This is a genomic window from Chitinophaga sedimenti (genome assembly GCF_023156195.1).
GTDB classification, from domain to species: domain Bacteria; phylum Bacteroidota; class Bacteroidia; order Chitinophagales; family Chitinophagaceae; genus Chitinophaga; species Chitinophaga sedimenti.
On record NZ_JAKUKA010000001.1, the window covers coordinates 562,110 to 674,742 of the forward strand.

The following is a 112,633-nucleotide window of genomic DNA, read 5'->3' on the forward strand; positions in this document are numbered from 1 at the left end:
CCGCAGCTGGTGAATGCATTTGAAACAGGTGATAACCGCAAGACCGCCGGACCTACACGGTCGCCGGATCATCCTCGGTGCCGGCGGGTTTGTCTCCCGCGAAGTACAAGATCAACCCGACCAACTTCACGGTGGATGGTTTTAGATCGGAGTACTATGTAGTGATGCGGCTTGCCGAAATGTATCTCATCCGCGCAGAGGCAAATATGCTGAGAAGCGCGGCCAATAAGAATAATGTGATCGATGACCTGAATGCCATCCGCCATCGTGCGGGTTTGGATCATCTTCCTTACACGCTTACTGACCAGCAGGTGACCGACGCCATTGCCCAGGAAAGACGCGTTGAGCTGTTTGCGGAATGGGGGCATCGGTGGCTGGACCTGAAGCGGACGAACAAGGCTTCGGAAGTACTTTCGCAGCTTTCTTACAAACAACCCTGGAGCCAGCATCAGTTGCTGTACCCGGTGCCGCCGGAGGAGCGCCTGTGGGCAAACCAGCTTTCCCAGAATGAGGGGTATTATTAAACATGATCACCATCAAACCAGTAAAGATGTTTCGAACTAATTATAAAATAGGGTGGCTGCTCGCAGCCGTTATTGTATCGCTTTTTTCAGCCTGTAAAAATACGGCCCCGCCGAGATTTACCCGGCATCGCTTTCCATCGTGAATGGCCTGAATGACAATACGTCATTTTTTAACGTGTATTATGGCGATACACGGCCAAAGGCTTACATCCGGCTGGCGTATGTCACCACCGGAGGTGTGTTTGAAACCGCGACCAACAAAACTGACCAGTCTATCCGGTTGTTCCGCAACTACGATACACTGTCCTTTGAAAAACCGTTCCTGCAAAACAGGCTGGCGCTGGAACCCGGCGGTATCTATACGCATTTTGTGTATGGCAGTCCGGCCCAGGCAAAACAGAAAACCGTAAAGGAAAAACTGCCTGCCCGCAGCGTATCCGACAGTGTGGTGAACCTGCGCTTCGTTAATTTTTTTACGGAAAGATCTATCGACGTTGTGCAGCTGGAGCCCGCCGCGGGTACTATCGTTAGCAACCTGGCTTACGAACAATTGACGGATTTCATAAAAGTACCTGCCGCCACCTCCGTGAACAATTTCGTGTTCGAGATCAGGGACCATGCCACCGGCACGGTACTCACCACGTTTTCGGAAGTAAATATGTTGGCCGGCAGCAGCATTCCTAATGTAGACTGGTTGTTCAAGGCGCGTTCCATGCTTGTAACAGGTATTTGGACGGACGTGGGTAATTTTTCCATTGCAGCGAAAACCATCGGGCATTATTAAATTCTAGTCTTCATTTCTTAAGTAATAAGTATGCACCCAATATTAAAGGTTACGAACCTATCGCATAAGTATGCCAGTAACTGGGCCATACGGGAAGTAAACTTCGAGATCAACGATACAGGCGTGGTCGGTTTGCTGGGCTCGAATGGCGCGGGAAAGTCCACCACCATGAATATTATTTGCGGTACGTTGCTGCAAACGGAAGGTAATGTTTCGATCAATGGGCTTAGTATGAAAGATGATCCTATCGCCTATAAAAAACAGATCGGATTTTTACCGCAACAGGCGCCGCTTTACCTGGATTTTACCGTGCAGGAGTACCTGGAGTATTCGGCGCAGTTAAGGCTGATGGACAAAAAGCTAATCAAAGGAGCGGTAGATGAAGTACTGGAAAAAACATCCATTACACAGATGCGTTCGCGGCTGATCAGGAATTTATCAGGAGGCTACCGGCAGCGTGTGGGCATTGCGCAATCGATCATCAACAAACCGAAAGTGGTAATTCTTGATGAGCCTACCAATGGGCTTGATCCCAACCAGATCATTGAAGCGCGCAAACTGATCAAGGAAATTGCGCAGGACCGTGCGGTGTTGTTATCGTCCCACGTATTGTCTGAAGTGAACCTGCTGGCAAGGGAAATTGTGATGATCGAATCGGGGCAGGTGGTGTTTTCGGACACGCTGGACGCGTTCAACAATATCCTGACACCTAATACCATGGTGGCCAGGATGCTCAATATGCCCTATGTCGAAGAGCTGCTGGCCATAGAAGATGTGCAGAAAGTGGAGCTGTTGCCGGACAATAAATGCCGCATCTGGTTTCAGCCAAACGAGGATCTTGCGGAAAGGATCGTCCGCAAAAGTGCGGAAAAGAACTGGCGGCTTACGTCCATTCATACAGAGTCTTCAGGGATGGACGATACCTTCAAAAAATTATCATCTTCTTCAACTTTATAGTAATGAGAGTAATATTAAATATAGCGCGGGCGGAATTACGGCATTTCTTCTTTTCACCGATCGCATGGTTTGTGCTGATCATTTTCCTGATGTTCAGTGGCGGGATCGTGATGGGTAACCTGGTAGATACTGCGGTACAACAAGATGCGTTGATGGATTTGCAGGGCGATGCGTTCCAGGGGTTTCTTACTTCTCCGCTCACGCGCATGGTGATTGGAAAGGGCGTGGAATGGGTGTTGACGATTTTCTTTTTATTTATCCCACTGTTAACCATGGGGGTGATCAACCGGGAATACTCCGCAGGTACCGTTAAACTGTTGCATTCCTCGCCAATAAGCATCCGGCAGATCATTTTCGGGAAATTCTGGGCGTGTACAGTTTTGTTTGTCTTATGATTATCCTGTTTACGGGTATCATGGTCGTGTTGACCTGCAGCATCCGGAACGTGGAATTCCTGCATCTTGCGGCCATGTTGCTCGGTTTCTTTCTGCTGGCCGCCATGTACGTTTCTGTGGGCATGTTTTTTTCCAGTCTGACCACTTACCCGATCGTAGCTGCACTGTGTACGTTCGTGGGGCTGATGCTGTTCGCCGCCATAGGCCTGACCTTCCAGGGAACTGACTATGTACGGGACATTACGTATTATCTCTCCAGCTCAGGAAGGGTGGAAGTAATATTGGGTGGTCTGCTAACGACACGCGATATCCTTTACTTCCTCATGATGACGGCCTTTTTCCTTGTCTGTACCCTTATCAAAACAAAATCAGTTACGGAGTCTAAATCATGGCGCGTGTCCTGGGGCAGGTACCTGGCAGCTTTTGCCATTACGGTGAGCGTGCTGGTGGTAACGTCGATTCATGGATTTATAGGTTACTATGATGTAACAAGGGCAAAGATCAATACGCTGCATCCCAATACGCAGGCAGTAGTAGCGAAACTCGACGGTTCGCCGCTGAAGGTAACGTTGTATGCGAACCTCTTCGGCTACAACCTGCAGAATGGTTTGCCCGCGGCACGTAATAAATACCTGTGGGACTTCTGGGCAAGGTACCGCCGTTTTTACAATAATATGGAGTTTGAGTATGTCTATTACTATGATACCATTACCGGTGATAGTACGGTATATCAAACATATCCGGGTAAAACGCTGGAGGAGATCGCGGAGAAATATGCAGAAGTGAATAAAACGGATATCTCCCTTTATAAAACCCCCGCGGAGATCCGTAGTATGATTGACCTGGAGGGGGAGTCGAAAGGATTGATCTTGCAGGTGGAATACAAAGGCAAGAAGACATTTTTGCGGACGTACCAGGACCCGCTGATGTTTCCGAATGAGCGGAACGTAGCTGGCGGCCTACTGCGGTTAATGAATGATACCACGCCCACTTTCAAATTCCTGACCGGGCACCTGGAGCGTTCGCCGCTGAAATTCGGCGAGCGGGAATATGGTAATCATGCGGTGAACAAGTCGGTCCGTAATGCGCTGATCAACCTGGGAGTGAATTTCGATACCGTATCCAGCATCGCTGGCAGCAGGGTTAATCCGGATGAAGTATTGGTGATTGCTGACCCGAAAACCGTGTTGGATAAAGCCCTTATCGACAGCGTGAAAGAATATATCGACAAGGGAGGTAATGCCATGTTTTATGCTGAACCTGGTAAACAATTTGTCATGAATCCCATCCTGAACCACATCGGCGTAAATGCGGAGGAGGGCACCATTGTGCAGGAGAACCCGCATGATATGCCACATAAGTTCATCGGACTCATATCGAAAAAGGGGACGGAGATGGCAGATGAGGAGCCGTTTTTCTTTTATAAGTGTGGCATATTGAAGGCCTGCTACACTGCTATCACGGGCGCCAGCCTGTTAAGTTATTCCGATACCACCGGGTTTAAAGTGGAGCAGCTCACCACGCTGGCGAACAATGCGGAGAGTTGGGTAGAGCGGGGTGTATTGGTGGTAGATTCTGCCGCACCTGTTTTTAATGCGGCCGAAGGGGATTACCGTACGGAAGCGCCGTACCCGGTGGGCTTGCAACTGACCAGGAAAATAAATAACCGCGAACAAAAGATCATCGTTTCCAGCGATGCAGATATGATGTCGTCCGGCAAACAAAACGGGAAGGATTACGGCAACGCTTTTTACAGTTTTACACTGGATAATCGTTACCCGGTATATACAAACTTTGCGGCGCCGACGGATGTATGGCTCACGATAAAAAAGACGCCGGCCAAAACATTGAAGCTGATCATACAGTACGGTATTCCGGCATTATTGCTGGTTGTGGGTATTGTGATACTGGTACGGAGAAAACGCAAGTAAAAACAGATAGTATGTATTTACAGACAGATACGCAGACGATGGAGGACTTGCGCCTGTTCTCCAAAGCGGATACACAGGGCATTTACGATATCTATAACCAGTCGTTTACCCGCGGCGGACAGGCTATTATGGAAACCATGTTCCGGCAGCCGCTGAGCGATCGTGAGGCGATCATGAAACGGATCAATATCATTACTGCTTTTGTAAAGACGAAGTCGGGTTTCCCTTTTGATGGTGCTACACTGGACAGCGTGGAGAAGTACATTTCTTTTGATGATCAACTGGAAAGTGGCGCCAAAATAACACAGGGGGAAAAAGAAGTGCAGAACGGGATAGCAGCCGTAGTGGGACTCTTTCATACCCTGCGGCAGTACCTCGCGTCGCCGGAATTGGTAAAGGTAACGGAGCTGTCGGCCGAACGACTGGCGGCAGCGGCGTTGTTGAGCGATCCGGCGTTTACACCCATCTTTAATGAGCAGCCCGGCAGCAGGATCTCTTTCGCTGCGGTAACGGCCTATGATGTGCTGATCCGCGTCAAAGAAAAGCGAAAGGTGTTGCAGCTGTTGCAGTTTATTTATCACATCGATGTGTACGTGTCGGTAGCGCAGGTGGCGGCGAAGCACCAGATGGTGTTTCCAACCGTGCATCCGAAAGGTACTGGCATCCTGAAAGTGGCAGGTGTATATCACCCGCTGTTGAAAAACGCAGTAGCCAATACGCTGAACATGGACCCCGCGCGTAACCTCGTGTTCCTGACGGGCGCGAATATGGCGGGGAAATCTACCTTCCTGCGGTCGTTCAGTATCGCCGTGTACATTGCGCATATGGGTTTCCCGATAGCAGCTTCTGCCATGGAGTTTTCGGTTATGGACGGGGTATACACCACCATCAACCTGCCGGACAACCTTGGCATCGGCGCCAGCCATTTTTATGCGGAAGTGCTGCGGGTAAAGAAAATCGGGCAGGAACTCAGCGAGGGTAAATCGCTGTTTGTTCTGTTTGATGAATTGTTCCGCGGTACGAACGTAAAGGATGCGCTGGAAGGGACGCTGGCGGTATGCACGGCTTTTACGAACCGGCATGACAGCAAGTTCATCATCTCCTCGCATATTATTGAGGCGGCAGATGAATTGCGGAAAAAGGAAAGTGCCGCGTTTTATTACCTGCCCACTATTATGAACGGACCTGCGCCAACGTATACCTATACGTTGCAGGAAGGCGTCACGAATGACAAGCATGGCATGATCATCATTAATAATGAGGGCATACTCGATATCCTGAAGCAGGGCAATAAAGGTGGTAAACGGTTAAAACAGTTATGAGTTTCAAAATAGATCGTCAATCAACGGGGGAGCTGAACCCTCCGGGAAAATTCCGGCAGGGGTCCTTGTATTATCTGTTCAACCGGGTGAAAACACGCATTGGTGAAAAGCTGATGGACGAGATGTTCTCCCATCCGCTTACGGATGCTGCGGCGATTAACCAGCGCGTGGCGGTATTCCGGTTTTTCGGGGAAGAAGGTTTTTCTTTTCCTTTTGAAGCCGACCAGGTAGCCCTGATGCGGGAATATATTGACAGTACCAGCGGTAAATCGCAGCTGGCCACTACCGTGGATACGTTTACGCAGAAGCTGCTGGCGGCTTTGACGAAAGACGGCCGGTATAAAAATACCCTGTTGCAACTGCAGGCCACCATCGTGACGCTGCAAAAGTGTTTTGGGTTGCTGGAGTTGCTGAAACGGGGCAATAGCCCGATACAGCAGCGGGTGGAAGCCCTGTTGTCCATCATGCACCACAAAGATATCCGGAAGGTGCTGGACAGTGATATTTACAAATCGATGTCAACTCAAACGGTATCGGAATACGATTTCCTGTTGCGTACGCAGCATAACGATGCCATGAAAGACGTGTTGGCATTTATAGCAGAAACAGATGTATATATCGCTGTTAGCCAGGTGGCGCTTGAACGGAATTTTTGTTACGCACGGGCGGTAAACAAGGAGGAGAATAGCTTTCATGCCCGGGCGCTCCGGCATCCGTGCATTGCCAAAGCCGTGGGTAACGATATCAACATGAAAGAAGGAAGCAATGTACTGTTCCTGACCGGCGCAAATATGGCGGGTAAATCTACCTGGATGAAATCGATCGGTATAGGCATGTACATGGCGCATATCGGTTTCCCGGTGGCGGCGGCGGAAATGACTTTTTCCGTACGTGAGGGAATTTTTTCCAGCATTAACGTGGCCGATAATATTGCCATGGGATACAGCCATTTTTATGCGGAAGTAGTACGGGTCAGGGATGCAGCGCTGGCTGCGGCTACCGGTGAACACCTGCTGCTGATGTTCGATGAATTGTTTAAGGGAACGAATGTGAAAGATGCCTTTGATGGCACCCTGGCGGTGACCCAGGGGTTCGCCGAATATAATAACTGCCTGTTCATCGTATCCACCCATATTATAGAAGTGGGCGAGGCACTGAAAAGCCTGCCGAACGTGCAGTTCCGTTTCATGCCTACGGTGCTGGAAGGAAATGTGCCGAGGTACACCTATACCTTGCGGGAAGGCATCACCGAAGACCGGCAGGGGATGATGATCATCGAAAACGAAGGCATTATCGACCTGATTAATAAGCGATAACTATTAAAACTAACCATTAGCAATGAAGCAATTTTTTGCCTCAGGGATTGTTATGTCCCTGCTGACCACAGCTTCCATGGCCCAGGAGCAACCATTTACCGGGTTTACGAAGCAAGACCTGAAAGATGATTTTAAATATGCGGTGGACCTGTTGAAGCGGCAGCACCCGAACCCTTACAAGTTTACCGACACCGTCACGTTCAACCGCAAGATGGATTCCCTGATGACGCGGCTCGATAGAGACCCTTCGCTGTTAAGCGCCCTGCGTTATTCGCCGGTGCAGCTGTTCAACGATGTGCACCTGAAGCTGGATTATGACGAAGAGCATGTGATCGATATGTTTTATGCGATTAACCATTTTCCGCTCGCCACCACCACGTTTAAGGATAAGATAATCGTGAACGCCAAAGGAGCGGCAATCCCGTTTGGCGCGGAGTTGCTGAGTATTAATAAAATGCCGGCGGCAAAGGTGTTGAGCGAAATCGGTTATGCTACCTACAGCGATGGCTTTATCAAAACCGGCGCCGACCGCACGGGTACGAACCTGAGCCTGTTCATCAGCCTGGTGTTCCCGGATGCGGCCAGCTACGAGGTCGTGTATAAAGAAGCCGGCGCGAAAGGCCCGGTAACCGTAAAGCTCCCTGCTGTGGACGCTAAAACGGGCTATCACAACCGGAACCTGGGAGAGCTGCCTTTTAACACTTTTCTGAAACGCGGTTATGTGACGAAGGAGTACCTTGACAAGGAATCTGCCGCCATTTTAACGGTGCTGACCTTTATGCTCCAGGAAAATGCGCTGTACAAGGAACTGGGCGATTTCTTCTCGGAGGTGAAAAAGCGGGACATTAAAAATGTGATCATTGATATTCGTTCCAATGGCGGCGGTAACCCGAATATGTCGGCCCTGCTGTATTCTTTTGTGGCGCTAAAGCCCTTTGATAACGTTTTCAATTATCGCACGAAGAATATCGAAGTGCATGATCCGGCCAACCTGCTGAACGGGTACGGTACAAAAATGAGCGAGGAGGAAGTGAAGCAGAACGAGAATTTCCTGAAGCAGCGGTTCGATTACGACAGCACTGCGGGATTTTACTACGGTAATGCCCGCCTCACAGAAGGTTCTATTACCAACTATCCGCCTGACAAAAACAACTTTAAAGGCAATGTGTATGTGCTCACCAGCGGTGGCACCGTAAGCGCCGCCACGTACTTTGCCGCCCTGGTAAAGAACAACCAGCGCGGGTTATTGGTAGGTACGGAAACCGGTAGTGGCGAAGCATCGACGACAGCAGCCTGGTTTAATACGTATAAGCTGCCAAAAACTAAATGCAGGTTAACGGTGCCGATGAGTGAGATCTACTTCATGAAAGCGCAGCAGGACAATGGTCGGGGCTGTGTGCCGGACAGGGAACTGACGTTCGAAGCTTTTCAGCGATACATTAAGGCGAATGTGGACCCGGAGATACAGTATACGCTGGATCTGATACGGGCGGGACGGTAATGCGTTAAGAGAAAGCCGCGCGATTTGCGAGGCTTTCTACTGTATAAATACGTTGGATTTCCTGCACCATGCAAAGGACCGCCCTAATTCAGCGCTGTTTAATTGTTCAAAATGAAACAGTGTATGCGGAAACGGCATGACATTTTCTTGTCTTATCAACATGAATAATAAAGCAATTCTTGAAAAGGCAAACGCCGCTGTCAGCAGCGGCGACAATGAGGGGTTTCTTGCTTTTTGTACAGATGATACGGTATGGACGTTCGTCGGCGATCAGACGTTGCGTGGCAAAGAGGCCGTTCGGCAATACATGGCAAAAGCATATAAAGAACCGCCGAAGTTTATGGTCGCACAGCTGATTGCGGAAGGTGATTTCGTGACGGCCCTGGGCACCATCAGCATGAAGAATGACGCCGGGCAATTGATTGATTATGAATACTGTGACGTATGGACGTTCCGCGAGGGTAAGATGGCGGAGCTGAAGGCTTTCGTGATTACCACCTGACGCCATTGATCAAGCAGATTATTATTTCCGGAAAATAAGCCGTAAATAGGCTTACATGAAAACCAATCTCCAATTCCTGCTGCTCATCGTATGCAGCATAAGCGCCTTTGCGCAAACTCCGAAACTGCCCACCAAATGGACCAAAACCGCCATGGAATCGGCATTGCCCCTGTCCGAATACCCACGACCGCAAATGCAGCGTGCCGACTGGCTGTGCCTGAACGGTAAATGGGACTACCTCGGCGGCAAACAGCTTGCATCGGCTTTGCAGCCGGAAAAGCCCATCAGCTTTGAAGGAAAAGTGGAAAAGATACTGGTGCCGTACTGCCCGGAATCTGTTCTTTCGGGTATAGCGCGCAACGAGGAAGTAAATATGTGGTATCGCAGAACGTTCGAGCTGCCGGCCTCCTGGAAAGGTAAACAGGTATTGCTGCATTTCGAAGCAGTCGACCATGACGCCACTGTATTTGTGAACGGGCAAAAGGCCGGGGTGCATGCCGGCGGTTATGATGCCTTTACTTTTGATATTACTTCGTTCCTCAAAGCCGGTAGCAATACGCTGGTGGTGGCGGCACACGATCCGAACGACGGGCGTACGCCATCCGGTAAAAACGGGCCACGGGGCGACTATACGTTTACGTCAGGCATCTGGCAACCGGTGTGGCTGAGCCGGTGAGCACGAGCTATATTAAAAGCATCCGGCTGCTGCCAGACCTGGTACGCAACCGGTTAAAAGTGGTGGTAGAGGCAGATGGAGCACAGGTGTCGGCAACAGCGCTCGACGGCAAAACGGTCGTGGCAGAAGCCAAAGGCAATGCCGGTACCGAGTTTTACCTTCCGATCAATAATCCCCGTTATTGGACGCCCGAAACGCCTTTTCTGTATGATTTACAGCTCCGCCTGCACGATAAAAACGGCAAGGTGACCGATCAGGTGGCGAGCTACTTCGGCATGCGTTCTGTGGAATTGGGTAAGATAGATGGTGTGGTGCGGCCGCTTCTCAACGGCCGCTTTGTTATGCAGGTGGGCCTGCTGGACCAGGGCTACTGGCCCGACGGTATCCTCACCGCTCCCACGGAAGAAGCCCTCAAATATGATATTGAGTTCACGAAAAGGGCCGGGTTCAATTTGATTCGCAAACACATGAAAACAGAGCCCAAACGGTTTTATTATTGGGCAGACAAAATGGGATTGCTGGTATGGCAGGATATGCCCGCCATCTGGTACCAGCACGAAGACACAGCAAAGGTACGCAGCACGTTCCGCAAAGAGCTTAAAGCTATTATAGACGATCTGTATAATTCCCCCTCTATTATAACATGGGTGCCCTTCAATGAAAACTGGGGCGCCTTTGATGTACGCGAAATTACCGACTGGGTGAAAAAATACGATCCCTCACGGCTCGTTAACGGCAACTCGGGCTTCAACAATAATCCCGGCTACCGGGAAGCCTACGGAGATCCGGGCAACGGCGATTTTGTGGATACGCATATTTACATTGGCCCGAACGACGCTTCGCAGCCAGACAGTAAACGTGCGGCATCGTTAGGCGAATACGGCGGCCTGGGCCTCTTCGTTCGCGGACATATGTGGCCGGTAGAGAACAATGCATATGGGTACGAACCTACGAGAACGGCACTGTCTGACCGATACGTACTGCTGATGGACCAGGTGGAACAACTCATGAAATACCGGGGCCTCAGCGCAGCGATATATACACAAACCACGGACGTGGAGCACGAGGTGAACGGCCTGCTTACTTACGATCGTGCTGTGGAAAAAATGGAAGTTGATAAGGTGAAGGCTGTAAACCAGGCCGTGATAACGGCGGGAGACAAGTTGAACGGCAAATAGTCGTTCAACCCCGTTTTTTGTCGGGTAAGCCGCCGGTTTATGCAGTTGATCGTCTTTAGCATGTAATTCGTCGTGCGCCGAAGTATTATTGTGGATGCGCATCTCTATACTTTCGTTGTCACTCGTGGCTTTATCCCTCACCTGCCGGGCGCAGTACGAGGTAACATCGGTTATCAAACTGACCTTGCTGAGTCCGGGGGTGTGTATGAACATCCGATCGGGCGCCACCAGACCCTCCATTTGCAAGGCATGTTCACGCTTTCCGGCGGACTGGGTTACTCCTCGAGTATGGGCTGGTTGTCGAATTTCTACCTCGACCCGGCCCTGGCGCTGGAATACCGGCATTATTTCGGGATGAAGCGAAGGTGGGAGCGGGGTAAAAACGTAGCGCTCAACAGCGGTAATTACCTGGCCGGGTTATTTCGCTCCGACTTCCCTAAAAGGTATTACCTGAACGATGTGGGGAGATAGACCGGCGCCGCAGGCCTGTCTATGCGCTTGGTGTACTGGTTGGAATGCAGCGGAATTACAGGAGCAGGTTTAGCCTCGATATGAACATCGGTTTAGGGCATTCGCTGGAGCAGGGCTATATTGATCCGACCGGCGAGTCGACTACGCATAACAGTCAGTTCTACTTCCCGGGAAAGTTAAGTCTCGGAATATGGTTGAATAAACGAAAATAACAGGAGGGCTGACCAGACCGGTCAGCCCTTTGACTGCGTACACGGCGTTTCCCGGTTATGCGTAATTTTGCAATAATCTGCAAAATTGCATATTTTTGCATTTGCCAAAACAACGTGCATCATGTTAAAGAGAAGCGGTTTGAATTTATCCTCGATAGTCTGAAGAAGAAGCGTGGCGTCACATTTGAAGACCTGGCGGCAAGGTTAAATGTGTCGGACGATACGATTCGCAGGGATATCGAGTACCTGCATAAAAACGGGCTGTTGTCGAAGGTCCGCGGTGGCGCCATCCCCCGTGCTACGAATCCGCTGACCTTCCGGGACAGGCAATCTTATCTTAAGAAAGAAAAAGACGTTATTGCGTTAAAAACCCAGCAACTCATACACCATGGCATGACGGTATTCATGGATGGCGGCACTACCATGCGCGCTATTGCGGAATACTTTCCGGCGGATATCCGCCTGCGGGTAGTGACGAATAATTACGCCCTGATTGGCGTATTGGCGCCCTATCAGCATGTGGAGCTGATCGTGGCTGGTGGCAACTATGAGCGCCGGCTGCAGTCCTTTTCCGGGCATGCTACCTGCACTGCCATTGCCGATTTTACCGCCGATTTATATTTGATGGGAACCTGCGGCGTGCACCAGCGCTTCGGCGTTTCCGGCGACGCGCAGCTGGATGCGGAAGTAAAGCGGGCCATGAAAAAGGCTGCCCGCACTACAGCAGTTCTGGCTAACCACGAAAACCTCCGGCGGGTAGATGCTTTTAAGGTTTGTGATATCACCGATATAGACATCCCGGTAACGGATTTGAGTACCGATCACGAGGACCTGGACGAGTTTCGTAACCTGGATATTCAGTTGTTGTAAGTTATTGATTGTAAATATACTATCGGCCCATTCCACCGGAATGGGTTTTTTCTTTCCCTGATTTAACAGAAAGTTATTTGCGGTATTTTGCAAATTTGCATAAATTTGCATTGTTAAAATGATTAGCGGAAATAAAAATATCATGATAAAACTTATTGTAACAGACCTGGATGGCACACTGCTTAACGATCGGCACCAGGTACCCGAACGTTTTTGGGAAATCACTGAACGCTTGTTCAACAAGGGCATCCGGTTCAGCATTGCATCCGGCCGGCCTTATTTCAGCATAAAAGAGCACTTTGAGCCGATCATGGACAAGATTTATACGATCTCCGATAACGGCAGCTTTATTGTACATCAGCAGGCAGAGGTATCGTCTAAACCCTTGCCGGCAAATATGATAGCCGATTTAATCACGACCGCACGCACGGTTCCCGACGCCTGGCCGGTATTATGCGGGAAAGAGCAGTGGTATATCGAGAATGCGGACGAAGGACTGGTCAACAGGATTGCTGTATTTCACAAGAAGTTCAAAGTGGTGGAAGATCTTACAAAAGTGGAAGAAGCAGTGCTGAAATTGTCGCTTTGTGATCTTCGTGGCGCCAATGATAACAGCTATCCATACTATAAGCATTATGAAGACAGGCTCCAGATCGCTGCAGGCGGCTCCGCCTGGCTGGATATTACCCGTCCCGATGCGAATAAAGGTGCTGCTGTGCAGGTATTGCAACAACTGCATGACGTTACGCCCGACGAAACGCTGGTGTTCGGCGATTTCATGAATGACTATGAAATGATGAAGGTGGCAACGCACAGTTATGCGATGAAGAATGCTTATCCGAAAATTCTTGAAACGGCGAACTTTGTGACGGAGAAAGATAATAATGAAGGTGGTGTGCTGGACGTGATCGAACGTTTGTGCTTCTCCTAGTAACAAGTATTATAGGTGGTGCCAGGGCTGTTTCGCATTTTTCTCCTAACTTACCCTTATGATCGCCGACCAGGATATAGCCGTTTTGAAATCCGCCATCCTTCGCTTCGTACCACTTACTGCCGAAGAATGGGACTTGTTACTACCTGCGCTGGCGTATCACCATCTTTCCAAGGGAGAAAAATGGATCAACGAAGGGCAGAAGGAACAGCGTATGGGCATTGTACTCTCCGGTAATATGCGGCATTATTATACCCGCGACGGAGCGGAGAAAACCACTTATTTCTATTTCGAAAACCATTTTGTGGGATCTTATATCAGCGCCCTGACAAATAAACCGTCCCAACTCACCATAGAGGCGCTGACAGACTGCCGGCTGCTCACGTTCCCGTATGCACACCTGCAAATGCTCTATGAAAAAGCGCCGCGCTGGGAGCGATTCGGCCGGTTGCTGGCGGAATATCTCGCCATCGGACTGGAAGAGCGCATGGCCGGGCTGCTTACTATGAGCCCGGAAGAACGCTACCCGGAGTTATTACACGGTAACAAGCAGAAAATACTTGAAAGAATCCCACAGCATTACATTGCCAACTATCTCGGCATCACGCCGGTAAGCCTGAGCCGCATCCGCAAACGACTGCTGGAAAAATAACGGCCGTCCATTTTCTTATCTTATGTAAACGTTTTCCGCCAGGTGCATCGCTGATCTTTGTGGTGTTAAAACAAACGCACCATGAAATATCTGTTACAGGCCGAGGCCATCGTTCCGTTTATCATAGCTGTAGTACTGCTTCATATGCTGCCCATTCATTTCAGCTGGTGGATGTGGATCGTTTTATTCCTGGCGCCGGATATAAGCATGTTCGGATACCTGTTGGGCAACAGGGTGGGAGGGATCATTTATAACTTGTTTCATCATCAGTTGCTGGCGGTGGCAGTATGGGGATTCGGGTTATGCCTGTATCAGCCCGCCGTACAGCTGGCAGGACTGGTACTTTTAGGCCACAGCAGCCTGGACCGGTTAATGGGGTACGGTTTAAAACTGCCCGAGGGATTCAACTTTACGCACCTGGGCGTGATCGGTAAAAAAGGTTAAGACGCAAACAGGACGCCTTTTGCGCCCTGTCCGTTAGTCGTTATTTCAATTGCCAGTCTGGTCTTATATAGTGACAGGTATATCCATTTGGATGTTTCTGGAGATAATCCTGGTGCTCTTCCTCCGCATCCCAGAAGTCGCCGGCCGGTACTACTTCGGTTACGATAGGGTTAGGCCAGATGCCGGAAGTTGATAATTCCCCGATCAGTGCCGTTGCTGTTGTCTGCTGTTCCTCATCCAGGTAAAAAATGGCCGACCGGTAGGAAGTGCCGATATCGTTCCCTGGCGGTTGCGCGTGGTAGGATCGTGGATCTGGAAGAAAAACTCCAGCAGTTTCCGGTAGGAGAGTATATCCGGTTCAAATGTGATTTTAATGCCTTCCGCGTGTGTGCCGTGGTTCCGGTAAGTGGCGTTGGGTACATTACCGCCTGTATAACCAACACGTGTTTCCGTTACGCCTGGCAGTGCCCTGATCAGTTCTTCCACTCCCCAGAAGCACCCGCCGGCTAATATTGCAGTTTGTGTTGCCATATGCTTTGTTTTAATCCGTTCTATAGCAACATCTTTTGTGCCAGTTGAAAGGGTGCCCGGCATTTCGGCGGGTTTGTAGCAATTTGGCGGTAATTATTGTTTGTTTTGGCAGGCATGCCGATAACTTTGCCTACTTTTATCGTGATATTGTATACAGGGCAGCCAGCTGCCTGTCCCCGGATCCCGCTAACTTTACACCGTACATGTTTGCCGCTCCTATGAGGTTATTGATGATCTTCTGCGTCAATCATCGTTTTGCCTCCGGGTTGGAAATAGCTGTATATTCACATAACATGAAACTGCCACCCGAACTGCAAAAAGCACAATCGCAGCTGTACACCCCGCATGCAATGCAAATCACCGATTTCGTCCAACAGGCCGAAAGCGCTGAATATGGCGCCTGCACGTTTCGTTTAAATGGAAGGCCGGTCATACACCGCGTGTCGAAAATTACGCCTGCTAAAACCGGGCAGTTCGTTACTATCTGGAAACGCAACGAAGCTGGCGATACTTGTCCGTTCGATGCCACCGACGACTTCGACTACGTGATCATTACAGCTACAAGCGGCGCCGAGTTCGGACAATTCATCTTTCCCAAAAATGTATTGATAGAAAAAGGAATTGTTACCGCGAATGGCCGCGAAGGGAAACGTGGCATTCGCGTTTACCCGCCCTGGGATGCCGCGAACAGCAAACAGGCTGTGCTGACCCAACAATGGCAGACCCTCTATTTTGTCGCGCACGCTAAGATGGCAAACATCAGCGTACTGTTTCCGGTTGTTTGACCCTACACGACCGCCATCTAATTGCAGCAATTTTATTGAACTTCACGATAAGATTATGAATTTGTTAATTGCTTCCACCGCGAATAAACTTCTGCTGTAATTTTTCCAATTTTGTTTCACTAATCTAAGCGTAGTGATTATCGTCGTCGTTGGCAGTCCGCTGCCAGCAAGGGTTTTATTGTATTTACTCCTGCTCTCTTTCATGATTGTAATGTTGAAAGCGCATCATTTATTTATTGAGACTATATCAAAAGTTATTGTATGTATTTGAGAAAAAATTTACTTTATTTAACCTCGCGCATTCTCCAAAAGACCATCGTCTGCGCGGCATTCGTGGCCGTGGTAAGCAGTGCGGTGGTAATGCCGTCGCACGCGCGGGCGGCCACATCAGAAAATGTAGACAAACGCGTAACAGGTAAGGTGACTAACGCCGCTAACGGCGAGGCTTTGCCTGGTGTTAGCGTCATTATTAAGGGAACGACCAACGGCACCACTACGGATGTTAATGGTAATTATAGCCTCAACGTACCCGACGAAAATACGATACTCGTGTTCAGCTATATCGGCTTCCTGAACCAGGAAGTGGTGGCGGGTAAAGGGGCTTCGCTCAACGTGCAGCTCGGAACCGATCCTAAATCGTTGAATACGGTAGTGGTAGTGGGTTACGGTACACAGAAAAAGTAAACCTGACCGGCGCGGTAGACCAGGTGGGCCCGGACGTATTACAGAACCGCCCTATTCCCAACCTGGCGCAGGGACTTGTGGGGGTGGTGCCCAACCTCAACCTGCGCATGCTCGATGGTAAGCCCACGCAATCTCCTTCATTCAATATCCGTGGTACCACGTCTATCGGGCAAGGTGGTAGTGCATTGGTGTTGATCGATGGGGTAGAGGGGGATCCGCGTATGCTGAATCCCAACGATGTGGAAAGCATCTCTGTACTGAAAGATGCGGCATCTGCCTCTATTTACGGTGCACGCGCTGCATTCGGCGTGGTGCTCATCACCACTAAAATGCCGACCGGTGGTAAGGCCAGCGTTACGTATGCTACCAACTACGCGATCAAAGCGCCCACCGAAGTGCCTGACAACATCACCGAATCGTACCCATGGGCGAAAGCGTTCAGCGATGCCTGGTCAAGGTGGAACGACAACGGCAGCACACCTACCGCAATCAATAAGACCATCAGCTTCTCGCCCGCTTATCTGGCCGAAATCAAAAGAAGATGGGAAGATCCTTCTTTACCGAGAATTGAGGTAAATCCCAGCACCGGTGAATACCAGTACTTCTATAGCACCGATTGGTACAACGAATTGTATAAGAAGAATTTCGGCGCCAGGGACCATAATCTGTCGGTTTCCGGTGGCAGTGATAAAGCAACTTTCTACCTGAGCGGGCGTTATAACGACCAGGATGGCCTGTTCCGCTATAACAGCGACGATTACAAGATGTACAACATGCGCGCGAAAGGCACCATGCAGGTAACGCCCTGGCTGACCATCGAAAATAATACGGAGTATTCTGTACAAAAGTATCACCAGCCGGTGAACGTAGGCGAGGGTAGTGGCATTTACCGCAATATCGCCGACGAAGGCCACCCGCTGGCGCCGTTGTTAAATCCTGATGGTACGCTGTCTTTTTCGGCAGCCTACACCGTGGGTGATTACTACATTGGCCGGAACGGTATCGATAATACCCAACGCTTCCTGAGAAACAAGGTGGGCGCAAGGGCAAAGTTCCTCGATAACAAACTGACCGTTCGCGCGGATCTTACTTTCCAGAGCAACGACATTGGTTCTCAGCAGAACCGCGTGCAGGTGCCTTACAGCCGCGCGCAGAACGTGATCGGCTACACCGGTACCAACACCAATGATCTGCAGGAACGTAAGCGAACGACCAACTACCTCGCCACAAACTTTATGCAGATTACGTGGCGAAGCTGAACGGCGGTCATAATTTCACCTTCCTCGCAGGTTTCAACTACGAGCAGTCGGTGTACAGCAACCTTACCGCACAACGTAACGGTATTATTTACGGCGATGCGGACGATATCAGCCTCGCGCTGGGACAAAGCATCACCACGACCGGTGGTTACCAGAAATGGGCTATTGCCGGCGGCTTTTACCGCGTGAACTATAACTTCCGCGAGCGTTACCTGCTGGAGGTGAATGGTCGTCTGGACGGCTCCTCTAAATTCCCGAGCAACCAGCAATGGGCCTTCTTTCCGTCTGTATCCGCCGGTTGGAGAGTATCTGAAGAAAATTTCTGGCACGTGAGCCCTAAAGCGATATCCAATATCAAACTGCGCGCTTCCTATGGTTCGTTGGGTAATGGTAACATTGCGCCTTATGCGTTCAATGAGAAGTTCGATATTACGCAGTCTGGTCGCGTGATCAATGGTATTCGTCCGCAGACTACCCGCCAGCCGGGCGTAGTTCCCGCGGGGCTTACCTGGGAAACCTCTACCACTGCTAATATAGGATTGGATTTCTCCGCATTGAATGGTCGCCTTTCATTTGCCGGTGATATGTATCGCCGCCAAACGAAAGACATGTTTACCAAAGGCCCCACCGTACCGGAAGTATTCGGTACAACGGTGCCCAGGGGTAACTACGCCGATCTGAAAACGACCGGCTGGGAAGTGTCCCTGAACTGGGGCGATGCATTCACGCTGGCCTCCGGGCCATTTACTTACGATGTGCGTTTTGTGATGGCCGATTCATGGGCAGAGGTGACCAAATACAACAATCCTGATAAGGACCTCAGCGACTACTACGCAGGTATGCGCGTAGGCGAGATCTGGGGCTACCGTGTAGAAGGTCTGTTCAGATCTGCGGATGATATTGCCAATTCTCCTTCACAGGCTAATATCCCCAATACGAACACCCGCAAAAACTATCCGGGCGATATCAAATTTAAAAACCTGGATGGCGATAAGGTAATTTACCAGGGCCTGAACCGTGTAGGCAACTCCGGTGATAAAACCATCATCGGTAATTCAGAATCCCGCTACACATATGGTTTTGGTCTGTCCGGCGACTGGAACGGCATCTTCCTTTCTACTTATTTCCAGGGGGTAATGAAACAGGATTGGTATCCTTCTGCGGAAGCGCGCTTCTGGGGAATGTACAACCGTCCCTATAATGCCTACCCGGCCTGGCAGGAAAACAATATGTTCCGCGAAGAACTCGGCAATTTCGACGCATACCTGCCCCGGTTGGTAGGTTATGTGGCGCAGGGCACCGGTCGTGCGTTACAGGTGGCTAATGATCGCTACCTGCAAAATGCAGCTTATATCAGGATGAGAACCCTGCAGGTGGGATACTCGCTGCCGAAACGCCTCATTGCTAAAATACACGCCAGGGATCTGAGAGTATATGTAGCAGGTGAAAACCTGTGGACTTGGTCGCCGATGTACAAATGGACCCGCGATACGGATGTAACAAATATCTATGGCTCCGACCGCGACCTGAGCGGTGGTACCAGCGGCGATGGGTACAACTATCCCATGCTCAAATCTGTATCTGTAGGCCTCACCCTCAATTTCTAAATGATGAAGATATTAAACTATATAGCTGTTGTAGCAGCGCTGTTGACGATGAGCGCCTGCGATTTGAATGAACTGCCGGTAGATACGGCGACGAACGATGCGGTGTTCGGCTCTGAAAGCGGGCTGGAATTATACACGAATTCTTTCTACGACCTGTTGCCTGGCACCGACGTGGGCGTGTTCCAGGACGATGATAATTCGGACCTCGTAGCCCGCAACGGTGTGGACAACTACCGGCGCCCGGCGCATTATCGCCCATCACCAGCTCCGGCTGGTCGTGGACCGACCTTCGGAACATTAATTACTTTATCGAAAATGCAGAAAAAGCAAGGTGCAGAACAAAGGTCATTACCTCGGCATGGCCCACTTCTTCCGTGCACTGTTTTATTTTGAAAAGGTGAAACGTTTCGGTAATGTACCCTGGATCAATAAAACGATCCCGATCAGCGATACGGCCATGTTGTTCGCCGCACGCAATGATCGTTTCGAGGTAATGGACAGCGTACTGTCTGACCTGAACTACGCGATCGAAAACATCACCCTCGCATCGGATGCCAGTTGCACCCGTATTACGAAAAACGTGGCGCGTGCTTATAAAACACGCATATGCCTGTTCGAAGCGTCGTTCCGCAAATACCACACGAACTATGGCAAGCAGGCAACCGCCGCTGCCTGGTTTGAGGAGGTTGTGAAGGAAGCGGATGCGATCAAAGGTTTTTCATTGCACGAAGGCGCTACGAAAGACAGGGGCTACCGCGAGCTGTTCCTGGCCAAATCGCCTTATACAGACGAAACCATACTGGCCGTGGCGCTCAGCAGCAACCTGCAGGTATACAGCTCTGCCAATCGCCGGTTTATAAGTCCCACTTACGGTAACCGTCCCAGCCTGACACGCCGTTTCGTGAATACTTACCTGAACCTCGACGGAACTTCTTTCACCAGCAACCCGGCATATACGACCACGCCTTTCGTGGAGGAAGTCAAGAACCGTGACCTCCGCCTGAAACAAACCATTCGCCTCGGTGAGTACCGCAGGACCGAAAATGGCCTTTCTGTGATCGCGCCACCGAACTTTAACCAGACTTATACCGGTTATCAACCTATCAAATGGTGTTATGATGAGCGCTTTCCTTTTGATGACGAAAGCCGTAATGATAACGCGCATATCATTATGCGCTGGGCGGAAGTGCTGCTGAATAAAGCAGAAGCACTGGCGGAACTGAACAGGATGACTGCGGCGGAATGGACCAACACCATCGGCGCGCTGCGCAAGAGAGCGGGCATCACCGGGGCCACACTCACCACGTTGCCAACTGTTGCCGATCCTTACATGGTTAGTTTTTACGCCAACAAATTTACTGACCGGTATTCTGGAAGTGCTGCGCGAAAGAGGTGTGGAACTGATTTTCGAAGGCCGCCGTCCCGATGACCTGCGTCGCTGGAAAATTGGGGAGCTGTTCCAGTCTGCCGACATGAACGGTATGTATGTACCTGCCCTGGGCGAATACGACCTGAACGGCGACGGTGTGAAAGATGTATACTTTTACCAGGGAACGAAGCCGGCTTCCACCACGCCGGGCATTGCCTTCGTGGATGTAAGTACTTCTACCGCTGTGGGCAGAATTCAATTGTCGAACGGTACGTCCGGCGAAGTGCGCTGGAACCCTGGCGCACGCCAGTGGCTGGATGCTAAATACTTATACCCCATCCCGGAAGATGTGCGGGTGAGAAACCCCAAACTCGGGCAAAACCCGGGCTGGATGTAAATAAACAACGGGGCTTTTCTTTCAGTGGAGACGCCCCGTTTTACTTTATCATGCATCCGGGATTTCCGGCTCTACCAGTTTCGCCAGTTTCTCCAGCGATTCCTGCCAGCCGAGATAACACATCTCCGCAGGGATAGCTGCCGGTATATTTTCCTGCGTGATTTTTACCTCGGTGCCGGCAATGGTTTTCTTTAGCCACACGATGGTTACCATTTCACCTGGCAGATTAGGATCCTCGAATTTATCTGTGTATTTGATGAATTCATTAGGCTTCAGTTCCAGGTAAGTGCCGCCGAAATAGTGGCTGTTACCCGTTGAGAAGTTCTGGAACGACATGCGGTAGGATCCGCCCTGTTTTGCGTCCAGTTCATGAACGGTGCAGGTAAATCCATATGGAGGCAGCCAGGCAGCAAACGCAGCGGCTTCTGTAAAGGCGCGGTATACTTTTTCGGGCGAGGTTTTCAGCATCCTGTGCAGTGAGACGTTGTTTGACATAACATTGATTTTTGTACATCTCAAAGGTGCGCATAAATTCAGATGCCAACGGGGGCCGAATCAGACAATAAAAGGGCTGTTTGCGACGCTGCCTGTTAGGCCGCGCGACGCCTGCTTTTTCCCTGTGTCAGTTGTCGTTGCATAAACCTTTGTACAAGGGTTTTCAGCCGGGATTTATAATCTTCCGCCAGCCAGTCGGTATAATTCTTTGTCACTTTGCCCAGGCACTTGCCATATTGTTTGATGCGCCATTGTATCTCCTGGTCCAGCTCATCCGCCAGCTCCAGCGCCTGTGCAATGGAACTACTATTTTCAATACACATCATGGCATGTTGCCGGATCGCGTCACGGATCACTACGCTGGCTTTTTTACCCGCGTCGATGGCTTCGTGGTATGCGCCCTGCACATCGAACGATAGTTGAAGTGTGTTCGGGAACTTCGCGCGCAGGTCTGCAGAAATGGATCTTGTTTCTACCGTTGTCTGGTAACGCAGGCTTTCGATATATGCTTCAGGCCTGTCAAAAATGAGCTGCCAGTCTACGGGCGACTGCCAGGCCCCAAACCTGTCTATATTATTCCCCAGGTCGATAATATTAAATGTCTTTTTCTTCGGCAATCGTCTCGATCCCCGGCCAATCATCTGGTGGTAGAGCGTAAGCGAAGTCGTGGCGCGGTTCAGGATTACGGTTTGAACGGTTGGTTCATCGAAGCCGGTGGTAAGAATCGATACGGAAGTAAGAATGGCGCCTTTGGTCTTTTGAACCATTTCAGGATGTCTTCCCGTTCCTGCGGCGTGTGCCGGTTATCGAGGTGTTTCACCGGGTAGCCGGCTTCCTCGAAGAGTTTGCACACATTCCGGGAGGTGAAGATACCGTTATTAAAAATTAATGTTTTCTTATGCTTCGAGTGCGTTTCGTATGCGTGCAACAACAGATCGAGCATGGCGCGGGAAGAGTACAGCTCATCCGAAGTACTGATCGTGAAATCGCCATACACGCCTGTTTTAAGCGAATTCAGTTCCACATCATACCGCCAGGTAACCGGTTTCGCCAAATATCCCTGTCTTATCAGGCCGTCGATGCTTTCGCCGATAATCAGCTGCTGATACGTTTTGTTCATCGGCAGGTCGGCATTAGAGCTAAGTGGGGTGGCGGTAACGCCCACGACTATTGCCTTTGGAAACCGGTGCAGCAATTTCTGGAAGGCGTTATGATGCGCTTCATCAATAATCACCAGCCCTATATCCGAGGGATCGAACAGCTTTTTTTGATGCGGTTGCGGAGCGTTTCCACCATGGCAACGTAACAATCGTACGTCGTCCGGGCGCTTAACCGCTTTACCGCGCTGTTAATAATTTTTGTGTTGATGCCCATCTTTTTCAACGTGGCGGAAGTTTGCCTGCTCAGTTCCACACGGTGTGTGAGCACCACTACTTTTTGCTGCTGATGGGTGAGGTACCATTTGGCAATTTCCGAGAATATCCTCGTTTTGCCGCCCCCGGTGGGAAGCTGGTACAGTATTTTGCTGCCGCGGGCGGCCTGTGTCAGTTGATCGAAAAGCGTGTTAAGGTCACGTTCCTGGTAAGGATATAGTTCCGTTGAATTGTTAATGTTGTTCGTCATACACAAAGTTCTCGGGAAACATTATATCAAACCAGGGGCCAGAGCTTTTAGGCGACCTCGCCCCGCTTTAAGGTGAGTACCGTAATCTCCGGCCAGATACCTATCCTGCCCTTCAGTCCATGGAACCCGAAACCACGGTTTACATACAGGTATTTCCCGCCCTGGTTGTATAATCCCGCCCATTGCTTGTAAAAATATTTGATAGGGCTCCATTTAAAGCCGAACAGCTCTATGCCGAACTGCATGCCGTGGGTATGGCCCGCCAGGGTCAGGTGAATATGCTGGTGGTGATCCAGCGTCACTTCGTCCCAATGAGAAGGGTCGTGCGACATCAGTATTTTAAAAGCAGCGTCGGGCACATGGGAGGTGGCCATCTTTAAGTCGCCATACTTATGAAAACCACCCTTGCCCCAGTTTTCCACACCCACCAGCGCCAGGCTTTCGCCCTGCTTTCTGATGGTCACAGCTTCGTTCAGCAATAAGCGGAAGCCGGTTTCGGCATGTATCTCTTTCAGACGTTTGAGGTTGGCTGCTTTTGCGGTATCGCTTTCCCAACGCATGTAGTCACCATAATCGTGGTTGCCGAGCACTGAATATTTACCATAAGGCGCTTTCAGTTGCGCGAAGCTGGAAATCCAGGGGTCCATTTCGGAAGCTGTATTGTTGACGAGGTCGCCGGTAAATAACAACAGGTCGCTGTTTTGCGCGTTTGCCAGGTCCAGGCCCTTTTGCACACCCCTGGGATCGCTGAAACTACCCGAATGCACGTCCGATATTTGCGTAATGGTAAACCCGTCAAACGCCTCCGGAAGGTCCGGGAAGGTGATCGTTTCCCGTTTCACCCGGTAGAAATGCCGCCCGCGGGTGATGCCGAAAAGAATCACCGGGAAGAATATAGCGGCCACTGCCAGGGCCACCTCGCTTACATAGATATTCCTTGCCGGGAAGCCGCGGAAGAGGCGCACGAAGTCCTCTGCCATCAATACCAGCGAAGCAAACATTTTAGGGATAAAACTCAGCATCATGGCGCCCATTGTCAGCGTCACCAGCCGTTGTACGTGCCTGCCGCCCCGCAGCATGGTAATAATGGATATAATGCCTGCTATCAGCAGCACATCGACCAGCCAATAAAGGTTGTGTAGTAGCTGATTTTGCGTGAGGGTAGTCACTGCCTGGTAAAAATAGAGGTCGCCCACCAGGAAGAGCGCTAATATCAGGAAAAGTCTCCTTGCCATATAAGTAAAATATCTTCTTACTTAGGAAGGCGGATGAAGGGGGAAATATTGTAAGCGCAGCAAATTTTTCGCCTGCAGGTGGATTTAAAACATAAAATGAATCGTTCTGTTGGCGCTGAAAGAAAAAGCTCCACCGCCGGGTGGAGCCTTTTCTTGCTAGTAGCAGTCCAGTAATACCTGCCCGTGCGATTCATAATGACTGATGCTCTTACCGTGTTTCTCTTTACAAAGCGCGTCAAGGAACTGCATTACATCATGCTGCATGGCCAGCGAGCCGCATACCATTAAAGTACCTTCTCCGGCAAGGGTGGCGGCGATGAAGTCCGCATCGCGCTCCAGCAGGTCCTTTACATATTGTTTATTGCCTTCCCTGGAGTAAGCCACGTGCAGTTTAGTCAGCTGCCCGCTTTCCGGTGTTGCTTCATTTCTTCTTCGTACAGCGCAAAAGAGGATGCACCCCGGAAACCGCAATACAGGTGCGTTTCGGTTTTCTTTTATTTTGATCGATCATGCCCGGGGAAGGGGCGATGCCCGTACCATTGGCGATCATGATCACTTTGGGTACGAACGTTGGGAAGCGGAAGTCGTAGTTAGCCACTATGCGCGCCTGGATCGTATCGCCAGGTTGCAGGTTGTACAGGTAACCCGAGCCAAAGCCGGAGGGGTGCAGTTTAACGCTCAGCTGTATTTCTTTGTCCACCTTACCAATGGAATACGTGCGTTCGCGGTAGTCGTTGGCGGGATAAATGGCCAGCAGGTCACCGGAGGTAAAGCTGGAACTCGTTTTCAGGCGAATGCGGAATGCGCCGTCCGTATGTGCGGCCTCACTGCGCGAAATCACCGTCATCGGTTTCAGGCCAAGGGGGCGCGGGTCAGGTAATGGGGCAATTCCATTTTAGGCAGGTTCATCTGCTTAAACCAGGCCGCTATCCAAAGGTCCGACTGGTCGGGCGACTTGTCATCAATGGTATGAATATCCGGAAAGGCACCGCCCATTCCTGGTTGGTGAGGGCCAGGTGCACGTCGTAACCAAACCGGCAGAAGTCCGGGTAGTTACGCGAGCCAAAGGCCATCACCGAGAATTTGATCTTTGCGTTTGTTGTACCGTAGGCAACAGGTCCATGAACTTTTAGCCGAAGCCGGTGCTTCACCGGAGCCGTACGTAGAAGTTAACACGATCAGGTGCTCCGCCTGCGGAAAAGCCTGGTAATTGTTCAGCGTGGCAAGATAAGCGGCGTGCCCACCCTCCAGCAGGTGTTCGTACACCGAGGTCGCCAGCTTCATCGTAGTGCCGTTTTCGGAGCCCACTAATACAATGAAGCGCGCATTCTCCGCGGTGAATTTGCTGTTATTGCTTTTCCCTTTCCGTTTCCGCGTGCTTATAAAAATGGCGATGCCGGCCACTAATATCCCTGCCAGGAGCAGGTACATCCATAAAGAAATTTCCATGTTTTGTCTTGGTCAGTCAGTTTTGGGCTGCAAGGTAAGCCGCCGCGCCATTATAATAAAGACGTATCCGGAATATTTATCTTTATTAAGTATCGAATTATATTTGCATATGTAAATATTTTAAATGTATATTTGTATCAACTTAAAAAGAATGCAATACAGCTAATGTAGAGGACAGCCAACTAATACCATTTTTATCCTATAACCTATAATCCAAGATTTCCAAAATGAAAAAATTGATCTTCGCAGTGGCAGCACTGTCTGTTTTCGTATTTGCATGTGGTAAAGAAGACGACAAGGTGGATCCGAACGCTACTTACTGCTGGACCTGCACTGTTACTACTACTGTTTCCGGTCAGGCGGACGCGTCTCAAAAACTCGAGCAGTGCGATTATACGGCTGCACAGATTAAGAAAATTGAAACGGATGGTACTTCCACGACGAATGCCGGTGGCGTTACCGTAAAGCTCACCACGAAGTGCACTAAAAAGTAATCGCAAAAGGCCGCATCCGGAGATGCGGCCTTTTTGTTGCTGCCTGCAGCTCAGGACCACAGGCGATCATTACCCGTTACTCAGGATAACAGGAACGTTTATCTGCTACTCACCACGCCGGGGCCAGTCAACATCACATCTACCAGCAGTTTAAAACGCTCGCGGTAGGCATCACTCACGGCGCCCGTTTCATCAAACAGATCTTTTCGTTGAATCGGCACACTATAGGGGGCCGTCCAGGCGCGGAGGGATTTCGCCACCGCGTCCATGGCCGCAATGCCCTGCATGGCCTGTACGCCGTCGGCCCAGCAAACCAGTCCTACGGTTTTACCGGTAAGGTAAGGCGCCGGCAATTTGGCACTGTACTCCAGCCAGTCGAGGCAGTTTTTCATCACCCCGTCATGCTGCCATGGTACAGGGGCGTCAGCCAGATGTGTATGTCCGCCTCGCGGAAGCGGTGGTTCATCACTTCCACGGCATGCGGCGTTTTGTTCAAGGTAATATCGAACAAGGGGATGCCGGAATCGGCGATGTTATAGATATCGCTCGTTATACCAGCTGCTGCCAATACGCTTTCCAGGTGCAGCGCAATGCGCTCGGGTGTTGCGTTGGCGCGTCTTTCGAGGGCGCCGTTGAATATTAATGCTTTCATCTTTTGTAAATCACTTTAGGCAGACCGGCTTCCCCGTACATGAGGGTTTTTACCAGCGGTTTCAGTTTGTCCGTTATCGTTATATACAGCGACGGCTCGGTCTCGCCCGCCTTCACCGCCACCTTCTGGTCCCGCAGCTGCGAGAAACCGCGTTGCGTTGCGGATATTATTCTTCCACAATTGCAACGCCAGGTTTTCGGGCGTGGTGTAATCCGTACAGGCCGCAATGCCCTGCAGTTTATCCGCCAGCATCATATACGCCCAGGTAGGAATGATCGCGTCCGTACTGCAACCAACAGCCACTGCTTTATCGCGGAATTGCTCCCAGTCTGTGTTTTCCAGCGAAGCCCGGAATTCCTTTTCCTTTAGCATCAAGCCCATGTGCAGGTGCGGACTAATATCAAAGAACACGATGGTTTGCTGCGGACGGTAATCTTTCAGGTCTACAGACAAAATCCCCGAGGCATCTACCTTGTTAATGAGCTCCATTTTGTTTAGATTTTAGTGAGGTCCTGGTAGCGTTTTTCTACCGCAGACCAGTCCAGCACCGACCAGAAAGCGTCCAGATAATCGGCACGTTTGTTCTGGTATTTCAGGTAGTAAGCATGCTCCCACACGTCTACACCCAGTATCGGGAAGCCGCGCGAAATCAGGTTCGTGTCCATGATAGGATTGTCCTGGTTAGCCGTAGCGCTGATTTCCAATGCGCCATTGAACTTCACCAGCAACCACGCCCAGCCCGAGCCGAATTGTCCCAGTGCGGCGGCTTTCAGTTTCGCTTTCAGCTCATCGAGGCTGCCGAACGTGCTGTTAATCGCCTCTGCCAGTTTGCCTTCGGGCGCCGTTTTAGCATTGGGGGAGAGGATGCTCCAGAACAGGGAGTGATTATAATGACCGCCCGCATTGTTGCGGATGGCGGGACTGTGTTTGCTGATATGCTTCAGGATGTCTTCCAGTGTGGCATTTTCCAGTTCTGTGCCGGCAATCGCTTTGTTCAGGTTGTCGATGTATGCCTGGTGATGTTTGGTGTGGTGAATGGTCATTGTCTGCGCATCGAAGTGCGGTTCTAACGCCTCGTAGGCATATGGTAAGGATGGTAATGTGTAAGCCATGATTCTTATTTTTAATTCTCTACAAAAATAGGAAGATCTTCAATAAAACAAATAAAAATTGTTTTATTAGGTTGATGGAGATAATTGGCTAACTTTGTGTGTTGTTTTAACAATCTTTATTTGCTTAATGAAGAAAATCGCCACCATTAACATCCTGACCTTTATCAAAACAAGAGGGGAGGTGACTGCCGCTTTGCTGGCGGAAGAGTTGGGCATGACCAAAGAAGGCGCCCGCCTGAACCTGCTGAAACTGGCGGAGGACGGGGTGGTGCAGAGCAGCATGAAAAGTGAGCGGGTAGGGCGGCCCATTACTTACTACACCTTAACCGATAAGGGCCGGGCTTACCTGCCGGACGCGCATGCACAGGTGACGGTGGACCTGCTCGATTCTGTAAAAAAGCTCCTCGGCGATAACGCCCTCGACCTGCTGATCGGTGACCGGGAACAGCAAACCTATCAACGTTATGAAAAGGCCCTCACCGAAGCCGATACTTTAGAGCAACGACTGGATACCCTCGCCCGCATCCGCACCCAGGAGGGCTACATGGCCGAATGGACGAAAGAAGACGACGCTTACTTCCTCATCGAAAATCATTGCCCCATCTGTGCGGCCGCCAAAGCCTGCCAGGGTTTCTGCCGTGCGGAGTTGACCAACTTCAGGGCCCTGATAGGCAAGGAGTTTAAAGTAGACCGGATCAAGCATATTGTAGCGGACGACCAGCGTTGCGTGTACCGGATTACCCGATAACCCCTCCGGTACTGACCGCCTTTATCGAACGGACAACGAAAGGGGGATGGGTAGGCGGGGGCTTTTCTCGGGTAAAATCGTATTGGTCCCCTGGTAGTTAAATACAGCGAAGAACCGGTTAAAAAACAGCCACCTTCCCATCGCAACAAACGCCATATTAGCGTATGCACAAGTATTTCTCCTTTTTGTTGATGGCCGTACTCCCGGCCACCGCGTCCGCACAGCAATCTTTTACAAAGGCCGACACGCTCCGCGGTTCCCTCACGCCAGAACGGGTGTGGTGGGATGTACAACGCTATGAGCTGGACATTAAGCCAGACTTCTCCACCAAATCCCTCAGCGGTTCCAACGAAATCAAATACAAGGTAGTTCGCGCCAATAACGGCGCTACGGCCATGCAGATCGATATGGCCAAACCGCTGGAAATAGACAGCGTGATTTATAACGGCCGGCAATCGCTGCCCTTTGCCCGTTACGAAAGTGTATGGCATATTAAGGTGCCGGCGCAAAAGCTGGCGGCCGAAAACAGCGTGCGTATTTATTATCATGGCCAGGTGCACGAGGCCATTCGTCCGCCGTGGGACGGTGGGTTTATTTTCGCAAAGGATTCGCTCGGCCGTCCTTGGATGACGGTGGCCTGCCAGGGACTCGGCGCTTCCATTTGGTACCCGAATAAAGACCACCAGAGCGATGAGCCGGACAAAGGGGCCTCGTTAACGATGACGGTGCCCGATACACTGGTTGCTATTGGCAACGGCCGGCTGGTTGCTACTAAAAACAATAACGATGGCACCACCACTACGAAATACAACGTGGTAAACCCTATCAGCAACTATTGCATCATACCCTATATTGGAAAATATGTTTCTTTCAAAGAGGTGTACAAAGGGGAGAAAGGTCCGCTGGATGTTACGTATCACGTGCTCGACTACAACGAAACCCGCGCCCGCAGCTACATGCCGGAGCAGGTACACCTGATGTTCAAAAGTATGGAACACTGGTTTGGCCCGTACCCGTTTTATGAAGACGGCTACCAGCTGATCGACGCGTCGCATAGCGGCATGGAGCATCAGTCGGCCGTGTCGTATGGCAATGGCTACAAATTTGGTTACCGTGGCCGCGATGCATCGGGGTATGGCTGGGGATTGAAGTACGATTTCATCATCATTCATGAAAGTGGTCACGAGTGGTTCGGCAATAACATTACCACCAACGATCTCGCGGATATGTGGATTCACGAAGGGTTCACGAACTACAGCGAAACGCTGTTCGCGGACTATCATTATGGAACCAAAGCAGGGAATGAATACAACTTTGGTATCCGCCGCGGCATCCGCAACGATGCGCCCATTACGCCGGCTTATAACGTGAACGCACAGGGAAGCGGCGATATGTATCCTAAAGCAGGTAATATGTTGCACAGCATCCGGCACAGCATGGATAACGACGAATTGTTCCGCCAGGTGCTGCGCGGACTGAACAGCACCTTTCATAACAAAACGGTAAATGCCTCGGAAGTAACATCGTTTTTCACGCGCAAAACGGGATTCAATTACGGGCAGGTGTTCAAGCAATATGTGACCACCACACAAATCCCGCAGCTGGAGTATTATATTGAAAAGGGGTGCTGAATTTCCGTTACACCAACTGTGTACCGGGTTTCAACCTGCCAATCGTAATGCGGAAAGATAAAACAGTGGTGAAGTTTAACCCGGACGAACAATGGAGGCGTAAAGCTGTAAGTCCCGAACAGGCGGCGTTGCTGACGCCGGACGATATCCAGTTCATGTATTACCTGAAAGCAGTTAAAACGAAATAAGTAAAAAGCCCCTGACACATCCGGGGGCTTTTAGTTACTTAACCGTGAGCAACTCACTTAACCGCACATCCGCGGCCGATGCGCCGATCATAATCGTAAATGCGCCGGGTTCCACTACCCATTGCATGTCTTTATTCAGCATTCGCAGTAATTCAGGGGTAATCGTAAAACTGATCGTCCTGGTCTCTCCCGGCGCCAGTTTCACACGTTGGAAACCTTTTAAGGCCATTACCGGCTGGGCCAGCGAGGCAAGGTTATCGCGGATGTAAAGCTGCGGCACTTCTTCACCGGCTACTTTACCGGTGTTTTTCAACTCGAAGCGGAGCGTTACTGATTCGCCCTGGCCGATGGTCGTTTTCGCCAGTTGTAAGTTGCTATAGGCAAAGCTGGTATAACTCAGTCCAAAGCCGAAGGGGAATAACGGGCGGCCGCTCAGGTTATTGTAATCGTCGCCACGGCCAGTGGGCAGGTGATTGTAAGCCAGCGGCAATTGTGCTTCGTGTACGGGAAATGTTACAGGTAGTTTGCCACCCGGGTTGTATGCGCCCGTAAGCACTTCCGCCACAGCACGACCGCCTTCCTCACCCGGGTACCAGGCCATCAGGATGCTGTTTACTTTATCTTTCCAGCTGTTCATGGTGATGGCGCTGCCGCCGATCAGTACCACGGTTACAGGTTTACCAAGTGCCGCTACCGACTGGATCAGTTGCTCCTGCATACCCGGCAGCGTTAGCATAGCGCGGTCGCGGAATTCGCCTTCTTCAATGCCGGCTACTACTACCACCGCATCCGCATTACGGGCAGTCGATATGGCTGCACGCAGTTGTGCTTCACGCTGGTCCTGTTTTTCCCAGATCAGCTGAATTTTACCGTTCGATACCGGTTCAAAGAATTCTACTTTCAACTGGTAGTTTTTTCCTTTCTCAAATGGATGCGAGACCAGCTGGGTACTAAAGCTCTTTTTCGTCCAGTTGTCGATCAGCAGCTGGTTGTCGAGGTACAGGCGGTACCCGTCGTTGCCGCTCAGGCCAATCTTGTAGGCGCCGGTGCTGTCTGCGGTAAAAACACCTTCCCATTTAATGGAGTAGAAATCCTGTTGCAGCTTTTCACTGGGACGCATAAACGTCCAATACTGATCTATTTTATCATCAATGCCGGTTTGTATAGCACTGCCTTGTAAGTTGATGTTGTCGTAGATCGACACCTGTAGCCCCTTCTTCAGGCTGTTACCTTCATAATGCCCCAGCTGTGCGGCCGGCAGCACTTCCCAGGCGTGTTCCGCCCGACCAGGGCCTGGTGCAAACGTGATGGCATTGTTGCCAAGTTTTTCCTTCAATCCATCAGCAATAGATATTTTACGTACACCCGGTCCGCTATAACCGCCTAACCTGGCTTCAGCTGCGTCTGCACCAAGTACCGCTATTTTCTTTGCAGACAGCGGGAGGGTACGGTTATCGTTTTTAAGCAATACCATCGCTTCCAGCGCCGCCTGTTTCGCGATAGGCTTATGCGGATAGGCTTTCGCCGCTTCTTTTTCATCCACATATGGGTTGTCGAACAGTCCCAGCTCAAACTTGGCGCTTAGCACACGGGCTACGGCATCGTTGATCCTTTCCTGCGCAATGCCGCCATCGTAAAAGTGCGGATCGAACAGTTTATGATGGGAGTAGTCGGTCTGGAAAATCACATCCAGCCCATTGTTGATCGCATCCTGCGAGGATTCCGGGTAGTCTTTGGTCGTATGATGCAACACCAGCGTGCCACCGGTAGCGCCGGCATCGGAAATTACAAAACCGGTGAAGCCCCATTCTTTTTCAGCTTGTCCATCAGCAACCAGGAGTTAGCCGTGGCCGCCCTGCCGTTTACAGAGTTATACGCTGTCATCACCGAACGGCTGCCGCCGCGCTCAAAGCAGGCTTTGAAGGGCAGGAAATGGCTTTCTTCCGGTACTTTTCACTCAGGTGGATAGGGTAGCTGTCGCGCCCTCCATCCGCCACGTTGGCAACGAAGTGTTTGGGTGTGGTGATAATATTTTTCTGCTCAAACGCGCGTACGAAAGCAACGCCCATTTCAGACGTGAGAAAAGGATCTTCACCGTAAGTTTCCTCGGTTCTGCCCCAGCGTACGTCCGTAGCGAGATTCACCACAGGTGTTAACACCTGGCGGATGCCGCGTTGTTTGGTTTCGTCGGCAATGGCGCCGGCGACTTGCCGCATCATCGCGGTGTCGAAGGTAGCGGCCAGGCCAATCGCCTGCGGGAAGGAGGTGGCACTGTCGCGCAGCAGTCCATGCAGTGCTTCATCAAAAAACAGCAGGGGAATGCCGAGCCGCGTTTGTTCCACGAAGTATTTTTGAATACGGTTGATCTTTTTAGCCAGCTGTAACGCGCTCTCCCGGCTGCTGTTGTAGCTTAACAGCTGTTGCGCCGCCTCGCCCGCACCGGTGCTGGCCGCGCTCACCTGGAAACCGAACAGGCCGTTCTTATACTGCCCCGGTGTGGCTTTGTCCAGGTCGCCGGGAATCATGAACAGTTGCCAGAATTTTTCTTCCGGCGTCATGCGGCTTAACAGGTCCTGCACGCGCTGCGCTACGGGGAGGTTTTTATTCTTATAAGGTAGTTGCTGGGCCAATCCTGCTTTGCAAAAAGAAACGCAAAGCAGCGTCGCCATGAGGGTACGTTGCATAAGTATGTTGTTCACTGTGGCGGCTAAGTTAGTGCATTTTTCTGCGTGCCGCTTCCTTTTTGGTGCTCAGTAAAAACACTTTCGAATGTCATACCTTTAGCACTGTGAAGCAATTTATTATCGAAGGCAGCCGGATTCATGATATTCCTTCTTTTTATGCGGAAATCAATCGCCTGTTCATGCAAAACGAAAGCTGGCAGCTGGGGCAAAGCCTCGATGCGTTTAATGACCTGCTGTATGGCGGCTTCGGCGCTATCGATGGCCGGGAACCCTTCATCCTACTTTGGAAAGATATGCCGCAAAGCAAAGCTGCGCTGGGATACGAGGTAACGAAGCGGTACTACGAGGAGAAGTTACTGCCGGATTCGCCTTTCAACAAAGAGCATTTCCGCGAAAAGCTCGCGGCGCTGGAGGAGGGGAGCGGGCAAACTTATTTCGATATCGTGATGGAGATAATCGGGGAGCATGGGAATGTGAAGTTGCAGGAGGCCTGACCTGCAACGTTTATGACTTCTTCGCTTTCCCCAATCCCACTTTAAAATCTTCCGGCGTCCCCGTCACCTTCACATTCATGAATCGTACCTTTTTATCTTTATCGCGGTACTCAATTTCATCGACCTGTTCCAGGTCTACTTCCGCTTCTTTTCGTCCAAATATCGCCTGGAAGCCCACTTTGGTCACCATTTTCATGGGGATGCGCATGTAATATTCCATTTTCAGGTCCAGCGACTGCTTCCCGGATATTTCCATAAAACCCAGCGAGGAGTTGATGTTCATGGTGGGGATCAATAGCTGCCCGTTCGTGAATGTGAGCTTGTTCCGCAGGGTGTCGAAGCGTACGTTGCGTAAGTTTTTGTCCTTGAAATAACCGGCCACGGCCTGCATGGGTGCAAAGTCTACCAGCGAGCCGTTGTAAATCGCCACGTCCAGTTCGGCTTTGGTGTCGCTCATGAGGGGCACGAAGTCAGGGTGCAGTTGTACATGGCTGCGGATGTTGCCGGTCAGGCGGCCCTTGATGTTTTTATTGATCACGAGGTCCTGCCCGAAGTGGTCCAGTTTGATCATGAGTTTTTCGAGGTCGATATCATTCACCCTGATCCTGCTTCTGAAGTAGATCTTCTCCGGGTTGGTCCCGTTCAGTGTGCCCCGCATGCCGATAGCGCCATCGGCGATTTGCATGCCCAGTGTATCCGGGAACACCTGGTGATCTTCCTGCACGCGCAGCCGCGTCGTCAGCCCTTTTATCCAGAGTTTGTTGTATTTAATGCGGCCAACGTCCGCCTTTACTTCAAACATAGGAAAAGGCACTTCAAAAATGTTGAATGCCTTGCGATGTGCCACAGCATCGGATTTTTACCAACGGTGGCGGCTTTCGCGGGTGCAGGTTCGCTCATCGAAGCAAAGCTGTATCCCGTCAGCTGATCCACATCCAGGAAACGGGAGCTGAAGTACAGGTAGTTTGTCTTTTTCCGCATCACGGTGTCTTTACCCGCGTACAGGCGCAGGTTCAAGTCGAAGTCGCTGCGGCCGATCGTGCCTTTCAGGGTATCGATGCGCAGGATTTTATTGGCGCCGTATAACAGGTTGCCGCTGATGTTATCCATCGTAAAGCGGTGTTGTTTCAACGCCCCGGAAATATTGGCAATCTTTACTTTTGCGAATTTAAAAGTGGTATCATACCGCAAGTCCGCCTTCGCCCGCAGCCATACATTGCCGGCTTCTTCCTGCTGATACCCCACCGGGACGTACTGCTTGCTGATAGGACCCAACAGGTCGGCCATGGCAGGCGGTTCGATTTAAAATCGAACGCGATCTGCGTTTTACCTTTTTCTGGTCCTGGAACCACAGCTGGTAATTGATCGCGCGACCGCTGAAGTGGAAGTCCGATTCGTCGATCATGCCCGCGAAATCTTTTAACACCAGCGCCGTGTCATTGATACGGGCCGTAAAGCCCAGGTCATGAAATGCATGCGGGTATTTTGAAAAAGATGCGCGTAACTGTTGCAGGTGAAACTCGCCCTTGGGCAGCGGTTTCGGCTGGCGTAGTTCCTTCACGGAAGTGGCCAGCGATACGCCGATATTAAATCCGTTCACTTCCTCGCTCATTTTGCGCGACAATGCCGTGTCGTACGCAAACAACTCCTTCAGCACCAGTTTATCACTGCTCGCATGCAGCGTTATGGTAAGTGCCCGGTCGTGCCCATGCAGCAAAGCGCTCAGGTCACTGATCGATGCACGCATCCGCAGGTCCGAATTACCCATTTTTACGCGAAGGGTATCCAGTACGATACGGTTGTTTTTCATCTCCGCGTGCAGGTCCATATCCCTTATCACATACGGAATGCCCGGCGCGCGGAACGACAGGTTGGTTACCGTGAGTTCACTCTGCACACCATCTTTCAGCTTATGTAAAGCCTGCTCCGGCATATTGAGGTCGGTAAATTCGTTCAGGTTCATATCCAGCTTTACGGTACCGGTAATATGTTTGAGGTCCGGGATGCCGAGGAACTCGCCGATAAACTGCAGCTCCAGCTGCGAGCGCAGGCGCGCCACCACCTGCGGGTCGGTGAAGTCACGGATAATAAAGTCGCCGTCGAATATGCCTTGTCCCGGCCGGGCCATCACATTACTCATCCTTAGTTCCGAGGTGCGCAGCGAATGTTCCGCGCCATTGGTGTAATGTCCTTTAAAAGCTAATTGGTCCACTTTCCGGTCGGCCTGCGTATTGTGAAACCAGGCGTCTTTACAACCGAAATTCACTTCTATCAGCGGTAGTTCGGTATCGGAGTAACGCCCCTTTACAATACCGTCGAAATACAGCGTGGCATCGTATTTAAAGGGTTTTAACAGCGAGTCGGTGTCGCTGGGTACAAAGGCAGACACGAGTTTCATATCCGGCTCGGAAGCCTTCAGTTTAAAGTCGACCAGCTTCTGCGCCAGGTCGGCACTGCCGGTAATATCAAAGTCTGCCTGCTCCAGCTGAATGCCGCCCTCTGTCAGGTTTAGTTGCCGTTTCGTTTTATCGTACCGCGCGGCGATGTCCAGCTGTAATTTTTGTGCCGGAAAAAGGTGGTGTCGCCCGGACTGGTCATATCCAGCACCATGTCGGTTTCGAGGTGCAGGTTCAGCAGGTCGGCAGTGTTCTGGAAGCTGGTCGTCAGCTTTTCGATGCTGGTGCTGAATCGCCGGCCGCTGGCCCGGTCGGTGAATGCGATGGTCAGGTCGCGGATCACCATCTTTTTAAATTGATCTCCGGTCGCTGGTATCCGCGGCAGGAGCGGTTGTCGTATCAGCAGCCAGGTTTTTGGCCTCGATAATATTGAGTTGGCCATCGCGGCTGCGCACCAGTTCCAGGTAACCGCCGCGCAGCATCATGCGGCGCACGTTGTATTTGCCTTTGAAAATGTCGGGCAGACTAAACCCCGCATACGCATGTTCTACCTGGTAAATAGGTTTGCCGTTGCGCTTTTTGTTGTCGTAAAAGCGTACGCCGTGCAGGCCGATAGATACGTAAGGAAAATTTTTGAAGAGGGAGATATTGCTCTTTTCGAGCGTCAGCTCGCCTTTAAACTGTTTATTCAGTTCCGTAACGGCAAGATTCGTGAGCCGTTGTTGTTGTGTAAACAAAACAATAGCAGCCATGGCGATCAACGCCACAAAGGTTCCAATGGTGATCAGTAAGCCCCTGATAATCCTCTTTCTCAGTCTGTTGGCAACAGGCATGGTTCGTTCTTTTTCCGGTTCGGTTTCACAAAAATAGGTTACAGCATATAGGGATAGGACGTGAAGATACGGGAGAACGGCTGTACGAAGAAATTAAATCGACGTAATAGTGTATATTTATTTAATAGATTTGCCAGCATAACTTCAATGCAAATACACGCCTTTCAATGCTGGATCATTTTCCATTTTACCTCGGATTTGTTGTTTTGATCGTATTGCTGATCATGCTGGCCAACAAAATAAGGGTGGCCTACCCCGTGCTGCTCGTGCTCGCCGGCCTGTTGCTCAGTTTTATTCCCGGTGTGCCGGTCTTAAAAATCGATCCGGAGCTGATCTTCATTATTTTTTTGCCCCCATTGCTTTATGATGCCGCCTGGTCCAATTCCTGGAAAGAACTTTGGCACTGGCGCAGGATCATCGGCAGTTTTGCTTTCGTGGTGGTGTTCCTGACCGCTATCTCCGTAGCGCTGATCACCAATGCTTTTATCCCCGGTTTCTCGCTGGCGCTGGGCTTTGTACTGGGAGGCATCGTGTCGCCGCCCGATGCGGTGAGCGCCGCGGCCATCCTGAAGTTCGTAAAAGTGCCGAAACGGATGTCGTCCATATTGGAAGGGGAAAGTTTGCTCAACGACGCCTCGTCCCTCATCATTTTCCGGTTTGCCATGATCGCCGTGGCGACCGGGCAGTTCGTGTGGTACCAGGCCGCTCTTAGTTTTGTTTGGATGGTGATTGGTGGCGTGTTAATAGGGCTGGCGGTTGGATTTGTCTTCCTGAAAGCGCATAAAATGCTGCCGACGGATGTGAATATGGACACGGTACTCACATTGGTAACGCCTTACGCGATGTACATGGCCGCGGAAGCCACGCATAGTTCCGGTGTGCTGGCGGTGGTAAGTGGCGGCCTTTTCCTGTCGTATCACCGGCATGCCTTTCTCAGCGGCTCTTCAAGGTTGCGGGGCGAAAATGTGTGGCAAAGTGTTACGTTTCTGCTGAATGGGCTCGTATTCCTGCTCATCGGGCTCGATCTTCCCGAAATTGTGGAAGGGCTAAAAAAGATGGCACCAGCTTCGTGGATGCTACCGGCTACGGCTTGCTGGTTGCGCTGGTACTGATCGTTGGCCGTATGTTGGCCGCTTATGGCGCCGTGATCGTGACCTGGATTGCCAGCCACTTTATTACCGTGGCCGATCGCAGTCCCGGTTTAAAAGCGCCGCTCTTGCTGGGCTGGACCGGCATGCGCGGGGTAGTGTCGCTCGCCGCAGCCTTATCCATTCCCGTTATGTTTAATAACGGGGTGGCCTTTCCGCAACGCAACCTCATTTTATACATCACGTTCGTGGTGATATTGGTTACCCTGGTACTACAGGGCCTCACCCTGCCGGTAATGATCCGGAAAATAAAGCTGCCGGCGTTCGACGATCACATCCCCGAGGAGGAAGTAGAAGCCAGGATCCGGGAATCGCTCGCTAAAACGGCCCTGGATTATCTCAACGAAAACCATAAAGCGGCACTTACCGCCAACCCCGGCCTGCAACGACTCGCTAACAACTGGGAGCTGCAATTGTTGGGCGAAGACGCCGTGGCCGTTGGTGAACGGAAGACGATTTACCTCGATGTACTCGAGAAGCAACGCGCCCTGCTGTTAATGAAAAATAAGAATTATGAGCGCATCGATGAGGAGGTGATCCGGAAGTTCCTGCATCATATCGATCTGGAAGAAGAGAAATTAAGGTCGCTGTAAATAACCTGTTGTGATGTGGCAACGGTAGGGGCATGAAAATTGTGTCCTATCAGCTTTCCTCACACAAAACTTTTACAATGCCTATCAAAAAAACAAGGGCATCGTTGCCGATTCTCCAAACCAGAAGCTGCAGGAATTGAACCCCGATCGCGAAGACAGCACTGGTCAGCAAATGACGACTAATACCGGGGTAAAAGTAAACGACGACCAAAACTCGCTCAAAGCAGGAGATCGCGGTCCCACGTTAATGGAAGACTTTATTTTCCGCGAAAAGATGACGCATTTCGACCATGAGCGCATACCAGAGCGGGTTGTGCACGCGCGCGGTTCTGCTGCTCATGGCACTTTCAAATTGTATGAACCGCTGGGTAAATATACCAAAGCGGCTTTTCTGAACGACACAACTATTGAAACGCCGGTGTTCGTGCGCTTCTCCACCGTAGCTGGCTCACGCGGCTCCACCGACCTGGCCCGCGATGTTCGCGGCTTTGCTGTTAAGTTTTATACGCAGGAAGGTAATTTCGACCTGGTGGGGAATAATATGCCGGTATTTTTATCCAGGATGCGATTAAATTCCCCGATCTGATCCACGCCGTAAAACCGGAACCACATCACGAAATGCCGCAGGCGGCTTCGGCGCATGATACGTTCTGGGATTTTATTTCACTCATGCCCGAATCGGCTCATATGATCATGTGGGTAATGAGCGATCGCGCCATTCCGCGTAGTTACCGGATGATGGAGGGATTTGGTGTGCATACTTTCCGCCTGGTAAATGAACAGGGCAAGGCGTGCTTTGTAAAATTCCACTGGAAGCCGCTACAAGGCGTGCATAGTGTGGCCTGGGACGAAGCCCAGAAAATTTCCGGTAAAGATCCCGACTTCCATCGCCGCGACCTTTGGGAAGCAATCGAGAGTGGCAATTTCCCGCAGTGGGAACTGGGCGTGCAGATCGTTGCCGAGAAAGATGAAATGTCGTTCGATTTCGACCTGCTGGATCCCACCAAAATTATTCCTGAAGAACTGGTGCCCGTGCAACGCGTAGGAGTACTTACCCTGAATCGCAATCCGGATAACTTTTTCGCCGAAACCGAGCAGGTAGCGTTCCATGTGGGGCATGTAGTACCGGGCATCGATTTCACGAATGATCCGCTGTTGCAGGGCCGGCTTTTTCGTACACAGACACGCAGCTGATACGCCTCGGCGGTCCCAACTTCCGGGAAATACCGATTAACCGGCCAGTGGTGCCCGTGCACAATAACCAGCGCGATGGCCACATGCGGCAAACGATAAACAAAGGGCGGACCAGTTATCATCCCAATTCGTTGGGTGGCGGTTGTCCATTCCAGGCTAAATGGGCCGAAGGTGGTTTTGCCTCTTACGCAGAGAAAATTGATGCCGGTAAGGTAAGGGAGCGCAGCCGCAGCTTTTTCGATCACTTCAGCCAGGCTACGCTCTTTTACAATAGCCAGTCTGATGCAGAAAAAGCGCATATCATTAAAGCCTTCAGTTTCGAATTAGGTAAAGTAGAAACGGTGGCGGTGAGGGAGCGCATGCTGGGTATTCTTTCCCAGGTAGATAAAAGTCTGGCTGCGAAGGTGGCCTACAACCCGGGCATGCAGGTGCCTAAAAAGCCGGAGCAGCCAATTAACCATAGCATCCCGGCAGACGGTAATCCGAAGAAATATCAACCTGTAAAAGGAGAAAGTGTTTTGCAGGTGTCGGCGGCGTTGAGTATGGCGGGCTCCCCCAATGGTGATGTCCGTACGCGGAAAGTGGCGATACTGGCTGCTGATGGAGTAGATGAAAGCGCATTGTCTGCCATAAAGAACGCGTTGACAAGCGCTGGGGCCGTACCCGAGGTGATCGCTCCGAGGCTGGGTGTTATACAAGGCGCGGGCGGCGCGGATGTTCCGGTGGATAAAAGTCTGCTCACCGTGGCTTCTGTACTGTACGATGCAGTGTATGTGCCCGGAGGGGAGGTGAGTGTGGCAACGATCGCAGCCGATGCCGATGCTGTACACTTCCTGAACGAAGCCTTCCGGCATTGTAAGGCAATTGCTTTTGATGCAGCGGCGCAACCTGTACTGGAAGCTACTTATTTTGCCAAAAAGGTATTGACAAAACCGGATGCGGAAGGCGTGCAACAGGATATGGGCGTTGTATTGGATAAACAGCCTCAGAAGCTGGCGAAGCGTTTTATCGCAGCCATTGGTATGCACCGCTTCTGGGAGCGTGAGGTCCAGGGCGATATTCCTGCTTAACCGCTGCGCTTGATATTGAAGCCCCCTGTATAATGCAGGGGGCTTTTTATATGTCTGGTATAACTGCATATGTCAAAAGTAGCGTAAACGCCCTGTACGGAAATCCGCCGATTGGTGGCAACGGGTCTTCCGGGTGGTGGCCACGGTCTTTCCAGGTGGTGAACTGCAAATGTCCTTTTTCGATCATAACACGATCCTAAGAGGATCCTAACTGAATTGTAACTAACTGTAACTAACTTTCGCCATTTTACTGGGGTTTCAGTATGGTTTTAGTTACCATCCTCTTAGGATCCTCTTACGATAGCATAGCGGGCGGCCAAATATTTCGCTGAAAAAGTCCCTGAAATTTGCAACTTTTGCCCCCGCAAAGCGAAACACCTCAACCAAATGGACTTTTTCATCATCGATTTCGACAGCACCTTTACACAGGTGGAGGCCCTCGACGAGCTGGCCCGTATTTCCCTGAAAGACAATCCCGACCGGGAAGCGGTTTATCAGCAGATCGAAGACCTGACCAACCTGGCCATGGAAGGCAACCTGTCGTTTTCCGAAAGCACGGAACGCCGCGTACAACTGCTGCAGGCGAACCGCTCGCACCTCGACGAGCTTGTGCGGCACCTGAAAGGAAAGGTATCGCCCTCGTTTGCCCGCAATACCGTGTTTTTCGAAGAACACCAGGATGGTGTCCTGATCGTATCCGGTGGGTTTAAGGAGTTCATTACACCGGTGGTAACCGCTTATCACATCAAACCGGAAAACATTTACGCCAATACGTTTACGTTCGACGAGGCCGGTAATATTACGGGCTACGACCGCAACAACCCACTCTCCAAAGAAGGGGGAAAGTAACGCTGCTGAAGGAACTGGCGCTCGAAGGCGATATTTATGGTATTGGCGACGGCTATTCCGATTACCAGCTGAAGGAATCCGGACTGGTAAAAAAATTCTTCGCATTTACAGAGAACATTGCCCGTAAAAAGTGATCGAAAAAGCCGATCACGTAACGCCGAGCCTCGACGAATTCCTGTACATCAACAACCTTCCCCGTGCCATGTCGTACCCGAAAACCGTATCCGCTGCCTCATCGTGGGCAACGTTGATGCGAATGTGGTAGCGGCATTTCAGAAAGAAGGGTACCAGGTCGATATCAGAACCCAAATTGAGGCTGCCGGCCTGCGTGAAGCAGGTATGCTGGTATGCCAGTCCGCACATCAACCCACGCCGGAAATGCTGGCACAGGCGCCGAAACTAAAAACGATCGGCATCATCGACGGCAACGGCAGCAATGCGCTGGCCAATGACGCGTGTGCAAAAGGTGTGGTGCTCTTCAACGGCGCAGCTGCCGTGGAGGCCATTATCGCGTTTATGAACGAAGGCAGTACGCAGCATAGCGCTAACTTCCCCGGTTTTCAGCCGCCGCGCACCGCAAACGCGCACCGCCTGGTACACATCCATCACAACGTTCCCGGCGCCATGGTGAATATCGAAGGCGTGTTCGCGAAACATCAGCTCAATATCGTAGCGCAGTTCATGGTGAGCAATCAACAGGTGGGCTACGTGATCACCGATATCGATAAAGGTTACGGACCCGCATTCCTGAAGGATCTACGCGCACTGCCCGAAACGATCCGGCTGCGGCTGATTTACTAGTGACTGCAACATGCCGGCAGTACCGGGGCGTATCTTGTATGGGACATTTTGATTTTTAATCCTTCAATTGTTCCCGTATGAAAAACGTATTGCTCCTGGCCTGCCTGCTGCTGGCCGCTTTCCAGTCAGATGCCCGGTCCGTTGCACCGCTGCAACCTTTACAGGTCACTTCCGCGAATGGTGTTACCAATACTGTGTACGTGCGGCTGGTGTGGGAAAATGAATACACGCTCGGTAATGGCCGTTATGGCGATGTGGTGCTCTATTTTTATGAAGATGCACTCGGCGAAATTCCCACTGCATTGACGGGACTGACCATCAACCTGCGCGTGTCGTGGTACGATGGGTCTAATGCCTATATCAACGATTACTCCATCACGGGCAGCAGTTATTCCACGACCGTGGCTACGAATGTGGAACACGATTATTACGACGATAATTACTTTCGCTACAGGGATTATTATTTGCTTGCCGGCGACGGATACGCCTGGTAACAACAGCTTGTTATAAATCGTACAGGCTACGTTATAAAACCTGCCACGCATAAAAAAGCCCCCGGTTTACACCGGAGGCTTTTGCCTTTTTATGTTGATGTATTACTTCTTCAGGTCGAACCGGTCGAGCTCCATCACTTTGGTCCATGCTGCTACAAAGTCTTTCACAAACTTCTCACCTGCATCGGAGCTGCCGTATACTTCGGCAATCGCACGCAATTCGGCGTTTGAGCCAAACACCAGGTCTGCGCGGGTGCCGGTCCACTTGTAAGCGCCGGTAGCGCGGTCGCTGCCTTCGTATAGTTCCTTGTCTTCGGAAGTTGCTTTCCAGGCGGTACGCATATCCAGCAGGTTCACAAAGAAGTCGTTGGTCAGCTGGCCGGGACGGGTAGTCAGTACCCCGTTTTTAGAACCATCATAGTTCGCTTCCAGTACACGCAGGCCCCCAACGAGTACCGTCAGTTCGGGCGCCGTCAGCGTCAGCAGTTGCGCTTTGTCGATCAGCAGTTCTTCGGTAGAAACGGTGTATTGTGTTTTCTTATAGTTGCGGAAACCATCGGCAACCGGCTCCAGGAAAGCCATTGATTCTACATCGGTCTGTTCCTGGGAAGCGTCCATGCGGCCGGGGGTAAACGGTACCGTGATATTTTGTCCGGCTGCTTTCGCCGCTTTCTCCACACCTACGCCACCTGCCAGTACGATCAGGTCGGCCAGCGAAACCTTTTTATTAAACGATTGCTGAATACCTTCCAGCACTTTCAGCACTTTTTCCAGCTGCGGTGGATTGTTCACGCGCCAGTGTTTCTGCGGAGCGAGACGAATACGTGCGCCGTTGGCGCCGCCCCGTTTGTCGGAGCCGCGGAAAGTGGAGGCCGAAGCCCATGCGGTAGACACCAGTTCGGATACCGAAAGGCCGGAAGCCAGTATTTTCTCTTTCAGGCTGGCGATGTCGTTAGCGTCTACCAGCGGATGGTCCACTTCCGGGATCGGGTCCTGCCAGATCAGGATTTCCGAGGGCACGTCCGGGCCGAGATACCGGGCGCGCGGGCCCATATCGCGGTGTGTCAGTTTAAACCATGCCCGGGCAAACGCATCGGCAAAAGCATCCGGGTTTTCCAGGAAGTGCCCGGATATTTTCTCATAAACAGGATCGAATCGCAAAGAAAGATCGGTGGTGAGCATGGTGGGCAGGTGTTTTTTGCCGCTGTTATGTGCATCGGGGATCACCAGGTCTACGGTTTTGGCTACCCACTGGTGAGCGCCGGCCGGGCTTTTCGTCAGTTCCCATTCAAAATTGAACAGGTTTTCGAAAAAGTGATTGCTCCATTGCGTGGGTGTTTGCGTCCAGGTTACTTCCAGGCCGCTGGTGATGGTATCGCCACCTTTACCCGTACCAAAGCTGTTATGCCAGCCGAGGCCCTGCTGTTCCAGTCCGGCCGCTTCGGGCTCTTTACCTACGTGAGAAGAAGGCGCCGCACCGTGTGTTTTACCAAAGGTGTGGCCCCCGGCGATCAACGCTACAGTTTCCTCGTCGTTCATCGCCATGCGGCCAAACGTATCACGGATGTCTTTCGCTGCCGCAACCGGGTCGGGATTGCCATCCGGGCCTTCCGGGTTTACATAAATAAGCCCCATCTGCACCGCCGCCAAAGGCTTTTCCAGGTTGCGTGATTTATGCTTATGTCCGTCCGCATCATCGTCGGAGGATACTACACCATGTTCTTTAGGTACCCCTTCGGAACCGTCGGCATAACGGATATCGCCGCCCAGCCAGGTTCTTTCTGAGCCCCAGTATACATCTTCGTCCGGTTCCCATACGTCGGCCCTGCCGCCGGCAAAACCGAATGTTTTAAAGCCCATTGATTCCGGGCAACGTTGCCGGTCAGGATCAGCAGGTCGGCCCAGGAAATTTTGTTGCCATATTTTTGTTTGATGGGCCATAATAAACGGCGGGCCTTGTCGAGGCTTACATTGTCCGGCCAGCTGTTCAGCGGCGCAAAACGTTGTTGTCCCGCCCCAGCGCCGCCGCGACCGTCGCCTACGCGATAAGTACCGGCGCTATGCCAGGCCATGCGGATAAAGAGTGGTCCGTAGTGGCCAAAGTCTGCCGGCCACCAGTCCTGCGAATCAGTCATAAGTGCATGCAGGTCTTTTTCACCGCTTCCAGGTCCCGGCTCTTAAACGCTTCAGCATAGTCAAAATCTTTTTCCATGGGGTTCGACAAGGAAGAATGCTGCCGAAGGATGTTGAGTTTTAGTTGGTTGGGCCACCAGTCGCGATTCCTGGTGCCGCCACCGCCAACGTTCTGTTTCATGCTGCCATTATGAAACGGGCATTTGCTGATGTCGTTTGATCCTTTTTCCATTAGTTATCAGTTTGTGGTGTTAAATGAACAATTGCCTTACGCTCGTTGTTCGTCGTTGTGGGTATAAAAGTAAGTTATAGTATTCATCATGGCCATCAATTTACTCTATATTTAAATAGCCTCCTCTTATATCACCTTCCGGCAGAGATGTTTGATGAATATACTAATAAAAAAAAAGAGGATGCCTCAGCTGAGACATCCTCTTTTGTCTTTTAATGGTGTACGTTATCTCGTACAATCTGCCGACCAGCTTTTGCCATCGCGCGTAAACGCGATCTGCAATTTATCCTTGTTGATCGTAATCACGCCTGTTCCGCTGGAACCGATATTCACCATGGTGTTGTCATCGCTGTTCTGGAACTCTACACCTGTTAAATCAGGAATACCATCCGCGAAGCGGAAGTTGTAGTTTCTGCCAACTTTGGTAACGAACACGCTGCCATTGTCCTGGCTGATGTTTTTGTCTGCATCTGTGTAACCGGTTTTGCCACGGAAGGTGCCGGCGAAGATGTCGGTGTCAGCTGGGTCTTTGTCTTTGCTGCAGGAGGAAAAGATAAATACTGTCAAAAGTAATGCGCCAATAACGCTCAGAATGGATTTCATAAAACTTCAGTTTGGTGTGTGAACGATTAATTAGTATTTGCACAGTAAAATGCAAACAGCGTACCTGTTTCTTAACATTACGTTGTAACAGGCTGATAAATAGGCGGGTAGGGGACTCATGAAAGGAGGTGTACCGGTGTGTTTATTTAGACACAATCTGTGGCAGGCAGGGTTAAACGCCACAGGCTGCCACGTGTTGTGGAAGCCCGGGCAACATGTTAAAACAGCGGTGTTAATCCCACAGTGTACCGTCGAGCCCCAGGATAGTGCCGATCCAGAGCGCGAACAGGAAACCGATAAGCCCAACAAGTAACATCATTACTTTTTCCATCCGCCTTCGTGGCCAAAACGACTCATCAAATAAAAGAACGCACCGCCGGCTGCACCGGCCAATGGCGTAATAATGAGCGGACGTATCCGCCAGTTGGAGCCCCAGTTGGGATCCGGGTTGTTCACTTTAAAGATGAACAGGCTTATCAGCACGAGCGCAATGCCCAGGCCGGCCAGCATCATTTTGATCAGTCCGCCGCTGTGGACAGGCGGCAACGTCAAACCGTTTCTCTTTGTCATATTATATCATTTTAGGAAACTGATACAAATATAATGGAAAGCACTTTGTATTACAAAGTATATAGGCTTTTTTATTTCCTTTGGCTTTTATTTTGATGAATAAAGGGCGGCACCGGTGCAATGGCGCTCATCTGTAAAAACCATCATCTTATGAAGAAACTACTATTGTTGCTGTGCTGCCTTACCGCAGCTACGGCCGCGTACCCGCAGGCTCCCTGGTTCGTGCAGCGTTTTAAGGTTACCGGCGGCTACTTCCTTGCGCTTAACACGACCGATGTAAAAGTGACCAATAACGAACTGCTCGGTACCAAGGTGAACCTTGAAGATGATCTTGGGTTTAGCAACCAGGTCCACACCTTTTTAGCTAATGCGCAATGGCGCGCTACCAGCCGCGCACGATTCGATTTCAGTTATTACCGCCTGCACCGCAGCGCCACCCACCAGCTGGATCGCACCATTCAGTTCGGCGAAAATACTTACCAGGTAAACGGGCAGACCGACGCCTATTTTAATGCGGACATTTTCCGCGGTTCCTTTGGTTATGCTATTTTCCAGGGCAGCAGGTACGAAGCAGGACTCATGATCGGCGCGCATGTAGTGAAAACAAATATGGGCATTGCGCTGACCGGCGCCGGCGACGGACTCGATATAAAGGACGATTATGATGTAACAGCGCCTATGCCCGATGCAGGCATCTGGGGCGGTTTTGCGTTCGCACCGCGATGGGCGCTGAATGCGGAGGCATCATACATGGCATTAAAAGTAGATGACATCAATGGCAATATTTTCTCCGGGTCTGTACAGGTAAACTACCAGGTCATTCCGAGCCTTAGTGCGGCGGTGGGGTATAACATGCTTCATTTAGATGTGGATGGGAAGCGTAATGGTTTGTTGGGCGATGTGGCCTGGAAGTATAACGGGCCGTCGGTATCCGTGTCTTATAGTTTTGGGAAGAAACGCTGGTAAATATAAAGCCGCGCATTCCGCGCGGCTGTTATCAATTTAAATAATTCCATGTAACACTCCACCTTGTTTCCCCAGCTCGTCCACGCGTTTCTCTACCGTGGGATCATTGATCAGCGGGGGGCGTGGTGCGGTTTAATCCGCGCATCGATAATGATCGGACCATTACAACCCCAATGTTTATGCCAGGTAAAACTGTTAATGCCATGCATATCGTGCGATGGATTGCTGCGTGTAAATGTTACCCACACAAAGTTATTGATGCTCGCGGCCGTAAATCCGGCATCATCACACAATACCATCAGCGGTAAACCTTCCAGGTTAGCGTCTTTCAGGTAATCATTTAATATACTGATCTCTGCTTCGGCCTGTTTGTTGTAGGCTGGTGCTGCTACCGCGAGCACACCAGGCATCACCATCTTGTAATTGGTAAATGGCCGTGGCAGGCTGAAATTCGCCGGCACTTCGCGCCACAGCTCGCGGCGTTTGTCGCCCGCGGCGGCAATGGCTACTTTACTGCCTGCATTCAGGTCACTGCCCGTGTAATCCAGCGTATCAATAGTAGTATTCGTATAGAAGTGCAAATCGCGGGTAGGATCTATGCGCTCTAATATATGTATGATGAACTTTTCTATGTCGTGCGTGTGCAGGTTGGGATTGTCTTCCTGCGCACAGATAAACAGGTATTTGGCAAGACTCAGCTGGTTGCTGCCCGGGATGTGGTTCGCGATCGTGAGGATCTCCTGCGGTTTACGTTCTTTCAAATAGGGGTATACCGCTCGCTGCCAATGGCAAACAGTAAGGGATGCACGCCGGCGGCATCTACCGCATGTATTTCCTTTACACCCGGAATTTCCTGCGGTATCGCATTGCCGGTAATCTCGTGGATCAGTGCGCCAAAGCTGGTGTCTTCCTGCGGCGGCTGCCCACCACCGTAAACGACCATATCGGGTTTTTCCGGTGGTATACGCGGCTTACTTTCATCACAGGAAAAGGATGGGTAAGACTGTAATACCCGAGGTGATCGCCAAACGGGCCTTCCGGTTTATTCTCGTGCGGCATCACGGTGCCGGTAATCACAAAGTCTGCATCTGCTGAAATGCAGTATCCCTCTTCGTCATAAAAGTAACGGAAGCGGCGGTTGCCCAGCGCGCCGGCGAATGTCATCTCCGACAAACCTTCCGGTAGTGGCATCACAGCGGATAAAGGATGGGAGGGTGGTCCGCCTACAAATATGCTTACTTTCAGGGGCTGGCCTTTAGCATTCGCTTTGGTTTGGTGAATGCCGATGCCGCGGTGCAGCTGGTAATGCAGTCCTACTTCTTTATTTTGAACATATTCATTACCGCCCAACTGGATGCGGTACATGCCCAGGTTGGCGTTCATGATGCCGGCTTTATCCGGATCTTCCGTATACACCTGCGGCATGGTCACAAAGGGCCCGCCGTCCATGGGCCAGTTCACGATCTGCGGCAATTCGCTGATCTGTGTGCGGCCGAAATTGATCGGGGCGCGGCTGCCTGTTTTCATCGGCAGCGCGGATAAAGCGGTGGCGGCCACGTTCAGGTAGCGGAAGGGATGCTTCACGGCCTTTACAGGATCGCCTTTAATATCTACCAGTGTTTTAATTTTCTCCAGCGTATCGCGGAACATGAACTTCGACCGGCCGAGGGTGCCAAACAGGTTGGACACTGCCGGGAACTTACTGCCCTTCACATTTTCGAACAACAGCGCCGGGCCCCGGTGTTCGTACACACGCAGGTGAATGGCCGCCATTTCCAGGTACGGGTCTACTTCCTGTTTAATCCGGATTAAATGCCCATGCTGTTCCGGTCGTTGATGCAGTCTTGTAAACTTTTATAGCCCATCGGCCAAAATTAATCAAGTTTCTGCAAAATAGTCCTTGACTCTAACCTTAGGTCATACCCTATATTTGCTCCCGAACAGGTATAAATCCAAACGATGGACAATTATTCCGTAAAAAAGCTGGCTCAATTGGCGGGTGTAAGTGTGCGCACGCTGCACCTGTACGATAAAATGGGACTGCTCAAACCTTCTGTCCGTACCGAGGCCAGGTACCGGCTGTATGGCGAAAAGGAACTGTTGCGGCTGCAGCAGATCCTGTTTTACCGTGAACTGGATTTCCCGCTGAAGGAAATTGCAGACATCCTGGACAACCCGGCGTTTGACATGGTGCAGGCGCTGGAAGGTCATCGCAGGGCGCTGTTGGCCCGGAAGGAGCGGATAGACACATTGGTTGGTACCATTGACAACACATTGGTAACACTTAAAAACAACCGTATGTTACAGGTAGAAGATTTGTACGAAGGCATTCCCCGCGATAAGATGGATGCCTGGCGAAAAGAGGCCATGGTCAGGTGGGGAGAGTCCACGATCCTGGCCGTGGAAGACACATTGCGCAGCATCACGAAAGAAGAAATGGCCGCGCTGAAACAAGAGCTGGAAGAACTTAATACACAGCTCTCCGCATTAATGCACGCCGATCCCGCTTCGCACGAAGTACAGCAGCTGATCGACCGCCGTTACGTGATCGTGATGCGGTTTACGGGCGGCAAAGTGGGGATGGATCGACTGGAGTACTTCCGCAAACTTGGCGAACTGTACGTGGCAGACAACCGTTACACCCCGGTGAACGGCCTGCCCAGCATGGAGCTGGCGCTGTTCATACAGGCGGCCACCAAACATTATGTGGCACAACAGTCACGGTAATTTTACAGGTGCGTAGCAGTCAAATAATCTCCCGGAAGAGGCGGCCTGGTTTACACCACCGCCTCTTTGTTATATTTATTCCGGTACTCCAGCGGCGACATTCCCGTTACTTTTCTGAATACTTCCCGAAACGCTTTTACGTCTGCATACCCCACATCGTACATCACTTCATTGATATTTTTGCGGCTGGTCTCGAACGCTTTCTTGGCCGATTCTATTTTTACCCGTTGCAGGTACTCCAGCGGCGTATTGCCCGTGGCTTTTATAAATCGCCGGTCGAAATGCCGCCTGCCTACAGCAAAGCGGCCCGATAGTGCTTCTACTGATATTTTTTCATGCAGATGTGCTTCTATATAAGCCTGCGCCTGTTGTATGAGCTCGTCGCCATGCATTTTTTGTCCTTCGAAAATCATGAACGGCGACTGGCTTTGCCGGTCCAGTTCAATCTGGAACACTTTGGCGCAGTAGATAGCGGTCGGGCGGTCATATTTCTTTTCTATCAGGTAGAGAAGGAGGTTTAAGAAAGAATACGCGCCGCCGTTCGTGTAAATGCCGCTTTCATCGGTAATCAGCCGGTCGGGTTGCAGATCGATGTCCGGGAAGCGTTGCCGGAACTGTTCGGCAACAATCCAGTGCGTAGAGCAGGTTTTTCCGTCCAGTATGCCCGATGCTGCCAGTAAGAAAGCGCCCGTGCATACGCTGGCGATTTCCGCGCCCTGTTTGTACTGCGCCGCCAGCCACTGTATCAGCGGGCCGTTATTGTTCACGGTGCGGTCGTACTGGTGATCCAGCGATGGAATGATGATCAGGTCCGTTTGCCGGATGTTGCCGATGTGCGTATGGGGACGCACAGAAAACACGTCCTCGTAAAACGTTACCTCGGAAGAGATGCCTGCCAGCCGCACCTGGTAGGGGACTTCCCGCCCTTTCTCCTTCCAGTACTGGTTGGCCTTCAGCAATACCTGGTAACAGCCGATGATGCTGGCAAGGTTGTTTTGTCCGTCGGGTACGAGAATAGTGATCTGTTTCATAGGATAAAGGTAGGGGATTTGCATGTCCGGATCGGCCCGCCGGAATGTCTGTTTTACCCCGTATTTGCGCATTTGCATCCCGAAATGGCGATAAAACGCCTATATTTGTCGCCCTTTAATATCGTAACATGACATCGGAAAAACTGACTGCCCATTTTGAGAATCGTGAATACTTTTTCTACGTGGTAAAAAAGGTACCGGCCGACAGGCAAACGGGTGCACCTGAAGAACTGCACATCACGATGTACGGACAGCCTTACGTCTTCCAGAAGATGCCTGATAAGTGGATCAATAAAGACGGTAACAAGATGAATATGGCGTTGGGACTGATAGAGGCAGTGATCGTTGCCCTGCAGCCAAAGGCGCAGGAGTAAAATGTCCATTCCACCCCGCTAACTGGTCCGTTCACCCCCGCTCCATCCAACGATTGCCTCCTAATTTTGTAGGAAATATCTGGTCATGGAAAACATCGATTTTAGCACCAGCTTCCTCGTCGGCAATACGCCCGATGAAGCATTTAACGCCATCGCCAATGTGCGCGGATGGTGGTCCCAAAATATTGAAGGCGGCACCAGTGCGCTGCACGACGAATTCAAGTACAGCGCCCGCGATCTGCATCACTGCCGCATGAAACTGACCGAGGTGCAGCCCGGCAAAAGATGGTCTGGCAGGTGCTCGACAATTACTTCAAATTCACCGAAGACAAAACCGAATGGATCGGTAACACTATTATTTTCGACATTACGGAAAAGGAGGGGCAAACAGAGGTCCGTTTTACCCAAAAGGGCCTCACGCCGGCCGATGAGTGTTACGACATTTGCAGCAGCGCCTGGACCGGTTACCTGCACGAAAGCCTGCGCCCGCTGATTGAAACCGGAAAAGGCTTCCCGAACGAAAAGGAGGGTGCGGTGATGCCGGCTTAACATTCCTATATGGATCCTCTATGCATCCTATATGCTTGTCCGCTGAAACCCGCCATGGTGTTGACCACCCTTATAGGAACCATAGAGGATCCATATACCTTCCCCGCACTCAGCGCGGCGTCTTTTATTTCCACTGGCGAAAGTCCGCGACCCGCTGAAATGTAAGGTAATTAGCATTGTGCTGGTTATCGGCACCGCCCTCCGCGTCATCGTAAGCCGTACGCACCACCGCGATAATGTCTTTGCCGTCAAACTGCCAGTCTGCATACTGGAAGCCATGTTTAGCCGTATTGGCGCGCTGCAGCACAATGTGGTTCACCTTCCATTGCCGCAGGTCGGGGGAGCTGCAAAGGGCCAGGGTATTGCGTACGCGTTCCTGGTTATCGCTTTCGTATTCGGCAGGTACGTAGTTGCTGAGGGTCCAGAAGAGCTGCGTGGTGGCATCGTAGCGGATGTTGAACTTTTTAGCGCCTCCCGGGAAGTCGATAAAGCCGTCGAAAGTGGCGGTCGTACCGTCCGGGGAAATATTAGTAATAGCCGCCTTTTCTTCCCCTTTATGTTGGTAATGTACCCGCAGGAGGTTGCGAATCCCGCCATCGGGCAGCACCACGGCATTGCCTTCCAGCCAGCCGCCGAATTTCCCCTCCAGGTAGGTGGAGTCGTAGGGCAGCGCATTGGTGTAACGCCAGTTGGCGGCATCCAGGAGGTCGGCATTGGTAGAAATGCTCATCACAAAGGCTTCGAACATTTTGCCCCAGCCGGGAACAACGCCCATTGCATCTTCCACGGCGCGCCACAGGCGGCCTTTATATTCAATCACGGGAGTGGGGGCACAGTGAAACCGGCCCCGGCGCAGCAGGCCATGCAGGCTGTCGGTGGGTTCCGTCCAATGATGGCCGCCGTCGACAGAGCGGCGGATCACGAGGTCGCCATACTCTTTGGTGGTGCCGAGGATATACGTGTTTTTGCCGTGCACGAACAATTTAGACCAATACTGCCCTGTCATTTCGGCAATGGGGTGCCAGGTAAGGCCTTTGTCGCGCGATTTGAAGATTTTCACTTCACCCGCCACGCGTTCATTGCTGTTTTTACCGAAAAAGTCGTGGGACGCAAGGTAACTGCCGTCCGGCAATACGCAAATACTGGGCGAACCAATATAGCGGCCCGAGGAGGCGGGAGAGTGGTTTACAATCACCCCGGAACGTCGAAAGAAGTTTGTGCATCAGTCATAGTGGTAGTAAAGCCAGCCAGCAGTAGCGGGACAATCCATTTTTTCAGCATCGATAGCAATTTAACAGCCAGTAAAAACGGAGGAATATGAACAGGGTGGATGAGGCTACAAGATAGTAAAAAAATCCCGGAGCACTTTCGTTTTCCGGGATATGATGTTATTGTTTTACCAGCAATGCCTTGCCGGGCAGGTCTATCGTAATTTCCCGGCCCAGCCAGTTTATCCAGATGATGCCGTCGTAGATAAGGCCATCCGGGAACTGCACCGGGAAGTTAGTGGTGCTGATCGCCGGGGCGGCTACGGGCGACAATTTATCCAGTTTGGCCAGGTAGATGTGGGAGATATGGTTTTGGTCAAACTCACTGCGTTTCTCGATCTTCCGTACTTTCGTAGTATCGTCGCCGTTAATACCCAGCACTTTCATGAATTTCGAATTCAGGCGAAACACGTCTTTGCCCGCGCCGCTGTCCATCGACAATTGCAGGGTAAGGGTGTCATTTACCTTAAAGTAACCGAAAAACGTAAGCGATTTATCGCGCGATTGTTCCAGCTGAATGGGAATGCTTTTCGCGGTTTTGCGGATGGTGGCTAAGCTGGCCGTGGTTTCCAGGCGGATTACCTTTTTGGAGAAGTCGATGGTAAAAGGCACGGTTTCCAGTGCTTTTAAAGAAATAATACCATCGATGCCGCCGAGGTTTGCATCAATATAACTGCATTCGGCATTGGCTTTTTGATACCGCCAAATTCAAAGCTGCTTACGTTGTACAGGTCAATGTCCAGCCGCTCGCCGGTGGCGCGGAAGCCGGTATAACCGCCGTCCTGCTTTTTCACCTGCCGCAGCTTATCGAAAAATACTTTGGTAAATACCGTAAGTCCGCCCCCGGTGTCAAAAATGAAGTTTCCTTCCACGCCATCGGCTTTGGCTTTTACCAGCAGGTGACCCGAAGGCAGTAATTCAAAAGGGATATTGGACTGGGCGAACAAAAGCGTGTGCATGCAGAGGGTTAACACTAACAGGAGTGCCTTTTTCTTTCTCATCTTTTTGCGCGCAAAATATGGTTTTTCGATGATAGTTGGCCGGGAACAACCGCAGCTTATTTTGCTATATTTGTAGCTATCTGGATGTTACGAGATGAAAATTGTGATACTGACCTGGTGCTGTTTGCTCCTGTGGAGCGCCACTACCGTCTATGCAGCAAGCGGAGCCAAAGATGAAAACCCATACACTGTACGGCATTTCACCGACGAGAATGGACTACCGCAGAATAGCGTAAAATCAATAGCCCCCGACGAGAACGGATTCCTGTGGCTGTTGACCGAAGCGGGTTTTACGCGCTTCGACGGCATGCGTTTTCATAACTACAGCCAGGGCAACGTGGCCCCCATCGAAGGTCGAATGTTCTTCATCGCTTCCGAAAAAGGGGATGCCCGCCTGCACGTACTTACTGCTAAAAATAAGATGTACGCCAGCCGGTTGGGCCGCATGGAAAACATACCCCTGCGCCCCGACCGTTACGGGTATATGCAGTCCGACCTGTTCGAAGATGCCCTGGAAGTGGCCGTCATACCCGATCCCGGGCTCATTTTCGAGAAGAATACGCATTTCATCTTTGCTACTGCCCCCGATGCCTGTTACATCGTGTACAGGGATTCAGTTTTCTTCCGGAAGGATGCGCAGATTAAACATGCCCTTACGATCCCGCAACTGGATGCTACCCGTTTACTGGTACTGGACGGAAGGCTTTGTTACCTGCAACGGGATGGCCGCCTGTTATCGTTGGATGCCGCTACTGAACATCCTTTACAAGTAACCGGCGATCAGCCGGCCCTGAAAGGGAAGCCCACCTTTACTGGAATCCCGCCACAGATCAAACATTTGTGTATAACAACGGCCATTGTTACTGGTGGCAGCTGTCGCCGGGTGGTGTGGTAAAGAGCACACTGGTGGCCGAGGGGTTCAATTTCTCCCTTAACAACATCGTATCCTTATATTACGACCATTGGAACCGCCGCCTCTTTGCCGGCAGCGTGATCAAAGGACTGTTCGTGATCACCCGCCAGCAGTTCCGGACGCTGAAGCATGGCGACCAGGAGGAGTCGTACTACGCGCAGGCGCCTTTTGGCGCAAATGGGGTATTATCCGCAGCCGGACTGCTGTTCGACGACCGCGGTTCGCGTGAAATACCCTTGTTTACGCAGGTACGCACTACCTGGGATAACTATAGCATTATGCGCGCTCCGGACAGCAGCTACTGGCTTAAAAACGGTGGAGGTCTTTTTCATGTCGATAAAACATTAAAGAAAGTACTGTGGAAGCAGCGACTGAAAGAAGATATCACACAACTGTTCATTGACAGTAAAAACCGCATCTGGGCAGGCGGAAAGGAAACAGGATTGTACATGACCGATGCCCTGCACCCCGCGTCGGCACTGCAACTGGTGAGCGAGCAGTTGAAGGACGCCTGTTATCTCGCGGAGGAGTCGCCCGATGTGTTGTGGGTGGGGGCGGTGAGCGGATTAGTGCGTTACCGCATCAGCACAGGTAAGATAGATACGATGGCGGCGCTGAACGGCAAGTACGTCCGCAGTATTTATGTGGCTCGTCCCGGCGAGGTTTGGGTCAGTACCCATAACGATGGTATATTTTTAGTCCAGGGCAGCCGCGTAACCCCGCTGCCGCTGGATAACCGGCAGTACCTCGCCGCAGCGCACTGCATTGTTCCTGATAAGAAAGGCTTTTTTGGGTAACGACGAACAAAGGCTTATTCCAGTTTAACCGGCAGGATGCCTTGCAATATGCCGCCGGCAAACAGGGCGACCTGTATTACATGTACTACGGCCGCGACCAGGGGTTCAATACCAACGAGTTCAACGGCGGCTGCGAACCCTGCGCCGTACAAATGGGCAATGGGCAGGTATCGTTACCTTCTTTGGATGGACTCGTACAATTCGATCCGTTGCAGATACGGCCGGAACTTCCGCGTGGTAAAGTATTCATAGACCGGATCGAAGTAGATAAAAAGCCGGTGCCCCTAGGGGAGCACCTTACCCTGGAACATCATTTTCAACAGCTGAAGTTATACCTGAGTACTCCTTACTTCGGCGACCCCGGCAACCTGCAATTGTATTATGCATTGCGTCCCCACAAGAGTTCCGCGGAATTGTTATGGCTGCCGGTGAACAGTGAGCGGACATTGGATTTTTCTAATCTTTCTTCCGGGGATATGATCTGCATCTGCGTAAGCTGGGTGGGTTCGGTCAGGAAGCTGTGTATGAAAGGATGTACGCGATAAAGGTATTGCCTGCCTGGTACCAGACCACCTGGTTCCGGATAATGGCGGCGCTGGTAGTAAGTATGCTGGTGTTCGCCTTTTTCTGGTGGCGCGTACACCGCGAATTGCTGAAGAATATGCAGCTGGAACGCCGCGTAATAGCGCGTACGCTCGAGTTGCGCGCTAACCTGCAACAGTTGCAACGTTCGGAAGAGCAGTTGCGTAAACAGGGACATGTGCAACAGCGATTGCTGGCCGCCATCTCGCACGATATTAAAACGCCCCTGCAGTTTGTACTGGCCGCACTGGAAAAGAGCGCCAAACGCAGCGCGGAGTTAAAAGGAGAGGAGCGTGAAGCGGTGTACGACAGTCTTTGGCGCATGTCGCAACTGGTGAACAATATGGTCGATTATATGAAGGCGCAGTTATTGCCCGATGCCGTGCCCGTTGTGGCCGACATCGACATGCTGCTGGGCGAGAAAGCCGCTTTCTTTCGTCCCCTGGCTGCTGCTAAAGGAGTGGAACTGATCAACGATATACAATTTCACGAGCCGGTACTCATCAGCCGGCAGTTGCTGGCAGTAGTGCTGCATAACCTGCTCGATAATGCAGTGAAATATACGCGCACGGGGACTATCCATCTTCATATGGAAGAATTGGCCGGCGAAATGCACGTGCATGTAAATGATACCGGAACGGGCATGCCCACGCCACTGGTCAACTGGATCAATAACTACGGAAATGCGGGTTACGAGGCAGAGTTGGAGGCATTTACGCATACCGGCCTCGGTTTGTTGATCGTCATGGAGTTGTTGCAGCACATTGGCGGGCGCATACAGGTACACCGCCGCCCATCCGGTGGTACGGCAATTATGATCGCCATCAGGGTGATCAGGCCTGGAAGTTATGCGGCTTTATCTTCTCCAGCAGTTCTATAATGTTGGTTACGCCCAGTTTGGTGTAGAGCCGCGTTTTGTAAGTGCTCACGGTACTGATGTGGAGATTCAATATTTCCGCGATCTTCGCCACCGGTGTGCCCTTGATCAGCTGGTTCATGATGTCTACCTCGCGGGCAGACAAACTATCGAACGGATTCTGATGGCGATTGTCGCCGGCTTTGTCCAGCAAACGCTGGCGGGTACTGGTGCTCAGGTACTTTTCGTTCCCCAGTATCGTTTCTATCGCCTTTTTTACCTCGCTTTCTTCGGAAGATTTTTGCAGGAAGCCGTCTGCACCGGCCTGGAGGTAGTTAATGGCGTATAACTGTTCTTCGAGGGCGGAGAAGATGAGTATTTTAATTTTCGGCTGCCGCAGGCGGATGGAATCGAGCATCTGGATGCTGTTGCCGCCGGGCAGGTTAATATCGAGTATGAGCAGGTCGATCGGTTCGCGGCCGGCAATGCCGATGGCCTCATCGAACGTGGTCGCCTCACGTATACTCACGTTTGAAAAGGCTTCCGTAATGATTTGTTTCAACCCAAAACGGATAATCGCGTGGTCGTCTGCAAGCAGCATCTTGATCATAGGGGTAATGGTCTTTACTAATGGTTACCGAGGTGCAAAAATAGCCAATTCAACAAGAAACACCTGTCGTATAATTACTACAAGCGAATGCTACTTGTACTACAGTTCGGAATCCTGCCTTACGGTACTTTCGTGCGGCCACTCCTGCAAGTCTCCATAGCTTTTTTGCTGGCAAGCGAAGTAGCGGTCATGTTTCGGTTAACGATCATGACTGCTTACGTTATCCGGCTGAAACAAAGTTGGCAAACTGCCGCGCCAAACGGCATCGCTCTATAGCGACACCGGGCATCCGGCAAAATAGAGACCATGTAATATCGTTCTTTCGGTATTTTTCCTGCACAGGCTTCGCGCCCGTGCAGTTTCTTTTTGTACGGATCCTTTATTATATTTATCCCGGATTCAACCAAAAACAAGACCGAATAAGTGCAGCGCGAATGGCCGAACATCTGATTAACGAACAGGCACTGCTGGGGAAACGGGACGGGGGAACGAGAAAGCGTTCGAGCAAATCGTCCGGTATTATTTCCCGCACCTGCTGCCTTTCGCCGTGAGTATCACCAAAAACCGGGCGGTAGCCGAGGATATTGTCCGGGAGGCCTTTTTGCGCCTCTGGCAGCATCGTCATGAATACGCGCAGCTTTATAACGTGCGCGCCTGGCTGTTTACCGTCACCTCCAATCTCTCGCTTACTTATATTAAAAAGATGGCCCTGGAAGGAAACCTGCTTCGCCAGCTGGCGCCCGATACTTCGTCGCGCGCCACAGAAGCGGAAGAACGCCTGCATTATAAGGAAAGCGGCCTGCTCCTGCACGAGGCCATGTTACGCCTGCCGCCGCAGCAACAGGAAGTATACCGCCTCAGCCGGTACGAAGAACTCTCGATCCCCGAAATAGCCGAACGCCTGCATTTGTCGCCCAATACAGTAAAGAACCACCTGGTGAAGGCGTTGCAGTCGGTACGCGGGTTTATTCGCGGTACAGGGGCCTTTTTTATTCAACTCTGAAAAATATTTTCGATGGGGCTAGTCCTAAATCATTTCCCATTAGTTATATCCTTGTTGCAACCTAATTTTCAAGCATCTATTCCACCATGTTAATGACAAACGAACAGAAAGTTCGGGTGCTCCTCGGCCTGTACTATAAGGGTACCATTGCCGAAGCAGAAGCCGCCGAACTGGCCGAATTGTTAAAGGACGACCGTTACGACGGTGTTGCGCAGGAAACGCTGATGGCATTTTCCACGCAGGTGACGCCTTTGCATAGTGAGGCCATCGCGTTAGACCGCATGGTGGAGCGACTGAAAGACCTGACCGCAGCACCGGTAAAAACGTTGCCGGTATGGAAACGGCCGGTTTTCCGCTGGTCGGCCGCCGCAGCCGTGTTGTTGCTGGCCGCTGCGGGTACTTACCAGCTGTGGCCCCGCACTGCAGCAGTAAAACAGGTGGCGCGCTACCAGCACGAAGTGCAGCCCGGTGGCAACCGTGCCGTGCTTACGCTCGATGACGGCACCGAAGTAAACCTGGACGATGCCGCAAACGGACAACTGGCCGAAGGTATTGCCAAAACAGGGCAGGGACAGGTAGCGTATACGGTGAACAGCAGTATACCCGGTCCCCTGAAATATAACCGGCTCACTACGCCCAAAGGCGGTCAGTTTCAGCTGATATTGCCCGATGGTACCGAAGTGTGGCTGAACGCCAACAGTTCTTTGTATTACGAAACCACGCTCTCTGGCAACGAACGCCGGGTAGAGCTGCGGGGGAAGGCTATTTTAAAGTAGCGCCGCATGTGTCGAGGCCGTTCATCGTGGTCATGGAGAATGGCAAAAAGGTGGAAGTGCTGGGAACGGAGTTCAACACCAGCGCCTATAAAGAGGACGCCGGTGTATCGACAACCCTGGTAAATGGTGCGGTGAAGGTCGATGGGGTGATGTTGCGGCCCGGACAGCAGGCCTTTTCGGGCGAGAACGGGGTAACGGTAAATTCACAGGTGGATGTTGCCGCGAACATTGCCTGGAAGAACGGCCTGTTCGTGTTCAACGATACGAGAATAGATGTGATCATGAAACAACTGGAGCGCTGGTATGATATAGACGTAGTGTATGAAGGATCGGAGAAAGTACACCTGAACGGTACTTTTAGCAGGAATATGCCACTGAGCAAAATCCTCGACATATTTGAATCAACGAAACTTGTACATTTTAAAATAGAAGGCAGAACACTTACCGTAACAGTCACACCCTGATGAACAGCTGCATCAGGTAAAAACTGACCATTATCTAAAGTAGAACAAGTCACATTCCGGCCGATCTGCCGGCGGGAATGATGCGGCAACTATTTCCGTTAAGAATTTTTTAGGACTACCAAAATCAAATGTATGATGATCACTGCCTCGCGCAATGCGCAGGAGGGCGCCTCATGTCTGCCAACCAGGACAAAACGGCGACTCCTGAAAACCGGAATCTTATCTATCCTCCTGATGCTTGTCGGCGCTGCGGCTTTTGCCCAGGACGTTAAAGTAACGTTACAAATGCACGAAGAGCAACTGTCGATCGCCTTTAAAGAAATTGAACGGCAAACCGGCTACACGTTCGTGTATGGCAAAGAACAGCTCAAAAACGCGAAGCCGGTAACGTTAAACCTGATCAAACAGCCCATTGCCGTGGTGCTGAACCTGTTGTTCAGGGGACAACAAGACCTGAGCTTTTACATCAAAGATGAAAAATATGTGGTGGTGTCGCAGAAAAAGCAGCCGGTGGACAACGGAAGAGCCACATTGCCCGCACCGCCCTATGCCGGCCGGGTAACCGATGAGGAAGGCACGCCGCTACCCGGTGTTACCGTGCGCGCCAAATCTGGGCCGTTGGGTTCAAATAGCGCCACGTTAACGAATGAGAAAGGCGAGTATGCCTTTAATGGTGGCGGCGATGTAAGAACACTGTTGTTTTCCTTTATTGGGTTTGAGCCCGCTACGGTAGATGCCCGCGAAGGATTGTACGTCAACATGAAATTAAAACGCCTGGCCTCTAAACTGGAAGAAACCGTTATTACCGGCTACACCGCTAAAAGCGCCAAGGAACTTACCGGCGCCGTGCAGCGGGTAACGGGCGAGCAGTTGCGCAACAGTGTGAGCACGCCCAACGCCCTATCTATGCTGAAGGGTAAAACCACCGGTTTGTACATTACCGAAAACACCGGCGAAGCAGGCGCTAAAGGCCAGGTGATCGAGCGCGGACAGTCTTCCATGGCTACCGCTACCAACAGCTATTATGGTCCTTTGATCGTGGTAGATGGGGTAATTACCAACTACCAGAACCTCCAGGATGCGGTGAATCCTGCCGACGTGGAAGATATCGCGATCTTAAAAGATGCTTCGTCTACCGCGATCTACGGATCCCGCGCGGCACAGGGTGTTATCGTGATCACCACCCGCCGGGGAAGCTGGGTAAAACCGGTGTGGATGTGCGTATGCAATACGGCGCCATGCAACCGGTGCGCGACATTCGTTTTATGAATACAACGGAGCTGATTTCCTTTATGGATAAACAGATGCAGCGGTACTGGGAGCAAACACCTTCGATACAGGCACAGTTCCCGAATGTGGCCGACTTCATCCAGCAGCGCCGCGTGTACAGCGATGCTGATAAAGCAAATAATTTCAACTGGGAAGATGCGATTTACAGCAACGGTAATTTCCGTAACACAGAGCTCAGCATCAACAGCGGAACGGAGAAAACAAAGTTTTACGGCAGCGTGGCCTGGTATAAAGAAAACGGCGCCCTGTACGATAATAGCTTCGACCGTAAAAGCATCCGCCTGAATATCGACCAGCAGGTGAGCAAACAGTTTGCGGTAGCGTTTAATGTAAGCTCTATCCTGGATAAAACCATCAAACGTAACGGTATTCCCGAACTGTACATGATACAACCGTTCCAGAGCCCGTATAAAGCCGATGGTACGTATGCAGACAGCATACCGGTGAAGCAGTCGAGCAACTACGGCCCGATGTTTACTACCTGGACGCAGAACTTCCTGGCGGAGAAAGGGTACGATAATACGGCGCTGACCAATGTGCAGAACCACCTGGGTTCGGTACGGCTGAAGTATGACATCTTCCCTGGTTGAGTGTACAAAGCGCCAACTCGGTGAACTATATGAACACCCGCTTTAACTCCTACCTCGATCCGCGTTCCTACTCCGGTAAATATGGCGGTTATCCGTACCTGTTCACCGCTGCCAGCCTGATTATCCCGAACGGGACGCTTACCATCAGGGATACCCGTTATACCGATTATCTTACTTCGAACACCATCAGCTTCCGCAAATACTTCGGCAAACATTCGGTAACGGCATTAGCCGGACAGGAGTGGGGCAAGCGCACGACGGAGACGACCACTGCCGACATGTACAACCTGCTGCCCGGCGAACGTAATGCCGGCGCCGCCAAAGGATATGGCAGCGCGGTATACCTCGCGTATTACACCCCAGCTACCGCACCGACGCCACCGGCAGGCACCTACCAGGAAAGGGCGACGTTCTCGGTGTTCGGTCAGGCCGATTACAACTACGACCAGCGATACTACGCCGCCGCTTCTGTACGTACGGATGCGACCACCAACTTCGGCCGTTCCAAACGGTATGGTACGTTTTACTCCTTAAGCGGTGGCTGGCTGCTTTCCCGCGAAGGCTTCCTCGACGGCATCGACGCGATCAACAACCTGAAACTGCGCGCGGTTTACGGTACTTCCGGCCGCGACCTCGGTGACGGATACCTGAATACTACTTTCTACACCGATGGTCCGCGTTACGGCGCTGTGGGCAACGTAGGTTCTTCTATTTCTCAGCTCGCCAACCCGGACATCTCCTGGGAAACCATGTACAGCTCCAATGTTGGGGTAGACGTGGGCCTGTGGAACCGCCTTGATGCAACGATCGATCTGTATCATAAAAGAAGCAGCGGTTTGTTGCAGAACGTTACCCTCACTTCCGCACAAGGCTCCCTGAGCCAGTACCAGAACGTGGGCGAGATCGTGAACAAAGGCCTGGAAATTATGCTGAACGGGCATGCGGTAAAAAGCAAAGACTTTAACTGGATGATCAATTTCAATATCAGCTTTAATAAAAATGAACTGACCTCCCTGTACCAGGATTCGCTGCGCGACAGTTATTCCGGCACTTACTACCGTAAACTGGGGGAAGATATCAACGTGATTAAAGCGATTGAATTTGTGGGCATCAACCCGGATAATGGTAATATGATTCACCGCAACTACGACGCGAGCGGTAAGGCTGTGGACGTGGAAGGCATCGGCGCCACCACCAACCTCGCCAACTGGCGCCCGGTAGGTTCTGCCACACCGAAGTTCTTCGGCGGTTTCACGAATACCTTTAAGTACCGCCAGTTTACCCTCAGCGCCGAATGGTGGTTCCAGTATGGCAATTATGTAATGATGTCGCTGGTGAACAACTTCCAGTCGCCGACCGCACCGCGCCTGGGCCGTAACAACGTAGTGTTTGGCGATAACCAGCATGTATGGCAGGCGCCTGGTGATACCGGGGCAAACTACCCGGACGTGTTCAGTACCAGCCCGAACGCCTGGAGTGCATTGACCTACCGCTCTTCCCGCCTGTGGGGCGATGCGAGCCATATGCGTTTACGCAACGTGCGCCTGAATTATGACCTGCCCCGCAAGCTGGTACAGCAATGGCGCCTGCAGCACTGCTCCGCTTATGTGAGCGGCGACAACCTGGCCGTGTTGAAGCGCAAGGATTTTGTAGGCGCGGATCCTGAAGGTGCGACCCTGAGTACCAGCACAGCATATGCGGGTGTAGGTACCGGTTTCGCGAATCCGCGCCGTTTTGTGGCAGGTATTAACGTAGGCTTCTAATCAGAAAAATGTATCGGCATGAAAAAAGTAAACTTTATATATCCGCACTGTTACTGGGAGCATTGGGCTTTTCGTCCTGTAATAAAGAACTGGACAAACTGCGCCCGCACAACGTAACGTTCGAAGACCAGCAGTTCTCCTCACCCGCTGGATTTACTAAAGCGATTTGGGGCGCATACGCTTCTGTGGCCAGTTCGGCAGTGGCATCTTCCTTTAACTATAATGACATCCTGCTTTTCCTGGGAGAAGCGCATGGTAACAACATCAGGGCGCTGGATGCGGGTGTGAATAAAAATACGAACGCCTTTAACTACCTCAATTCGGCAGAAAAGGATTTGTCGTACACCTACGAATACTGGCGTGGCAGTTATGCGGCCTGCCTGTTGCTCAATAAAATCCTGGCCAATGTAAAGTCGGATGAAACCAATGCGGAGATATTACAGGCAAAAGGAGAAGCCTTGTTCCTGCGTGCGTATGTATATTTCAACATGACCCGCATTTATGGCAAACCTTATTACCGAGGATGCGGCGAACAGCCCGTCCGTGATGCTGGTGACCACCGATAACAACGGTACGGCCTTTGCCCCGGCGCGGTCTACCGTAAAGCAGGTGTACGAGCAAATTATCTCCGATCTGCAAACGGCGTTGCCGCTGCTGAAAGCGCAGAAGACGAACAGCTTTGCTTCGCGTTATGCCACTTTTGCGATGCTCTCCCGCGTGTACCTTTATATGGGCGGCACGTTCAGCGCACCGGATGTGGAAGCGAACAAGAAAGCGCGCGAGTATGCCGATTCGGTGATCCTCCATGGCGGTTACAACCTGTTGCAGGGTGCGGCTTATACGTCGTACTACAGCACGGATGCGCCGGGTAATAAGGAGGATATTTTTGCCATCAACACACAATATGCAAATGGTTTGATCAGTAACCTGTACGCCATGCCTTCGCAGATTAACTACAGTGGCGGGTTGTATCGTCCTTCGCCAGACCTGCTATCGCTGTACAGGGATACCGATTTAAGGAAGAAGTTTTTTGTGAAGAACGTCACACCGGGTAACCCGAACGATACCCTGGCCAGTGTGAAATACATGCTGGGGTACGTATCGCTGTACAGTACTTCGCCCAACCGCTACCTGCGACTGGCGGAAGTGGTACTGAACCGCGCGGAAGCTGCGGTAAAGGCGGGTGATAACGGCGCGGCACTCATCGATCTGAATACGATTCGTTCGAGAGCAGGTATTGGTGATACCTCCAACATTACCGGCCAGCCGCTGTTTAACGAAATTCTGAAGCAACGCCGTATGGAGCTGGCATTCGAAGGGCATGCGAGTTACGATTACTTCCGTAACGGTTTGCCGATGGTGCGCAACTATACGTCCGGCAGTTCCGGCGCCATGACGGTGGCGGCTACCGATCCTAAAATATTAATGCGCGTTCCGGCGGATGAGATCACCGGTAACCGTAACCTTTCTCAAAACGAACAATAATGAAAAACTCCATCGTTTTAGCTATTGCTTTGCTGGCCGGCGCTTCGGCGCTGGCGCAAAAGCCTTTTACGCTCAAGGGCACGTATCATGGCCCGGCTGCCAATTACTTCTATCTGCACTACACCGGCGCGGATGGCAAGTATATAAAAGACAGTTCTACTGTATTGAACGGCAGGTTCGCTTTTAAAGGAAGTCTCAGCGGCATTACCGGTGCCACGTTACAGGGCGTTACAAAGTCGCGCGGCATGGACGATCCTAATTCTACTTTCATCTTTCTTGAACCCGGCAATATGACCATCGATGTTACCGCCGATAAGTTCAAGGACCAAATAATGACCGGGTCCGTTACACAAAAAGAGATGGATGCGCTGAACAAACAGAAGGCCGGTTTAAAGGCCCAATGGGCGCCATTTTTCAAGTCGCTGGACTCCGTGAACAAGATTGATAACTTCCAGTTCCAGGAGATGAAAGGCGGCCTGAAGCCGTATTACGCCGAAATGGAGAAATACGATTTCGGGTATATCGACAAACATCCCGGTACCTACCTGAGCGCTTACCTGCTGCGTGGGTATACACATGACATGTCTACCGAAAGAATGCAGAAGTATTACAGCCAGTTAAGCCCCGAATTGCAGGCGGGTATTGGTAAGGCGATGAAGGACGAGCTGGACCGCCGTAAAATAGGCGTGCCGGGCACAGTGGCGCATGCATTTGCTACCACCGACATCAATGGCGCTCCCTTAAAACTGGCCGATTATAAAGGCAAATATGTACTGGTTGACTTCTGGGCCAGCTGGTGTTTGCCCTGCCGCAAAGGCAATCCGCACCTGAAAAAACTGTATGCCGAGTACAAGGATAAAGGCTTTGAGATCATTGGCGTATCCGATGACGATGGCAAACCGGACGCCTGGCGCAAAGCGGTGGCAGACGATGGTATTGGTATGTGGAAACACGTGCTGCGGGGAATGGACCGGGAAAAGCTGATGGCGGGCGTCTTTAATCCGGCTGATATTTCGAAACAGTATGGCATTGCTACGCTGCCCACGAAAGTGCTGATCGACAGAGATGGTAACATCATTGGCCGTTACAGCGGGGGAGAAGAAGATGATGCGAAAATGGACGAACAATTAAAATCTATTTTTAAATAATGATTATGAAGTACTTATTGATGCCCGCCGCCCTGTTATGCAGCGTGGCCACCTACGCGCAAACCGCCACGCTCGATGCGAAGTTTCCCGGTTTACCCGATGGTTCCAAAGTATTCATTCAACACATCAATGGTGGCCACGGCGTCGATTCCGCCGAGGTGAAAGGGGGGCGGTGAAAATCAGTTCCAGCGTAGACGCCGGGGATGTTTGGTTCCTGAGCGCTAAAAATGGCGCTGAACGCCTGGGAAGCCTTATGTTCTATATGGAACCCGGTACCCTAAAAGTATCGGCGAAAGGGACGAAGCTGGAAACCCCGGTGTATAGCGGTCCGGCTTACGCGGCAGATTTAAACAGCCTGAACGCCGTACAAAAACAGCCGCTGTTTAAAAAGCTGGAGGCGTTGTACAAAGAGCAAAACGACACGTACCAGAAAGATACCGCGCGCTTTAACGCCGCCCGCAAAGCCGTGGCCGACCTGGACGGCGATCGCACCGCCGTGTATGAGAAATGGATCGCGGCGCATACGGCTTCGCCGGTGAGTGCTTATGTACTTTCCATGCAGCTGCGTTACGAGGATATGAACCAGCTGGAGGCCAGTCTTAAATCGTTGAAGCCTGCCGCCAAAAACAACCTGGTCGCGAAGAAACTGCAGCATACCGTGGATGCATCGCGTGCCACGGCAATAGGTAAAATAGCGCCGAGTTTACGCAGAACGACACCCTCGGTAAACCGGTTGCCCTGAAAGACTTTCGTGGCAAATACGTGCTGATCGACTTCTGGGCCAGCTGGTGCGTTCCCTGCCGTAAGGAGAACCCTGCCGTAGTAAAGGCTTTCGATGCTTTTAAAGACAAAAACTTTACGATCCTGAGCGTGTCGCTCGACAGGCAGGGGGATAAAGACAAGTGGATCAAGGCGATTCATGACGATGGGCTTACCTGGACGCACGTTTCTGACCTTGGCTGGTGGGATAATGCGGTGTCGCGCCAGTACGATATCCGGTCTATTCCCTCGAACCTGCTGCTTGGGCCGGACGGGGTGATCATCGCGAAGAACCTGCGTGGCGAAGCACTGGAAGCGAAGCTGGCAGAAGTAATTAAGTAGTATTCTGAACGATATAGGAGCCGCAGCCGGAAATGGTTGCGGCTTTTTTATTGTTAATGATATGTTAAACCAATCTGAGGCGAGGTGATGTATGGCGGGCTGGACGGTTTTTTGTGGGATATTTTTGACCATATGCACCCGAAATTACAAGCGCTCGTAAGTAAACACGGAAGGAGCGGCTCCGTCGCCGGAGCTCGCCGCATTGTTTGCGGACATCAGTGAAGAATGGCATCGCAAGACCAAACTGGCTGATGAGGCACGGCACCTGAAAACCATGCAGGCGGTGGCCAAGGCGGGCAGCTGGGAGGTACAGCTGGCCGGCGATTACAAAACCAATACCAATTACTGGTCAGACGAGCTGAAGCGGATTATGGGCGTGGAAGATGCCGACGTGCCCCTTACATACGGCACTTACCTGGGTTTCATGCCGCCGGAAGACCAGGCACGCTACGAGGCGGTGGTGGTGCAGGCGCTCACTAATATTTCGCGGTTCGATATCGAGTTCAGGATAGTTAACCATAAAGGTGTACATAAAGTGATCCGCGATATCGGGGAGATAATTACCGACCCGGACACAGGCGTACCGGTAAAGGCCGTAGGCATCGCTTTTGACATTACCGATGTAAGGCATACCGAAACAGCCTTATCGGCAGCGAACAGCCAACTGCACCTGCTGATGGAGAATATGGAAGAAGTATTCTTTTCGGTAGACAGGCTGCACCCAAAAATACTGCTCATGTCGCCCGGCAGCAAAAGATTGTATGGGTACGATACCGAAGCGTTCCTGCTGGATGTTAACCTCTGGATGAACCTTATTTTGGAAGAAGACCGCGCCCGGGTGTATGCCAGTGAGGTGCAGCTGGCGAAGGGTGAGCACGTGACCAACGAATACCGCATCCGCCATGCCAATGGTACTATCCGCTGGGTGGAAGCGCGCATTACCCCAACGCTTGACGCGCAGGGACGACTGGTCCGTATCGACGGCCTCACGTCGGACATCACCCAAAGAAAAGAGGCGGAGCTCGCACTGATCGTTACCAATGAACAACTGAGCAAAAGCAACGATGAACTCGATCGTTTTGTATACAGCGTATCCCATGACCTGCGCGCACCCCTGGCTTCCATATCGGGGCTGATCGGCTACCTGGCCTCCGAACATACCGATCCCGAACTACTTGGTGACCTGCAACTCATGAAAAACAGTATCGACAAGCTCGATGTGTTTATTCTCGATATCCTCGACTACTCCCGCAATGCGCGCCTGGAGCTGCAACCCGGGGAAATAGATTTCGCGGAACTGCTGGAGGAAGTGAAGAACAACCTCAAGTTCATCAGCAGCGATAAGGGGGCGGTAGACATTCGTATCAACGTAAAACTGACGGAGCCCTTTGTGTCGGACAAACGCCGCATTTACGTGGTGCTCAGCAATCTCTTATCCAATGCTATCCGCTATTACAATCCGCAGGCAGCACAGCCGTTCGCGGAAATGTCCGTATTCCCGGTAATTGGCGGTGTAATGCTCACGGTCGAAGATAATGGCATTGGTATTGATCCTATATACCAGGAGAAAGTATTCCACATGTTTTACCGGGTATCTGATAAGTCTGCCGGTTCGGGTATGGGTCTCTATCTCGTACAGGAGACCATCCACAAGCTGAAGGGCACTATTCAACTAACATCCACGCCTGGCGAAGGTTCCAGGTTCGATATATTTTTACCCGATCTCAGCACGCCTTAAATTGTTGCTAATGGAAACGTTCGAATTCAATAAAGTGCTGGTGGTAGACGATGCGGATATTGACCGCATCCTGGCGCAGCGCATCCTCAGGAAAAACGCATTCGCGGAAGACGTAGTAACAGTAGACTCGGCCACCACAGCCCTCGGTTACCTGCATGATAACAGCCGTGACCTCGAGAAGCTACCGGACCTTATTTTCTGGACATCAACATGCCGCGCATGAATGGCTTCGAGTTCTGGACGAGTACGACAAGCTGCCGGAAAACGTGAAGCGGAAGTGCATTATCGTCATGCTGTCGTCGTCGCTGCACCCTGAGGACCGGGAGCGGGCGCTGAACAGTCCGTACGTATGCCAGTTTCTGAATAAACCGTTAACGCCGGAGAAGTTGGATGAGGTGAGGAATGAGTTTAAATAATCGGGAAAAAAGTGCTATGTTTCCTCTCTAAACCAGAAAGGACTATGATCTCCCGGATTATTATATTAATGCTGCTCACGGTGCCCGCCATGGCCCAGAACACCGCTAACCGCCTGAACTTCAAAAGTGGCCAGTCGCAGATGATCGCCGTCTACAACGGTACCGTATTCGTTAACGGCCAGCGCGCTTACCAGTTCCCGGCCGATAACATCGTATACAAAAGCAAACGCAATAAACTGGTGGAAGATAAGAAGGAAGTGTTCCTGTTCGTGGAAACCACCGGCGAAGCAGGTAAAAAGAACCGGCTGCAGGTGTTCAATATCGTGTTCTCCCGCGCCGACTCGGTGACCAACGTAATCGCTTCTGATATCAAGGATATTGACAATGACGGGTACGGAGTTCGGTGGCAGCGAACTGGCTACTCCGCATCCTTCACCGGATTCGCTGTACTACCTGCCCTCCACCTATTACGAGGTGAAAAAAGGCCATATCGCCTTCGATGCCGAGTACACCCAGCTGATCGACAATAAAGTAAACGGTCAGTACCTGGTGGGGCCGCTCGACGCCAATGGTAAATGCTGTGTGGCAATACCTAAAAAGAAGAAGAAATAAAGAGGCAGTCGATTCCGTCTGTCACCATATGTAATAAAAGGCCGATGCCCGCCAGGCGGGTATTCGGCCCTATTAATAAAAGGGCGTACCCGGCAATGGCCACGTAACTATGCAGCGGATGAAACCCGATGCTGCAACGGCAGGGATCAAATACCGGGTTGGCCAGCAGGTGGTCGAGGTCTACCAGCATGGTCAGCAGCAGGATAATATAGGCACGGAGCCATCGCGGACGGTAAAACCCCCACGCAATAACCAGCGGAAAGCCGAAGTGCAGAAAGTAATGAATAAACTGTTGCATGCCTTTAGGACGGCCGCAAAGATAGTTTTAAATCCCAATACCCAACCATCCTAAACCGTTCGATCGTCTATATAGCTACGCTCGCTCTACATTCTCTTAACCTTATGATAATGAGTGCAATACACTTAAAGCGTCTTAAATACCCCTCCTTTTTCGTAAATTTGCGGTAATGGAAAAGGAGCTATACATTATCAGACACGGAGAAACAGATTTTAACAGGCAGGGTATCGTACAGGGCCGTGGTGTTAACTCAGACCTCAACGCGATGGGCGTGGCCCAGGCGGAGGCTTTCTATGAACACTACAAACACATTCCTTTCGATAAGGTCTATACTTCTTCCCTTAAACGCACACACCAGACGGTAAAGAAATTCTGGACAACAAACTGCCCTGGCAGCAGCTCGACGGGCTCGATGAGTTGTCTTTCGGGGTATGGGAAGGCGCCTCCAACAAAGGCGAGTGGCAAAGTGCTTATGCAGATGTAAATGCGTGCTGGCTGGCCGGCGACTGCGACCGTGCTTTCGAGAACGGGGAAAGTCCCAACCAGGCGGCGGCCCGCTTAAAAGCAGCAATGGATACCATCGTATCCGCCCCTGATGAAAAAACGGTGCTCGTGTGTATGCACGGCCGCGCCATGCTCATCCTGCTGTGCCTGTTGTACGACACGCCGATCAGCAATATGACCAACTATGCCCATCAGAACACCGGGCTTTATCATGTGAAATACAGCGATGGTAAATTTGAAGTGCTCACCGTGAACTGCGGTGCGCACCTCGAAGCACTGTTGTTGGAAAAGTAATACGGAGCGGGGCTGCTCAGCCCCGTTTTTCCTATCTTGAGATAGATGGACAATTTTCCCGGGATGATGATGTACCAGTGCCGGCTCACGCGGCCCGGGTACAGCCATTCATAAAAATTAAACATATTATCATTTCCTGCTGATGGATTCCTTTGTATTTTGGGCGCTTTATCGAACGAAAGACTAGTAAGCATGATCAGATTGAAAGGTACGGCACTATGGCTCCCCGGTGCTGGCATTACCCGCCCGGGCGCAGGAAAAACAGCACACGCCGCAGGTAAACGTATTCCTGGGTTCCTCCGGCGACCATGGGCAACTCTCGCCCGCTGCGGCTTATCCCTTCAGCATGATGAGCATCGTGCCGCAAACTTATCCCGCCATCCATACCGGTTACGAATACACGGCCAAGCAGTTCCGGGATTTGCCCATACGGTTTTTGAAGGGGTGGGTTGCCGTGGCAGCGGGGCCAATATCCTCGTAAAGCCTTTCCTGGGAACTAAAGATACCAGCAAGCTGGTGAAGGCAGCCCAATACGGCGCGCCTGGCGTGTACAGCGTAGCGTTTACCAATGGCATCAGTGCGGAGTTTACGGTATTGGAAAAATCCGGCCTGCATCATTACCGTTTCCCGGCCGGGCCCAAAGGCTTTACCATCGACTTTTCCCATACGCTGGCGAACGACTTTGTAGCCGAGCAGCATACTCCGCGCGCCAATGGTGTAAATGGCTGGGTAGAAGCGAAAACTACCTGTAACGCCGGTAAGTACAAACTGTACTACAGCCTGGAATTCAGTGTGCCCGTTACGTTTAGCAACAATGGCGAACATATGGTTACCGCCGTTTCGGCCAATGGGGCCAACGATGTTAGCATCCGTGTGGCACTCTCGTCCGTAAGTGAAGCGGCCGCACAACAGGCACTCACCACACAGCCGTTTAACAGCCTGCGCCAGCGCGCCAACGACAGCTGGGAGCAAATGCTCTCCCGCATACAGGTGCAGGGCGATAAGGAACGCGAAGCGCTGTTTTATTCCCTGCTGTACCGCACCTTGCAATCGCCTTATGATATCTCCGAACCGGACGGGCAATACCGCGCTACCGACGGCAGCCTGCAGAAGGCCACCGGCAAACGTTACAACGGCTGGGCTATATGGGACAACTACCGCACGCAACTGCCGCTGTTGTCGCTGATGTACCCCGATAAGTACGGCGACATTACCGCCTCCATTGCGGAAATGTACCTGCGTGGTAAAAGGATTACGCTACGCAAACGGAGCCTTCGAATACCGTGCGCACCGAACATGCTATGGTCGTATTGCTCGATGCGATGCGTAAAGGGTATAAGGTAGATGTGGCCGCCATTCGTGCACAGCTGATCAAAGAAGCCGACGGCCTCGATTTCGGTACGCCGGACAAAGCCCTCGAAGCCAGCTACGATACCTGGGCGCTGGCGGAGATACTCGACATCGCCGGCGATAAAGACCTTGCGGTAAAGTACATGAACAAAGCACTGAACTACAAAAATATCTGGAACAAAGACTTCCGCGATATCACTAAACATGATGTGGACCGTATGCAGGCCCGTGGCCTGTACCAGGGCACCATCTGGCAGTACCGCTGGTTTGTTCCGTTCGATGTAAAAGGCCTGATCGCGTTGACCGGTGGTGAAGAGCAGTTTATCCAACAGCTCGATCATTTCTTCGACAAAGACCTTTATAATCACGCCAACGAGCCCGACCTGCAGGCCCCGCTGATGTACAATGCCACCAGCCAGCCCTGGAAGTCGCAGCGGCTGATGCACGCGTATGCAGTGGACACGGTGATACAGTATTACTTCAACGATAACAGCCGCGGCATCGATCCGTTCGTGGACCGTATCTATAAAAACATTCCGCAGAGTTACATCCGCACGATGGATGATGATGCTGGCGCCATGTCTGCATGGTTTGTATTTACCGCCTGCGGTATTCATCCCGCAGCGGTGGGCATGCCGGTGTATTACCTGAACGTACCGTTGTTCCCGTCCGTTAAACTGAGCTGGCCGGGCAAGCAACCGTTGCAGATCACCACGCAAAACTTCAGCGATAAAAATGTATATATCGCAAAGGTGGAGTTGAATGGTAAAGTACTAAAGAGGAATTACCTCACACATGAAGAGATCATGAAAGGAGGGAAGCTCGTGATTACCGCATCCGCGGTGCCTGTGAAGGAACAGGCGACGGAAAGATGGGTGAGTGAAGTGAAACCTTAACGAAAAAGGCGGCCTGTGAGATGGCCGCCTTTTTTATTCCAATAAATTACCGATCCCACTAAAATCCGCCACACTCACCGCCCCATCCGGCACTTCCACCACCTGCGTTCTGTCATACAACACCGCGCGCATCCCCAACTCCAGTGCCGCTTTTATTTCGGACCCGGGGTCATCACCAATCACCATCACCGCAGCAGGAGGGTAGCTGTATTTCTCGGACAGATAAGCGAACGAGGTTTTCTTGGTGGCGTTTGATAAAGTGGCATCTACGATCACGATCTCGCGGAAGTCGCCTGCAATACCCAGCTTTGATATTTTACTTTGCTGCATGCCGGTGAAGCCGGCGGTCACAAGGAATTTATCTACCGGTAAATCGCGCACATGTGCATAGTCGGGAAAGTAGGAGAGTGGATCGGTATACCGTAACGTTTGCAGTAACTGAACGGCCTGCGCTGTTACCGCCGCGGAGATGCCGCAAAGTTGCGCCACCACTGCAAATGGCTTGCGTACCATCCAGTGCTGTATCTCATGCATGGGCGCTTCGTGTTCGCCACTTTTTCAATGAGGTCGAATACCGGTGCAAACAATTGCGGGCCAATGGCGGCGGTATCAAATATGGTATTGTCTAAATCCAGTATAATCGCTTTGGCTGTCATACCCGGTATTTTTCACAAAGAAAAGTTAATATTCCCTTAATACGAAAGGCTGATTTTTGCCCTTATGTTTGCATAGGGAAAATGTGGACACTATGCGATCACCCGTACCGGAACAGTCAGATGTAAACTTGTTGAATGCATGCAGAGAAGGCAACACGAAAGCCTTTGATGTGTTGTTTGACCGTTATTCCGGCAAGTTGTACCACTACGCCTTTAAGTATATCAAAAACGAAGCCCTTGCAGAGGAAGCCATGATGGACCTCATGTTCTGGCTATGGGATAAACGCCATTCGGTGCCCGTTGATGTGGAACTCGCGCCGTATTTGTTCCCGCGCCATGAAGCACGCTGTTATCAAAGTATTAACACGTAAGCAGCAAAATATAGTTCCTCTTGATTTTGCGAACGATCCTTACACAGAGGATGCCGATAGTCGCATTCGCCACAATGAATTACACGAGGTTTATCACGAGAAATTAAATGCATTGAGTCAGCAACGACAAAAGGTATTTAAGCTCAGTAGGCACGATAATCTGTCGCATGCCGAAATAGCCAGGGAGCTGGATTTGTCGCTGTTTACGGTGAAGAATCATATCAAGGCGTCGCTGTCTTATTTTCGCGATGAGCTGAAGGATATTACCACGCTTTTATGCCTGTTTTTCTTTCTCTGAAAAATATTTTCATTTCGATTAGCCCTCTCTCTTTTTTTATGGCCTTTATATAATAGGTAGTCAATACTTACCTGTATAACATGGCAAATTCTGTTACCAAAGCATTATTGAAAAAGTATCTGGATAATCGATGCACGCCGGAAGAGTCGACGCTTGTAGCCGAATATCTGCAACAACCCGGCAGCGATGCGGTACTCAATGCTGTACTCGCCGAAAGGTTATCGGCGGATATGGAAGAGAGTATGCAGGCGGTAGATGACGCGGAGCAAAAGGCTTCCTGGTCTGCCGCGATGCGTGCCCGTATGGGTCGCACGATTGTACGACCAATGCGTGTGTGGCGTTACGCTGCCGTGGGCGCCGCTATATTAGCCGGTGTGGGTGCATTCACCCTATTGCGTTTAGGTAAACCTGCCACTACGCAAACGGTAGCCCTGCTGCATAAAGATAATCCACAGGGACAGCGTGCCGTGATCCGCCTGAATGACGGGTCGGTGATTCACCTCGGCGCTGCCAGCCGCCTAGCGTATCCGGAGGCTTTTACCGGCGATAAGCGCGAGATCACACTGACAGGCGAAGCATTCTTCGAAGTGGCGGAGGATAGCAAACATCCGTTCGTCGTGCACACAGGTAACATTGCCACTACCGTTTTAGGAACGTCTTTCAAAATAAGCGCCTTCGGCGGTGAACCGTTATCGGTAGCCGTGGCCAGCGGTAAAGTTCGGGTAGATTATGAAACCGGCGCCGATGTGCGCGAACTGGCCATACTCACGCCGGGTTTGCAGGTCACCTGGAACAGCGGTAAGGCTTTACTGGCCAATGTGCCGGTAGCCGATGTGGAGGGATGGCAGAAAGGCAGGCTGGTATTTAATAATCAGTCCCTGCAGGAAGTGGCGGCCGATCTCGAACGCTGGTATAATGTAAAGATCCGTTTCCAGTCGGCCGGTAAAGCGGAGGAGAAGATGACGGTGACATTGTTCGGCAGCGCTCCGCTGAAAACAACTTTAGAGACGCTGGCTGCGGGTAGCGGGTTTCAGTATGTTATCAATGGCCGCGAAGTGTTGATTCAATAACCTATAAATCGCCGTAATGAATTATCGCTACTATTAAAAACAAAACGTTCCCGCTTGCAGGCAGGAACGCTCAGAATGTATGCTGGCCGCTGAAAATTTTCTCAGGATCGACAGTGGCCCGCCAAGTTAACAGATTTCCGGCCGAGCCGGAATAACCATCAACAATCAAAAGTATGGAAAAAGGATTAAAAAATGATCCTTTCGGATTTTTCGTGGAACCTGTGCCCGGGCGCTTTGGGGCTGTGCCAAAGCACGGCGGCGCCAACAAGCATTTACACTTAATTTATTTCCTGATGAAATGCTCGTTTATCTTCCTGGTGGCCCAGCTTACGTTCGTAAGTATGCTGTTGGCCAGCCATGTAAAGAGCCAGGACTTATCGGCCCGTATCCCTTTACACCTGGAGAAATCCAGTGTAAGAGAAAGCCTGTTGCGCATTGAACAGCAGAGTGGTGTGCGTTTTGTACTTCCGGAAGCCCTGCTGGCCGCCGAAGGTAAAAAGGTAACCCTGCACGACGAAAGCATCATGGTGAAAGATGCCCTGAGCGATGTGTTCAACGGCACCCAGCTTGAGTATCGTTTGCTCAATGGCCGTAGTGGTAAACCGCAAACCCGTACCCATCCGGTTCAGCGGTCGCATTATCGACGGTAAAACAAAAGAACCGCTGTTCGGTGTGTCTGTCCGTATTAAAGGCGGCAAAGGCGGCGCAGCCTCCGATGCCAATGGTAATTTTATCCTCGATATTCCCGAAGAAGGCGCCACGCTGATCTTCTCTTTAATGGGATATGAGCATAAGGAGATAAAAGTAACGAAAGCCACTTCCGGCATCACCATCCAATTGAGCGCGAGCAGCCGCCAGCTGGGAGAAGTAACGGTACAGGCCCGCCGCAAAACGAATACGGAAATCACCGTACTACAGGAGCGTAAAGCATCTGCTATTGTACAGGATGCCATCTCCGCACAACAGATCGAAAGAACCGCCTCTATCACCACTACACAGGCGTTGCAGCGTGTAAGCGGGGTAACGGTAACCGACGAAAAGTATGTAGCCATCCGCGGTCTGGGCGACCGTTCGGTAATCGGCCAGCTGAACGGTGTACGTCTCGCTTCTTCCGATCCCGACCGCAGCGCCATTCCTTTGGACCTGGTACCTGCATCCCTCCTCGATAACATCACCATCTTTAAAACCGTTACACCCGATAAACCTGCAGATGCCGCGGCCGGTATCGTAGAACTGAAAACAAAATCAGTTCCCGATAAAGCCACATTTGAGATTATCGCGCAAACCGGTTTCAACTCTAACATCGGTATGGGAGGAAAGGTGAACAGTTTTTATAACAGCGACCTCGGTTTCTTTGGTGATAAGGTGAAAGATAAAAACCTCACCAGCGAGTTCCTGGCTCTCTCTAAACAATACCCTGGCGGCCTTATTCAGATCCAGCAGATGATCAACAACAGCAATGGTGATCCGGCCATGCGCCAGGAAGCGCAGCGCATCAATAATATCATGCACTCTTTTGATCCGGTAATGAGTACCAGCTACAAACGTGCTCCGCTAAACCAGCTGTATTCCATGACTTTCGGCAACAGCTATAAAGTATGGAAAGACAAAATGCTGGGTGTGATCCTCGGCGCCAACTACTACAACCGCACCACGGACGTTTATGGTGGCGACCTTACCCAATACAGCGTGTACCAGGGTGTCATCACCGGTAACCCGCAGGTGTATAGTCCGCGATTTATCCCTAACTATATTACGCCGAACAACCTCTATATGGGTAAACACCAGACCTATAAAGAAAACACAGGCAGCCAAACGCTGAACTATGGCACGCTTGCCGGCCTTACGTTCCGCTTTAACCCACGCCACGAGATCAGCGTGCAGTACCTGGGTAGCTGGGGCAGTGAAGCGCAGGCGGTGAACATGTACGGAGCCTACCAGTACACCGGTCTGCCCGGCCCCGTTTACAACACCATTTACTCCCTGAAACAAACGCGCCGTAACCTGAATACGTTTAACCTGCAGGGTGAGCATAAGTTCACTGCCGGCGACTATTCTCCGCGACTGAGCTACAACGTGGCATCTTCCACGTCTAAGCAAAACGACCCGGACTTCCGCTTTATCACCATGACGGACTATCGTCCGCGCGGTGGCGGGCATTATTTCCGTCCGAGTGTTACCGCGGGTAATGGTACCGGCGACTCCGTGTACACCAATCACCTGTATGCGCTGAACTCCGGTTACGTAAACGGTTACGGTACTTACGGCATCATCCAGGCAGAGCCGAACGGTCGCCGTTGGCGCCAGCTGGACGAAACTAACTATAACTACAAGGCGGATATCGCATTCCCTTTCCGTTTGTTGGGACAGAAACAGGAGTTTAAAACAGGGGTGAACTACCTGAACCGCGACCGTACTTTCCGCGAGAACTTCTTCTTCCTGCCAGGTTCTAACTATGCTACCAACAAATCACTCACCCTGTACGAAGTGAATGGTAACGTAGACAGGCTTGTAAGCCCCGAAATCGTGGGTATCCGTATGGCCAATGGCAGCACCGGCGAAGGCGCTGATGCAATCGGCGGTTTCCTGTACAACAGCCAGAAGTCACCGAATAACTATAACGGCTTCTTCGAAACCAATGCCTTTTATGGCATGCTCGACCTCCATGTGCTGGAGAACGTGCGCCTGGCCGGTGGTGTGCGTTTCGAGAAAACGAATATCCAGTCTGCGGTAGATACTTCCAACATCTTCCTGGACCCCGCTTTGACCGCGAAAGATGCGAACGGCAACACTATTCCGGTAGTGCTCATCAACCCTAATACGGTATACAAAACAGGATACAAGCCTTACTACGCGTTGAACTTCACGTATACGTACCGTAAGGATATGAACTTCCGTCTGGCTTACAACACCACCCTGGCGCGTCCGGAATTGCGTGAATTAACCAATGTTTTCGAGTTCGACGCCTTCCAGATGGGCCTTGTAGTAGGTAACCCGAACCTGGTGAACCAGCATACGGAGAATGCTGATTTTCGCTGGGAATGGTTTCCGAACCCCGGTGAAGTAATTTCTGCTTCTGCGTTCGGTAAACGCATCAATAATCAGCTGGTAAAAGTATTTAGTTTGAAGACGGAAGGTCTGGCCGCTAAATACCCCGAGTATCCCACCATCCAGTTCCAGAACGATCCTAACACAGGTACCGTGTGGGGTGCTGAGCTGGAAGTCGTAAAGGACCTCGGCAGTATGATACCGGTGTTGAAGAACTTTTTCATCGGTACCAACCTGATGCTGGCGCAGAGTAACATCAAAAAATCAGCTGCGCGTTACAGCGCCAATAAATCACTCGACCGCCACACGCCTAAAAACAGTCCGCTGTTTGAACAGGCGCCGTACTCTCTCAATGGCTGGTTAAACTATAAGAACAGCACATCAGGCACTGACCTTACCGTTACATTCAACATCGTAGGCGAGCGCCTGGTCCAGATTAACCTCACCGGTGAACCCGATCTGTATACCCGTCCGGTGCCGATGCTGGATTTCGTGTTCTCACAACAACTGGGCAAACGCCTGCTGTTTAAGGGCTATGCGAAGAATATCCTGAACCCGGCAATCGAAACGGTATATGCGAATCCCGGTACCGGTGGTTTGTGGTATGGCAACCGGTATGTGAACCGCAGCTTTAAACGCGGTGCGGAAATCATGGCCGGCTTTACTTACAGGCTGTTATAATATCCATTTTAAAAAGAGAAGATATGCATTATAAACATTTTGCCGCGGGCCTGCTGTTGTGCTCAGGAATGCTCCTGTCGTGCAAAAAGGAGAAGGCAGACTTTTTAACGATAATCGTTTTAATACTGACGTAAGCGGTAACTCGTTGCTCCGCCTCGTTAACATCAAGGGCAGTAACCAATTGATCATTAACGGCGATACCCTTACCCAATGGAAGTACGTTATACCATCCGGCAACCAGGCCCCGCCCGCATCCGATGGTACCAAATGGTTCCCGGAAAACGGTGGGTTGGGCAGTACCTTCACTATTCCCCGCCAGTTTTTGAAGAACGGGAAGGCGTTTGTGTGTACCGACAACTACGCCTACCAGGCGGCGCGCGACTCCATTGCGTTTAATGTGGAAGAAAAGGCCAATAGGCCTATGGACTACTATATCCTCTGGGGCGACTTCATCACCGCGGAGAAAGTGGAGCGTGTGATGGAAGTGCCGCGCGATGTAACGGCGCCTGCACGCCCCGGTTATTTTAAGATCCGCCTGCTGAATATTGCGGACAGGATCAAGCCGGGGTTAGATCCTACGGAGGATCTGTCTAAACCCCTGACGCTGGCCTATGCCGACGGTACGCCGGTAAGCACACAAACCTCCAATGTGGACGTGCGCCAGTACTCACCCTACATAGAAGTGCCATACGGTACATACCAGTTCAAGGTGTTAACGCCTGCGGGTACAGAAGTGTCCAACAGCCGGGGCAACAGCACGGAACAAACCAACGTAATAGATCCGGCTACTTCCCAGCTGATAACCGCTACCCAGGGCATTCCGCATACCGTGGTAACCGGTTTGACTTATGCGCCGGTACGCGCTTACAAGCCCGGTGGTATTTATACCATCGTGGTAGCGCCCAACATTGTTAAACAGCCTTATTACCTGGCGGATTTTCCGGGTGAAACCGTGAGCCTGAACCAGAACGTGTTCCGCGTGGTGGCAGACATCAGCGAGCCGGAAAATATGAACTACTATCGCATGCAAGGCGTACATGCGTTGCCCGGTGAAGGACAGGTAAGTTTCCGCGTAAATGGTAACAAGTTAGGCAATGCAGCTTACGGCGCCCACACGGATTACAGCATTTACATCCAGGGTAAAACCACCGTGGATGCAGTAAACGCAAAGGGTACCGTACTTGCTTCGCTGTCCCTGGACGCCGCAGCTAACCTAAACTATACCGCTTGGTTGTATAAAAAGCCGGATGGCAAGCCAGCCATCGCGCTGGTGAACAACAACCTGAGCGGCGCTTTCTATTTTGGCTATGACGCAGGTAGTGGCCAAGACGGCCAATACTCCCAGCTCAAACACAATTATCCCTTCCATAAACGGTTCCTCAACCTGTGTGCCGATCTGCCCTATGCAACATTTACCGCCGCCAATGGGCAGCCTTTGGGTGGCGCAGCGCAGAACCTCGCACCGGGACAGGTACCTGTGCACCTGCCTTACGATATGAGCGGCCAGGCTGCGCAAGCGTACCAGATCATGGCGTTCCGTTCATCACCTACCGTGTTGCCGGGTAACTGGATTACAGCGATCCCTGTGTTGAAGAATTCCGATTTTATAGCTAAACCGGAGCATTATACACGCCCCGTGAAACCAGTGCAGGAGCCGGGTGTGTACACCGTGGCGCTCATCGGTCAGTTGGCCGGTGCCGGCGATCAGCAAGCAAAAATGATTATTGTAAAACACACGAAGTAATAGTTATGAAGAGATTATCACTGCTCCTGTCGTCCGCTTTCCTGCTGTGCTTATGCGCGTGCAGCAAGGTGGAGTACACAGAGATAGAGCGTCCCGCTTATCTCCGCGTGTTTAACGAGCTGAATTTTAGGATCAGTCTTGCCAACAAAGACGAACAGATCCCTTTCCTCACCATGCTGATCGATCCCGTTGTGGATAAAGACGGCCTGGTGACAGGCGCCGCCATTATTGGCGATTATCTGAACCAGCGCGATACCTACGCGCCGCCGTATCCTTCGCACGTAGGGGAAAGCACCACCAAAAGCAACCCGGAATATCCCGGTAAGGAAAGCGTACTGGTAGGCCCCGTATTAAACGGATTTGACCTGTCCAGCTGGGCGCAGGTGCCTTCCGGTGAACACCGGATCATGTTCTGTATCCGTCCGACCAACGATGTGCCTTTCCTGCAACTGGAGCCCAAGCTGCGTAAGATCGTGATGATCGATACCACGCTCACGCTCAACGAAAGGGATGTATATACCCTGCACGTTTTCCAGAAGAACTTTATCACGAAAGAAAATACGGTACTGTTAAGGGAAGAAAACTTTCACAAGCTTCCGATGTCTGACTCCATGGTATATGTGAACTTCTATAACTACAGCGCGGAAGGTTTCTGGGAGGCGGATAAGTCACTGAAGCAAGGGTTGGGAGATAATGACAATGGCATGCTACGTTACGGTATGCGCGACGATATGAACGTGTGGATGTCGCTTACCAAACCGTTTACCTATAATACGCTGCCGGGTTATCATTTCAACTATCTGGCGAATATCAAGCGCGAGTACTCCGGTAAGGTAGCGCACTATTACAGCTTCCCGCTGTTTGCCGATACGATGTCCAATAAAATATCCACCGATTTCATGACGCTGTTTTCTATTCTGGCGCCGGGGATTAGTCCGGACCAGATGCCATATGGTAACTACGATACTGAGTCGGCCGGTACGTATGCGTTCCTGGGCTGCTACGGCAACGGGCAGTTTACCGGTAACCTGGACCTGCGTGGTGTATTGAAAATGCCGGGACTTAACATCAACATTCACTCCGGCACGTACAACCCGCGCACATTCGCTACTATAATACAATCGAGATTATCAACAGCCGGGCTTACCTGACTACCGTTCAGCGCAGGTACGAGGCCCCGATCTATTAAACCTCATCAACATGAAAAAGTATTTATAAATATACGTGCGTGTGTAATGGTAGCGCTGATCAGCACAATATTTGCCGCCTGCAAGCACGATAACCTGGAAGTGCCGGATGCGAGCAAAACCTTCCGCCTGGCGGGTGACTTTATCCGCAATAACTATGACCTCACCATGTTTGCGGCGGCCATTGATTATGCCGGCATGCGCGAAGAATTGAACAGTGCGGGGCCGTATACCGTATTTGCGCCGAACAATACCGCCTTTGCTCAGCTGGGCATTACCCGTGCATCGGATTTTGCGGGGATGGATAAAGACAGCCTGCGTAACATGCTGCACTATCATATGCTGGGCCGCCGTCTGATCAAAACAGACGTACCGGCGAACAACCTCGACTCCCGTTATGCTTCTTTATATGAAGGTCGTGAGCCCTTCTTTACCTACGTGGCATATGGTTCCGCTGGTCCGGCTTTCCCTGTCGGCGACCTGTACATCAATGGTGCATTTGCGGTGAAGAGTGATGTGGCGCTGCAAAATGGTATGCTGCATGTAATCGATAAGGTGATGAAATATACACCAGGCACCGTACAAGACTGGTTGAACAAACGTTCGGAATACAGCGTGTTCGTGGCTGCCCTGAAGAAATTCGGGTATTGGGACCAGCTGGCATTTGAAGGCACCTGCACGGTGTATGCACCGGACAATGCGGCATTGGAGAAGGGTGGTATTACCGCTGAGTGGGTACAGAACGTGAACGTAAATGAATACCTCGGCGCACGCCTGTTCGGTATTTACATCATTCCCGGAAGACGCTTCTTTGCGACCGATTTTGTGGCGGCAGGCCGACTGTATGCCAACGGTGGCTTTGCCGGTTTTATCCCGAACGATACCTACAAATTTGCCCTGAAAGGTGAAAAAGATACCTATCGCCAGTTGCCCAGCACCGTAACAATTACGTTTACCAGGCCGGCTACGCCCGAACAGCCCTGGGATCAGGCCGTGCGCGATATCACCGGCAATATTGCCGGCCGTATCGACAATCTTACGGACAATGGCCTGGTACATCACCTGCCCAACTTCCCGGTACTCCCTAATGAAGCCGAGAAAAATTAATGACCATGAAAAGACTTATTATCTGTGCACTCGCACTGTTAACGCTGGCCGTCGCCTGTAAAAAGGAAGAATTCCAGCAGGCGCCCTATGGCGAAAAAGTGCCTTTTGCTGATACTGCAAAATACGACTTGAAGGTGCTGATTGGCGCATCAGCGACTCACAAATTGTTTTATGCCGCCTGGCAGCGTAGCCACGCCGACTCTGTATTGCACAGCCGGGGTATTGCCGGCTTTACCGTACTGGCACCGGATGATGCCGCCATGCGCGCCGCCGGTTACGACGAAGCAGCCATTGCTGGTGCGGTAGTCACGGACATCGACTCACTGGTGTTGTTCCATATTCTGGGCGTAAAAATCGATTCGATGGCAGTAGCGCCGTTGAATATGAGCACCGGTATGAATACGGTGCTCACACACGCCACCCTGAAGGAATACCTGCTTAACGTAGGTAGCAGTGTGCCTGGTTATAAACCGCTTCGCTTCCGTCAGTTCCTGAGCATCAACAACGGTCGTCTTTTCCTCAATGGAAAAGATGCCGGAAACGCGCAACCGTTGCAGGCTACCAATGGTACCGTATGGCCCATCAATCATGTAACGAAAAAGCCCAAAGAGCATATCATCGATCTGCTGGCGCGTGATCCACGCTTCTCCATCTTTTATGAGCTGGTGCGCAGAACGAACGAGGAGTGGCCCATCTTGTCGGAATATATGTACGAGCGCGGTTATTTTAACCCGCTGTACCCGGGGCAGTATAACGAAATCGGCAATGACATGTTCTTTGCACCCACCAACGAAGCCTTTGCCAATGCCGGGTTCAATACGTTCGATGATCTGTGGGCCTTGAACGAACGCTCTATGCCTTATTTCGACTGGGACTGGTTTGAGATGCGCAATAACTTCGTAAGTGATTCCCTGCTGGCCTACCATATGCTTGGCCGTTACTATGCACCGAGCGGTAGCTGGGGCCCGGGCAGGGCGATGCCAGCCGTGTTGTTTGGAACAGATCTTAAAAACGACCTGTTGAAAGATTATGCCGTCAACGCCAGGGAGCCTTACAGCAACATCCCGCCTTTCATCATTCCGCTGGATTTTGGCAGCGAGGGCGGCCAGGTAACCGTGAAAGTAAAAGGCGCCGACAAGCCCGCGGCGAAGATCATCGAAGCTGATATCATGACCTACGAAGGCCCGGTACATGTGGTCGATCACTTACTTCTTTCTGATAAAGTGCAATTATAATGAGCAAGATCAACATCTATATAAAAACGCTTACCGCCTGCGGCGCCGTTGCGATCATGGCGATGGGATGCGATAAAGAAGACGATACAGCAAAGCGTGATAACAACCGTATTGCACAGGTGCTGGCCGATAACTTCAACCTCACAGTAATGAACCAGGTAGTGATGCGTGGCGGTTTACGCGACCGTGCAGACGGTGACCAAACGATGACACTGTTTTCTCCTTCCGATGAGGCGTTCGCCAAAGCGGGTTATGCTAACAGCTCCGCGATCCTGACCGCTGCTTACGACCGGGTGGCCCGTCTTGCCAGGTATCACATGGTAGAAGGTAATTACGAGATCGATAAAATGCCGTTCCTGTTCAACCAGGAAATCCGTTCACTCGGCGGCAAACTATACGTAACCCGCTGGATCAAGAACGGGGATACGGTGCTCACCATCAACGGCAGCCGACTGTTATCCACCGCGGTAAACGCCTCCAATGGTAAAGTGCAGGTAATTGATCGTATGCTGGAGCCTTATGTACACGAAACAATCGCCGATGCTATTGCTTCCAATAAGGACCTCACCCTGTTTAACCGGGCATTACAACGCGCCGGTATGACGGAACTGCTGAAAGGCAATACACCACATACCGTATATGCGCCGAGCAACCAGGCCATGACGGCTATCGGTTACGGTACACTGGAAACTATCGAGGCTGCTGATCCTGCGGTATTGGGCGAGTTGCTACGCTACCAGATGGTGGCCGACCGCCGCTTCGTAAATGATTATATTCTTAGCATCGGGTCTACCAACGAAGGCAGGCAGGGCATGCTTAACAACAGTTCGGTAACCGTAACGCTGATCCCGGACATCCAGAAGCCCGGGGCCTTTACCGGCATCAGCCTGAAGGGTATCGGGAATACCAGTGTAACGAACCTGGTACAGCAGGATATTATCACAGGCAACGGCGTACTGCATATTACCGACCAGGTGCTGCGCATCACGCAATAATCATCATCGTTTTCTAAGATCATTTATCATGAAAGTCTTTACCTATTCTCATATACGCTTCGTTCTCCTGTTCCTGCTGCTGCCTTTCGCAGCGCTGGCACAGGAAACGGCGGGCGGACTTACCGGTAAGGTACAGTCGGCCAAAAAAGAAGCACTGCCGGGTGTAACGGTGATTGCCGTTCACATACCGTCGGGCACCCGTTACCCCATTATTACAGACGAAGGCGGACGTTACCGCATCAACGGCATGCGTATCGGCGGCCCGTACACCGTTACAGCCACCATGATGGGCATGCAGCCACAATCTTTCGAGGGGATTACCGTGAAACTGGGTGAGCCGCAATTGCTGAACATCACGCTTGCAGATGAAAGCACGAAGCTGGGCGAGGTGGTCGTGAAAGGCCGGAAGGCAGGACCACAAGCGAACAGTTATGGCGCAGGGCAGAACATCAACAGCACACAACTAAACAACATGCCCACCGTTAGCCGCAGCATCCAGGACATCACCCGCCTGGTGCCGCAGGGGTCGAAAGACAACAGCTTCGGCGGCTCCAGTTTCCGGTACAACAACGTAACCATCGATGGCGCCATCAACAATGACGCTATTGGATTCAGTCCGTCGATGGGTGGACAGAGTGGTACCAGTGGCCAGCCCGGCAGCAGCACCCGCACCAATCCCGTATCGCTGGATGCGATCGAGGATATGCAGGTATACCTGGCGCCTTATGATGTGAAGATCGGCAACTTTACCGGTGGTTCCATCAACGCCGTAACCCGCTCCGGGACCAATACCTTCAGCGGGTCTATATATGGCTTCGGACGTAACGCAGCGCTCACGGGTAAAGACAAAGCCGGTACTTTAGGTAAGATGGACTCCAATTTCCAGGACTACCAGGCCGGTGTACGTGTCGGTTTCCCCATCATCAAAAACAAGTTATTCTTCTTTACGAATGAAGAAATAACCCGCCGTACCGATCCCACGCAACTGCTGGCCGGTAAGGCCGAAACAGCGGGTATCCTGAGTTTCGCTGACGCGGATGCGATCCGCAACGAAACGATCAGCCGTTACGGCAATATCTTCGATCCCGGTACCGGTGGCGCTTACAACGCTGCTTCCCGTTCGGAGAAATATTTTAACCGAATCGACTGGAACATCAATGATCGTCACCAGTTGTCTGTGCGCAATAACACCATCCGTTCCAGCGCTATTCACCTCGATCGCGATCAGCAGGACTTCCGCTTTAGCTCCATGGCGTTTAAACAAACGAACAACCAGAGCAGCACCGTGGCAGAATGGAAAGCCCGTTTCAACAACGCGCTGAGCAACAGCTTCGTGGCAGGTTACAGTTCTGTAAAAGACTTCCGCGCTCCGACCAGCGATCCGAGCCTGCCGCAGGTTCAAATCCAGGGCCGTACACCAGGTACGACCATTTATTTGGGCACCGATCGTGAGGCGTCTATTTTTAACATGAAGCAACGCACCATCGAGATCACCAATAACCTCAGCTGGACCAAAGGCAAACACAACTTCCTGTTCGGTACGCACAACGAGTTGTACCATATCGATTATGGTTTTGTGAACGCATGGAACGGCAGGGTAGACTACCTGAGCATCGATGACTATTTGTCGAACAACCCATACCGCGTACGTGGCAGTTACAACTATACCAACAACAGCCGCGATTACCTGCTGGCTAACCCCGGTGCGGTATTCAACATCAACCTGCTTTCTGTATATGTGCAGGATGAAATTCAGATCAATGACAAGTTGAAACTGATGCCCGGTTTACGTGCAGACTATACCCACCTGCCAGAGAAACCTGAGCTGAGTGACAAAGTGCGTAATGCTGCTGCTGATCCTAACTTCGGATTCACGTATCATTACACACCGCTGAGCCGCATCCGCAACGACTTCTTCTCACAGGTGAAAATATCGCCGCGTCTCGGTTTCCGTTACGACTGGCTGGGCGATCAGCGCCTGATCCTGCGCGGTGGCGCCGGTATGTTTACCGGTCGTATTCCCTTCGCATGGCTGGCCTACGCTTATTACAACAACGGTATCAACTATGGCTCATTTGACCAGCGCGCCGACCAGAAGCCTTTCGCAGATGGTTCCGACGCTATCAAGCCCAATCCGAACGGCATTGCTGATTTCATTTCCCAAAATGGAGAAGTAACCAACAACCCGAACGCCGGTAAAACACAGGTAGACCTGGTAGACAATGGTTTCTCTATGCCACAGGTATTAAGAGGTAGCCTGGCGCTGGATTACACTACGGCTGACAATTGGAAATTCGGTATCGAAGGTATCATCACCAAAAGCCTGAAAGACGTGTACTTCCAGCAGGTGAACATTTCCGATAACGCGCGTTACTACGGTTACGACGTAAACCGCCAGCAACCAATCTATTCCGGTACTATCAACCCGGCTTTCTCTAACGCTTACCTGTTAAGCAATACGAACCTGGGCTTCCGTTACAGCATTACTGGTACTGCCAGTAAAACCTTTAACAGTGGCCTGTTCGTATCCGGCGCTTACACCTTTGGCGAAAGCAAGGATGTATTCAACGGTATCCGTAACTCCATGGAAAGCAGCTGGCAGCTGAACCAGGCGCTGAACCCGAACAACCCGGGCGCCGCTTATTCCAACTTCGATATCCGTCACCGCATCGTGCTGAACCTGAATTATCGTAAAGCATGGAACAATGTACTGGTGAGCACCTTCAGCCTGTTTGGCTCGGCACAGTCGGGCAGCCCCTTTACCTATGGCATCATGAACAACAGCATCCAGGGATTGCCGCAGCAGGTGAGCCTGGCGTACATTCCGCGCGCAGAAGAAGCCGTTGATTTCTTCCAGGATATGAATGGTGTAACCGCTGCACGACAGGCGGCTGCATTTAACAGCTATATTGATGGCAACGAGTACCTGAGCGGCCGCCGTGGTAAATTCACCGAAAGGAACATGGGCCGTACGCCCTGGAACATCCAGGCGGACTTCCACTTTGCACAGGAATTTCATTTCCCGAAACTGAAAGCCCATTTTATTACGCTGACGGCAGATATGGTGAACCTCACGAATATGCTGAACGCAGAATGGGGGCGCCAGTACTTTTCGCCCAACACCTTTAACAGCACAGCGAGCGTGGGACTTACCCCGGTATTATTCCCGCCGGCGCAGAGCGGCAAAGGATACCCTGTGTATTCCTTCACCAACCCCGGTAAAGCATATTCCATTGATTATATGGGATCGCGCTACCAGGTGCAGTTAGGCGCACGTTATACATTTTAATTCAAACAAGCTTAAAGCATCTTCATGATGAAAAAGATAGCCATTTTTCTTTTGCTGATCGGCGCTGTATTGGCGCAATCCTGTCGGAGAGAGGACAATAAGCAGCAGCCGCAACTGGCGGTGAGCAGCTATTACCCGAATAGCGGTAATGCGGGCACGCTGGTAACCATCGTGGGAACCGGCTTTAACAAAGAAGCTACTGTTTCCTTTGGTGAAATTGCGGCGGAAGTACTGAACGTAAACGATACCTCACTTGTCGTACGCGCTCCGCGTGAAGGCCAGACGGGTAAAATAAATTATAAGGCTGATGGAAAAACAGTGGAAGTGGGGAACTATACTTACCAGGCCCTTTCTGTACACAGCTTTTTCCCGACGAATGGTCCTGCCGGTATGCACGTGCGTATCAGCGGCGAAGGCTTCAGCAGTTTAAATGCGCCCGCCGAAGTACTGGTGAATGGTGTGAATGCCCTGGTAGTGAGTGTGAACGATACCCTGGTGGTAGCTGAAATTCCGGTGGGCGCGGGGCCTGGCCCAATTACGGTAAAAGTAAACGGCGAGAGCTCCACTGGCGCTAACTTCCGTTTTCAGGCCATCAACAGCATTAAACCAATGACCGGTAACGCTGGTACCAAAGTGACCATTAACGGAGCTGGTTTTGAAGCAGTGACAACAGGCAACATCGTGGAGTTTAACGGTAAACCTGCGCAGGTAGTAGAAGCAACTGAGACCAAACTGGTGGTAATAGCACCCGAAGGTGTGGCTACTGGTCCCGTTACCGCACGTATTATCGGTCAGCTGTTGCCCGGCCCGACCTTTACACCGGTACCCGCACCAAGAATTACGCTGGTAACGCCATTGAGCGGCCCGGCAGGGCAGGAAATGACCATCAGCGGTTTGAATTTCAGCACCCATACGGATGAGAATATCGTTAAGATCAACGGCGTAACCGTGCCCGTGAAAACGGCCGCCGCCACCAAACTGACATTGACCCTGCCGGGTGGTACTGGCAATGGTAAAGTAGAAGTGGTGGTGAACGATCAACCTGTAACCGGTCCAAATTTCACAGACCAGAACACGGGCATCGTATCCGTATCGCCAAGCGCGGGTCTGGCGGGCACGAAAGTAACCATCACCGGTGTAGGTTTCAGCGCCTTACCGGGCGAAAACATCGTGACCTTCAATGGTGCCGCCGCCGTAGTGGAAAGTGCTACCGAAACCACCCTGGTGGTGACGGCGCCGGCTACCCTCACTTCCGGCGATCTGAAGGTACAACGTGCTGCACTCACTGCTAACGCGCCGGAGCAGTTCCGTCGCGCGGGTACGATGACGCTGTACAAAGGATCATTGATCGCCTTCAGTGCTTCGGCGATGGCAGTAGATTCCAAGGGAAATGTGTATGTGAGCGATCGTAACACAGCGCAGATTATAAAGATTACTGTCGATGGTACCGCCAGTGTGTGGGCAGGGGCATCCGGAATCGGTTACGTGGATGGACCGCTGGCCACTGCTAAATTTGGCGCCATTTACGGCATGGCGTTCGATGCACAGGACAATCTGTATGTAGCGGAATCCGGTGTTAGCAGGAACATCCGTAGAATTGCCACGGATGGTACCGTAAGTACTGCAAAAGCCGGTATCAGCGGCGCGGTAGGCCGGCTGGCGCTGGATAAAGACGCCAACATGTATATCACCCAAACCTGGGCAGGTATCCTGAAAATATACACCACAGGGCAAACCGAACCCACACACCGTAACAGTGTGTCCGACAACTGCACGCCGGTAGTAGATGCGAGGGGGAATATCTATGCATCAATGGATGACTATGAAGGCATCGTTTCCCGGTGGGATGCTAACACTAAAACATCTACAACATATTGGATCGGGGAGTATGGTCAATATGGTTTCGTGGATGGTCCGCGTGCAACAGCGAGGCTGGGTTACGGTTTCACGTCCCTGGCGATCGACAATGAGGGGTCTCTGCTGATCATGGATAAAAACAACTATGCGATCCGCAAGTATGATTTTGCAACAGATGAAGTGAGCACCATGGCCAAATTTGCCGGACAGGGTTATGCGGATGGCAGTTTTGACCAGGCGAAATTCTCGTTCAGCGTTATAGATATGAAAGTTGGTAACGATGGTAGCATCTATATCCTCGATCAGGGGAACAGTGCTGTCAGGAAAGTTTTTTTGCGATAAATTTCATTCAACATTACATTTGATAGATGATGCCCTGCCTGTTCCCAGGCGGGGCTTTTTTATATCTTGCCCCGCAATCAATTTTTTTATGAAGATATTATGGATAGTGCTCGCCGTGCTGCTCACGATTTTTACCTGGGGGCTGTAAATGAAACGTCCGGCATTTTTATGTCAACATCGCCCGATGTTGTCCGGGCAGGGAGTAGTCTTAAAGTGATGGCGGTCGTAGTGACGAGTATTTCTGCGGGATTGAGTGTCCTGTTTTGGTGGTTGGGTACGCGAAAAAAAAAAGCAGTAAGGAAGACCTTACCGCTTTCAAGTAGTTCGTGTTTTGTTACAATATAATATACACCGGACTTTCCCCGATCGTCACCTCAATCGTATTATCCCCCGTCTGTTTCCATTCCGCTTCCGCCGCTTCTGCGCTGGCAGTCGCCATCGTTTTCACGTTCACAGGTTTGGAAGGTACAGTCAATGTCACTTTCGCAGTGCGTGGTTTATAACCATCCTTCAGGTGTGATCTTACACCGGTAGGTGACCAGGCTACCCATACTTTTTTACCGGCATCGCTGCGGAATTCATATACATAAGTCTGACCAGCATCTTTCTTTACCACGCGTGCGAAACGAAAATCGCCCAGGAGGTTATAGAATTGTTTTACGGCGTAGAAAGACATTTTTGGTACAAAGTTCCTCGTGAGGCCGGAGGCGGCATGGAAGGCGGCTTCATCTTCATCATTGAAATAATAGAGATAAGCCCGGTTGATGTCCATGGGGGCAAAGGCAAGGAACGACCTTACCAGGTATTGCGCCTGTTGCAGATCGGTGTGGCCCTGCCAGTCCATTTCCAGCCACCAGTCTACGCGTTTGGCCATAGCCGCAGGCGTGGGGGCGTCGTAGCCAAATTCGGTGATCCATACCTGTTTGCCACTGGCCGATGTATTACGCCAGTTGATCACTTCCTGCACGACTTTCAGGTAGGCGGCGGTAGAGTCTTCCGGGTAGGTGCGGTTCCATGGGTTAGGGTTGCCTTGTCCCTGGGGAACGGTAGCGTAAGTATGTACGTTTAATACATCGTACAGGGGCAGTACGTCGGCGTTTCCGTAGAAAGCGCGAACGTCCTGCGAATAATCGTCCGCCGTGCGTGCCCAGATGGTAGGAGTTACGATTTTAGCCGGGCATCGCCGTCGCGGAGGCCCTGGGCCATCTTTTTGAACACGTTGCGGAAAACGGTCTGGTCTACGCGCTGGCCAGGTTCATTATCGATCTCGAAAGATGTAGCGAGTTTTTCCGTACCGGAAGGGCCGAAGTACTTGCTCATGGCTTTACCGTAGTCGTATGCCCACTGTTCCTTGCCTTTCCAGTAGCTGGCGAAGTTTTCGCCCGGGCCGAAAGCGCCGAATTGCATACAGATATCTATCTGGAAACCAGCCTGTTTCCAGAATTTGTAGAGATCATTTTTCCAGTCCACCCCGTTAATACACATAGGGAGCGTAATGGGATCGCCGGGTTTGGCCACATCCCAATCGAGGTTGTGGTAGTTACGCACGTTGCGTACCACCTGGTTGTACAGTTCCGGCTTAAAGAAAAAATGCCCGTTGAGCCCATGAAATCCTTCATCAGGGGCTTGTTGGTAGCTACCACCTCAGTGGTATCTTCAGGGTTTTTACGCCTCCGCTGCCCGTTCCGGGGCCTGGGCGGGACTCTTCTCTGTCGGCCTTGCAGGCGCCGACGGTTACCATTGCAGCGGCAATGAACGCAAGCATAAGTTGTTTCACTCTTGACATAGTTAAAATTTTCTGACCAGGCTCACATGAGGCCGGCGGTTTTTCGGTGATATAACGACCGTGGACCGTCCGTATTGTGTGGGCCTTTCAGGTTATTTTCGGCTGAAGCCGCGCTGCTGTGGGGTTGCAGCGGGGGCTTAAGAACAAAGTAGCACTTTTTCTTATCTTTATCACTGTTAAAAATAACCTGATGCAATCGCTATGCTTTAGAATAGTTTTGTATGTGATGATGCTGGTCATTTCCACGACGCTGTTTGCCCAGGCGAAAAAAAAGGAATTTGCAGGCATTGACCGCAAAGCGCTGGCGATACCCGAATCGCGTACGGCCACCACGGGTGATATTGCTGCCTATATCAATGAAAACTTCAGCAGCGATGCGGATAAGACGCGCGCCGCTTTTATATGGGTGGCTTCTTCCGTGAGTTACGACTGGAGAATATGTTCAATGTTAATTTTTACGAGAAGAAGGAGGAGAAGATTGCCAGGACGCTGAAAACGCGGAAGGGGTTTGTGAAAACTATGCCATGCTTTTTACGGATATCTGCGCCAAAGCCGGCCTAAAATCTTTTGTCATAGAAGGCTTTACCATACAAAGCGGCTTTACCGATTACATTCCGCATGCCTGGAGTGCCGCCCGCATCGATACCGGTTGGTTCCTGTTCGATCCCACCTGGGGGCAGGGTATGTGGAGAATGGCCGCTTCGTAAAGAAAATCAATAATAACTATTTTAAAGTGGCGCCGGCGAAGCTGATTAAATCACACATGCCTTTTGACTACCTCTGGCAGCTGATGGATTACCCCGTAACGACTACGGCATTTTACGAGGGTAAAACGGGCGAACGTTCGTCAAGGCCCTATTTTAACTATCGCGATTCCATCGCTGCTTATGAGAAAATGGATACCATGCTGTATTACGAGGCAGCTGCCGCCCGGCTCCAAAGCAATGGTATGCGCAATACGATGCAGGCAGCCCGGCTGGAATGGTGGAGGCGGTCGGTGGATATCTACCGGCAGAATCAGCGCGTGGCCTTGCATAACCAACAGGTTAACCAGTATAACGCTGCGCTGCGCAAGGTAAACATGGCGATAGATGAGTTCAATGAATTTATCGCGTACTATAACAAACGATTCATGCCAATCCAGCCGGACTCCGTCATACAGGCCATGATCGATGCCCCCATAAAAAACTGAAAGACGCCGCCGCCATGCTCGGCAGGATTGAGACTACCGACGAAACCCTGTCGGCCCTGAAAACGGACTTGAGTGAGAGCATCGCAGATCTCAACATCCGGGTTATTGAGCAGCAAACCTGGCTCAGATCGTATTTTGCCAAAGGGAAAACGGCGCGGAAGTCGGCATTCACGACGTATACCAGGTTGAGGCCGCCGGTGAAATAGGTGTATCCCTAAGTCCGGACTATCTAACCTGCTGAACCACCACTGAACCATCACTGAACCACCACTGAACCATCCCACCCTACGGCAACTTTGACAGAAATTGACGCTTTTCTGTCCGGAAGAAGTATGGCGCACGGTGTTTCTACACCTCCTGTTTGCACAAAAAAACGGAAAACCAACTTTGCGATAAATTGACTCTTTTTGCGACAAACTGATATGCTGAAACGCAGGTTTGCCCCTCATATTTGCATCCATCATTTAATGCGTATCCGGTTACAGCCCGTACAACCGTCGGAAGACGCTTTAACGGCTGTGCCGGAGCAATGCAACGGCGTAAAAGATCCCGTTGCCTGTAGTGAGTTCTTTGACATATTGGAAGTAAGTGGTATCTGCTTTTCTATATACAGAAGGAAGCCACTGGTGTTATCGCGAATGGCCGGGCTGTTCGGGGTGTACGGTGGCTTCCTTTTACTTTTAGCTGCTTAGCGGCATTGGGGCTTGATCCTAACTGCATCTTTCGCTGATCCTTCGCTCATCTTACGCTAAACCCTTTGCCACGGCCGATTGAACGTCGGATGAGCGAAGGATTAGCGAAGGGTGGTCTTAGGATCCTCTTACCATCCTATTTTGAAAATGCAGTTCACCACCTCAAAAGACCGTGCCCACCAACTAATAGACCCGTCCCCACCAATCGGTAAATTGCCGGGCTGCTGAAAAAGGTAGGTTACAGTCAAATTTTATCAAAATGGCAAGAGTTGGTAATAACCATCCCTTAAAAGGGGCGCATGGTTCAATTGGCAATCAAATGGTGGCGCGAACGAAAGGGAATAATACCTTTTTGTCGATGCATCCCAGGTTCGACAAAGCAGTTCCGGCATCCGAAGCGCAACGGGGTGTGCGTGACAAGTTGGGGGAGGCTACTGGCTGGGCGCAGTGGGTGTTGGCCAACCCGGTTTATAAGCAGGTGTATGAACGGGAGTTGAAGGACTCGCAGCGGGTATTTAATAGCGCCGTATCAGATTATATGTGTGCGCCCGAAATTACGGGAATGAATATCAGCGACCACCGGCAATAGACGCGAAGGATAACTTCAGGGTGGGGTCGGTGGACGTGGAAGTGTTAGGCGCTGATGGAAGTGTTTTGGAGGCGGGTAGCGCCCTGTTAGATACCGTAGACCTGCTTACCTGGCGATACTGTCCCGAATTGGCGGATTGGCAGCATGTTGCGGCCGGTATTCACGTAATCGCGAGCGATTTGCCTGGCAACGTAACAACCCGGGTGTTCCTTTTATAAACGGAATTCCATGACGGCTATGTTTTTGCCGCCTGCCGCAATGCGTTCTGTCACTTCCCATCCCAGCCGGGTATACAAGCTTTCCGCGGTGTGGGTAAACAAATGCAGTACATCAATGCCCGCGGCTTTTGCCTGCAGCTGTAATTCCTGGCACAGTGCAGCGCCCAGTCCGCGGCCGCGCAACGGCGGTTGGGTATACACGAGGGCCAGCCAATACGGGTGCGCCGCGAGATGCGGATAGCGATCGATGATAGGTACATGCCGATGCACCCCACCAGTAGCCACGGGAGCCCCATTCAGCAACTGTACAACATGTATTTCCGGCGCCTCTATGCCACGCAGCTTGTTCAAGGTATGTTCCGGCGCCAGGCCCCATTCTGCCTGGTACCAGCCGGCTACTAATTGTTGCAGGGAGTCGTCTGAAGGGAGCAGGGTTTGATATTGAATCGTTTCCATGAATCTAAAGTACGGCAGCACTGACAAATTATGACCCTGTTCGCGTCAAACATCACATTAATATGTCAGTAAGTGAAAAATAATTGGCAGAAAGTAAGAAACCTTTAATTTTGTATCGATCAATACAAAATATAAATGAGGGGCAGACCTGCAACTTATAATGACAGGGAAGTACTGGAAAAAGCGCAACAGGTATTCTGGAAAAAAGGGTATACCGCCACTTCGATGGATGACCTGCTTACCGCCACCGGTATGGGAAGCGGCAGTTTTTACAATACCTTCAAAGGGGGTAAGAAAGAACTGTTCCGTAAGGCCTTACAGCAACGCCGCGAGGCTTTTGATGAATTTAAAACCCGGCTGAAGGAGAGTGATGCGCCACTGGAACTGATCAGGGATTTCTTTCGCAGTGTGGCGCGGGAGGATAAGAATAAACATATGCAGGGCTGCATCGTGGCCAATACGGTGATGGAAATGGCCGGCCTCGATGAGGAGCTGGAGGCAGAAGCCACCGCTATCCTGAGAGACGTGGAAAAGATGTTTTCAAAAGCCGTTAAAACCGCGCAGGAGCGGGGGCAGATCGCCAATCGTACAGATGCGGTGGTGCTGGGGCGTTATCTTATTACTTTGTGGAACGGGTTAAATGTGACCCGCCGGATGTACCCGGATACAAAGTCCTGCGCAGGCAGATTGATATGCAGCTGGAAGTGCTCGGATAATGAATTATTAAACGATTAATACAAAATAGGAAATGGATTTAAAACTGGCAGGGAAAACGGCCTTTATCAGCGGATCAACACAGGGAATTGGGTATGCGGTGGCGGAGCAGTTGTTGCGCGAAGGGGCTGCGGTGGTAATTAATGGCAGAACGCAGGAGAAGGTAGATGCGGCGGTAAACAGACTACGCACTGTGGGAGCCGCTGTGAGGGGTATAGCGGCAGATTTCAGTGACGCTGCAGCAGTGACGAAGTTGATCGCACAGCTGCCTGCCATCGATATCCTCGTGAACAATGTAGGCATCTTTGACCGGAAGCCCTTTTTTGAACTGGAAGACGCCGACTGGTACCGGTTTTTCGAAGTAAACGTAATGAGCGGCGCACGCCTTAGTAAAGCGCTGTTGCCGAAGATGCTCGAAAGGAAATGGGGCCGCATCCTGTTTATCAGCAGCGAGTCCGGGGTAAACATCCCGGCAAATATGATCCACTACGGGATGAGTAAAACGGCGATGTTATCGATCAGCCGCGGCTTGTCGCAGTTAACGAAGGGGACGGCGGTAACGGTAAATACGATACTTGGCGGCCCCACTTATTCTGATGGGGTTGCGGCCGCGGTTGCGCATGTGGCGGGGATGCAGGGTGTACCGGTGGAACAGATGAAATCACAGCTCATCAACCCGGCCTCGCTGCTGGATCGCTTTATTACACCGGAAGAAATCGCGCATTTTGCGGCTTACTTATGCAGCCCGTTAAGTGTGGCCACCAACGGTGCCGCGCTTCGCGCCGATGGGGGCGTATTGCAGACGATTTTATAGCCGGCGGACCGCTGGCGTGTTATTCACCCAGCGGTTCCCATAATTCAATTTTGTTTCCTTCAGGGTCCATGATGTGCACAAACTTGCCATAGTCATAGGTCTCAATACTGTCCACCACGTTTACCCCCGCCTTCTTCAATTCTGCTACCAGCGCCTCCGGGTTGTCTACCCGGTAATTAATCATGAACTCTTTTTCAGAAGGGGCGAAGTATTTCGTGTTTTCGTCGAACGTGCTCCATTGGGTGGTCGCCTTCTTTGTGCTGTTCTGGTCTGCGTACCATTCAAAGGTAGCGCCGTAGTCATTGGTATTTAAGCCAAGGTTTTGTTGATACCAGTCTTTCATGCCTTTAGGGTCTTTGCACTTAAAAAAGATACCGCCAATGCCCGTTACTTTCTTCATAGTTGATGTATTTTTATTGGTGGAGATGCTCTTAACGACGAAACCACAGCAAAACGATGCTGCGATAATCACTGGGATGAATAAATTCCTTTTCACCATCTTTCTAAATTACATGTTTAAGATCGTTCTTTATAGTTAACTATTTGTTTAGTTGTAACTAATTGTTTAGTTTAGCCGCCGGAGACCCATTAAACCCATTGTAAATGATGAAAAACATTGCCGCGTTCCTGTTAGCACTCTGCCCGTTTGCTACGCTGTTCGCCCAGAATGTGCATATCAGCGGTACTTCCCGCGACAGCCTGCTCAGTTTTATCCGTTTCGAAACCGGCGTGCCCTTGTGGCGTGATTTCAATAAGCAGCCGTATGCTGTGGAGGCGGAACGAAAAGACTCCAACTATCGCGTGGCGCTCACGGTAGAAAAGCCCTTTGGCGCCCGGTTAATGTTGATCGGGATGTCGGCCAGGTTGTTTATTACGCCCGGCGACAATATCCGGTTCACCGTGGAGCGCATCAACAACAAACCTCATTTCCGTTTTACCGGGAAAAATGCTGCCAACTATAATTACGGCGTGGCGTTGTTCAACCGGTTCGGTTACCGCGTAGAGGCGCCCAATTATGGTCGTGGCCAGGCGGTCGACAGCTTCCGGTTAAAGCTGGATTGGTGGTATGATGCGCAGCGGGCGTTCCCGGATTCGTTTCAGCGTCAAACACCGATGACAGCCAATGCCTACCAGTATTTTAAGACAGAACTGGCCTACGCCTACCAGATGGGTTTATGTTACCCGCAGTTCGCCAAAGCGCCGTTGCCGGAAGGTTATTTCGCTAACCAGAAAGCACGGCCGGATTTGCGCCGCCTCGATCATTTGTCCTACAACAGTATCGATGTATTCGGTTTTCATCACGTGCTGGCTAATCCAAAGATCGCGCCGGACAGCCTGGGACAGCTGCGGCAATACGTGCTGACGCAGTTCTCGGGGCCTACCCGTGAAGCAATGTTGTCCATATTAATCGCCGCGTTCGCGAAAAAGCAACAGTCGTGGTACCACGATGAGCTCCTGCAGCTCGCGGCGGAATCGAAGCGATACGTGAAGGATACTACGTATGCCGATTACATCCGCCGGCACATCAACGATTACCAGTTCCGGACAAAGCATTACCCGCCGGGGTACTGACACAAACGCGGCTGCAGCCATACGAGGGGATACAGTCGCTCACGCTGGCGGATTTGCTGGCGCAACACAAGGGTAAAGCTGTATACATTAACTTCTGGGCCAGCTGGTGCGTGGCCTGCCGCGAAGATCACCGGGCCGATTCGGCCGCCAAAGCGTACCTGGCGGACAGGGGCGTGGTGCAGTTGTATTTTTCGTTAGATAAGCCGAAGAGTGAGGCCGCCTGGCGCAAAGCAACGCAGGAAGACAGTATTACCGTCAATCAATACCTGGTGGAAGGTGATCTCTCCTCGCTGATCGTGAAAACATTTGGCATTACGAGCATCCCGCGCCACCTTTTTCTCGATAAGGAACACCACATCCGCAGCATCGATGCGGTGAGGCCTTCGGATTATCACCTTGGGAACCTGAAGATGAGTGTGGAGCCTGTCGTTGGTAAAGTAGTACGTTTTAATTAAGGATAAATGATCCCTGTAGCCTGCCGGGCAAACTCCCAGAGTTGCTGCCCGGCAGCTTCGTTTTTAACCGCATCGGTGATTTCCGCCGGGGCGGGATAGCCCTTCAGTTCCATATCCCCATCGGGGCCGAAATAGTCGCCGCCCTTCACGCCCGGGGCTGTTGCCGCATACAATGCAGGCAACGCGCCCTGCGATGCAGGCATCAGTTCTCCGAACTGTTGCAATGCCGCGTTATACGTTTCCGCATCCATGTGCCGGGAGAGGGCCGTGGCCGTTACGCCCGGATGTGCGCCTGCGGATAGGAGATAGGGCGATGCCAGCCGGTGTAACTGCATCATAAAAAGCATATCAGCGTATTTACTAATGGCATACTCACGGTAGGCATTATACGAAATTTCAGCACGCAGGTTGTTGTAGTCGATGCCCCCGGCCTGTTTGTAGGCACCGCTGCTCATCGTCACCACCCGCGCACCTTCGAGCTGGGGGTAGAGGTGCCCCGTCAATGCATAGTGGCCCAGGAAGTTGACGCCGAATTGTAGTTCATACCCGTCTTCCGTCAGGCTTTGCGGAGGTGTCATTACGCCGGCGTTATTAATAAGGATATCTATTTTTTGATCGATAGTGGCCGCGAAATCAGCTATCTGCCGCAGGCTGGCGAGGTCCAGTATGCGGGTTTCCAGACGGTCGGCGCCAATGCTGTTGGCGGCAGCGCGGAGGGCTTCGGCATTTCTGCCGGCCATGATCACATGTGCGCCGCCGGCGTGAAGTGCGCGGGCTATTTCAAGGCCAATGCCACTGTTGGCGCCCGTGACGAGGGCGGTTTTAGGTTTGTTCATCAGGCAAAGTTCGGCCTTATGATAGCGCCATGGCTACGCGAAACAAACCGGAAAGTACAGGAATCAATCTTTTTCGTGGCGCGGGTGGCTTTGGGCACGGCGCCGGTCTGGTGTTTAAACCAGGCCGAAAAGTGGTTCGGTTCTTCAAACCCCAGGCTCCAGGCAATGTCGGCGATCGTCCAGTGGGTGTTTTTCAGGAGCAGGGCCGCTTCACCCGCCAGGCGGCTGTTGATCAGCTGGGAGGTAGTGTGGCCTGTGCATTGTTTTAATGCTTTGTTCAGGTGATTCACATGCACATTTAAGTGTTTGGCGAAATCGCCCGGCGTGGTATGCATCACTTGTTGTCCCATTTGCGAAATCGGGAATTGCCGCTCCAGTAGCTCGGTGAAGAGCAATGTGATGCGTTCGTGCGAGTTGGAATGATGATCATTTTCATGCGCGGGCGGCAATAATTGTTGCGCTTCATGTATCACCTGCATCAGCAGTGCGCGGAGCAAATCGAATTTATAATGATAGCCGCCTTTTAGTACAGTATCCATACGTTCGAACAGTGCCGGGAACTGTTTGTATTGCTTGCCGTTCAGCAATAATACTGCGTTTGCGGGCGACTGGTAAACCGGGTACTGCGGCGCCTGCGGCAGGTAGTCCGGGTTAAAGACGGCCACATAACCGGTGTGTGCGTCGTCCACCCGCTCCCATTGGTAAGGCAACAGGGGACTTGTAAACACCGGGGCGTGTTTCGGGATTGTTATGTGATGATGTGCATACCGTATCATGCTGTGCCCTTGTACAAGGCTGGCCTTGTAATATGCAAGTTTGCCATACCCGCGCGCCTGGCCTGTTTGCAGCAAGTTTTCCACCCTTATCAAATTGAAATGACCGGCTGTTTGCTGCAACGTGGGTACGTCGCCGGTTACTCGTTGATAGAACGTATTCAGGTCTATAAATGCAGTCATGTAGCAAAAATGCGAAAATCAAATGTATTCCCGGGACCCGGGACACACTTTTTTTTCCGTTTTGCGTAAACGACATGGCTACACGCCGCACTATCTTTGCGCCGGAAGTATAATTTGATTGCCAGCATCTGGAAACGAATGATTATCATTACCTCGCATCGGATTATGTAAAGTTCGAGTTGCCGGTAACCTGGTCTGCAAGACTGCAGGAAGACGGCAAACAGTTGTTGTTCGTGCGGGCGTATGGGAGGTATGTGAAAACGGGTAGCTTTGATTTCAGCAACAGGTATGCTGTTGGGGGAAGTATAGGCGTAAACTTTTAAAAACAAAAAAGCCCGGCAGTGATGATGATGCCGGGCTTTTACTTTTAGTTCTTTATAAATCGCTGTGATACAAAGTTCTTATCGAAGTTCGCGTAGGTCTTAAAACCGGTAACCGGGTAGTCGAGCCTGTCGCGGGTCAGTTCATCGTACGCCGGGTGCCAGAAGCCGGATTCATACAGGCGGTATTCGTTTTCGTTGGTTCGCCTGATAAACCAGCTTACGCCATATTTTTTAGTGCTGTTGGGAACGGTGTAAGTGCCCGTGCCGTCGGCTTTAAGTTCAAGTGTATATACGGAGGTCGGGTTGTTGGGATCATACCCGTAGACAGTCCAGTTACCTACACAGGCCGCTCTGTAGAAAGATGAAGAATCGACGATCGGGATAACCCTCGCATTGGTGACATCCTTCTCGTACGTAAAGCCTTCTTTACTGGCCCTGATATGGTAAGAGAAGGTTTCTGTTTTCCCTGATAATGATTTGAAAGTAACATTTTCGCCGGTCCGTCCTTCCAGTTGTACATTGGGATTGGAGATGCCGGTGATAGTGTAATCCGCTGTATTTATTGGTTTGTATTCGATGGTGCCGCCGATGCGCGGGAACGTGCCAAATACCTGTACGAGGCGGTCCCAATAAAGATCCAGTTGATAATATACTTTAAAGAAACGCTGTGTAGAAGGCATCAGGTCCCTGTCATTGCTGGTCAGCGAATGGAAGGCCGATCTCAGGCGCAGGTTGGTGCTGATGCCGGTTTCGAATTCTGTCCAGATGGTACTGAATAATGCTTTGGAAAATATCCAGTTAATGTTCCGGAATGCCGCAAAGTCGCGGCGGAACTTTGTCACGGCCGGTTTTACCTCAGTGATGAGCAGGTATCCCGCTGTGCCAAAGGCAATCGTGCTGGCTGCCGCTGACAGCCCGAAAGATGCGGGCGCCAGGTACGCGCTCATGGCGCCAAGTGCCAGGAATTCGAGCGCATCCTCAGATGCCTTCACCAGTTCTTCCGCGGAGGCGGCGAGGTTGTCGGCCGTGCAGCCATAGTAGCTTTTGAAATCTGTGCGCGGACAATCGGATTGGCGCATGGTGATGCTGCCGTTAAGGTTATTGAAGATGTTCGCATTCACCCGCTGAAAGGAGGCCCTGTTGGCCTCGTATATCAATGCTGCCTGGCGTTTCTGGTCGGCATTGAGGCTGTTGTACAGTTTCAATACTTCCGATTTAAACGCGCGGACCTCGTTCACTTCCTCAACTTCGTCGGGCGTAGCGGCGGGCAGCGCTTCAATCTGTGCATCTACTCTTTTCATCAGGTCGTCTACCACCGCCGTGGTGTTCTCCACCTTCGTTACCGCTACCGTAAAGGTGAGTCTGCCCATAGGGCAGTCCAGCGTATGTTTGCCGGCCGGCAGTTCGGGCACCAGGAATGCATAACTGCTGTCGCCTGAGCGCCTTATCTGAACGGTGACGCCGCCAAAGGTACCTTGCGTTTCACGGTATTGTTCCGATAACTCTTTGGAGTAAAAGGTAGCCACCTGGAAAGTGGCGACACTGGTCGTTGGTGCGCTGATGGTGCCGGGTGTATCAGGCGTTTCGGGCGTTGCGTCCTGTTTTTCTTGGAGCAGCCGGACGCCATTAGTACAAAACCTAAGATGGCGGTCAATAATACCTGGGTAAGGGCGGTACGAGGGTAAATTTTCATGGTACGGTGTATTCGTTGGCGTAAAACTAATGCGCCTTACGGTAACGAACATACTCAAATCACGGTATTTTATCGCCGGCAGCAGCATAACTTATAGCCGAGCCCGGCTTCTACTATTTCTTTACAAAAAGGTGGAAGCCGTGTTAAACTTTAACACGGCTTCCCTGGCGTTTAATTAACCCGCTTTACGCGGAACTCGCCCGACACCCGGTGTTCTTTAGGGGTTTGACAGGCCTGTTCCGCGGCCGGGGTATCTTCATAAATAGTACCGAAGAAAGACCCTCTCAGGTCGCCGTTACCATCGCCCGGCGAATCCAGGATGGTGTACTGGAGCAGGGAGCAGGAGGGTGTTGTCCAGCAGGCATCGTTTTTATAATTGCGCTGGTCGTAGTAATTGGTAAAAGGTTTGGTGGCGGGCGTGAAGGCCGCTTCTTCCACGCTGGAAGGGTCGGCGTTCCGGCATTTCAGTTGCCGGAAACCTTTACTTACATCCCGGATACTGAGGATAAAGCCGTTCGTCATGTTCGCATTCGTGTAATAGCCCGCTGCAATGGCGGTTTCGCCGTACAGGCCCCGGCCGCAGTTCACCATTTGCAGATCGTTTGGATCTGGCGGTACGGAGCCGTTAATGCCCCATTGGTAGTAGATGTACGTTTCACCGTCGACCTTCACCAGCAGGTAATAGTCCGATTCCACGATGGTGATGTTGGTGGTCAGCAGGTAATTTGCGCTGCCACCTAGTTTGTAAGTAGTTTCCAGTTGGGCGGTTACGGCTACAGTAGCGGGGGTGGGACGTTTACCCGGCGCCGTATATTTAGCTTTGGAGCCACTGCCCGTCAGCTTGCCGTTACTGTTGCTTACCGGGGCGGCCGTGCCATTCAGCGACCAGCTTTTTACGTTGAAGTTGGTAAACGTTTCTGTGGCGGCGAGCAGACCTTTTTCTATGGCCAGCGGGATTACATCGCCGGAAATCTTTTGCAACGGCATTATCTCTTCGGGGTCTTCTTCCCGCAGGAAGCCGGTTACTTCCAATCCCAGCGACTGATTTACTTTTAACGTGGTGGCGGCGGGTTGTATCGATAAATCAATAAAGCGGCCCACTGCCCAGTCGGAAAAGTGATTGGTTTTGCCCGCAACGGTATTGTTATTCTTGTTCACTTCGCTTTTCGTCAGCGCGCTCCGGGAGCCGTCGGCGTTCTGCGTGGTGATCCACAGGAAATCGGGGTTCGTAGTGCCTGCATCATAGCGGAACGTCAGGGTAACCGGCTGTGCGAACGTAGTGCCTTCGGGGGTGAGGCGGTAGCCTTGTCCGAGTCCCAGCGGGGCATTGTTGGAAATGGGCTGTATGCCTACCGTGGTAGCTTGTGTTAGCGCACCGGCAGGTACGGTGATCGACAGGTGCCCATCTGCGGAAACGGCCGTTCCGCCCGCGGGACCAATAACAGTGTTACTGACGGTACCGGCTACGTCGCCTTTGGCAGTGACTACCAGTTCCGCATTGTTAAGGTCGGGTTTGGCCGCGCCGCCGTCTTTGGAGCAGGAAGACAGTGCCAGTAAGGCGATCAGACTAAAAAGAACACATATCTTTTTCATCAGTAATAGTAATTTTTGATAGCGCTAAAGTAGTACGGCTGCTGCCGGTATAAAATCCTTAAAAAGGAGGATATTTTGACAGGATAAGCGGGTTTAGCTTTGTGTTGATGAAACATCAACTAATCACTGTCGTATTGCTTTTTATAAGCGTGTTCGCTGCCGCCCAGGATCCCAATCCGGGTATGCGCGAACTGAAGGAGAGCCCCATCGGCTGGGACAAAATCATGGCGCCCAAAGGGAATTACCCGGGCAGGCAGCCGCTGCTGGACACGTTCAGTAATTGGATCAAACTTACTTATACGACGCCGGTTGGCGGATTGCCGCAGGAGGAGCGGGTATCGTTGCCGCAGGGGAGCAAACCGGTTTATCTTCCGAAAGGATGGGCGATGCATATGAACTTCTGGGTACCCTGCTATGATAAAACCGGCAGGGGACTTACGCGTGCGCAGCCGGCCTCAGCGGATTTTATCAGTATACAGGCGAATAATTTTTACGGGAGAGAAGAGGCGAATGGCTTTTGTACCCCGGCTTACTACTACTTTACCATGTATTATACCCCCGATGGCGAGACGGTGGAAAAAGGCGTAAAAGAAAAGCTGGCGGCCACCGTAAACGAAGTGAAACAAGCTACAGGCCAGCGCTTTGTATATGTTACCAACCAGTATATAAATATATTGCTGTCGCCGGAGCACCGCTTTCCTATCGTGCCGGTTACACAGGGTGAGCTATTGCAGGTCGCGGAAGAGGTGATTAATAAGTGGGAGAGCCCTGCCGATGTGCGCAAAGAACAGCTGGAAGCCTTGCAAATATACCGGCATAAATATGCGGGCAGTCAGCATGCCCCTGCTTTACTGCGCATGGCGCAGCTAACCGTGTATTCATTTGATAAGGATTTCGAATTATTTGTTCCGGGCGGATATCCGTTATACAAAATAGCTCCGGCAGCATATGACGCGGCGAAGGCTGGCAAAACGGCTTTCGTAAGCATCAGTTTTCCTTATATCCATCGCGGTAGATCGGGGAAGGAAATTTACAAGGTGATGTTGCACCATTTTAACTACGATTATGTGTACGACTACTTCTTTTCGCCCGCGAAAGTTAAAGGGAAAAGATATCAGCCTAAATAGTATTTTACTGGTAAATAGCTCATTTGATGAAGAAAAAGCTTGTGCCCCTGTTCCTGCCGGTAATCTTTTGCTTTAACGTCACCAAAGCCCAGGATAGTCTCCCGCGGCTGATCGCCCTTGCCAACCACGATACCATTAAAGCAATGCTCTACGTGGATGCCGGTATGGAAGTAGAAAACAGCGCGCCGGAAATCGCCAAAATATATTACAAAAACGCCCGGCAGCTTGCCGCGCGGCATCAATACGCGCCAGCCATTTATAAGGCGATTGCGGGGTATACTTATGTGCTGAACATGCAGGGCAAATATGACTCTTCCGCAGTGATGAACCAGGAGGCCGTTGAACTGGCACGCAGCCGGAAAGACTCGCTGCCGCTGGCAAAAGCGCTGTTCAATACCGGGACTTCTTACCGCGAGCGAGGTGAATATGAAACGGCGGTGAAGTATTATGAGGAAGGTAAAATCATTTTTCAGCTGATTGGCCAGGAACGGTTGAGCGCCGTTGGCGAAGACGTGCAGCAGGTCTTGTATAATGATATGCACCAGTATGAGCGGGGGATTCAGCATGGCGAGAGAGCCGTGCAGTTGTCGCGCGATGCCGGCGATAACCGGCAGTTGTGTATTGCATTAAGTAACCTCGGGCTTAACTACGCGGACGTGCGGAAGCTGGACAAGGCGCAACGGGTATATGAAGAAGCGTTGGCGCTAAGTCAGCGTAACGGCGATACCTACATGGAAATGGTGGCAACGCTTAACCTCGCCGACATTTTAATACAACAGGACAAATACGATAAAACGGAACCCTATTTCCAAAAGGTGCTGAAAATGGCGGAAGAACTGGATGCGAAGGATAGTCGCGCGCTGGCGCTGAAAGGATTATCGTACCACTACGGGCATGCCCGTCAATATGAAAAGGCAAAAGCATACGCCCGGCAGGCGCTGGACATTGCCGGCGAACAGCAGCTGCGCAAACTGAAGGGCAGTATTCTGAAGCAGATGGGCAACCTTGCGTATGCCACACAAAACCCGGTATTGGGCAATCAATATAACACAGCGGCTACCCTGCTGGAAGACAGCCTGTTTAATGAAGCCATGGCTAAACGAACGCAGGAACTGGAGGTGAAGTACGCAACGGAACTAAAGGAATCGAAGATTCTACAACTGGAAAGCGATAGTAATTTACAGGCCCTCAGCATTAAAAATAAAAACATGTTGATCACGTTTCTGAGTTTACTGGCCGCCGCGTTCGTGCTGGTGGGGCTGTTGTTATACCGTGCCTACCGGCACCGGCAAAAAGTGCAGCAATTGCGCATCCACGAGCTGGAAACGGAGAAGCAGCTGGCGGCTACGGAGGCCGTGTTAAAAGGAGAGGAGCAGGAGCGCGCCCGCATGGCCAAAGACCTGCACGATGGATTGGGCGGCATGCTTTCCGGCGTAAAGTTCTCGCTGAACAACTTTCGCGGTAACCTGGTGATGACGCCCGACAGCGCCATGGCCTTTGAACGCAGCCTCGATATGCTCGACAGCTCCATTGGTGAGATGCGCCGCATTGCGCACAACCTGTTGCCGGAAGCGCTGATCCAATATGGTCTTAATACTGCGTTGCTCGGGCTTTGCCGGGATGTTTCCAATAGCGGCGCACTGCAGGTGCGTTATCAGCCGATTAACGTGGAAAACCTGCCACTGGATCAATCTAAAGCGATTACCATTTACCGCATGGTGCAGGAATTATTGAATAATACCCTGAAGCACGCCCGGGCGCAGCATGCACTGGTGCAGTTATCGCGCACCGACAACACGTTAAGCATTACCGTCGAAGATGACGGGCAGGGCTTCGATGCCGGCATCCTCGAAAGCACCAGTGGTATGGGTTGGGCAAACATCCGCAACCGTGTCAACTTTCTGAATGGCCGGTTGGATGTGGACAGCGGCGCCGGCACTTCTGTATTCATTGAAATCCCCCTGTAAGATGAAGATTTTTATCGTAGATGATCATTATATGGTGATTGAGGGCATCCGCGCGATGCTGCAACAGGAGCAGGGCATTGAGTGGGCCGGACAGGCGATGAACGGCGCGTCGTGCCTGGCCCTGGCGAAACAGCTGCCGGATATTATCCTCATGGATATACATCTGCCCGACATCAACGGCGTGGAATTGTGCCGGCAGGTAAAGGCGTTGTATCCTTCCGTGTTTGTGATTGGGTTGAGTACGTTCAATCAATATACGTTTATCCAGAAGATGATGGAGAACGGCGCCTCCGGCTACGTGCTGAAAAATGCGTCGCGCGAAGAATTACTGGAGGCTTTTGGCGAAGTGATGAAGGGGCGCGCCTACCTGAGCCTCGATGTATCGCGGGAGTTGCATAAACCCGCCGAGGACGATACCCCGGTATTGACGCGGCGCGAACTCGAGGTGCTGCGGCTGATCGCGGAGGGGCTGACGAACCAGGAAATCGCGGATAAATTGTTTGTGAGCAGTACCACGGTGAATACGCATCGGAAGAACTTACTGGCGAAGTTTAAGGCGAAGAATACGGCGACGTTGATCGGGATGGCGGTGCGGGGGAAGGTGATCTAAAATATATTTGCGCAAGTGAATACTTGCGTATATATTTGCAAGCAGATACTTGCATATTATGGCCACAAGACGCGATGTATTCCAGGCAATAGCCGATCCCACCCGTCGGGAAATTATCTTAATGCTGGCGCAGAAGCCGCTGAACCTTAACGAGATCGCCGATAACTTCGACGTGACGCGGCAGGCCGTGTCACTGCACGTGAAAATATTGGAAGAGTGCGGACTGATCATGATCCGTCAGCAGGGACGCGAGCGATATTGTGAAGCGCAGTTGCAGCAGTTGCAGGAAGTAACCGACTGGATCGGCCATTGCCGGCAGTTCTGGACCACCCAGTTCCAGGCGCTGGATCAATATCTTCAACAAACAAAACCTAAAAAATGAGTCAGTCAGTTTTTACGTTGGCGCACACTTTTGATGCGCCGAAGGAAAGTGTATTTGCAGCATTTACCACCGCAGAGGCTTTAAACCAATGGTGGGGGCCTACGATCAGCCGTAACAGCGTGTTATCGCTGGATTTTCGTCCGGGCGGTATTTTTCGTTATAAGATGGAAGGCGCACAGGGCACGTCTTATGGCAGGTTTCTGTACCACACCATCCAGCCGCACGATTTGCTGGAGTTCACGGTGTCTTTCACAGACGCCGACGGGAACGTGGTTGCGCCTGCGTTTGCACCCGATTTTCCGCTGGGCGTTCGTTACCGTTTTGAATTTAACGAGACAGGAGATAAGACGAAGGTGGAGATCACAGGTGTGCCGGAAAACGCTACGGAAAAGAACCTTGCTGCGTTTAACGGGTTGGGGGCAAGTATGAAAGTAGGTTTTGGCGGTACGATGGAGCAGTTGGCGAAATATCTTGAATCAGTTTCCGCGTAAAGCAAAAAAGCAGATAGAGAGATGTTTCTCTATCTGCTTTATCTCGTTTAACGGACCACCGTAAACGTAATTTCATTCACCTTCTCCAACCCGCTCATTGCGCCGCTGTTATACTTCGCGGTATACAGTCCCGGTGTTTTCAGGTTGTATCCTTTCGTAATATCGATATCTACTACCACGCTGTCCTTCGCCGGCACTTTAATGTAAGCGGAGGCAGGCGGCGGCATCATGCGTTTGGCCATTGCGCCGCGGTATTCTACTTCCCGGCCGTTCGCCGATTTAAGATCGAGGAACGTGCTGAGGAAACCCTCGAAAGGCGTGTGGTATTTGCAAAATTGTAATTCACTTTTAGTAGGATTGTACACCACAAAATGCAACATCACTGGTTGGTTAACGCCGGCATGTGGGGTAACCGACATGGTCGTTTCCAGTTTTCCTTTGGAGGAGTCTGACCGGGAGGTTTTACATGCGGCAAAAGCTAAAAGCAGCAAACTGGCTGCCATGGTTCCGTATCTTTTCATCTGAGAAAAATGTTTGAAGGGCGGAAATTAAATCAAATTTTCCCGATCCGACATACCCCGCTGTTAATTTTGCGTATTTTTGCGGCTTTCTTACCCGGCAGGCCAACTTTTATCACGTACCGGGAACCTAATTTGCTTGGGAGCTATGAAAAAGACGTTCGTTATCAGTTGTATAGCACTCTTTATGGGAGTGGGGTATGCATTTACCGGCAGTAACATGCCCGATCAGCCGCTTACGCAGTCGTACCTCGACAGTATCCGTGCGCTGTACACGCGTCCCGTGTCCGAATGGCCCCGTCCTAACGTAGATGATTCTATTCATTATGAAGAGCTGGCTGCCCTGCCGCCTTCTCCATTTGCTGCAGATTCGAGCTTAGCAGCCAAGGTGGAGTTGGGGAAACTGCTTTTCTTCGATCCGCGCTTGTCCGGCTCTAACCAGATTTCCTGCGCTACCTGCCATGAACCTGAACTGGGCTGGACCAATGGCCGCACCACGGGTATCGGTCACGATCATTCGCTGGGCGAACGTAATGTGCCATCGCTGTTCAATGTATGGCAGTACAAGTCCTTTTTCTGGGACGGCCGTGTGAAAAGCCTGGAACAGCAGGTGTTGGCGCCTTTATCGAACGACATTGAAATGCACGAGCTGCCTGGGGCGCTGGGTGAGGAACTCGCCCGCATCTCCGAATATAAAAACCGCTTCAGGCAGGTGTTTGGCGGCAACATGATTGAATTGGAGCAGATCGCGGAAGCACTGGCAACGTACGAAAAAACAATTACCAGCCGGAAAACGAACTTCGATGCGTTCATGACCGGTAAACACAATGCCATGAACGATCAGCAGGTGTTTGGCATGCACATCTTCCGCACTAAGGCCCGTTGCATGAACTGCCATAATGGTCCTTTCTTCACGGATAATGGTTTTCATAATATAGGGCTTACTTACTATCAGCGTAAGTATGAAGACATGGGCCTCTATAATATCACTCACAGGAAAGAAGATGTAGGCCGCTTCCGCACGCCATCGCTCCGTGATGTGGGACTTACCCGCCCATGGATGCATAACGGGCTGTTCGACAACCTCGAAGGTGTTGTGAACCTCTATAATGCCGGTGGCGCCCGTACCAAAAGGAAAGAATCCCAGTTAAACGATCCGCTGTTTCCCGAAACGAGCGCTATCCTCGTTCCCCTGCACCTGACAACGCAGGAGCGGGATGCTGTGGTGGCTTTTTTAGGCGCGATCAGTGGCGGTACATCTTATCGTGTACCCCGCCCGGAACTGCCCAAATAATTTTCCCGATTGCGTAAATAGTTTTCCCGATACAATACAACCTGCCGTTTTGTG

131 protein-coding genes and 7 pseudogenes (1 of these 138 running past the window's edge) are annotated in these 112,633 nt (G+C 51.4%); 94 read left to right on the forward strand and 44 right to left on the reverse strand.

Annotated elements, in window-relative coordinates:
- From MKQ70_RS03305 to MKQ70_RS03385, 17 genes are all read left to right on the forward strand, one after another.
- Window positions 1-162 carry the 3' end of a RagB/SusD family nutrient uptake outer membrane protein gene (locus MKQ70_RS03305; protein ID WP_248067992.1) on the forward strand. It extends 612 nt beyond the left edge of the window, so 162 of the gene's 774 nt are visible here — the last part of the coding sequence; its start codon lies beyond the left edge, outside the window; the stop codon is at window positions 160-162.
- Window positions 163-164: 2 nt separating this feature from the next.
- The gene (locus tag MKQ70_RS03310; protein ID WP_504909704.1) at window positions 165-524 is read left to right on the forward strand and encodes a RagB/SusD family nutrient uptake outer membrane protein; all 360 of its coding nucleotides are present in this window, start codon (window positions 165-167) and stop codon (window positions 522-524) included.
- 139 nt (window positions 525-663) lie between these two features.
- A complete protein-coding gene (locus MKQ70_RS03315; protein ID WP_248067994.1) occupies window positions 664-1,308 on the forward strand; it encodes a hypothetical protein in 645 nt (214 codons plus the stop codon).
- A 30-nt stretch (window positions 1,309-1,338) separates the two neighbouring features.
- Entirely contained in the window at window positions 1,339-2,265 is a 927-nt protein-coding gene (locus MKQ70_RS03320) for an ABC transporter ATP-binding protein (protein WP_248067995.1), read from the forward strand.
- A gap of 2 nt (window positions 2,266-2,267) precedes the next feature.
- A complete protein-coding gene (locus tag MKQ70_RS03325) occupies window positions 2,268-2,660 on the forward strand; it encodes an ABC transporter permease (protein WP_248067997.1) in 393 nt (130 codons plus the stop codon).
- A complete protein-coding gene (locus tag MKQ70_RS03330; protein ID WP_248067999.1) occupies window positions 2,657-4,591 on the forward strand; it encodes a Gldg family protein in 1,935 nt (644 codons plus the stop codon). Before MKQ70_RS03325 ends, MKQ70_RS03330 begins: the two co-directional genes overlap by 4 nt.
- 11 nt (window positions 4,592-4,602) lie before the next feature.
- On the forward strand, window positions 4,603-5,913 hold the full coding sequence (locus tag MKQ70_RS03335; RefSeq protein ID WP_248068002.1) for a MutS-related protein: 1,311 nt from the start codon (window positions 4,603-4,605) through the stop codon (window positions 5,911-5,913).
- Window positions 5,910-7,229, forward strand: a complete 1,320-nt coding sequence (locus MKQ70_RS03340) for a MutS-related protein (RefSeq protein WP_282456190.1) — start codon at window positions 5,910-5,912, stop codon at window positions 7,227-7,229. The genes MKQ70_RS03335 and MKQ70_RS03340 overlap by 4 nt, the downstream gene beginning before the upstream one ends.
- A gap of 22 nt (window positions 7,230-7,251) precedes the next feature.
- Complete coding sequence (locus tag MKQ70_RS03345; RefSeq protein ID WP_248068008.1) at window positions 7,252-8,730, forward strand: S41 family peptidase; 1,479 nt, start codon at window positions 7,252-7,254, stop codon at window positions 8,728-8,730.
- 160 nt (window positions 8,731-8,890) lie between these two features.
- Window positions 8,891-9,232: a nuclear transport factor 2 family protein gene (locus MKQ70_RS03350; protein WP_248068011.1), complete on the forward strand. Its 342-nt coding sequence runs from the start codon at window positions 8,891-8,893 to the stop codon at window positions 9,230-9,232.
- Between the two features lie 55 nt (window positions 9,233-9,287).
- Window positions 9,288-9,908, forward strand: a complete 621-nt coding sequence (locus MKQ70_RS03355) for a sugar-binding domain-containing protein (RefSeq protein WP_248068013.1) — start codon at window positions 9,288-9,290, stop codon at window positions 9,906-9,908.
- Window positions 9,905-11,086: a glycoside hydrolase family 2 protein gene (locus MKQ70_RS03360; protein ID WP_248068016.1), complete on the forward strand. Its 1,182-nt coding sequence runs from the start codon at window positions 9,905-9,907 to the stop codon at window positions 11,084-11,086. The genes MKQ70_RS03355 and MKQ70_RS03360 overlap by 4 nt, the downstream gene beginning before the upstream one ends.
- Window positions 11,087-11,158: 72 nt before the next feature.
- Window positions 11,159-11,557, forward strand: coding sequence for a hypothetical protein (locus tag MKQ70_RS03365; RefSeq protein WP_248068018.1), 399 nt, complete (start codon window positions 11,159-11,161; stop codon window positions 11,555-11,557).
- A 326-nt stretch (window positions 11,558-11,883) separates the two neighbouring features.
- The gene (locus MKQ70_RS03370) at window positions 11,884-12,639 is read left to right on the forward strand and encodes a DeoR/GlpR family DNA-binding transcription regulator (protein WP_248068020.1); all 756 of its coding nucleotides are present in this window, start codon (window positions 11,884-11,886) and stop codon (window positions 12,637-12,639) included.
- Between the two features lie 142 nt (window positions 12,640-12,781).
- The gene (locus MKQ70_RS03375; RefSeq protein ID WP_248068022.1) at window positions 12,782-13,570 is read left to right on the forward strand and encodes an HAD family hydrolase; all 789 of its coding nucleotides are present in this window, start codon (window positions 12,782-12,784) and stop codon (window positions 13,568-13,570) included.
- A gap of 58 nt (window positions 13,571-13,628) precedes the next feature.
- Window positions 13,629-14,222: a Crp/Fnr family transcriptional regulator gene (locus tag MKQ70_RS03380; RefSeq protein ID WP_248068024.1), complete on the forward strand. Its 594-nt coding sequence runs from the start codon at window positions 13,629-13,631 to the stop codon at window positions 14,220-14,222.
- 81 nt (window positions 14,223-14,303) lie between these two features.
- Window positions 14,304-14,666: a DUF4260 domain-containing protein gene (locus MKQ70_RS03385; RefSeq protein WP_248068027.1), complete on the forward strand. Its 363-nt coding sequence runs from the start codon at window positions 14,304-14,306 to the stop codon at window positions 14,664-14,666.
- 40 nt (window positions 14,667-14,706) lie between these two features.
- On the opposite strand, the pseudogene msrA reads toward MKQ70_RS03385, so the two are convergent.
- A pseudogene (gene msrA, locus MKQ70_RS03395) lies at window positions 14,707-15,260 on the reverse strand (peptide-methionine (S)-S-oxide reductase MsrA).
- 230 nt (window positions 15,261-15,490) lie between these two features.
- Between msrA and MKQ70_RS03400 the strand changes: the two are divergent.
- From MKQ70_RS03400 to MKQ70_RS37520, 7 genes are all read left to right on the forward strand, one after another.
- Complete coding sequence (locus MKQ70_RS03400) at window positions 15,491-15,982, forward strand: MepB family protein (RefSeq protein WP_248068032.1); 492 nt, start codon at window positions 15,491-15,493, stop codon at window positions 15,980-15,982.
- 267 nt (window positions 15,983-16,249) lie between these two features.
- Window positions 16,250-16,666, forward strand: coding sequence for a carboxypeptidase-like regulatory domain-containing protein (locus MKQ70_RS03405; RefSeq protein ID WP_248068036.1), 417 nt, complete (start codon window positions 16,250-16,252; stop codon window positions 16,664-16,666).
- Window positions 16,667-16,689: 23 nt separating this feature from the next.
- Window positions 16,690-17,925, forward strand: a complete 1,236-nt coding sequence (locus tag MKQ70_RS03410; RefSeq protein WP_248068042.1) for a TonB-dependent receptor plug domain-containing protein — start codon at window positions 16,690-16,692, stop codon at window positions 17,923-17,925.
- Window positions 17,913-19,532, forward strand: coding sequence for a SusC/RagA family TonB-linked outer membrane protein (locus MKQ70_RS03415; RefSeq protein WP_248068045.1), 1,620 nt, complete (start codon window positions 17,913-17,915; stop codon window positions 19,530-19,532). The genes MKQ70_RS03410 and MKQ70_RS03415 overlap by 13 nt, the downstream gene beginning before the upstream one ends.
- Window positions 19,533-19,925 carry a hypothetical protein gene (locus MKQ70_RS03420; protein WP_248068047.1) on the forward strand — a complete coding sequence of 131 codons (393 nt, stop codon included), beginning with the start codon at window positions 19,533-19,535 and terminating at the stop codon, window positions 19,923-19,925.
- Complete coding sequence (locus MKQ70_RS03425) at window positions 19,864-20,961, forward strand: RagB/SusD family nutrient uptake outer membrane protein (protein WP_308198913.1); 1,098 nt, start codon at window positions 19,864-19,866, stop codon at window positions 20,959-20,961. The genes MKQ70_RS03420 and MKQ70_RS03425 overlap by 62 nt, the downstream gene beginning before the upstream one ends.
- The gene (locus tag MKQ70_RS37520) at window positions 20,927-21,298 is read left to right on the forward strand and encodes a RagB/SusD family nutrient uptake outer membrane protein (protein ID WP_308198914.1); all 372 of its coding nucleotides are present in this window, start codon (window positions 20,927-20,929) and stop codon (window positions 21,296-21,298) included. The genes MKQ70_RS03425 and MKQ70_RS37520 overlap by 35 nt, the downstream gene beginning before the upstream one ends.
- 48 nt (window positions 21,299-21,346) lie before the next feature.
- On the opposite strand, the gene MKQ70_RS03430 is transcribed toward MKQ70_RS37520, so the two are convergent.
- The 7 genes and pseudogenes from MKQ70_RS03430 to MKQ70_RS03465 form a co-directional block, all read right to left on the reverse strand.
- The gene (locus MKQ70_RS03430) at window positions 21,347-21,793 is read right to left on the reverse strand and encodes an SRPBCC family protein (protein ID WP_248068050.1); all 447 of its coding nucleotides are present in this window, start codon (window positions 21,791-21,793) and stop codon (window positions 21,347-21,349) included.
- Between the two features lie 95 nt (window positions 21,794-21,888).
- Window positions 21,889-23,416 (reverse strand): annotated as a pseudogene (locus tag MKQ70_RS41955) (DEAD/DEAH box helicase).
- Between the two features lie 47 nt (window positions 23,417-23,463).
- Entirely contained in the window at window positions 23,464-24,651 is a 1,188-nt protein-coding gene (locus tag MKQ70_RS03445) for a metallophosphoesterase (RefSeq protein WP_248068054.1), read from the reverse strand.
- Between the two features lie 156 nt (window positions 24,652-24,807).
- On the reverse strand, window positions 24,808-25,035 hold the full coding sequence (locus MKQ70_RS03450; protein ID WP_248068056.1) for a ferredoxin reductase domain-containing protein: 228 nt from the start codon (window positions 25,033-25,035) through the stop codon (window positions 24,808-24,810).
- Between the two features lie 37 nt (window positions 25,036-25,072).
- On the reverse strand, window positions 25,073-25,498 hold the full coding sequence (locus MKQ70_RS03455; protein ID WP_248068058.1) for a ferredoxin reductase domain-containing protein: 426 nt from the start codon (window positions 25,496-25,498) through the stop codon (window positions 25,073-25,075).
- Between the two features lie 5 nt (window positions 25,499-25,503).
- Window positions 25,504-25,647 (reverse strand): hypothetical protein, encoded by a 144-nt coding sequence (locus MKQ70_RS03460; protein ID WP_248068060.1) that lies wholly within the window; start codon window positions 25,645-25,647, stop codon window positions 25,504-25,506.
- Between the two features lie 57 nt (window positions 25,648-25,704).
- The gene (locus MKQ70_RS03465) at window positions 25,705-26,100 is read right to left on the reverse strand and encodes a flavodoxin domain-containing protein (RefSeq protein WP_248068063.1); all 396 of its coding nucleotides are present in this window, start codon (window positions 26,098-26,100) and stop codon (window positions 25,705-25,707) included.
- A 227-nt stretch (window positions 26,101-26,327) separates the two neighbouring features.
- Here MKQ70_RS03465 and MKQ70_RS03470 point away from each other — a divergent pair, with 227 nt between their 5' ends.
- Entirely contained in the window at window positions 26,328-26,594 is a 267-nt protein-coding gene (locus MKQ70_RS03470; protein WP_248068066.1) for a hypothetical protein, read from the forward strand.
- Between the two features lie 98 nt (window positions 26,595-26,692).
- Here MKQ70_RS03470 and MKQ70_RS03475 read toward each other — a convergent pair whose 3' ends face one another.
- The 5 genes and pseudogenes from MKQ70_RS03475 to MKQ70_RS03490 form a co-directional block, all read right to left on the reverse strand.
- Entirely contained in the window at window positions 26,693-26,989 is a 297-nt protein-coding gene (locus tag MKQ70_RS03475) for an NADPH-dependent FMN reductase (RefSeq protein WP_248068068.1), read from the reverse strand.
- Window positions 26,986-27,246, reverse strand: a complete 261-nt coding sequence (locus MKQ70_RS03480) for an NADPH-dependent FMN reductase (protein WP_248068078.1) — start codon at window positions 27,244-27,246, stop codon at window positions 26,986-26,988. Before MKQ70_RS03480 ends, MKQ70_RS03475 begins: the two co-directional genes overlap by 4 nt.
- The gene (locus MKQ70_RS41960) at window positions 27,243-27,368 is read right to left on the reverse strand and encodes a hypothetical protein (RefSeq protein ID WP_372489927.1); all 126 of its coding nucleotides are present in this window, start codon (window positions 27,366-27,368) and stop codon (window positions 27,243-27,245) included. The genes MKQ70_RS03480 and MKQ70_RS41960 overlap by 4 nt, the downstream gene beginning before the upstream one ends.
- Window positions 27,369-27,414: 46 nt before the next feature.
- Window positions 27,415-27,735: pseudogene (locus MKQ70_RS03485) on the reverse strand (DUF2480 family protein); the annotation flags it as partial.
- A gap of 5 nt (window positions 27,736-27,740) precedes the next feature.
- Complete coding sequence (locus MKQ70_RS03490; RefSeq protein ID WP_248068082.1) at window positions 27,741-28,358, reverse strand: superoxide dismutase; 618 nt, start codon at window positions 28,356-28,358, stop codon at window positions 27,741-27,743.
- A 127-nt stretch (window positions 28,359-28,485) separates the two neighbouring features.
- Between MKQ70_RS03490 and MKQ70_RS03495 the strand changes: the two genes are divergently transcribed.
- The 3 genes from MKQ70_RS03495 (at window position 28,486) to MKQ70_RS03505 (ending at window position 30,925) form a co-directional block, all read left to right on the forward strand.
- Window positions 28,486-29,106, forward strand: a complete 621-nt coding sequence (locus tag MKQ70_RS03495; protein WP_248068084.1) for a helix-turn-helix transcriptional regulator — start codon at window positions 28,486-28,488, stop codon at window positions 29,104-29,106.
- Between the two features lie 164 nt (window positions 29,107-29,270).
- On the forward strand, window positions 29,271-30,737 hold the full coding sequence (locus tag MKQ70_RS03500) for a M1 family metallopeptidase (protein ID WP_248068087.1): 1,467 nt from the start codon (window positions 29,271-29,273) through the stop codon (window positions 30,735-30,737).
- Window positions 30,731-30,925 carry a hypothetical protein gene (locus tag MKQ70_RS03505; RefSeq protein ID WP_248068091.1) on the forward strand — a complete coding sequence of 65 codons (195 nt, stop codon included), beginning with the start codon at window positions 30,731-30,733 and terminating at the stop codon, window positions 30,923-30,925. Before MKQ70_RS03500 ends, MKQ70_RS03505 begins: the two co-directional genes overlap by 7 nt.
- Before the next feature lie 34 nt (window positions 30,926-30,959).
- On the opposite strand, the gene MKQ70_RS03510 is transcribed toward MKQ70_RS03505, so the two are convergent.
- Together MKQ70_RS03510 and MKQ70_RS03520 are read right to left on the reverse strand one after the other, a co-directional pair.
- Window positions 30,960-32,678 (reverse strand): glycoside hydrolase family 3 C-terminal domain-containing protein, encoded by a 1,719-nt coding sequence (locus MKQ70_RS03510; RefSeq protein WP_248068095.1) that lies wholly within the window; start codon window positions 32,676-32,678, stop codon window positions 30,960-30,962.
- 130 nt (window positions 32,679-32,808) lie between these two features.
- Entirely contained in the window at window positions 32,809-33,609 is an 801-nt protein-coding gene (locus tag MKQ70_RS03520) for a glycoside hydrolase family 3 N-terminal domain-containing protein (RefSeq protein WP_248068097.1), read from the reverse strand.
- Window positions 33,610-33,713: 104 nt separating this feature from the next.
- On the opposite strand from MKQ70_RS03520, the gene MKQ70_RS03525 reads away from it, so the two are divergent.
- Complete coding sequence (locus tag MKQ70_RS03525) at window positions 33,714-34,103, forward strand: barstar family protein (RefSeq protein ID WP_248068099.1); 390 nt, start codon at window positions 33,714-33,716, stop codon at window positions 34,101-34,103.
- A 10-nt stretch (window positions 34,104-34,113) separates the two neighbouring features.
- On the opposite strand, the gene MKQ70_RS03530 is transcribed toward MKQ70_RS03525, so the two are convergent.
- The 5 genes from MKQ70_RS03530 to MKQ70_RS03550 all read right to left on the reverse strand — a co-directional run bounded on the left by MKQ70_RS03530 (window position 34,114) and on the right by MKQ70_RS03550 (window position 37,332).
- Complete coding sequence (locus MKQ70_RS03530) at window positions 34,114-34,950, reverse strand: AsmA-like C-terminal region-containing protein (protein WP_248068101.1); 837 nt, start codon at window positions 34,948-34,950, stop codon at window positions 34,114-34,116.
- Window positions 34,893-35,348, reverse strand: coding sequence for a hypothetical protein (locus MKQ70_RS03535; protein ID WP_248068103.1), 456 nt, complete (start codon window positions 35,346-35,348; stop codon window positions 34,893-34,895). The genes MKQ70_RS03530 and MKQ70_RS03535 overlap by 58 nt, the downstream gene beginning before the upstream one ends.
- Window positions 35,284-36,501, reverse strand: a complete 1,218-nt coding sequence (locus MKQ70_RS03540) for a translocation/assembly module TamB domain-containing protein (protein ID WP_248068105.1) — start codon at window positions 36,499-36,501, stop codon at window positions 35,284-35,286. Before MKQ70_RS03540 ends, MKQ70_RS03535 begins: the two co-directional genes overlap by 65 nt.
- 110 nt (window positions 36,502-36,611) lie before the next feature.
- On the reverse strand, window positions 36,612-36,845 hold the full coding sequence (locus MKQ70_RS03545) for a hypothetical protein (RefSeq protein WP_248068107.1): 234 nt from the start codon (window positions 36,843-36,845) through the stop codon (window positions 36,612-36,614).
- Between the two features lie 4 nt (window positions 36,846-36,849).
- A complete protein-coding gene (locus tag MKQ70_RS03550) occupies window positions 36,850-37,332 on the reverse strand; it encodes an AsmA family protein (protein WP_248068110.1) in 483 nt (160 codons plus the stop codon).
- A 167-nt stretch (window positions 37,333-37,499) separates the two neighbouring features.
- Here MKQ70_RS03550 and MKQ70_RS37530 point away from each other — a divergent pair, with 167 nt between their 5' ends.
- From MKQ70_RS37530 to MKQ70_RS03580, 8 genes and pseudogenes are all read left to right on the forward strand, one after another.
- Window positions 37,500-38,444: a cation:proton antiporter gene (locus MKQ70_RS37530; RefSeq protein WP_282456194.1), complete on the forward strand. Its 945-nt coding sequence runs from the start codon at window positions 37,500-37,502 to the stop codon at window positions 38,442-38,444.
- Entirely contained in the window at window positions 38,402-39,073 is a 672-nt protein-coding gene (locus MKQ70_RS37535; RefSeq protein WP_308198916.1) for a cation:proton antiporter domain-containing protein, read from the forward strand. The genes MKQ70_RS37530 and MKQ70_RS37535 overlap by 43 nt, the downstream gene beginning before the upstream one ends.
- 172 nt (window positions 39,074-39,245) lie before the next feature.
- Window positions 39,246-40,617: pseudogene (locus MKQ70_RS03560) on the forward strand (catalase); the annotation flags it as partial.
- A 72-nt stretch (window positions 40,618-40,689) separates the two neighbouring features.
- Window positions 40,690-41,337, forward strand: coding sequence for a DJ-1/PfpI family protein (locus MKQ70_RS03565; RefSeq protein WP_372490088.1), 648 nt, complete (start codon window positions 40,690-40,692; stop codon window positions 41,335-41,337).
- Window positions 41,338-41,724: 387 nt separating this feature from the next.
- The gene (locus MKQ70_RS03570; protein ID WP_248068113.1) at window positions 41,725-42,186 is read left to right on the forward strand and encodes an HAD-IB family phosphatase; all 462 of its coding nucleotides are present in this window, start codon (window positions 41,725-41,727) and stop codon (window positions 42,184-42,186) included.
- Window positions 42,187-42,316: 130 nt separating this feature from the next.
- A complete protein-coding gene (locus tag MKQ70_RS37540) occupies window positions 42,317-42,451 on the forward strand; it encodes a hypothetical protein (protein WP_282456195.1) in 135 nt (44 codons plus the stop codon).
- The gene (locus MKQ70_RS03575; protein ID WP_248068116.1) at window positions 42,424-42,987 is read left to right on the forward strand and encodes a Rossmann-fold NAD(P)-binding domain-containing protein; all 564 of its coding nucleotides are present in this window, start codon (window positions 42,424-42,426) and stop codon (window positions 42,985-42,987) included. The genes MKQ70_RS37540 and MKQ70_RS03575 overlap by 28 nt, the downstream gene beginning before the upstream one ends.
- 77 nt (window positions 42,988-43,064) lie before the next feature.
- Window positions 43,065-43,481, forward strand: a complete 417-nt coding sequence (locus MKQ70_RS03580; RefSeq protein ID WP_248068119.1) for a hypothetical protein — start codon at window positions 43,065-43,067, stop codon at window positions 43,479-43,481.
- A gap of 102 nt (window positions 43,482-43,583) precedes the next feature.
- Here MKQ70_RS03580 and katG read toward each other — a convergent pair.
- From katG to MKQ70_RS03595, 4 genes and pseudogenes are all read right to left on the reverse strand, one after another.
- Window positions 43,584-45,616, reverse strand: a pseudogene (katG, locus tag MKQ70_RS03585) (catalase/peroxidase HPI).
- Window positions 45,613-45,846: a hypothetical protein gene (locus MKQ70_RS37550; protein ID WP_282456197.1), complete on the reverse strand. Its 234-nt coding sequence runs from the start codon at window positions 45,844-45,846 to the stop codon at window positions 45,613-45,615. The pseudogene katG and the gene MKQ70_RS37550 overlap by 4 nt, the downstream one beginning before the upstream one ends.
- 225 nt (window positions 45,847-46,071) lie before the next feature.
- Window positions 46,072-46,449 carry a hypothetical protein gene (locus tag MKQ70_RS03590; protein WP_248068121.1) on the reverse strand — a complete coding sequence of 126 codons (378 nt, stop codon included), beginning with the start codon at window positions 46,447-46,449 and terminating at the stop codon, window positions 46,072-46,074.
- Between the two features lie 318 nt (window positions 46,450-46,767).
- Window positions 46,768-47,019 (reverse strand): hypothetical protein, encoded by a 252-nt coding sequence (locus tag MKQ70_RS03595; RefSeq protein ID WP_248068123.1) that lies wholly within the window; start codon window positions 47,017-47,019, stop codon window positions 46,768-46,770.
- 150 nt (window positions 47,020-47,169) lie between these two features.
- On the opposite strand from MKQ70_RS03595, the gene MKQ70_RS03600 reads away from it, so the two are divergent.
- A complete protein-coding gene (locus MKQ70_RS03600; protein WP_248068126.1) occupies window positions 47,170-47,985 on the forward strand; it encodes a hypothetical protein in 816 nt (271 codons plus the stop codon).
- Between the two features lie 110 nt (window positions 47,986-48,095).
- Here MKQ70_RS03600 and MKQ70_RS37555 read toward each other — a convergent pair whose 3' ends face one another.
- From MKQ70_RS37555 to MKQ70_RS37565, 3 genes are read right to left on the reverse strand one after another with little or no spacing between them, the layout of a single operon-like run.
- Window positions 48,096-48,746 (reverse strand): UbiD family decarboxylase domain-containing protein, encoded by a 651-nt coding sequence (locus MKQ70_RS37555; RefSeq protein WP_282456198.1) that lies wholly within the window; start codon window positions 48,744-48,746, stop codon window positions 48,096-48,098.
- Entirely contained in the window at window positions 48,743-48,928 is a 186-nt protein-coding gene (locus MKQ70_RS37560) for a UbiD family decarboxylase domain-containing protein (RefSeq protein WP_282456199.1), read from the reverse strand. The genes MKQ70_RS37555 and MKQ70_RS37560 overlap by 4 nt, the downstream gene beginning before the upstream one ends.
- Complete coding sequence (locus tag MKQ70_RS37565; protein WP_282456200.1) at window positions 48,871-49,758, reverse strand: UbiD family decarboxylase; 888 nt, start codon at window positions 49,756-49,758, stop codon at window positions 48,871-48,873. Before MKQ70_RS37565 ends, MKQ70_RS37560 begins: the two co-directional genes overlap by 58 nt.
- A gap of 186 nt (window positions 49,759-49,944) precedes the next feature.
- Here MKQ70_RS37565 and MKQ70_RS03610 point away from each other — a divergent pair, with 186 nt between their 5' ends.
- Window positions 49,945-50,712, forward strand: coding sequence for a MerR family transcriptional regulator (locus tag MKQ70_RS03610; RefSeq protein ID WP_248068129.1), 768 nt, complete (start codon window positions 49,945-49,947; stop codon window positions 50,710-50,712).
- Between the two features lie 50 nt (window positions 50,713-50,762).
- Here MKQ70_RS03610 and MKQ70_RS03615 read toward each other — a convergent pair whose 3' ends face one another.
- A complete protein-coding gene (locus tag MKQ70_RS03615) occupies window positions 50,763-51,743 on the reverse strand; it encodes a GlxA family transcriptional regulator (RefSeq protein ID WP_248068134.1) in 981 nt (326 codons plus the stop codon).
- Window positions 51,744-51,871: 128 nt separating this feature from the next.
- Here MKQ70_RS03615 and MKQ70_RS03620 point away from each other — a divergent pair, with 128 nt between their 5' ends.
- Window positions 51,872-52,117 (forward strand): hypothetical protein, encoded by a 246-nt coding sequence (locus tag MKQ70_RS03620; protein ID WP_248068135.1) that lies wholly within the window; start codon window positions 51,872-51,874, stop codon window positions 52,115-52,117.
- A 31-nt stretch (window positions 52,118-52,148) separates the two neighbouring features.
- Here the strand turns inward: MKQ70_RS03620 and MKQ70_RS03625 are convergent, their stop codons facing one another.
- The gene (locus MKQ70_RS03625; RefSeq protein ID WP_248068138.1) at window positions 52,149-52,361 is read right to left on the reverse strand and encodes a hypothetical protein; all 213 of its coding nucleotides are present in this window, start codon (window positions 52,359-52,361) and stop codon (window positions 52,149-52,151) included.
- A gap of 41 nt (window positions 52,362-52,402) precedes the next feature.
- Between MKQ70_RS03625 and MKQ70_RS03630 the strand changes: the two genes are divergently transcribed.
- Window positions 52,403-52,666: an SRPBCC family protein gene (locus MKQ70_RS03630; protein WP_248068140.1), complete on the forward strand. Its 264-nt coding sequence runs from the start codon at window positions 52,403-52,405 to the stop codon at window positions 52,664-52,666.
- Between the two features lie 124 nt (window positions 52,667-52,790).
- Here MKQ70_RS03630 and MKQ70_RS03635 read toward each other — a convergent pair whose 3' ends face one another.
- From MKQ70_RS03635 to MKQ70_RS03645, 3 genes are all read right to left on the reverse strand, one after another.
- Entirely contained in the window at window positions 52,791-53,861 is a 1,071-nt protein-coding gene (locus tag MKQ70_RS03635; RefSeq protein ID WP_248068142.1) for a sialidase family protein, read from the reverse strand.
- Window positions 53,862-54,054: 193 nt separating this feature from the next.
- On the reverse strand, window positions 54,055-54,546 hold the full coding sequence (locus tag MKQ70_RS03640) for a hypothetical protein (protein ID WP_248068144.1): 492 nt from the start codon (window positions 54,544-54,546) through the stop codon (window positions 54,055-54,057).
- A gap of 14 nt (window positions 54,547-54,560) precedes the next feature.
- Window positions 54,561-54,935, reverse strand: a complete 375-nt coding sequence (locus MKQ70_RS03645) for an aspartyl protease family protein (RefSeq protein ID WP_248068145.1) — start codon at window positions 54,933-54,935, stop codon at window positions 54,561-54,563.
- A gap of 94 nt (window positions 54,936-55,029) precedes the next feature.
- Here MKQ70_RS03645 and MKQ70_RS03650 point away from each other — a divergent pair, with 94 nt between their 5' ends.
- The 4 genes from MKQ70_RS03650 to MKQ70_RS03665 are packed head-to-tail and all read left to right on the forward strand — an operon-like array spanning window position 55,030 to window position 58,107.
- A complete protein-coding gene (locus MKQ70_RS03650; RefSeq protein ID WP_248068146.1) occupies window positions 55,030-55,830 on the forward strand; it encodes a two-component regulator propeller domain-containing protein in 801 nt (266 codons plus the stop codon).
- Window positions 55,776-56,645 carry a ligand-binding sensor domain-containing protein gene (locus MKQ70_RS03655; protein WP_248068147.1) on the forward strand — a complete coding sequence of 290 codons (870 nt, stop codon included), beginning with the start codon at window positions 55,776-55,778 and terminating at the stop codon, window positions 56,643-56,645. Before MKQ70_RS03650 ends, MKQ70_RS03655 begins: the two co-directional genes overlap by 55 nt.
- A 41-nt stretch (window positions 56,646-56,686) precedes the next feature.
- Window positions 56,687-57,190, forward strand: coding sequence for a hypothetical protein (locus tag MKQ70_RS03660; protein WP_248068150.1), 504 nt, complete (start codon window positions 56,687-56,689; stop codon window positions 57,188-57,190).
- Window positions 57,178-58,107: a sensor histidine kinase gene (locus MKQ70_RS03665; protein WP_248068152.1), complete on the forward strand. Its 930-nt coding sequence runs from the start codon at window positions 57,178-57,180 to the stop codon at window positions 58,105-58,107. The genes MKQ70_RS03660 and MKQ70_RS03665 overlap by 13 nt, the downstream gene beginning before the upstream one ends.
- On the opposite strand, the gene MKQ70_RS03670 is transcribed toward MKQ70_RS03665, so the two are convergent.
- The gene (locus tag MKQ70_RS03670; protein ID WP_248068154.1) at window positions 58,061-58,693 is read right to left on the reverse strand and encodes a response regulator; all 633 of its coding nucleotides are present in this window, start codon (window positions 58,691-58,693) and stop codon (window positions 58,061-58,063) included. The two genes, MKQ70_RS03665 and MKQ70_RS03670, sit on opposite strands and share 47 nt — an antisense overlap.
- 505 nt (window positions 58,694-59,198) lie before the next feature.
- On the opposite strand from MKQ70_RS03670, the pseudogene MKQ70_RS03675 reads away from it, so the two are divergent.
- The 16 genes and pseudogenes from MKQ70_RS03675 to MKQ70_RS03750 all read left to right on the forward strand — a co-directional run.
- Window positions 59,199-59,696: pseudogene (locus MKQ70_RS03675) on the forward strand (RNA polymerase sigma-70 factor); the annotation flags it as partial.
- Window positions 59,697-59,788: 92 nt separating this feature from the next.
- Window positions 59,789-60,472, forward strand: a complete 684-nt coding sequence (locus tag MKQ70_RS03680) for a FecR domain-containing protein (RefSeq protein WP_308198920.1) — start codon at window positions 59,789-59,791, stop codon at window positions 60,470-60,472.
- Window positions 60,473-60,480: 8 nt separating this feature from the next.
- Window positions 60,481-60,936, forward strand: a complete 456-nt coding sequence (locus MKQ70_RS37570) for a FecR family protein (protein WP_308198921.1) — start codon at window positions 60,481-60,483, stop codon at window positions 60,934-60,936.
- Between the two features lie 132 nt (window positions 60,937-61,068).
- Entirely contained in the window at window positions 61,069-62,205 is a 1,137-nt protein-coding gene (locus tag MKQ70_RS03690; protein ID WP_248068161.1) for a TonB-dependent receptor plug domain-containing protein, read from the forward strand.
- Window positions 62,154-62,816 carry a hypothetical protein gene (locus tag MKQ70_RS03695; RefSeq protein ID WP_248068164.1) on the forward strand — a complete coding sequence of 221 codons (663 nt, stop codon included), beginning with the start codon at window positions 62,154-62,156 and terminating at the stop codon, window positions 62,814-62,816. Before MKQ70_RS03690 ends, MKQ70_RS03695 begins: the two co-directional genes overlap by 52 nt.
- A complete protein-coding gene (locus tag MKQ70_RS03700; protein ID WP_248068167.1) occupies window positions 62,813-64,579 on the forward strand; it encodes a SusC/RagA family TonB-linked outer membrane protein in 1,767 nt (588 codons plus the stop codon). The genes MKQ70_RS03695 and MKQ70_RS03700 overlap by 4 nt, the downstream gene beginning before the upstream one ends.
- An 8-nt stretch (window positions 64,580-64,587) precedes the next feature.
- The gene (locus tag MKQ70_RS03705) at window positions 64,588-65,145 is read left to right on the forward strand and encodes a RagB/SusD family nutrient uptake outer membrane protein (protein WP_282456201.1); all 558 of its coding nucleotides are present in this window, start codon (window positions 64,588-64,590) and stop codon (window positions 65,143-65,145) included.
- Window positions 65,081-66,064, forward strand: a complete 984-nt coding sequence (locus tag MKQ70_RS37575) for a RagB/SusD family nutrient uptake outer membrane protein (protein ID WP_282456202.1) — start codon at window positions 65,081-65,083, stop codon at window positions 66,062-66,064. Before MKQ70_RS03705 ends, MKQ70_RS37575 begins: the two co-directional genes overlap by 65 nt.
- Window positions 66,064-67,212, forward strand: coding sequence for a TlpA disulfide reductase family protein (locus MKQ70_RS03715; RefSeq protein WP_248068171.1), 1,149 nt, complete (start codon window positions 66,064-66,066; stop codon window positions 67,210-67,212). The genes MKQ70_RS37575 and MKQ70_RS03715 overlap by 1 nt, the downstream gene beginning before the upstream one ends.
- Before the next feature lie 5 nt (window positions 67,213-67,217).
- Entirely contained in the window at window positions 67,218-67,388 is a 171-nt protein-coding gene (locus tag MKQ70_RS03720; protein ID WP_248068173.1) for a DUF4369 domain-containing protein, read from the forward strand.
- Complete coding sequence (locus MKQ70_RS03725; RefSeq protein WP_248068208.1) at window positions 67,385-67,954, forward strand: hypothetical protein; 570 nt, start codon at window positions 67,385-67,387, stop codon at window positions 67,952-67,954. The genes MKQ70_RS03720 and MKQ70_RS03725 overlap by 4 nt, the downstream gene beginning before the upstream one ends.
- On the forward strand, window positions 67,951-68,313 hold the full coding sequence (locus tag MKQ70_RS03730) for a peroxiredoxin family protein (RefSeq protein ID WP_248081018.1): 363 nt from the start codon (window positions 67,951-67,953) through the stop codon (window positions 68,311-68,313). Before MKQ70_RS03725 ends, MKQ70_RS03730 begins: the two co-directional genes overlap by 4 nt.
- A 202-nt stretch (window positions 68,314-68,515) precedes the next feature.
- Entirely contained in the window at window positions 68,516-70,051 is a 1,536-nt protein-coding gene (locus tag MKQ70_RS03735; RefSeq protein WP_248068211.1) for a sensor histidine kinase, read from the forward strand.
- Between the two features lie 10 nt (window positions 70,052-70,061).
- Window positions 70,062-70,274: a response regulator gene (locus MKQ70_RS03740; protein ID WP_248068214.1), complete on the forward strand. Its 213-nt coding sequence runs from the start codon at window positions 70,062-70,064 to the stop codon at window positions 70,272-70,274.
- 43 nt (window positions 70,275-70,317) lie between these two features.
- The gene (locus MKQ70_RS03745; RefSeq protein WP_248068217.1) at window positions 70,318-70,467 is read left to right on the forward strand and encodes a response regulator; all 150 of its coding nucleotides are present in this window, start codon (window positions 70,318-70,320) and stop codon (window positions 70,465-70,467) included.
- 44 nt (window positions 70,468-70,511) lie between these two features.
- The gene (locus MKQ70_RS03750; RefSeq protein ID WP_248068220.1) at window positions 70,512-70,997 is read left to right on the forward strand and encodes a hypothetical protein; all 486 of its coding nucleotides are present in this window, start codon (window positions 70,512-70,514) and stop codon (window positions 70,995-70,997) included.
- A 62-nt stretch (window positions 70,998-71,059) separates the two neighbouring features.
- Here the strand turns inward: MKQ70_RS03750 and MKQ70_RS03755 are convergent, their stop codons facing one another.
- Window positions 71,060-71,377: a DUF6122 family protein gene (locus MKQ70_RS03755; RefSeq protein ID WP_248068222.1), complete on the reverse strand. Its 318-nt coding sequence runs from the start codon at window positions 71,375-71,377 to the stop codon at window positions 71,060-71,062.
- A 169-nt stretch (window positions 71,378-71,546) separates the two neighbouring features.
- On the opposite strand from MKQ70_RS03755, the gene MKQ70_RS37580 reads away from it, so the two are divergent.
- From MKQ70_RS37580 to MKQ70_RS03775, 5 genes are all read left to right on the forward strand, one after another.
- Window positions 71,547-71,861 (forward strand): histidine phosphatase family protein, encoded by a 315-nt coding sequence (locus tag MKQ70_RS37580; RefSeq protein WP_282456203.1) that lies wholly within the window; start codon window positions 71,547-71,549, stop codon window positions 71,859-71,861.
- Window positions 71,795-72,175: a histidine phosphatase family protein gene (locus MKQ70_RS37585; protein ID WP_282456204.1), complete on the forward strand. Its 381-nt coding sequence runs from the start codon at window positions 71,795-71,797 to the stop codon at window positions 72,173-72,175. Before MKQ70_RS37580 ends, MKQ70_RS37585 begins: the two co-directional genes overlap by 67 nt.
- Window positions 72,176-72,404: 229 nt before the next feature.
- Window positions 72,405-72,656 (forward strand): hypothetical protein, encoded by a 252-nt coding sequence (locus MKQ70_RS40950; RefSeq protein ID WP_248068225.1) that lies wholly within the window; start codon window positions 72,405-72,407, stop codon window positions 72,654-72,656.
- A complete protein-coding gene (locus tag MKQ70_RS03770) occupies window positions 72,620-73,519 on the forward strand; it encodes a glycoside hydrolase domain-containing protein (protein WP_248068228.1) in 900 nt (299 codons plus the stop codon). The genes MKQ70_RS40950 and MKQ70_RS03770 overlap by 37 nt, the downstream gene beginning before the upstream one ends.
- Window positions 73,459-74,421 (forward strand): glycoside hydrolase domain-containing protein, encoded by a 963-nt coding sequence (locus tag MKQ70_RS03775; RefSeq protein WP_248068231.1) that lies wholly within the window; start codon window positions 73,459-73,461, stop codon window positions 74,419-74,421. Before MKQ70_RS03770 ends, MKQ70_RS03775 begins: the two co-directional genes overlap by 61 nt.
- A 33-nt stretch (window positions 74,422-74,454) precedes the next feature.
- On the opposite strand, the gene MKQ70_RS03780 is transcribed toward MKQ70_RS03775, so the two are convergent.
- Window positions 74,455-74,955: an HAD family hydrolase gene (locus MKQ70_RS03780; RefSeq protein WP_248068234.1), complete on the reverse strand. Its 501-nt coding sequence runs from the start codon at window positions 74,953-74,955 to the stop codon at window positions 74,455-74,457.
- A gap of 214 nt (window positions 74,956-75,169) precedes the next feature.
- Here MKQ70_RS03780 and MKQ70_RS03785 point away from each other — a divergent pair, with 214 nt between their 5' ends.
- From MKQ70_RS03785 to MKQ70_RS03840, 12 genes are all read left to right on the forward strand, one after another.
- Entirely contained in the window at window positions 75,170-75,448 is a 279-nt protein-coding gene (locus MKQ70_RS03785; protein WP_248068237.1) for a sigma-70 family RNA polymerase sigma factor, read from the forward strand.
- The gene (locus tag MKQ70_RS37590) at window positions 75,414-75,746 is read left to right on the forward strand and encodes a sigma factor-like helix-turn-helix DNA-binding protein (protein WP_282456206.1); all 333 of its coding nucleotides are present in this window, start codon (window positions 75,414-75,416) and stop codon (window positions 75,744-75,746) included. Before MKQ70_RS03785 ends, MKQ70_RS37590 begins: the two co-directional genes overlap by 35 nt.
- An 80-nt stretch (window positions 75,747-75,826) precedes the next feature.
- Window positions 75,827-76,816: a FecR family protein gene (locus tag MKQ70_RS03795; RefSeq protein WP_248068243.1), complete on the forward strand. Its 990-nt coding sequence runs from the start codon at window positions 75,827-75,829 to the stop codon at window positions 76,814-76,816.
- Window positions 76,817-76,989: 173 nt separating this feature from the next.
- A complete protein-coding gene (locus tag MKQ70_RS03800) occupies window positions 76,990-77,466 on the forward strand; it encodes a hypothetical protein (RefSeq protein ID WP_248068246.1) in 477 nt (158 codons plus the stop codon).
- On the forward strand, window positions 77,402-80,545 hold the full coding sequence (locus tag MKQ70_RS03805; protein WP_248068249.1) for a TonB-dependent receptor: 3,144 nt from the start codon (window positions 77,402-77,404) through the stop codon (window positions 80,543-80,545). Before MKQ70_RS03800 ends, MKQ70_RS03805 begins: the two co-directional genes overlap by 65 nt.
- 79 nt (window positions 80,546-80,624) lie before the next feature.
- Complete coding sequence (locus tag MKQ70_RS03810; protein ID WP_248068252.1) at window positions 80,625-82,289, forward strand: DUF4397 domain-containing protein; 1,665 nt, start codon at window positions 80,625-80,627, stop codon at window positions 82,287-82,289.
- Window positions 82,290-82,294: 5 nt separating this feature from the next.
- The gene (locus MKQ70_RS03815; RefSeq protein ID WP_248068256.1) at window positions 82,295-83,440 is read left to right on the forward strand and encodes a hypothetical protein; all 1,146 of its coding nucleotides are present in this window, start codon (window positions 82,295-82,297) and stop codon (window positions 83,438-83,440) included.
- 84 nt (window positions 83,441-83,524) lie between these two features.
- A complete protein-coding gene (locus MKQ70_RS03820; RefSeq protein ID WP_248068259.1) occupies window positions 83,525-84,583 on the forward strand; it encodes a fasciclin domain-containing protein in 1,059 nt (352 codons plus the stop codon).
- A gap of 5 nt (window positions 84,584-84,588) precedes the next feature.
- The gene (locus MKQ70_RS03825) at window positions 84,589-85,818 is read left to right on the forward strand and encodes a fasciclin domain-containing protein (RefSeq protein ID WP_248068262.1); all 1,230 of its coding nucleotides are present in this window, start codon (window positions 84,589-84,591) and stop codon (window positions 85,816-85,818) included.
- On the forward strand, window positions 85,818-86,813 hold the full coding sequence (locus MKQ70_RS03830) for a fasciclin domain-containing protein (protein ID WP_248068265.1): 996 nt from the start codon (window positions 85,818-85,820) through the stop codon (window positions 86,811-86,813). Before MKQ70_RS03825 ends, MKQ70_RS03830 begins: the two co-directional genes overlap by 1 nt.
- 28 nt (window positions 86,814-86,841) lie before the next feature.
- Window positions 86,842-90,102, forward strand: coding sequence for a TonB-dependent receptor (locus MKQ70_RS03835; protein ID WP_248068268.1), 3,261 nt, complete (start codon window positions 86,842-86,844; stop codon window positions 90,100-90,102).
- 24 nt (window positions 90,103-90,126) lie between these two features.
- Window positions 90,127-92,301, forward strand: a complete 2,175-nt coding sequence (locus tag MKQ70_RS03840) for an IPT/TIG domain-containing protein (RefSeq protein ID WP_248068271.1) — start codon at window positions 90,127-90,129, stop codon at window positions 92,299-92,301.
- Window positions 92,302-92,635: 334 nt separating this feature from the next.
- On the opposite strand, the gene MKQ70_RS03845 is transcribed toward MKQ70_RS03840, so the two are convergent.
- Window positions 92,636-93,268, reverse strand: a complete 633-nt coding sequence (locus MKQ70_RS03845) for a hypothetical protein (protein WP_248068274.1) — start codon at window positions 93,266-93,268, stop codon at window positions 92,636-92,638.
- A 194-nt stretch (window positions 93,269-93,462) separates the two neighbouring features.
- Entirely contained in the window at window positions 93,463-93,861 is a 399-nt protein-coding gene (locus MKQ70_RS03850) for a hypothetical protein (RefSeq protein WP_248068277.1), read from the reverse strand.
- A gap of 449 nt (window positions 93,862-94,310) precedes the next feature.
- Here MKQ70_RS03850 and MKQ70_RS03855 point away from each other — a divergent pair, with 449 nt between their 5' ends.
- The 6 genes and pseudogenes from MKQ70_RS03855 (at window position 94,311) to MKQ70_RS03880 (ending at window position 96,778) form a co-directional block, all read left to right on the forward strand.
- Window positions 94,311-94,580 (forward strand): hypothetical protein, encoded by a 270-nt coding sequence (locus MKQ70_RS03855; RefSeq protein WP_248068280.1) that lies wholly within the window; start codon window positions 94,311-94,313, stop codon window positions 94,578-94,580.
- A 10-nt stretch (window positions 94,581-94,590) separates the two neighbouring features.
- A pseudogene (locus tag MKQ70_RS03860) lies at window positions 94,591-94,794 on the forward strand (transglutaminase domain-containing protein); the annotation flags it as partial.
- A complete protein-coding gene (locus MKQ70_RS03865; RefSeq protein WP_248068286.1) occupies window positions 94,773-95,279 on the forward strand; it encodes a hypothetical protein in 507 nt (168 codons plus the stop codon). The pseudogene MKQ70_RS03860 and the gene MKQ70_RS03865, both read left to right, overlap by 22 nt.
- A gap of 14 nt (window positions 95,280-95,293) precedes the next feature.
- Window positions 95,294-95,485: a hypothetical protein gene (locus MKQ70_RS03870; protein ID WP_248068287.1), complete on the forward strand. Its 192-nt coding sequence runs from the start codon at window positions 95,294-95,296 to the stop codon at window positions 95,483-95,485.
- 745 nt (window positions 95,486-96,230) lie between these two features.
- A complete protein-coding gene (locus MKQ70_RS03875; protein WP_248068288.1) occupies window positions 96,231-96,560 on the forward strand; it encodes a hypothetical protein in 330 nt (109 codons plus the stop codon).
- Window positions 96,561-96,589: 29 nt separating this feature from the next.
- Entirely contained in the window at window positions 96,590-96,778 is a 189-nt protein-coding gene (locus tag MKQ70_RS03880; protein ID WP_248068289.1) for a hypothetical protein, read from the forward strand.
- On the opposite strand, the gene MKQ70_RS03885 is transcribed toward MKQ70_RS03880, so the two are convergent.
- Window positions 96,773-97,234 carry a GNAT family N-acetyltransferase gene (locus MKQ70_RS03885; RefSeq protein WP_248068291.1) on the reverse strand — a complete coding sequence of 154 codons (462 nt, stop codon included), beginning with the start codon at window positions 97,232-97,234 and terminating at the stop codon, window positions 96,773-96,775. The two genes, MKQ70_RS03880 and MKQ70_RS03885, sit on opposite strands and share 6 nt — an antisense overlap.
- A 135-nt stretch (window positions 97,235-97,369) precedes the next feature.
- On the opposite strand from MKQ70_RS03885, the gene MKQ70_RS03890 reads away from it, so the two are divergent.
- Together MKQ70_RS03890 and MKQ70_RS03895 are read left to right on the forward strand one after the other, a co-directional pair.
- Entirely contained in the window at window positions 97,370-97,969 is a 600-nt protein-coding gene (locus MKQ70_RS03890; RefSeq protein WP_248068293.1) for a TetR/AcrR family transcriptional regulator, read from the forward strand.
- Window positions 97,970-97,982: 13 nt separating this feature from the next.
- Entirely contained in the window at window positions 97,983-98,762 is a 780-nt protein-coding gene (locus MKQ70_RS03895; protein WP_248068295.1) for an SDR family NAD(P)-dependent oxidoreductase, read from the forward strand.
- A gap of 19 nt (window positions 98,763-98,781) precedes the next feature.
- Here MKQ70_RS03895 and MKQ70_RS03900 read toward each other — a convergent pair whose 3' ends face one another.
- Window positions 98,782-99,162, reverse strand: coding sequence for a VOC family protein (locus MKQ70_RS03900; RefSeq protein ID WP_248068298.1), 381 nt, complete (start codon window positions 99,160-99,162; stop codon window positions 98,782-98,784).
- A 203-nt stretch (window positions 99,163-99,365) separates the two neighbouring features.
- Here MKQ70_RS03900 and MKQ70_RS03905 point away from each other — a divergent pair, with 203 nt between their 5' ends.
- Window positions 99,366-100,334 (forward strand): hypothetical protein, encoded by a 969-nt coding sequence (locus tag MKQ70_RS03905; RefSeq protein WP_248068301.1) that lies wholly within the window; start codon window positions 99,366-99,368, stop codon window positions 100,332-100,334.
- Between the two features lie 29 nt (window positions 100,335-100,363).
- Window positions 100,364-100,789: a TlpA family protein disulfide reductase gene (locus MKQ70_RS03910; RefSeq protein WP_308199408.1), complete on the forward strand. Its 426-nt coding sequence runs from the start codon at window positions 100,364-100,366 to the stop codon at window positions 100,787-100,789.
- Here MKQ70_RS03910 and MKQ70_RS03915 read toward each other — a convergent pair.
- From MKQ70_RS03915 to MKQ70_RS03930, 4 genes are all read right to left on the reverse strand, one after another.
- Window positions 100,786-101,625 (reverse strand): SDR family NAD(P)-dependent oxidoreductase, encoded by an 840-nt coding sequence (locus tag MKQ70_RS03915; RefSeq protein ID WP_248068307.1) that lies wholly within the window; start codon window positions 101,623-101,625, stop codon window positions 100,786-100,788. The two genes, MKQ70_RS03910 and MKQ70_RS03915, sit on opposite strands and share 4 nt — an antisense overlap.
- Entirely contained in the window at window positions 101,625-102,581 is a 957-nt protein-coding gene (locus MKQ70_RS03920; RefSeq protein ID WP_248068310.1) for a helix-turn-helix domain-containing protein, read from the reverse strand. The genes MKQ70_RS03915 and MKQ70_RS03920 overlap by 1 nt, the downstream gene beginning before the upstream one ends.
- Before the next feature lie 367 nt (window positions 102,582-102,948).
- Window positions 102,949-104,649 (reverse strand): hypothetical protein, encoded by a 1,701-nt coding sequence (locus tag MKQ70_RS03925; protein WP_248068313.1) that lies wholly within the window; start codon window positions 104,647-104,649, stop codon window positions 102,949-102,951.
- Between the two features lie 119 nt (window positions 104,650-104,768).
- Window positions 104,769-106,190: a hypothetical protein gene (locus MKQ70_RS03930; RefSeq protein ID WP_248068316.1), complete on the reverse strand. Its 1,422-nt coding sequence runs from the start codon at window positions 106,188-106,190 to the stop codon at window positions 104,769-104,771.
- 107 nt (window positions 106,191-106,297) lie between these two features.
- Here MKQ70_RS03930 and MKQ70_RS03935 point away from each other — a divergent pair, with 107 nt between their 5' ends.
- Genes MKQ70_RS03935 through MKQ70_RS03955 form a run of 5 tightly spaced genes read left to right on the forward strand, consistent with a single transcriptional unit; the run spans window position 106,298 to window position 110,767 of the window.
- Window positions 106,298-107,317 (forward strand): hypothetical protein, encoded by a 1,020-nt coding sequence (locus MKQ70_RS03935; RefSeq protein ID WP_248068319.1) that lies wholly within the window; start codon window positions 106,298-106,300, stop codon window positions 107,315-107,317.
- Between the two features lie 26 nt (window positions 107,318-107,343).
- Complete coding sequence (locus MKQ70_RS03940) at window positions 107,344-109,284, forward strand: tetratricopeptide repeat-containing sensor histidine kinase (RefSeq protein WP_248068322.1); 1,941 nt, start codon at window positions 107,344-107,346, stop codon at window positions 109,282-109,284.
- Window position 109,285: 1 nt separating this feature from the next.
- Window positions 109,286-109,894: a response regulator gene (locus MKQ70_RS03945; RefSeq protein ID WP_248068324.1), complete on the forward strand. Its 609-nt coding sequence runs from the start codon at window positions 109,286-109,288 to the stop codon at window positions 109,892-109,894.
- Between the two features lie 58 nt (window positions 109,895-109,952).
- Complete coding sequence (locus tag MKQ70_RS03950; RefSeq protein ID WP_248068327.1) at window positions 109,953-110,276, forward strand: ArsR/SmtB family transcription factor; 324 nt, start codon at window positions 109,953-109,955, stop codon at window positions 110,274-110,276.
- Window positions 110,273-110,767, forward strand: coding sequence for an SRPBCC family protein (locus MKQ70_RS03955; RefSeq protein ID WP_248068330.1), 495 nt, complete (start codon window positions 110,273-110,275; stop codon window positions 110,765-110,767). Before MKQ70_RS03950 ends, MKQ70_RS03955 begins: the two co-directional genes overlap by 4 nt.
- Window positions 110,768-110,814: 47 nt before the next feature.
- On the opposite strand, the gene MKQ70_RS03960 is transcribed toward MKQ70_RS03955, so the two are convergent.
- Window positions 110,815-111,288 (reverse strand): hypothetical protein, encoded by a 474-nt coding sequence (locus MKQ70_RS03960; RefSeq protein ID WP_248068333.1) that lies wholly within the window; start codon window positions 111,286-111,288, stop codon window positions 110,815-110,817.
- 145 nt (window positions 111,289-111,433) lie between these two features.
- Here MKQ70_RS03960 and MKQ70_RS03965 point away from each other — a divergent pair, with 145 nt between their 5' ends.
- The gene (locus tag MKQ70_RS03965) at window positions 111,434-112,579 is read left to right on the forward strand and encodes a cytochrome-c peroxidase (protein WP_248068336.1); all 1,146 of its coding nucleotides are present in this window, start codon (window positions 111,434-111,436) and stop codon (window positions 112,577-112,579) included.
- Window positions 112,580-112,633: the final 54 nt, after the last annotated feature.

Coding starts and splice junctions, on each gene's coding strand:
- MKQ70_RS03310 (WP_504909704.1), top strand. CDS start 165: ATGCGGCTTGCCGAAATGTATCTCATCCGCGCAGAGGCAAATATGCTG.
- MKQ70_RS03320 (WP_248067995.1), top strand. CDS start 1,339: ATGCACCCAATATTAAAGGTTACGAACCTATCGCATAAGTATGCCAGT.
- MKQ70_RS03325 (WP_248067997.1), top strand. CDS start 2,268: ATGAGAGTAATATTAAATATAGCGCGGGCGGAATTACGGCATTTCTTC.
- MKQ70_RS03330 (WP_248067999.1), top strand. CDS start 2,657: ATGATTATCCTGTTTACGGGTATCATGGTCGTGTTGACCTGCAGCATC.
- MKQ70_RS03335 (WP_248068002.1), top strand. CDS start 4,603: ATGTATTTACAGACAGATACGCAGACGATGGAGGACTTGCGCCTGTTC.
- MKQ70_RS03340 (WP_282456190.1), top strand. CDS start 5,910: ATGAGTTTCAAAATAGATCGTCAATCAACGGGGGAGCTGAACCCTCCG.
- MKQ70_RS03345 (WP_248068008.1), top strand. CDS start 7,252: ATGAAGCAATTTTTTGCCTCAGGGATTGTTATGTCCCTGCTGACCACA.
- MKQ70_RS03350 (WP_248068011.1), top strand. CDS start 8,891: ATGAATAATAAAGCAATTCTTGAAAAGGCAAACGCCGCTGTCAGCAGC.
- MKQ70_RS03355 (WP_248068013.1), top strand. CDS start 9,288: ATGAAAACCAATCTCCAATTCCTGCTGCTCATCGTATGCAGCATAAGC.
- MKQ70_RS03375 (WP_248068022.1), top strand. CDS start 12,782: ATGATAAAACTTATTGTAACAGACCTGGATGGCACACTGCTTAACGAT.
- MKQ70_RS03380 (WP_248068024.1), top strand. CDS start 13,629: ATGATCGCCGACCAGGATATAGCCGTTTTGAAATCCGCCATCCTTCGC.
- MKQ70_RS03385 (WP_248068027.1), top strand. CDS start 14,304: ATGAAATATCTGTTACAGGCCGAGGCCATCGTTCCGTTTATCATAGCT.
- MKQ70_RS03400 (WP_248068032.1), top strand. CDS start 15,491: ATGAAACTGCCACCCGAACTGCAAAAAGCACAATCGCAGCTGTACACC.
- MKQ70_RS03420 (WP_248068047.1), top strand. CDS start 19,533: ATGATGAAGATATTAAACTATATAGCTGTTGTAGCAGCGCTGTTGACG.
- MKQ70_RS03430 (WP_248068050.1), bottom strand. CDS start 21,793: ATGTCAAACAACGTCTCACTGCACAGGATGCTGAAAACCTCGCCCGAA.
- MKQ70_RS03445 (WP_248068054.1), bottom strand. CDS start 24,651: ATGGCAAGGAGACTTTTCCTGATATTAGCGCTCTTCCTGGTGGGCGAC.
- MKQ70_RS03455 (WP_248068058.1), bottom strand. CDS start 25,498: ATGACGGTGATTTCGCGCAGTGAGGCCGCACATACGGACGGCGCATTC.
- MKQ70_RS03460 (WP_248068060.1), bottom strand. CDS start 25,647: ATGGGCGGTGCCTTTCCGGATATTCATACCATTGATGACAAGTCGCCC.
- MKQ70_RS03465 (WP_248068063.1), bottom strand. CDS start 26,100: ATGGAAATTTCTTTATGGATGTACCTGCTCCTGGCAGGGATATTAGTG.
- MKQ70_RS03470 (WP_248068066.1), top strand. CDS start 26,328: ATGAAAAAATTGATCTTCGCAGTGGCAGCACTGTCTGTTTTCGTATTT.
- MKQ70_RS03480 (WP_248068078.1), bottom strand. CDS start 27,246: ATGAAAGCATTAATATTCAACGGCGCCCTCGAAAGACGCGCCAACGCA.
- MKQ70_RS03490 (WP_248068082.1), bottom strand. CDS start 28,358: ATGGCTTACACATTACCATCCTTACCATATGCCTACGAGGCGTTAGAA.
- MKQ70_RS03495 (WP_248068084.1), top strand. CDS start 28,486: ATGAAGAAAATCGCCACCATTAACATCCTGACCTTTATCAAAACAAGA.
- MKQ70_RS03500 (WP_248068087.1), top strand. CDS start 29,271: ATGCACAAGTATTTCTCCTTTTTGTTGATGGCCGTACTCCCGGCCACC.
- MKQ70_RS03520 (WP_248068097.1), bottom strand. CDS start 33,609: ATGCAACGTACCCTCATGGCGACGCTGCTTTGCGTTTCTTTTTGCAAA.
- MKQ70_RS03540 (WP_248068105.1), bottom strand. CDS start 36,501: ATGAAACTCGTGTCTGCCTTTGTACCCAGCGACACCGACTCGCTGTTA.
- MKQ70_RS03545 (WP_248068107.1), bottom strand. CDS start 36,845: ATGGTGATCCGCGACCTGACCATCGCATTCACCGACCGGGCCAGCGGC.
- MKQ70_RS03550 (WP_248068110.1), bottom strand. CDS start 37,332: ATGCCTGTTGCCAACAGACTGAGAAAGAGGATTATCAGGGGCTTACTG.
- MKQ70_RS37530 (WP_282456194.1), top strand. CDS start 37,500: ATGCTGGATCATTTTCCATTTTACCTCGGATTTGTTGTTTTGATCGTA.
- MKQ70_RS03565 (WP_372490088.1), top strand. CDS start 40,690: ATGCAGGTGCCTAAAAAGCCGGAGCAGCCAATTAACCATAGCATCCCG.
- MKQ70_RS03570 (WP_248068113.1), top strand. CDS start 41,725: ATGGACTTTTTCATCATCGATTTCGACAGCACCTTTACACAGGTGGAG.
- MKQ70_RS03580 (WP_248068119.1), top strand. CDS start 43,065: ATGAAAAACGTATTGCTCCTGGCCTGCCTGCTGCTGGCCGCTTTCCAG.
- MKQ70_RS37550 (WP_282456197.1), bottom strand. CDS start 45,846: ATGGAAAAAGGATCAAACGACATCAGCAAATGCCCGTTTCATAATGGC.
- MKQ70_RS03590 (WP_248068121.1), bottom strand. CDS start 46,449: ATGAAATCCATTCTGAGCGTTATTGGCGCATTACTTTTGACAGTATTT.
- MKQ70_RS03595 (WP_248068123.1), bottom strand. CDS start 47,019: ATGACAAAGAGAAACGGTTTGACGTTGCCGCCTGTCCACAGCGGCGGA.
- MKQ70_RS03600 (WP_248068126.1), top strand. CDS start 47,170: ATGAAGAAACTACTATTGTTGCTGTGCTGCCTTACCGCAGCTACGGCC.
- MKQ70_RS37560 (WP_282456199.1), bottom strand. CDS start 48,928: ATGGTCGTTTACGGTGGTGGGCAGCCGCCGCAGGAAGACACCAGCTTT.
- MKQ70_RS37565 (WP_282456200.1), bottom strand. CDS start 49,758: ATGGCGGCCATTCACCTGCGTGTGTACGAACACCGGGGCCCGGCGCTG.
- MKQ70_RS03610 (WP_248068129.1), top strand. CDS start 49,945: ATGGACAATTATTCCGTAAAAAAGCTGGCTCAATTGGCGGGTGTAAGT.
- MKQ70_RS03615 (WP_248068134.1), bottom strand. CDS start 51,743: ATGAAACAGATCACTATTCTCGTACCCGACGGACAAAACAACCTTGCC.
- MKQ70_RS03620 (WP_248068135.1), top strand. CDS start 51,872: ATGACATCGGAAAAACTGACTGCCCATTTTGAGAATCGTGAATACTTT.
- MKQ70_RS03625 (WP_248068138.1), bottom strand. CDS start 52,361: ATGCAGATCGCGGGCGCTGTACTTGAATTCGTCGTGCAGCGCACTGGT.
- MKQ70_RS03630 (WP_248068140.1), top strand. CDS start 52,403: ATGGTCTGGCAGGTGCTCGACAATTACTTCAAATTCACCGAAGACAAA.
- MKQ70_RS03645 (WP_248068145.1), bottom strand. CDS start 54,935: ATGAGAAAGAAAAAGGCACTCCTGTTAGTGTTAACCCTCTGCATGCAC.
- MKQ70_RS03650 (WP_248068146.1), top strand. CDS start 55,030: ATGAAAATTGTGATACTGACCTGGTGCTGTTTGCTCCTGTGGAGCGCC.
- MKQ70_RS03665 (WP_248068152.1), top strand. CDS start 57,178: ATGTACGCGATAAAGGTATTGCCTGCCTGGTACCAGACCACCTGGTTC.
- MKQ70_RS03670 (WP_248068154.1), bottom strand. CDS start 58,693: ATGATCAAGATGCTGCTTGCAGACGACCACGCGATTATCCGTTTTGGG.
- MKQ70_RS03680 (WP_308198920.1), top strand. CDS start 59,789: ATGACAAACGAACAGAAAGTTCGGGTGCTCCTCGGCCTGTACTATAAG.
- MKQ70_RS03690 (WP_248068161.1), top strand. CDS start 61,069: ATGATGATCACTGCCTCGCGCAATGCGCAGGAGGGCGCCTCATGTCTG.
- MKQ70_RS03705 (WP_282456201.1), top strand. CDS start 64,588: ATGTATCGGCATGAAAAAAGTAAACTTTATATATCCGCACTGTTACTG.
- MKQ70_RS37575 (WP_282456202.1), top strand. CDS start 65,081: ATGGCAAACCTTATTACCGAGGATGCGGCGAACAGCCCGTCCGTGATG.
- MKQ70_RS03715 (WP_248068171.1), top strand. CDS start 66,064: ATGAAAAACTCCATCGTTTTAGCTATTGCTTTGCTGGCCGGCGCTTCG.
- MKQ70_RS03720 (WP_248068173.1), top strand. CDS start 67,218: ATGAAGTACTTATTGATGCCCGCCGCCCTGTTATGCAGCGTGGCCACC.
- MKQ70_RS03740 (WP_248068214.1), top strand. CDS start 70,062: ATGGAAACGTTCGAATTCAATAAAGTGCTGGTGGTAGACGATGCGGAT.
- MKQ70_RS03750 (WP_248068220.1), top strand. CDS start 70,512: ATGATCTCCCGGATTATTATATTAATGCTGCTCACGGTGCCCGCCATG.
- MKQ70_RS03755 (WP_248068222.1), bottom strand. CDS start 71,377: ATGCAACAGTTTATTCATTACTTTCTGCACTTCGGCTTTCCGCTGGTT.
- MKQ70_RS37580 (WP_282456203.1), top strand. CDS start 71,547: ATGGAAAAGGAGCTATACATTATCAGACACGGAGAAACAGATTTTAAC.
- MKQ70_RS03780 (WP_248068234.1), bottom strand. CDS start 74,955: ATGCATGAGATACAGCACTGGATGGTACGCAAGCCATTTGCAGTGGTG.
- MKQ70_RS03785 (WP_248068237.1), top strand. CDS start 75,170: ATGCGATCACCCGTACCGGAACAGTCAGATGTAAACTTGTTGAATGCA.
- MKQ70_RS37590 (WP_282456206.1), top strand. CDS start 75,414: ATGAAGCACGCTGTTATCAAAGTATTAACACGTAAGCAGCAAAATATA.
- MKQ70_RS03795 (WP_248068243.1), top strand. CDS start 75,827: ATGGCAAATTCTGTTACCAAAGCATTATTGAAAAAGTATCTGGATAAT.
- MKQ70_RS03800 (WP_248068246.1), top strand. CDS start 76,990: ATGGAAAAAGGATTAAAAAATGATCCTTTCGGATTTTTCGTGGAACCT.
- MKQ70_RS03805 (WP_248068249.1), top strand. CDS start 77,402: ATGGCCGTAGTGGTAAACCGCAAACCCGTACCCATCCGGTTCAGCGGT.
- MKQ70_RS03815 (WP_248068256.1), top strand. CDS start 82,295: ATGAAGAGATTATCACTGCTCCTGTCGTCCGCTTTCCTGCTGTGCTTA.
- MKQ70_RS03820 (WP_248068259.1), top strand. CDS start 83,525: ATGGTAGCGCTGATCAGCACAATATTTGCCGCCTGCAAGCACGATAAC.
- MKQ70_RS03825 (WP_248068262.1), top strand. CDS start 84,589: ATGAAAAGACTTATTATCTGTGCACTCGCACTGTTAACGCTGGCCGTC.
- MKQ70_RS03830 (WP_248068265.1), top strand. CDS start 85,818: ATGAGCAAGATCAACATCTATATAAAAACGCTTACCGCCTGCGGCGCC.
- MKQ70_RS03835 (WP_248068268.1), top strand. CDS start 86,842: ATGAAAGTCTTTACCTATTCTCATATACGCTTCGTTCTCCTGTTCCTG.
- MKQ70_RS03840 (WP_248068271.1), top strand. CDS start 90,127: ATGATGAAAAAGATAGCCATTTTTCTTTTGCTGATCGGCGCTGTATTG.
- MKQ70_RS03870 (WP_248068287.1), top strand. CDS start 95,294: ATGCTCGGCAGGATTGAGACTACCGACGAAACCCTGTCGGCCCTGAAA.
- MKQ70_RS03875 (WP_248068288.1), top strand. CDS start 96,231: ATGGCAAGAGTTGGTAATAACCATCCCTTAAAAGGGGCGCATGGTTCA.
- MKQ70_RS03885 (WP_248068291.1), bottom strand. CDS start 97,234: ATGGAAACGATTCAATATCAAACCCTGCTCCCTTCAGACGACTCCCTG.
- MKQ70_RS03890 (WP_248068293.1), top strand. CDS start 97,370: ATGAGGGGCAGACCTGCAACTTATAATGACAGGGAAGTACTGGAAAAA.
- MKQ70_RS03895 (WP_248068295.1), top strand. CDS start 97,983: ATGGATTTAAAACTGGCAGGGAAAACGGCCTTTATCAGCGGATCAACA.
- MKQ70_RS03900 (WP_248068298.1), bottom strand. CDS start 99,162: ATGAAGAAAGTAACGGGCATTGGCGGTATCTTTTTTAAGTGCAAAGAC.
- MKQ70_RS03905 (WP_248068301.1), top strand. CDS start 99,366: ATGATGAAAAACATTGCCGCGTTCCTGTTAGCACTCTGCCCGTTTGCT.
- MKQ70_RS03915 (WP_248068307.1), bottom strand. CDS start 101,625: ATGAACAAACCTAAAACCGCCCTCGTCACGGGCGCCAACAGTGGCATT.
- MKQ70_RS03920 (WP_248068310.1), bottom strand. CDS start 102,581: ATGACTGCATTTATAGACCTGAATACGTTCTATCAACGAGTAACCGGC.
- MKQ70_RS03925 (WP_248068313.1), bottom strand. CDS start 104,649: ATGTTCGTTACCGTAAGGCGCATTAGTTTTACGCCAACGAATACACCG.
- MKQ70_RS03930 (WP_248068316.1), bottom strand. CDS start 106,190: ATGAAAAAGATATGTGTTCTTTTTAGTCTGATCGCCTTACTGGCACTG.
- MKQ70_RS03935 (WP_248068319.1), top strand. CDS start 106,298: ATGAAACATCAACTAATCACTGTCGTATTGCTTTTTATAAGCGTGTTC.
- MKQ70_RS03940 (WP_248068322.1), top strand. CDS start 107,344: ATGAAGAAAAAGCTTGTGCCCCTGTTCCTGCCGGTAATCTTTTGCTTT.
- MKQ70_RS03945 (WP_248068324.1), top strand. CDS start 109,286: ATGAAGATTTTTATCGTAGATGATCATTATATGGTGATTGAGGGCATC.
- MKQ70_RS03950 (WP_248068327.1), top strand. CDS start 109,953: ATGGCCACAAGACGCGATGTATTCCAGGCAATAGCCGATCCCACCCGT.
- MKQ70_RS03955 (WP_248068330.1), top strand. CDS start 110,273: ATGAGTCAGTCAGTTTTTACGTTGGCGCACACTTTTGATGCGCCGAAG.
- MKQ70_RS03960 (WP_248068333.1), bottom strand. CDS start 111,288: ATGAAAAGATACGGAACCATGGCAGCCAGTTTGCTGCTTTTAGCTTTT.
- MKQ70_RS03965 (WP_248068336.1), top strand. CDS start 111,434: ATGAAAAAGACGTTCGTTATCAGTTGTATAGCACTCTTTATGGGAGTG.